Below are 113735 nucleotides of genomic sequence, written 5' to 3'. Positions count from 1 at the left end.
AGCAGAGCGCGGACGTCGACACGGTCTCCGGGGCGACGTACACCAGCGAGGGCTACAAGAAGTCGCTGCAGTCGGCGATCGACAAGGCGAAGGCGGGCGGAGGCGCGCAGCAGGGCTCCGGATCCTCGGAGTCGGCGGGATCGTCCTCGGGGGCCGCTCAGGCCCGTACCGTCACCGGTACGGTCGCGCAGACGCAGTACGGGCCCGTGCAGGTCCGGATCACCGTCGTCGACGGGAAGATCACCAAGGCCGAGGCGGTCCAGGCGCCCAAGGGCGGCACCAGCGACCAGAAGACCGCGCTGTCGGTGCCGAAGCTCAACGCGGCGGCGGTCACCAAGCAGAGCGCGGACGTCGACACGGTCTCCGGGGCGACGTACACCAGCGAGGGCTACAAGAAGTCCCTGCAGTCGGCGCTGGACCAGGCCGGTGGCTGACACCGTGACCGAGTCGGAGGCGGCTCCCGCCGCGGTTCGTCATGCGGAGGAGGTCATGGGGACCGTGTTCTCCTTCGACGTCCGCGGCGGGGACACGGAGGCGGTACGGGCGGCGCTCGACGCGGCGCTCGCTTCCCTGCACCGGGTGAACGAGGTGTTCAGCACCTACCGCGAGGGCAGCCAGGTCTCCCGGCTGGCGCGCGGGGAGCTGGCCGTCGAGGACTGCGATCCCGAGGTGACCGAGGTGCTGGCACTGGGCGCCGAGGCGGAACGGGTGAGCGACGGCTGGTTCAGCATGCGCTACGAGGGCCGGCTCGACCCGACCGGGATCGTCAAGGGATGGGCCACCGAGCGGGCGGCGCGGCTGATCTCGGGGGTGCCCGGGGTGAGCGGCGTCAGCCTCAACGGCGGCGGGGACGTGCAGTTGCTGGGCGTTCCCGGGCCGGAACGGCCCTGGCGGGTCGGGGTGTCCGATCCGCTGCGGCCGGGCGGGCTCGCGGCGGTGGTGTCGGCGGCGGGCGCGGACGAGCTGGCGGTGGCCACCTCGGGGACGGCGGAGCGGGGCGCCCATATCGTCGACCCGCGCACGGGTCGGTCCGCGGTGACCGATCTCGTCGCCGTGACGGTGGTGTCCCCCAAGCTGACCTGGGCGGACTGCTGGGCGACGGCGGCGTTCGCGATGGGGTCGCGGGGAGCGCTGGAGTGGCTGGAGGCGCTTCCGGACGTGGAGGCGCTGCTGATCACCGCCGGCGACGAGGTGCGCTGCACCGGGGGCTTGGCGGCGCGGCTCGGCTGAGCGCGGCCGGGGGTGGGTTTCACTTGCCCGCGCTAGCGGGGTGCCGCTGCGCCCACCCGTGCCGCCCCTAGCGGCACGCATGCCCGCAGTTCAGCGGCTGGATTTGGCAGCGCAGGTGACTGCAACTCCCTAGGGGCGCGGGGAACTGCGCGATCGGCCACATACAGCCCGCAGTCGGCGTAAAACCGCGACCCGCCCCCTCAGTGGCCGTTCTGAGCAAGTCGGAGCAAGTGGTCGGCCAGGGCCTGGCCCCCCGTCGCCTCCCGGCTGATCAGCAGCAGCGTGTCGTCGCCCGCGATCGTCCCGAGGATGTCGTGCAGCTCCGCCTGGTCGATCGCCGAGGCCAGGAACTGGGCCGCGCCCGGTGGGGTGCGCAGGACCACGAGGTTCGCCGAAGCCTCCGCGGAGATCAGCAACTCCTGGGAGAGGCGCCGCATGCGCTCCTCCTTCGCCGACTCCCCCAGCGGTGCCCGGGGGGTCCGGAAACCCCCCTCGCTCGGCACCGCGTAGATCAGGTCGCCGTCGGTGTTGCGGATCTTCACCGCGTTCAGCTCGTCCAGGTCCCGCGACAGCGTCGCCTGCGTGACGCTCAGCCCGTCGTCGGCGAGCAGCTTCGCCAACTGGCTCTGCGAGCGCACCGGTTGCCGGTTGAGGATGTCCACGATCCGGCGGTGGCGGGCGGTGCGGGTCTGCGGCACGGCGGGCCCGTTGGCTCCGGGCTGCTCGTGATCCTGCTCGTGATCCTGCTCGTGATCCTGGCCCTGGCTCATCGTCGTCTCATTCTCCGGATCCGGCCCCGTTCGCGGTGTCGAGGATGCCGGGCAGCGCCCCGAGGAACGCCTCCACCGCGTCGTCGCCGAGGTTCAGCGGCGGCATCAGCCGGACGACGTCGAGGGCGGGAGCGTTCACCAGGAATCCGGCCTCCTGGGCCGCCTGCTGCACCTGTGACGCGAGCGGCCCGGTGAGCACGATACCCAGGAGGAGGCCCGCTCCCCGGACGAAATCGATCAACGGGTGGCCGAGACCCTCGATTCCGTCCCGCAACTTCTCGCTCTGCCGCTTGACGTTCTCCAGCAGCCCCTCGTTCTCGATGGTGTCGAGTACGGCGAGTCCGGCGGCGCAGGCGACGGGGTTCCCGCCGAAGGTGGTGCCGTGGTGCCCGGGCTGGAGCAGTTCCGCGGCCCGTCCGAAGGCGACGGTCGCGCCGAGCGGCAGCCCGCCGCCGAGCCCCTTGGCGAGGGTGACGACGTCCGGCAGGACACCCTCGTGGGCCTGGTACTCGAACCACTGCCCGCACCGCCCGACGCCGGTCTGCACCTCGTCGAGGACCAGCAGCGAGCCGGTCGCGGCGGTGATCGCCCGGGCGGCCTTGAGGTAGCCCGCCGGGGGCACGACGACCCCGTTCTCGCCCTGGATCGGCTCGATGACGACGATCGCCGTCTCCTCGGTCACCGCGGCGGCCAGCGCCTGCGGGTCGCCGTAGGGGACGTGGGTGACGTCGCCGGGCAGCGGCAGGAACGGCTCCTGCTTGCCGGGCTGTCCGGTGAGCGCGAGGGCGCCCATGGTCCGGCCGTGGAAGCCGCCCCGGGTCGCGACCATGTGGGACCGCCCGGTGAGCCGGCCGATCTTGAACGCGCCCTCGTTGGCCTCGGCGCCGGAGTTGCAGAAGAACACCTTGCCGTCACGGCCGAAGTGGCGCAGGAGCCGCTCGGCGAGGGCGACGGGCGGTTCGGCGATGAAGAGGTTGGAGACATGGCCGAGGGACGCGATCTGCGCGCTCACGGCCGCCACGACCGCCGGGTGGGCGTGGCCGAGCGCGTTGACCGCGATACCGCCGACGAAGTCGAGGTACTCCTTGCCGTCGGCGTCCCACAGCCGGGTGCCCTCACCGCGCACGAGCGGGAGCCTCGGGGTGCCGTAGTTGTTCATGAGCGAGCCCTGCCACCGCTCGGTCAGTTCCTGGTTGCTCATGACGACTCCCCCTCTTGCCCGCTCTTGCGCTCATCGGCCACGACCATCGTGCCGATGCCCTCGTCGGTGAAGATCTCCAGCAGGATCGAGTGCTGGACCCGCCCGTCGATGACCCGGGCCGTGGTGACACCGCCGCGTACGGCGTGCAGACAGCCCTCCATCTTCGGGACCATGCCGGAGCTCAACTCCGGCAGCAGCTTCTCCAGTTGGGAAGCGGTGAGGCGGCTGATCACCTCGTCGGAGTCGGGCCAGTTCTCGTAGAGGCCCTCGACGTCCGTGAGGACCATGAGGGTTTCGGCGCCCAGTGCCGCAGCGAGTGCCGCAGCAGCCGTATCAGCATTGACGTTGTAGACATGTCCGTCGTCCTGGCTGCGGGCGATCGACGAGACGACCGGGATACGGCCGTCGGCGAGCAGGGCCTCGATCGCGCCCGTGTCGATCGCGGTGATCTCGCCCACCCGCCCGATGTCGACCAACTCGCCGTCGATCTCGGGCAGATGCTTGGTGGCGGTGATGGTGTGCGCGTCCTCGCCGGTCAACCCCACGGCCAGCGGCCCGTGCTGGTTGAGCAGTCCGACCAGCTCGCGCTGGACCTGCCCGGCGAGCACCATCCGTACGACGTCCATGGCGTCCTCGGTGGTGACGCGCAGGCCGGCCTTGAACTCGCTGACGATGCCCGCCTTGTCGAGCGCGGCGCTGATCTGCGGCCCGCCTCCGTGCACGACGACGACGTTGAGTCCGGCGTGCCGCAGGAAGACGACGTCCTGGGCGAAGGCGGCCTTGAGGTCCTCGTCCACCATGGCGTTGCCGCCGAACTTGATGACGACGGTCTTGCCGTTGTGCCGGGTCAGCCAGGGCAGCGCCTCGATGAGGATCTGGGCCTTGGGGAGCGCGGTGTGCTTCCGCGTCGGTGTGTTGCTCATGATGAGTACGCGCTGTTCTCGTGGACGTAGTCCGCGGTGAGGTCGTTGGTCCAGATCACCGCGGACTCGCTGCCGGCCGCGAGGTCCGCCGTGATGCGCACCTCGCGGTAGCGCATGTCGACCTTCTCGCGGTCCTCGCCGACGCCGCCGTTCTTGCAGACCCAGACGCCGTTGATGGCGACGTTCAACTGGTCCGGTTCGAAGGCGGCCTTGGTGGTGCCGATGGCGGACAGGACGCGGCCCCAGTTGGGGTCCTCGCCGTGGAGGGCGCACTTGAGGAGGTTGTTGCGGGCGATGGAGCGGCCCACCTCGACGGCGTCGTCCTCGGTCGCCGCGTTCACGACCTCGATCCTGATGTCCTTGCTGGCGCCCTCGGCGTCCCGGATCAGCTGCTGGCCCAGGTCGTCGCAGACGGCCCGGACGGCCTCGGCGAACTCGGCGTACTCCGGGGTGACCTGGGCGGCGCCCGAGGCGAGCAGCAGCACGGTGTCGTTGGTGGACATACAGCCGTCGGAGTCGACCCGGTCGAAGGTCGTACGGGTGGCGGCCCGAAGTGCCTTGTCCAGGAGGTCACTCGGAAGATCCGCGTCGGTGGTGAGGACGACCAGCATGGTGGCGAGGCCGGGGGCGAGCATGCCCGCGCCCTTGGCCATGCCGCCGACGGTCCAGCCGTCCTGGGTCGCAACAGACGTCTTGTGGACGGTGTCGGTGGTCTTGATGGCGATGGCGGCCTTCTCGCCGCCGTGCTCGGAGAGTTGGCCGACGGCGGCGTCGACTCCCGGCAGCAGCTTGTCCATCGGGAGCAGCACGCCGATGAGACCGGTGGAACAGACCGCGACCTCACCGGCTCCCAGGCCGAGGGACTCCGCGACCTTCTCCGCGGTCGCATGGGTGTCCTGGAAACCCTTGGGCCCCGTACAGGCGTTGGCACCACCGGAGTTGAGGACGACAGCGGTCAACTCACCGCCCTTGAGCACCTGCTCGGACCACAGCACCGGCGCGGCCTTCACCCGGTTGGACGTGAAGACGCCGGCGGCGGCGCGGCGCGGGCCGGTGTTGACCACGAGGGCCAGGTCCGGATTGCCGCTCTCCTTGATCCCGGCGGCGATGCCCGCCGCCGTGAACCCCTTGGCTGCCGTGACACTCACGGTGCGACTCCGATCGTGGAAAGTCCCAGCTCCTCGGGGAACCCGAGGGCGATGTTCATGCTCTGCACGGCACCACCCGCGGTGCCCTTGGTCAGGTTGTCGATGGCGCTGATCGCGATGATGCGGCCCGCCGCGGCGTCGTACGCGACCTGCACCTGAACGGCGTTCGAACCGTAGACGGACGCCGTGGCGGGCCACTGCCCCTCGGGGAGGAGGTGCACGAAGGGCTCGTCGGCGAGGGCCTTCTCGTAGGCGGCGCGGACCGACTCACCGGTGACGCCCGCACGGGCCTTCGCGCTGCACGTGGCGAGGATCCCGCGGGGCATCGGCGCGAGTGTCGGCGTGAAGGAGACGGAGACCGGCTCCCCCGCCGCCGCGCTCAGGTTCTGGATCATCTCGGGGGTGTGACGGTGGCCGCCGCCGACGCCGTACGGCGACATGGAGCCCATGACCTCGCTGCCGAGGAGATGGGCCTTGGGCGCCTTGCCCGCGCCCGAGGTGCCGGACGCGGCGACGATCACGGCCTCCGGCTCGGCGAGCCCGGCGGCGTAGGCCGGGAAGAGCGCCAGGGAGACGGCCGTGGGGTAACAACCGGGGACCGCGATGCGCCTGGACCCGTCCAGCGCGGTGCGGCCACCCGGCAGTTCGGGGAGGCCGTAGGGCCAGGTCCCGGCGTGCGGAGAGCCGTAGAACCGCTCCCAGTCGGCCGGGTCCCTGAGCCGGAAGTCGGCACCCATGTCGACGACGAGGACGTCCGGGCCGAGCTGCTCGGCGACGGCGGCGGACTGTCCGTGCGGGAGGGCGAGGAAGACGACGTCGTGTCCGGCGAGGGCCTCGGCGGTGGTCTCGGTGAGGACGCGGTCGGCCAGCGGCAGCAGATGCGGCTGGAGCGTGCCCAGCTTCTGGCCCGCGTTCGAGTTGCCGGTCAGGGCACCGATCTCGACCTCGGGGTGTGCGAGGAGCAGGCGCAGGGCCTCGCCGCCCGCGTATCCGCTCGCTCCGGCAACTGCCGCACGTACCGCCATGACTCCTCCTCTGGGACGGCATGACTATACGTTTCTCTGCACGTTTATGCAATCCATGCCAGGAGCGTCAGACTCCGGATCGATCCGTGCCCACAAGTTAGGCTCACCTAACCTACCGTGGGCGGGCAACACCCTGCACGGGTCAGTGGACGGCGGCCGGAGCCTCGCTCTGCCGGGTGACGGCCGGTGGTTCCGATGGGCTGCCCGCGCGCCGGCGGCGGATCGCCGTGAAGGCGCCGATGAGGATCAGGGCGAGGAGCGAGGCCCCGCCGACCGCCGAGCCGAGCCGCAGGCCGGGCGGGTGGAAGGTGCAGGTGACACTCGTGGCGGAGCCGTCGAGCGGTACGGCGATCAGGCCGTAGTACTCGCCGGCGGGGCGGGCCGGGGCATCGCCCGCGGCGCAGCGCCAGCCGGCTGTGCGGGGGGCCGCGAGGACGGCGGTGCCGGTGCTGCCCGCGGGGAGCTCGGCGCGGACGGTGCCGTCGGAGACGGTCACGTCGGTGGCCCCGGTGTCCTTGAGGCGTTCGACGGCCGTGCGCAGCTTCGCGGTGTCCAGACAGCCGACCGCGCCGTCCGGGACGGTGCCCGTGCGGTCGGGGGACAGCTCGATCCGCAGCCGGCCGGAGGCCGGGACGGTGCCGAGGGGCTGCATGGCGGCGATCCGCCGGACGGGGTAGTCGGCGCGGAACCGCCCGGTGGGGCCGCCCGCGCTGTCCCCGGCCTGCCGTGCGGTGCCCGAGAAGTGCGGCGCCCACAGATACGCCTCGCTGCCGGCCGGGCAGGTGGCGGTGATCGTCGGCGTCCTCCCGGCGGCCCGGGCCTTCGGACCGGGGACGCCGACGCGCAGGCCCGGCCGGCTGTCCTCGCTGCGGTGCGGCGCCTTCCCGGTGGTGGTGCGCACGGTGATGGGGGGCACGGTGTAGACGCGGGTGCCCAGTAGCAGTTCCTGGTTGCGGTACGGCGACGGGCCGAGGTCGGCGACGCCCGTGCGGGTCGTGGTGGGCCGTACCGTCACCAGGGGCGGCACGTCCCGCCGGGACACGGTCACGCCGGTGCCGTCCTGCGGGAACCAGTTCTGGTGCGGGTCGGGCGGGGAGTGCACCCGCGCGCCGATGGAGAAGACGGAGTCCGTGACGGCGTTGTCCATCGTCTGCAGGTTCCGGCCGCGCGAGGTCCAGCCGTCGCCGAGGGCCGTGAGCAGGCTGCTGAGCACGTCGGAGGTGTGGCTGCTGTAGTACTGGGTGCCCTGGCCGCCCACCACCAGCGGGTCGTTGCCGACGGTCTGCTCCCGGCCCGGGTCGGTGCGGTAGCGGGGCCAGCCGTCGGCGTCGCCGATCGCCTCGGCCTGCTGGTCCTGCCGGGTGCCCCAGGGGGCGTAGTCGTCCATGTGCCCGAACCGCAGCCGGGTGGCGACGGCCGAGTTGGCGGCGGCCTCGCCGAACTGCGTGCCGACGAGCAGCAGCACGGCGAGCACGGCCGGAGCCGTACGGCGTCCGCCGCTGGAGGCCCGGCCGAGCAGGACCAGTCCGCCCAGCCCGCCCACCACGGCGACCAGCAGGATCGGCCAGGCGAAGGAGCGCACGATGCCGCTTCCGCTCGCGACGGCGGCGATCAGCGCGAGCAGCGCGCCGGCCGCGCCCAGCGCGCGCGGGCCGGGTGGACCGTACGACAGGGCGTGCCAGGCGGCGATGACCAGCAGCCCGCAGACGACGAAGGCCTCCCGGTACGAACTGCCCTGCGGGGTGGTGAAGGCGTGCCAGGCCAGCTGGGCCGGCGCCCACTGCATCGACAGCGCCACCGCCAGGATCAGGACCGTCCACCCCGTGCGCACCCGCCGGGGCACCGCCCGGTGGAACGGCAGCGCGAGCGCGAGGAGCAGGGCCGTGGTGCCCACGTACAGGGCCGGTGTACTGAAGCTGTACGTGGTCGGCAGCAGCCGGGCCAGCACGTCCTCCGTGGCCACGGGGGCGAACCCCTGGAACCGGCCCGGGGAGGCGTGCTTGCTGCCGAAGTAGATGACGGTCACCAGAGGGGCGGCCAGTCCGACGCCGAGGCCGACGGTCACGCCCGCGCGTGCCGCCGCCCTGAGGGCCTGACGGCGCGGGAGTTCGGCGAGGAGCAGCCTGAGCAGCAGGACCAGGCCGGCGCCGATGGTGGCCATGTAGGCCGTGTAGAAGTTGGCGATCCAGGCGGTCGTCACGACCAGCACGCCCAGCAGCCGGTGCCGTCCGGCGAGCGTCCATTCGCCGACCAGGCAGAGCAGCGGCAGGGCTATGAGGCCGTCGAGCCACATGACGTTGTACGAGGCGTCGGCCACGCTCCAGCCGCACAGCGCGTAGGCGGCGCCCAGCAGGCCCGCGGCCCACCAGCGGCCGGGGCGCAGGGCGAGCAGCAGGACGGCCATGGCCGCGCCGGCGCAGGCCGTCTTCAGCAGGACGATGACGTAGACCGCCAGGTCGATCTCGTCGCGCGGGAACAGCGCCACCAGCGGGGCGAAGGGGCTGGTGACGTACGTGCCGAGGTCGGGCAGGAAGCTCGCGCCCAGCCCGGACTGCCAGTTGACGAGGAGTCCGCCGTCGGCCCTGCCGTGCAGCAGGTCCCACAGGTGGGCGTGGAAGGGGATGTACTGGTTCCCCAGGTCGTTGACGTTCCGGGTGCGGGGTCCGAAGGGGTGGCTGCGGGCGACGGCGTCGGCGGCGCAGAGGGTGGTGACGGTGAGGAGCGCCGCGAACAGGGCCGCGGCGCCCTTCGGTCTGGTCGGGTGCGGAATCCGGAGCAGGGCCAGCAACTGTCTTTCCCCCACGGCTCGTTGAGTCGTCGGCTTAGACGGGGGCTGCTTCCGGTCGGTTGTGCGGCGACGGTAAGTGACGGGAGGCCCTCCGCATGCGAGGGCCCCTCCGGTCTACCTCTGTCTGATCCGCAGGAAGGTGACCGAGTTCGCCGGGAAGGTGTACGTGAACCTGTCCGCGACGCCGGTGAAGGTGGACGTCACCGGTGCGACCGGGGTCTCGGTCTCGGAGTTGACCGCGTTCGGGTCGGCGGTCAGGGTCGTCACGCGGGCCCTGGACGCGACCCTGGCGCCGCCGAGGTCGATCGCCGTACGGGCGTCCGCCGACTGGGCGTTGACGACCTTGACGATCAGGTCGCCGGTCTTCGCGTCGCGCGTGACGACCTGGCGGAACGGCTCGGCCGGCTTGTCGTCGGTGAAGCTGCCCCACTCCTGGCCGTCGAGGTAGAGGGTGACCTGCCGGCCGCGCACCTTGATGTCGATGTCGTAGGCGCGGCCCGTCTCGATGGTCCCGGCCTTGGAGACCAGCGTCGACTTTCCGCCCTCCACGGCCTGTTCGACTGCGGTGGTGGTGTTGTTCCAGCCGCCCAGGTTCCACCAGTAGTAGTTGCCGGTGTCCTTGACGCCGAACGCGACGAGGAAGCCCTCCTTGCCGGACTTCTTGGTGGCTTTCACATGCAGGTCGTAGTCGTGCCAGTTCACGTCACCGGCCGAGACCATGGTGTTCTCGGCGGCCACGTCGGTCTGGGTGTACTGCCCGTCCTGGAGGGACCAGCTGCCGCCGCCCGTGTGCGTCCACTGCGAGGCGTCACCGGAGAAGTCGTCGCTCAGGAGCGTGCCGCCGTCCGCGCCCGTGACCTTCACGTCGTCGTACGCCGCCGTCGTCGCCCAGGTCGACAGGCCCACGGCGCCACTGATCGGACCCTGCACGGACGGGGTGCCGGTGGCCGTCGAGGGGACGACGCGGTCGCCGACGTTGGTCATGAACAGCTTCTGGACCTCGTAGTTGGCCGAGTTCCAGGAGGAGTGGTTGTTGAACCACACCAGGTCCGGACTCCACTGGACGTAGTCCTCGTTGGCGAACAGCGGTGCGTAGGAGGCCAGTTTGACGATGTCGGCGTTGCGCTCGAGACCCGTCATGAAGGCCGCCTCGGCGAGGCCGTTCTTGAAGGCGTTGCCCTGGGAGGCGTATTCGCCGAGGAAGACCTTGGGGCCGGAGCGGTCGTAGGAGTCGTAGCGGTCGTTGTTCTGCAGGAACCACTGCGGGCTGTTGTAGTAGTGCTCGTCGACCATGGCGACCTTGGCGTCCCTGTTGAGCTGCCAGGCCGTGTCGAAGGTCGAACCGGCGTCGTCCGGGCCGGAGTTGGAGATGACCGTGATGCCGGGGTACTTGGCCTCGATGGCGGCGCGGAACTCCTTGAAGCGGGCGAAGAACTCGTTCGGGAGGTTCTCCTCGTTGCCGACCTCTATGTGGGTGAGGTGGAACGGCTTGGGGTGGCCCATCTGCGCGCGCTTCTTGCCCCAGGTCGACGTGACCGGCCCGTTGGCGAACTCGATGAGGTCGAGGGTGTCCTGGATGTGCCGCTCGAGCAGCGCGTCGTCGACGACGGCCTGGTTCTGGCCGCAGCCGGTCACCAGCGCCGGGACGACGGGCAGCGGCATGGCGCCGACGTCCTCGGCGAAGCGGAAGTACTCGTAGTAGCCGAGGCCGTAACTCTGGTTGTAACCAGAAGTTGGAGTTGGTCGCGCGCTCCTCGACAGGGCCGACGGTGTCCTTCCACTGGTAGGAGCGGGCCCGCTGCCAGCCGGACGCCTCGCTGTAGTCCTGCATGGAGCCGGTGTTGACCAGGCAGCCGCCGGGGAAGCGGACGAAGCCGGGGTGCAGGGCGGCGACCTTCTCGGCGAGGTCCTTGCGCAGGCCGTTGGGCTCGTGCTTGTAGGTGTCGCGGGGGAAGAGGGACACCATGTCGAGGGCGGTCGCCGCCGAGGAGCCCACGGTCAGGCGGCCGTCGCTGCTGGTGCGGGTGGCGGTGAAGGTCGCCTCGTACCGCGCCCAGCCTCCGGTGCGTACGGCGACCCGGCGGGCGGTGGCGAGCGTGCCGTCGGCGTCCTGCAACGACACGGTCAGGGTGGTGCCGCTGCCGGCGCGTGCCCACACCGAGAAGTCGTACCTCTTGCCCTGCTCGACCCGGACTCCGGTGTTGTAGCCGGCGTTGGTGACGGCGGAACCGGCGCCCAGGGAGAGGTAGTTGCGGTTGCGGTCGTTGAGGCGGCCCGCGTCGTTCACGACGTTCGCCGAGCCGGTGACCGTCCAGGAGGTCAGCGGGGTGTAGGAGCGGTTGTCGACGGTGGAGTACTCGAAGGAGCGGTTCTGCACGAGTTCGGCGTACAGACCGCCGTCGGCGGCGCGGTTGATGTCCTCGAAGAAGACGCCGTACATCGTGTCGTCGATCTTTGCGCCCTTGGCGGTGGGGTCGACGGTGACGGTGTAGTCGGTGACGTCGGCGGCTCGGGCGGGGGCGGGCAGTACGGCCGAGGCCACCAGGAGGGCGGTGGCGCCGAGACCGAGTCTCCAGCGGGTGCGTGACATGTCTACTCCGCGGCTCTGAATACACAGGGACAGGCGTTCGAAATATCGGACAATGATCAGCACTTCGAACGGCAACCTAGACAGGGGGCCACAGGGCGTCAATGGGGCGGACGGCAGCGGAAGTTTCGGAAGTGGCCGGGTGGGCGGTCAGGCCGCCGACACCGCGTCGAAACGCAGGTTCCAGCGACCGCCCCGGCCGGTGACCGTGGAGACCGACAGCGGGCGCACGTCGATGTTCCAGTACGCCACCGGCGGCGCCTTGAGCGCGTACACCAGGGCGGCGCGGATCACGCTCGGCTCGGCGACCGCGACGATCTTGTCGCCGTCGCCGATCGGCCGGGTGTCGAGCCAGTCGCCCACCCTGGTGATGAAGTCCAGCAGGGACTCCCCGCCGTGCGGGGTCGCCAGCGGGTCGGCCAGCCAGGCGTCCACGGCCTGCGGCTCACGGGCCATCGCCTCGCCGAGGGTCAGGCCCCGCCAGCGGCCCATGTCGCAGTCCCGCAGCGCGAGCTGCACCAGCGGTGCGTAGCCGAGGGCGTCCCCGGTGGTGCGGCTGCGCGGGGTGGGCGAGCAGTAGCGCAGCTCGGCGGCGGCGAGGGGCAGCAGGTCCGGGACCACACGCTGCACCTCGGCCCAGCCCGCCTGGTCCAGCGGGCGGTCGTCCTCGAAGCGTTCCGCGAGCAGCGGTGAGCTGCGCGCGGCGGCGACGAAAGTGACCCGAAGAGGCATGCGGAGATGGTGTGCCGTACAACTGAGCAGGTCAAGGGATGCCGGTGGGCGGCCGCGGGAATTCTTACCGCCGAGTCAGGACGTGCCGGACAAGTCACCGAAAATACGGCCCGCCCGCAGCCGCCGTACGCCTTCCGCGATCTCCTCGGTCCCCGCGACCGCCGCGAAGCTCAGCCGGACGTGGGCGGCCGGCGGTTCGGCGCTGAAGTAGGGGCGGCCGGGGGTGAGGGCGACGCCGGCCCGCAGGGCGGCGGCGGTGAAGGCTGTCTCCTCCGTGCCGTCGGGCAGCCGCAGCCACAGGTGGTAGCCGCCGGACGGGATGTGCGGGAGAGCCAGTTCGGGCAGGTGCATGCGCAGTGCCGAGGTCATCGCGTCCCGGCGGGCCCGCAGTTCGGCCGCGACGGTCCGCAGATGGCGCGGCCAGGCGGGCGAGCCGACGAGTTCCAGGGCCGCCTCCTGGAGCGGGCGGGGCACGAAGAAGGTGTCGACGACCTGGATGGCGCGCAGCCGTTCCAGCGCGGGCCCGCGGGCGGCCAGGGCGCAGACCCGGAAGCTGGGCGAGGTCGCCTTGGTGAGCGACCCCACGTGGACGACCACGCCGTCGGGGTCGTCGGCGGCGAGCGGGCGGGGCAGCGGCCCCGCGTCCTCGTGCGCGAGCCGCCGTACGAAGTCGTCCTCGACGACGAAGGCGCCGGCCTCCCGGGCGATGCGCAGCACATCGCCGCGCCGGGCCGGGGCGAGCACGGCGCCGGTCGGGTTCTGGAAGAGCGGCTGGCAGACGAACACCCGGGCGCCGGTGGCCCGGAACGCGTCGGCGAGCAGCTGCGGCCGTACCCCGTCGGCGTCCACCGGGACCGGTACCGGGCGCAGTCCGGCGGCGCGGGCGATGGCGAGCATGCCGGGGTAGGTGGGCGACTCGACGAGTACCGGCGCGCCGGGCGGGGCGAGGGCGCGCAGGGCCGTGGTGAGCGCCGCCTGGCCGCCCGCGCTGACCAGGACCTCGGCGGCGGTCACGGCGCCGCCGACGGTGCGCGCGAACCATTCGCGCAGCTCCGGCAGGCCCTCGACGGGCGGCCGTCCCCAGGCGCCGGGGCGGCGACCGGCCCGGGCCAGGGCGGCGGACATGGCGCGCTCGGGCTGCAACGAGGGGTGCAGATAGCCGCCGTTGAACTCGATCACGCCGGGTGGCGGAGCGGCCAGCGAGACGGTGACACCGGAGGCGTCCACCGAGCGCGGGACGAGATCGGCGGCGCCGTCCGCGCTGAGCGCGACCTCCTGCCACGAGGTGTCCCCCGCTGCCGGCGCCGACGTGCGCGGCCGGGCACGGAAGGCACCGGCGCCCGGCCGGGTCACCACCAGCCCCTCGGCGGCCAGCTGGGCCAGCGCACGGGAGACGGTCACGGGACTCACCCGGTACCGCTCGACCAGGGCCCGGCTCGACGGGAGCTTTCCCTCGGGTGAGTAGCGGTCCAGCTCCCTGCGCAGCTTTTCCGCCAGTTCAGTCACACTGCTACGCTCTTGCATGAAGATACAGGGTAGCGCTACTGCCCCGCCCGCGATAGCGGTCAGCACCTCACCCGCAGCAGGGCCGGGCACTCTCCAGGCCGCCCTCGGGGTGGTCGCCTTCTCGCTCACCTTCCCCTCCACCGCCTGGGCCCTGGAGGGCTTCGGTCCCTGGGCGCTGGTCGCCGTTCGCGCCGTGCTGGCCGCGCTGGTCGCGGGTGCCTGTCTGCTCGCGCTCCGGGTGCCGCCGCCCGCCCGGCCGCAGTGGGCGGGGCTGGCCGTCGTGGCCGCCGGAGTGGTCGTCGGCTTTCCGCTTCTGACCACGCTGGCGCTGCGGACGTCCACCACCGCGCACGCCGCCGTCGTCGTCGGTCTGCTGCCGCTGACCACCGCGCTGCTGTCCGCGCTGCGCTTCGGCACCCGGCCGTCCCGCACGTTCTGGGCGGCTGCGCTGGCCGGAGCGGGCGCGGTCGTGGCGTTCACCGTGCAGCAGAGCGGCGGCGCCCTGACCACCGCCGACCTCTATCTGTTCGGGGCGCTGCTGGTGTGCGCGGCCGGCTACACCGAGGGCGGCCGCCTCGCCCGGGTCATGCCGGGCTGGCAGGTCATCGGCTGGGCGCTGGTGCTCTGTCTGCCGGTCGGCGTGCCCGCCGCCGCCCTCGCCCTGGCGCACGAGCCCGCCCGGCTGACCGCGCACAGCGTGGCGGGGCTGCTGTGGGTGGCCGTCGGCTCGCAGTTCCTCGGCCTGGTCGTCTGGTACCGGGGCATGGCGGCCATCGGGATTCCCAAGGCCAGCCAGTTGCAGTTGGCCCAGCCGCTGCTCACACTGGTGTGGTCGGTGCTGCTGCTGGGCGAGCACCTCACCCCCGCCGCTCCGCTGACGGCCGCGGCCGTACTGGTCTGCATCGCCGTGACCCAGCGCGCCCGCGGCTAGAAACGACATCACCCACACCGCCTGGTGAGGAGGCCCATCGATGCGTGCAACCACGGGCGACCAGTTTGTCCAGCACGGCAGGGTGGTCGGCCAGCCCGACAAGGTCGGCGAGATCGTCGAGGTCATGGGCAAGGGAGGCGACCCCCCGTTCCGCGTCCGCTTCGAGGACGGGCACGTGGGCGTGTGCTCCCCCGGCCCCGACACCGAGATCCGGCACCGTTCCGCCAAGGAAGGGCGGTAGGTCAGCTCGGGGGCTGGACCGGCTGCCCGTAGTGGTCGGCGACCACCTTCGCCATCGCGCCGATCCGGTCCAGCTCGACGTCCTGTCCGCCGAAGAACACGTGCCCGCGCACCTCCGGGTACGTCTTCGCGAGCGTGAGGTGCTTCGACAGCTCCTCCTTCTTCCCCCAGGCGGCGGGCTGCCCGGACGCGCCCGCCTTGTAGAGGCCCTCGCCGAGGTACAGCCGCGTCCCGGTGCCCTTGACCACCTCCGCCCACCAGGGCACGAGCTTGGCGTAGTCGGCGGCGGAGTTGCCGATCTCCCAGTACAGCTGTGGGACGACGTAGTCGAGCCAGCCCTCCTTCACCCATCTGCGGCTGTCGGCGTAGATCTCGTCGTACGACTGGAAGGCCTTGGTGTCCGAGCCGCGGGGGTCCGTGGAGGCGTTGCGCCACACCCCGAACGGGCTGATACCGAACCCGGTGCCGGGGCGTACGGCCTTGATCCGGGCGGCGATCTCCCGCACCAGCGTGTCGATGTTGTCGCGCCGCCAGTCGGCCCGGGTGGCGAAGCCGCCGCCGTACGCGTCGTACTCGGCGTCGTCGTCGAAGGTCTGCCCCGCGACCGGATAGGGGTAGAAGTAGTCGTCGAAGTGCACGGCGTCCACCGGGTACTTCTGCACGGCGTCGAGGATCGCGTCCTGCACGAAGGAACGGACCGCCGGCAGACCGGGGTTGTAGAAGAGCTTGCCGCCGTACGGCACCACCCAGTCCGGGTGCTTGCGCGCGGGGTGGGAGGCGACGAGCTTCGTGGGGTCGTCGGAGTTGGCGATCCGGTAGGGGTTGAACCAGGCGTGCAGCTGAAGGCCGCGGGCGTGGGCCTCGGCGACGGCGGTGCCCAGCGGGTCCCAGCCCGGTGACTTGCCCTGGGTGCCGGTGAGCACCTGCGACCAGGGCTCGTGCGGCGAGGGCCACAGCGCGTCGGCGGTGGGCCGTACCTGGAAGACCACCGTGTTGAGCCGGTCGCGGACCGCCAGGTCCAGCCAGGCGATCAGCTCGGCGCGCTGGGCGGCGGCGGTCATGCCCGACCGGGACGGGAAGTCGCGGTTGGCCACGGTCGCCAGCCACATGCCCCGCATCTCGGTGGTCGCCGCCCCGCGCCGCTCCGGTCTCCCCTGGCTCGCCGTCGCGCCCGTCGCCGTGAAAGCCGACATACCGGACAACGCAGCCAGCGCGAACGTCCGCCGGGTCACTCGCCCCATCGCACCCATCCCCACATCACCCATGGGATCCGCTCGGTCACGGATCGTCTCCGCGCACAGCATGCACCCACCCCGGCGATCGATCATCGATACTTGCTAGTAACGTGCACGATCGGAGCAGGTTCAAGTCAGCACGGTGGAAGGGATCGATGTGAGCGACATCGAACGCGTCGGAGTGGTGGGCTGCGGGCAGATGGGGGCGGGCATCGCCGAGGTCTGCGCGCGGGCCGGACTCGACGTCAGGGTCGCCGAGACCACCGGCGAGGCTCTGGAGATCGGCCGCACCCGGCTGCTCAACTCCCTGGCCAAGGCCGCCGAGCGCGGCAAGATCAGCGAGGCCGAGCGGGACGCGACCCTGGACCGGCTGAGCTTCACCACGGACCTCGGCGAGTTCGCCGACCGCGATCTGGTGATCGAGGCCGTCGTCGAGAACGAGCAGGTCAAGACCGAGATCTTCCAGGTCCTCGACCAGGTGGTGACCCGCCCGGACGCGATCCTGGCCTCCAACACCTCCTCCATCCCGCTGGTCCGGCTGGCGGTCGCCACCTCGCGCCCCGACCAGGTCGTCGGCATCCACTTCTTCAACCCGGCCCCGGTGCAGCAGCTCGTCGAGCTGATCCCCGCGCTGACCACCTCCGAGGGCACGCTGAGCCGGGCCCAGCTGTTCGCCGAGAAGGCCCTGGGCAAGCACGCCATCCGCGCCCAGGACCGCTCCGGCTTCGTGGTCAACGCGCTGCTGATCCCCTACCTGTTGTCCGCGATCCGGATGTTCGAGACGGGCATCGCCGGCCGCGAGGACATCGACAACGGCATGGAGCTGGGCTGCGCCCACCCGATGGGCCCGCTGAAGCTGTCCGACCTGATCGGGCTGGACACGGTCGCCTCGGTCGCGCAGTCGATGTACGACGAGTACAAGGAGCCGCTGTACGCCGCTCCCCCGCTGCTCCAGCGCATGGTGGACGCGGGCCGGCTGGGCCGCAAGACCGGCTCGGGCTTCTACACGTACTGATGACCGACCGTCACTTGTACGGGCCCGGCACTCCACGGAGTGCCGGGCCCGCGGCCTTCGCACACACCCGCGTGACGCTGTCCCACTAGTCCCCGGTGTGCCGGAGATGGTGCAGCAGCATCAACGCGGCCGCCATGTTGGCGGCCGGGACCTCCCCCCGGGCGACCAGGTCGGGGACGATCTTGAGGGGTACCCACTCCCGGCGGTCCGACTCGAAGTCGTCCACGGGGTGTCCCACGTACTCGCCGTCGTCCGCCCAGTAGATGTGATGGACGGCGTCGGTGAGGCCGTTGGACGGTTCCACGCTCATCAGGTGGTGCAGGGGCCCCGGCCGCCAGCCGGTCTCCTCCTCGAGTTCCCGGGCCGCGGCCTCGGCGATGTCCTCGCCGTCCTCGACGACACCTGCGGCGAGCTCCCAGCCCCAGCTGTCGGTGATGAAGCGGTGGCGCCACAGGAGCAGGACCTCGTTCGCCTCGTTGACCACCGTGGCCACGGCTACCGGCCGCAGACGTATCAGGAAGTGATCGAGGTGCCGGCCGTCCGGCAGCTCCACATCGGCCAGGTTGACGCTGAACCAGCGGTTTTCATACACAGTTTGTTCGTTCTGTTTCGTCCACTGCACGGTTCTGCCACCTTCCGTCGGGTGAGTGGCAATATCGCAGCAGCGGCTGTGTCTACAGCGGTACGCGCAGTGCTCCGTCGATGAGTTCGGCGGCCTCGGACGTGCCCGCGCAGCCGCTGCGGGCGAGGTGTTCGCGCACCGCCCGGAGTCTGTCACGCAGCCGCTGCGACTCCATCCCCCGGGCCTGTTCGGCCATCTGCACGGCGGTGACCACGGCCTGGTCGGCATGGCCCTGGCGCAGTTCGATCGTGCTGAGCATGGCGAGCCGGTGCACCCGGCCCCGGTCGTGCGCGGGGTTGTCGACGGCGGCGTGCGCATGCTCGGCCGCCGCGGCGATCTCACCGAGGCTGAGCAGCGCCTCCGCCACCTGGACGTTGACCAGACCGGGCTGGACATAGCCGGTCTCGTCGGGCTCGTGTCCGCGCCGGATACGTTCGGCGGCCGTCTCCGCCCGCCGGATGCACGACAGGGCGCTCGTGCCGTCGCCGAGGTGGGCGAACGCCTTGGCCTGCATCGCGTAGAGGTCGGAGGCCAGAGCGGGGGTGATGTGCCGGCCGGCCGTCCGCAGCGCGGCCTCCGAGAAGGCGACGGCCTGCCGGTACTCCCTCATGAACAGCGACTGGTTGACGAGCAGCGCGATCACATACGCACCAAGTCTCCGGTCCCCGCTGGCCTTTGCCAGCCGCAGCGCCTGGTGGAAGTAGCGCTGGGCCAGGCCGTGCGCGTCGGAGTCGTACGCGCAGATGCCCGCGACGGCCACCAACCCACCGGTGGCGCGGTGCAGTTGACGCCCCGTCTCGTCGGTGTAACTGCCGCGCAGGAGCGGGGCGGTCTCGGCGTTGAGGAAGCCGACGATCCGGCTGCGGGTCGCGACGCCGCCCGCCTTGCGGTACATCTGCTCGTAGTGGGCGCGAGCGGCGCGCAGCATCTCGATGTCAGCGCAGGTGACCCGGTGCCGGCCGCCTCGGGAGACGTCCACGTCCTCCGGCGGGTTCTCCCACTCCCACACCGGCATCACGGCGGGCGTACCGGTCACGGCGGGCGCGCCGAGGAGGTGCGGGCGCTGCTGCTCGTCGGAGCGCCACAGGGCGGTGGCGCGCTCGACGAAGCCGGAGAGGGAGGTGCCGTGGGGGTTGAACGGCTCGCCCGGCACACCGAGGCCGATGTCGTCCAGCGTGACCGACCGGTGCAACCGCCCCGCGAGCACCTCGCAGATCAGGTCGGGTACCTGGCCGCGCGGCCGTTGCCCCTTGAGCCACCGGGCGACCGCCGTGTGCTCGTACCGCAGCGCGAGTCCGCGGGCCCGGCCGGCCTGGTTCACATGGGCGGCGAGGCCCGCGTGCGAGACGCCCGCCTCGTCCAGGATCGCGTCGAGCAGAGTGTTGGGCTGCATTGGATGCCCCCCCGGTGCCTCGGTGCCGCCAGAGTAGTGGGTCCGTCTTCACACGGGGTGTGAAGACAGTGCCCGCATTCGCGCTGTACGCGCGCTGTCGCTGAGCGTTCCCGGCCGGTTGACTGGAATGCCTCGAAAGAGGTTCGCCGGGCCGCCGGCTCCCCCTCAAACAAACGGCGGCCCGGCGGTTGGCTCCGCCGGTGCGCCCCTGAGTGGGCTGCACCCGAGTGCTTCTAGGGGCGCGGGGAACTGCGCGACCAGCCACAGCTCACCCGCACCCGGCATACGACATCAGCCCCGCAGGACCGCCCCCGTACGCTCCCCGGCCAGCGCAACCGCCGCGTCGCGGGCAGTCGACGCCTCGTCAACGGTCAGCGTCCGGTCACTCGCACGGAAGCGCAACGCGTACGCCAGCGACTTCTTGCCGTCGCCCAGCTGCTCGTCGTTGACATACACGTCGAACAGCCGAATCGCCTCCAGCAAACCGCCCGCACCCTCACGCAGCGCGGCCTCGACCTCGGCGTGGGGGACGAACTTGTCGACGACGAGGGCGACATCCTGCGTGGCGACGGGGAACGTGGAGATGCTCGGCGCCTGCGGGGTGCCGTCGCCGACCGCCTCCAGGACGTCGAGGTTCAGCTCCATCGCGGAGGTACGCGCGGGCAGGCCGAGCGCCTTGACGACACGCGGGTGCAGCTCACCGGCGTGGCCGACGACCGTCTCGGAGCCGTCCAGGACGACCACGAACTCGGCGCAGCGCCCGGGGTGCCAGGGACCGTACTGCCCCTGCCGGACGACCAGTTCCGCACCGGCCTCACGGGCGACGGCCCGCGCCGCCTCCACCGCGTCGGCCCAGTCGGCCGGACGGCCCTTGCCCCACCAGCCGGCCTGCTCGCGGGCGCCCGCGAGGACGACGGCGGCATGGCGCGGCTGCTCGGGGAGCACGGCGTCGAGCGCGGCGATCTCCTCGTCGGTGGGACGCCGGTCGACCGGAAGGTGCCCGGCGACCCCGGCCGACCCCTCCTCGCGCGGGTGGAAGACCAGCCCGGTCTCGAACAGCGCGAGGTCATGGCCGCCCCGGCCGTCGTTGCGGCGCAGGGCGCCGAGCAGCCCCGGCAGCAGCGACGTACGGAGTGCGGGCTCCTCGTCGTTGAGCGGGTTGGTGAGCCTGACGACGCGGCGGGCCGGGTCGTCGGCGGCCAGGCCGAGCTGGTCGAAGACACCCTCGCCGATGAAGGGGTAGTTCGGTGCCTCGACGTAGCCGGCGCCGGCGAGGGCGCGGCCGACGCGGCGGTGCAGGCGCTGGCGGTGGGTGAGGCCGCGGCCCGAGGGGAGCTTGGGCAGCGTGGAGGGCAGGTTCTCGTAGCCCTCCAGGCGGATGACCTCCTCCGCGAGGTCGTTGGCCTCGACGAGGTCGGGCCGCCAGGACGGGACGGTGACGATCAGCTCGTCCTGCCCGTAGACGTCGCAGCCGATCTCCTGGAGGCGGCGGACGACGGTCTCCCGGCCGTACACCACGCCCGCGACCTTGTCCGGGTGGTCCGCCGGGGCGGTGACGGTGTGCGGGGCGGACGGCGCGAGAACCTCCGTGACGCCCGCGTCGGCCGTGCCGCCCGCGAGGAGCACCAGCAGATCGACCGTGCGCTGCGCGGCAGCCGCGGCGGCGGCCGGGTCGACGCCGCGCTCGAAGCGGCGGGAGGCCTCGGAGGACAGCTTGTGACGGCGGGCCGTGCGCGCGATCGACACCGCGTCGAAGTGGGCGGCCTCGATGACGACGTCGGTCGTGGAGTTGTCCACATCCGTGTGGTCCGCGATCTCCGTGTTCGCGCCGCCCATGACGCCCGCGAGACCGATGGGGCCGCGCTCGTCGGTGATGACGAGGTCCTCGGCGTGCAGCTCGCGCTCGACGCCGTCGAGGGTGACGAGCTTCTCGCCCTCCCCGGCCCGGCGCACGCCGACGGTGCCCTGGACCAGCGAGCGGTCGTAGGCGTGCAGCGGCTGGCCGAGTTCCATCATCACGTAGTTGGTGATGTCGACGGCGAGCGAGATCGGGCGCATGCCGACCTTCTGCAGCCGGCGCTTCAGCCAGATCGGGGAGCGTGCCTCGGGGCTCAGACCGGTGACGGTGCGGGCCGTGAAGCGGTCGCAGCCGAAGGGGTCGGAGACCTGGACCGGGTAGCCGAAGGCGTTCGGGCCGGGTACGTCGAGCAGGGCGGGGTCGCGCAGCGGCAGGCCGTAGCCGATGGCGGCCTCCCGGGCGACGCCGCGGATGGACAGACAGTCGCCGCGGTTGGCGGTGACGGCGATGTCGAGGACCTCGTCGATCAGTTCGAGGAGCTCGATCGCGTCCTTGCCGACCTCGGTCTCCGGCGGCAGCACGATGATGCCCTTGGTGCCGTCGTCGCCCATGCCCAGCTCGTCGCTGGAGCAGATCATGCCGTGGGAGGTCTTGCCGTACGTCTTGCGGGCGGCGATGGCGAAGCCGCCGGGCAGGACGGCACCCGGAAGGACCACGACCACCTTGTCGCCGACGGCGAAGTTGCGGGCGCCGCAGACGATCTCCTGCGGCTCACCGGTGCCGTTGGCGGTGGCCACGTCGACCGTGCAGAAGCGGATCGGCTTCTTGAAGCCCTCCAGCTCCTCGATGGTCAGCACCTGACCGACGACGAGGGGGCCCTTGAGGCCGTCGCCGAGCTGCTCGACGGTCTCGACCTCGAGGCCGGCGGAAACGAGCTTGGCCTGGACGTCACGGCCGGTCTCGGTCGCCGGCAGGTCGACGTACTCCCGCAGCCAGGAAAGCGGGACCCGCATCAGATCTCCATCCCGAACGGCCGGGTGAACCGGACGTCACCCTCGACCATGTCTCGCATGTCTTCGACGTTGTGGCGGAACATCAGCATCCGCTCGATGCCGAACCCGAAGGCGAACCCGCTGTACTTCTCCGGGTCGACGCCGCAGGCGGCCAGCACCTTGGGGTTGACCATGCCGCAGCCGCCGAGCTCGATCCAGCCCTCGCTGGAACAGGTGCGGCAGGGGCGGTCGGGGTTGCCGACGGACTCGCCGCGGCAGACGTAGCACACCATGTCCATCTCGGCGGACGGCTCGGTGAACGGGAAGAAGTTCGGCCGCAGCCGGGTCTTCATGCCCTCGCCGAACAGCGACTGGACCATGTGGTCCAGGGTGCCCTTGAGGTCGGCCATGGTCAGGCCCTCGTCCACGGCGAGCAGCTCGACCTGGTGGAAGACCGGGGTGTGCGTGGCGTCCAGCTCGTCGGTGCGGTAGACGCGGCCGGGGCAGATCACGTAGACCGGCAGCTCGCGCCCGAGGAGGGAGCGGATCTGCACGGGCGAGGTGTGGGTGCGCAGCACGACACCGGACTCGGTGCCGCCCTGGGGGCCCTGCACGAAGAAGGTGTCGGCCTCGCCGCGGGCCGGGTGGTCCGGGCCGATGTTGAGGGCGTCGAAGTTGAACCACTCCGCCTCGACCTGCGGGCCCTCGGCGACCTCGTAGCCCATGGCCACGAAGACGTCCTCGATGCGCTCGGACAGGGTGGTGAGCGGGTGGCGGGCGCCGGCCGGTACGCGGTCGTACGGCAGGGTGACGTCCACCGCCTCCTCGACCAGTACCCGGGCGTCCCGCTCGGCCTCCAGTTCCTCCTGGCGGCCGGCGAGGGCCTTGTTCACGGCGCCGCGGGCCTGGCCGACCAGCTTTCCGGCGGCGGCCTTGGCGTGCGGGGGCAGGGCGCCGATCTCCCGGTTGGCGAGCGCCAGCGGGGAGGTGCCCCCGGTGTGGGCGACCTTGGCCTCCTGGAGCGCGTCGAGGGAGTCCGCGGCGGCGAAGGCGGCGAGCGCCTCGTCCCGCATGCGCTCGATCTCTTCCGGTTTCAACGCCTCGACCTCGACAGGGTCGTACGACTTATTCGGTGCCGACATCTCTTCCCGTGCTTCCGATTGGCTGGCTGAAGGTCCCCGTGACCGGCTCGTGGGTCTGTCGTGCGTGGGACACAGAGTGCCAAAGGCCGAGTCTAACGGGGTGAGGGTGTACGAACGCGCCCGCGGGCGCCTAGGCCAGGTAGGCCGGGGCGCTCACGGGCAACGTAAATCGAAACTCGGCGCCGCCGCCGGGGGCGCGGCCGACCGTGATGACGCCGCCGTGGGCTTCGACGATGCCCTTGACGATGTACAGCCCGAGGCCCGTGCCGCCGCGCTTGCTGCCCCGCCAGAAGCGGGTGAAGACGCGGTTCATGGACTCCTCCGGGATGCCGGCGCCCTCGTCGCTCACGGTGACCGATGTGCCGGTCTCCTCCCCCTCCCGGGGGGACGCGGCGGGCGTGACGTCAATCGTGACGGTTCCCTCGCCGTGCCGCACCGCATTTTCGATCAGGTTGCTGAGGACCTGGTCCACCTTGTCGGGGTCGGCCCACAGGGCAGGCAGCGGCTGCGCTATCCGGAGCAGGAACCGGTCGGCGGGCTGGCCCGCGGCGACGTACGCCTGGATGTGCCGTCCGACGGCGGCCCCGATGTCGACGGGCTGCCGCCGCACCTCCAGGCGCCCGGAGTCGATCCGCGAGATGTCCAGCAGCTCGGCGATGAGCCGGGTCACCCGGTCGGCGTCGGCGTCGACGGTCTCCAGCATCAGCCGCTTCTGGTCGTCGGTGAAGCGGGACCATTTGGCGAGCAGGGTGGCGGTGAAGCCCTTGACGGAGGTGAGCGGGGAGCGCAGTTCGTGGGCGACGGTGGCGATCAGCTCGGCGTGGCTGCGCTCGGTGCGGCGGCGGGCCTCGGTGTCACGGAGGGAGACGACGACGCGGCGGACGGGCCCGGTGGGCTCGGTGCGGACGTACCGCACGGTGACCAGCACCTCCCGCCCACCCGGGAGCAGCAGGTTGCGTTCGGGCTGGCCGACGCGGATGGCGAGGCCGCCGTAGGGGTCGGTGAGCTGCCACCAGCGGCGGCCTTCGAGGTCCTCCAACGGCAGCGCCTTGTCGAGCCGCTGTCCGAGGGCGTCCCGCGCCTGTACGGCGGTGATCCGGGCCGCGGCGGCGTTGAAACAGATCACGTGCCCGTGCTCGTCGGCGACGACCAGCCCGTCGGGCAGGTCGTCGGGGTCGACGTGGAGTTCGGCGAGGTCACCGGGCGGTCGGGCCGCTCCTGGTGCGCTGCTCGTGCCGACACTCATCCTCGTACCCCACCTCCCATCCTCCCGGACGAGGCCCCCGAGTTCGTCACCCTACTAGCTCTCGGTGACGGAGCGGCACCCTCCGGAGGCGCGCTGTGCACGGGCCGATGCGTAGAGACATACGGCTGCGGCGGTCGCCAGGTTCAGGCTCTCCGCCTTCCCGTGGATCGGGACGCGTACGACGGCGTCCGCGAGCGTGCGGGTCTCCTCCGGGAGCCCCCACGCCTCGTTCCCGAACACCCACGCGGTGGGGCCGCCCATGGTGCCCTTGTCGAGCTCGTCGTCGAGATCGTCGTCCCCGGCGCCGTCGGCGGCGAGGATCCGTACACCGACGCCCTGGAGCCCGGCCACGGCCTGCTCGACGGGAACCCCGACGGCGACGGGCAGGTGGAACAGCGATCCGACGGAGGCGCGGACGGCCTTCGGGTTGTACAGATCCACGGAGGCATCGGTCAGTACGACGGCCTCCGCCCCGGCGGCGTCGGCGCACCGCAGGACGGTGCCCGCGTTGCCGGGGTCGCGTACGTGTGCCAGCACGGCCACCAGCTTCGGGCGGGCGGCGAGGATCTCCTCGAACGGCGTGTCGACGAACCGGCAGACCCCGACGAGTCCCTGCGGGGTGACGGTGGTCGAGATGTCCTCGATGACGGTGTCGGCGGCGAGGTGGATCCGCGCGCCGGCGTCCCTGGCGTCCCCGACGATGTCGGCGTACCGCTCCGCGGCCTCGACCGTGGCGAACAGCTCCACCAGCGTCTCGCCGCCGTGCAGCGCCGCCTCCCGTACGGCCTGCGGGCCCTCCGCGAGAAACAGCCGCTCCTTCCCCCGGAAGTTCCGCCGCCCAAGCCGCCGCGCGGCGGAGACCCGGGGGGAACGGGGGGAGATCAGCTCGGGGCTGACGGGGGGCATCTTCTGGTTCACCTGACTCTTTTCCGCCGCTGACTCTTTTTTCCGCCGCAGCGCGGGGTGCCGCTGCGCCCACCCGTGCCGGCAACACCCCAGGGGCGCGGGGAACTGCGCGATCAGCCCCCACCGGCCCGCACCTGAACGACGGCCGATGCCGCCGCAGCAAAGGACCCGCAGGTCGGAAAACCTACGGGTCCTCGGTCACAGCGGCCGGAGCCAGAGCAGCGTCACGCGGCCTTGGGGGCGTTGACGTCCGCCGGCAGCGCCTTCTGCGCGACCTCGACGAGCGCGGCGAACGCGGGGGCGTCGTTCACGGCGAGCTCGGCCAGGATCTTGCGGTCGACCTCGACGTTCGCGGCCTTCAGACCCTGGATGAAGCGGTTGTAGGTGATGCCGTTGGCGCGGGCAGCGGCGTTGATGCGCTGGATCCACAGCTGACGGAAGTCGCCCTTGCGCTTCTTGCGGTCGTTGTAGTTGTAGACCAGCGAGTGGGTGACCTGCTCCTTGGCCTTGCGGTACAGGCGCGAACGCTGACCGCGGTAGCCGGAGGCCGCCTCGAGGATCGCCCGGCGCTTCTTGTGGGCGTTGACTGCCCGCTTGACGCGTGCCACTTGTTAACTCCTTGTAGCGGGGCCGTGGTTGGACTCACACGACCCGGAATCGATTGGGTCCCGGTTCCGGCGTACGGCGCTCGATGGCGAGCGCCGGATACGTCACTTGCCGAGAAGCTTCTTGATCTTCGCGGCGTCGCCCGGGGCCATCTCGGCGTTGCCGGTGAGGCGACGCGTCACGCGGGACGACTTGTGCTCGAGCAGGTGGCGCTTGCCGGCGCGCTCACGGAGCACCTTGCCGGAGCCGGTGATCTTGAAGCGCTTGCTGGCACCGCTGTGCGACTTGTTCTTCGGCATAGCGCCGTTCTCTCCTCGTCGGTGGCGCTCCGGTGCCCGGTCGTGAAACCGGGCACGGCTGGAGCGTCGCTCTTGTATCGGTTATGTCCGCGGGGACTCTCGCCCCCGGTGGATCACGCCTCGGCGGAAGCCTCGGCCGGGGCCTCGGCGTCCACGTCGTCGTCCAACTCGGTGTGCACGGCGTCGGGGTCCGCGGCGTTCTGCGAGCGGCCGGGGTTGGCCTTCGCCTCGGCCTTGCGGGCCTCCTGCGCCTGACGGGCCTCGGCCATGGCCTCGGTCTTCTTCTTGTGCGGACCGAGAACCATGATCATGTTCCGGCCGTCCTGCTTCGGGTTCGACTCGATGAACCCGAGATCCTCGACGTCCGACGCGAGACGCTGCAGCAGTCGGTAGCCGAGCTCCGGCCGGGACTGCTCACGACCGCGGAACATGATCGTGATCTTGACCTTGTCACCCTGCTTGAGGAACCGGACGACGTGACCCTTCTTGGTGTCGTAGTCGTGCGGGTCGATCTTCGGCCGGAGCTTCATCTCCTTGATGACCGTGTGCGCCTGGTTCTTGCGCGCTTCACGGGCCTTCATGGCCGACTCGTACTTGAACTTCCCGTAGTCCATGAGCTTGCAGACCGGCGGGCGGGCGTTCGCCGCGACCTCGACCAGGTCCAGGTCGTACTCCTGCGCAAGCTCCAGTGCCTTGGCCAGGGGGACGATGCCCACCTGCTCGCCACTGGGACCGACAAGTCGCACCTCGGGAACGCGAATCCGGTCGTTGATGCGGGGCTCGGCGCTGATGGATCCTCCTCGGTAGCACCACGCGGCGGTCTGGCGGACGGCCGCGTAACGTCTGTGTTCGTTAGCCTGTTAACCACGCCGAAGCACAAAAAATGCCCCGAACGATCACACACGGGGGCTCCAAAACGCTACCGGAGCACCTTCGCGTGGAACGCGGGGCGCACTACCGGGCGACTCCATCGTCCGTACGGAACGATGGTGACCGCCTGACCGGGTGACCCGCCGCCCCTGGGGGAGCAGTCGGGTGGGAGTTCGGAGCCTCCACTTGTGGGCCGGGCCCGCCTGCTGGGAGGCACGCGTGTCCGACCGGTCGTTGTATGAGATTAGCAGCCCCCGCGAGGAACGGCGAATCGAGCCTTGCCGCAGAACCGGGCGGGCGCTGCCCCTATCGTGTTCCGCATGAGTGAGAGCCCCGATTTCAACGAGATGACCCGCGACATCGCCGAGGTCCCGGCCGTCGAGGTGATCGTGACGGTCGCCGTGAATCTGATGAGTGCCGCGGCCGTGAAGCTGGGGCTCACCGAGGAAGGCGCGAAGTACAAGGACCTGGACGAGGCCCGCAAGCTGATCACCGCGCTGGCCGGGCTGCTGGACGCGAGCACGACCGAGATCAGCTCCTTCCACGCGGCACCGCTGCGCGACGGCCTGAAGTCGCTTCAGCTGGCGTTCCGCGAGTCGTCGCTCGTCCCCGACGAACCGGGCCAGGGACCGGGCGAGAAGTACACCGGCCCGGTCTACGGCTAGCCGCTCACCCTCTGACGTACAGGGGCTCGCCCGGAGGCGTGGTCCCGGCCGGCAGCAGTGCCAGGTCGAGACCGAGCACCAGGCGGGCCCTCAGTGTCTCGTCCGCGGCCAGGCGTCCGGCCACCGCCCGGGCGGCGTCCGCGGGGGTGGCGGCCGGGTCGAGCACGAGGGCCAGGGTGCCGTCGGCCCGGCCGGGCCCGAGGTGGGCGCTGACCACGGCCGGCTCGGCGGCCACCGCCGTGCGCACGGCCTCCCGGACGGCCGGATCGGCGAGCGGATCCGTCGTCGTACGGCCCTCGGCGAGCGCGAGCAGCGCGGGTCCCGTCAGTTCGAAGGCCACCGGCCCGGCCAGGTCCAGTACGACCGTGTCCGCCCGCTCGTGCGCGGCGGCCTGGAGCGCCTGGTGCAGGGGTACGGCGACGGGACGTGCCGCCGGGTCCCAGCGGGCGAGGGAGTCGGTGGACGTGAAGGCGGGCAGGGCGGTGCGGGCACCCGCCTTCAGGGTGGGGACAGCCATGTCGCTGGTCTTCTCGCGGCGCAGCCCGTTCCCGTCCTCCGGGGCCTCCTCCAGTTCCCCGAGCACGGCGACCACGGGGACGAGCAGCCGGGCGCCCTTCAGGGCTTCGAGCACGGGCCCCACGGCGGTGCGGTCCTCGGCCCAGGCGGCGAGCGCCGCGCTCAGCCGGGGGTCGGCGGAGCCGTCGTCGTCGGAGAAGCCGGGGTCGGGAATGTTCTTGTTCGCCACGGTCCCGACCCTATCGGGGGAATGCTGCTGGGCTTGTGCGGGGCCGGAAACGCGGCGGACACCACTTTCACAGGATTCTCAGACATCGCTGACGCGCCTCTAACGTCCGTCTAACGGCCCGCACAGTCGCCGCGGCCACCATCACGGGCATGGAGTCTTCCAGAGCACGTCGAGGCCGCCGCGCGCGACCGTCCCGGCGCCGTCCGCTCCTCTACACCGCGCTCGCCACCGTGGCCGTTTTGGGCGTCACGGCGGGCGGCACCGTTTATGTGAAGGCGCAGGCTCAGGCGCAGTCCGGCGGCAGCGCCGTATCGTCGTCCTCTCCGAAGCCGAAGCCGAAGCCGACACCGTCGGTGTCCGCGTCGGAGTCGGAGTCGGCGGACGGGGAGGTCTCGGTGGAGTCGGTCGCGGCGTCCGAGGTGGACTACGACGCGGTGTTGGCGAAGGCAATGAAGTCGGTGACGGTGCCGGGCGACGCGGCGGTGTCCGTGGCCGTGCTCGACACGGACTCCGGGGACGGGGCGACGTACGGCGACGCCGCCTTCGACACGGCGAGCATCGTCAAGGTGGACATCCTGGCCACCCTGCTGCTCCAGGCGCAGGACGCCGGCCGTCATCTGACCGCGACCGAGAAGTCGTACGCCACCACGATGATCGAGAACAGCGACAACACCTCGGCGACGGCGCTGTGGGACGCCATCGGGCAGGCCGAGGGGCTGGACGCGGCGAACGAGCGGTTCGGGCTCACCGGCACCGAGGGCGGCGACGGCGCGCTGTGGGGGCTGACCCAGACCACCGCCGCCGACCAGCTCACCCTGCTCCAGCAGGTCTTCGGGGACGACTCGGAGCTGAGCGAGGCCTCGCGGTCGTACATCCAGGGGCTGATGGGGCAGATAGCCACCGGCCAGCACTGGGGTGTCTCGGTGGCGGCCGACGGCTCGTCGTGGGCGCTGAAGAACGGCTGGCTGGCGCGCAGTACGACGGGTCTGTGGGACATCAACAGCATCGGGCGGGTGACCGCCGGCGGCCACACCTACCTGGTGGCCGTGCTGTCCGACGGCAACGCGACGCAGGCCAAGGGGATCACGCTGGTGGAGGCGGCCGCGAAGGCGGCGGTGTCGGCGCTCGCCACGGCTGCCGGGTAGCTCGCCACGGCTGCCGAGCAGGGGAGGCGTCAGTACGTCTCGTCGTCGTAGTCGTGCGGTTCCCGGCGGCCACGCCACACGAACACCGCGGCCACCAGGAGCACCACCCCGGCGGCGCCCGCCAGCGGAGCGGCCAGGTTGGAGGTGGTGTCGTCGGAGGGGGCGGCGTCGGGGCCCGCGCCGAAGTACTTCTTGCCGTAGGACGCGGCCTCGAGGTCGTCGGGCTTCAGCTCCCCCGCGGCCTTGATGGCGGCGGCCGGGTCGATGAAGCCGAAGCCGCGGGAGTCGTCGCGACCGCCGGACGGGGCGTTGCGGGCGGTGTCCTCCAGGAGCGTCTTGATCTGCGCCGGGGACAGTCCGGGGTGGGCGGCCTTGACCAGCGCGACGGCCCCGGATACGAACGCGGAGGCGGCACTCGTCCCCCAGCCTTGGTAGTACTTGTGGTCCGGGTCGGCTATGACGACGTCCTCGCCGGGCGCGCTGACGGTGGCGTACCAGCGGCGGGTGGAGAACGAGGAGCGGGTGCCGTAGCGGTCGACGGCGGTGGCCGCGATGACGCCGGGGTAGGCCGCCGGGTAGGAGATGTGGTCGCCCTTCTCGCCGCCGTTGCCGGCCGAGGCGACGACGACCACCCCTTTCTTCAGGGCGTACTGCACGGCCTCGTCCTCGGCCGGCTCCGGGTGCGCGGAGACGGAGTCGTCGCCGAGGGAGAGGTTGATGACGTCGGCGCCGTGGTCGGCGGCCCAGCGGATGCCCTCGGCGAGGGCGTTGCCTCGGGTGTTGCGGGCCTTGGTGCGCTGCGGGTCGCCGTCCTCCAGGATCACCCGGACGGGGAGGATTTTGGTCTCGGGGGCGATGCCCATGACGCCGTCGTCGTCGCCGTAGCCGTGTCCGTGCCCGGCGATGATGCTGGCCATGGCCGTCCCGTGCCGGGCCCAGGCGCGCTGGCCCTCGACGGCCCCGAAGCCGACCATGTCCTTGCCCGTGAGGACGTTGCCGACGAGGTCGGGGTGGTCGGCCTCGACACCGGTGTCCAGGACGGCGACGGTCGTGCCCGCGCCCTTGGTGGTCTGCCAGACCTCCTCGGTGTGCAGGGCGTCCAGGGCCCATTGCTGGGCGCGGATGCCGTCCGCGTAGGCGGGGGCGCCGGGCAGGAGGGCCAGCGAGCCGGCCAGGAGGCAGCAGAGCAGGCCCGCCCTGCGGGCGGTGGTACGACGGCTCATGAGGCGTGCTCCGAGAACTTCCGCTGTGTCTGCTTCTGCGGCTGCTCCGAGGGGGGTGCGACGGCGGTCTTGCGCAGGCTGCGCTCGATGCGGTCGGCGAGACCCTGCGCCTCGTTGCCGAGGCCGGCCTGGGCGGGGGCCGTGGTGGCACCGGACGCGGTGGCCTCCGGGCCGGGCTGCGGGGAGTCGACGGTACGGCCGTCCGCCCAGCCGGAGACGGCGTAGACGACGACGGGCGCGTCGGTGAGGACGGAGATCGTCCACGAGGCCCGCTGCCTGTCGCCGAAGCCGGCGGCGACGGTGCCCTTCGCGGCGTACGCGCGAGGCATGAGGTCGGTCCGCCGGGCCAGGCCCTCCTTGTCGAACCGGGTCTCCAGGGAGCCCATGGCGGTCGCGTCGGCGGTGGTGAAGAGCAGGCCGACGGTGGTGACGTAGCTCTGGGTGGCGTCGGTGTAGGTGGCGCGCAGGAGCCGCGCGCAGCCGACCGGCGCGAGGACCTGGCGCAGCAGCGGGTCGAAGGCGTCGGCGCAGCCGCTGTCCGGGGCGACGGCGATCCGCGTCCAGGTGCGGTCGGCGCCGCCGGGGCCGGCGCCCTGGCCGTCCACGGTGGGCGGGAAGAGCTGGTCGACGGGAACGTTGTGCCACAGCCCGGCGGCGGTGGTGTACGTGTCCCGCTCACTGCTGGCGCCCGATTCCCCGACGAGCCAGCTTCCGGTGACGGCACCGCCGATGAGCCCCATTCCGAGGACGAGGGAGGCGGCGGCCAGGACGGTGCGCGCCCGTCGGCCGACGGCCCGGGGGGTGTCCCCGAACCCTTCGGGCCGGGCGAACGTCACGACGGGCCGCGTGGCCCCGGGGGCACCGTTCGGCGTCATGGGAGCGCTCCACGAAAGCGCCGGATCGGGCGACATCCCGCCGTCGGGGGCGGGAGCGGTCGGCTCGGCCGTGGGGCGTGCGGGCGGCTTCGGGGGTACCGGGGGCGGGACGGCGTAGTCGGGGTGCCGCACGGCGGAGGTGGGCGACCAGGCCGGCCGGGCGTCGGGATCGACCACCGGCGGCGCGGAGACGGCCTCCGCCTCATCGGCGGACCCCGGACTGGGCACCCAGCTACGCGACAGCGGACTCCAGGCACTGCCGGGAACAGGAGCAGCCGTCCGCGAGCCACTGCCGTCACCGGCCTCACCGGCACGAGGTCCGACCGGACCCGCGGGCCGAGAGCCGTTGCCGTCGGTGGACTCGGCAGCACGAGGTCCGACCGGACCCACGGGCCGAGAGCCGTTGCCGTCCGTGGACTCGGCAGCTCGAGGAACCGCCGAACCAACGGGCCGAGAGCCACCGTTCCGTGTGACGAAGAACCCGGCGGGCCTGGGCACCGTCGAACCCCCCGACGGGGGGCGGGAGCCGGCCGGATCGGCGGAACGCGGGCCGGCGGACTCCACGGAACCGGCGCCACCCGGGTCACCGGGGGCACGGGAAGACCCGGAACCGGAACCGGAAGGCGCCGCGCCGAAGAAGCCGACGGGGCGGGGAATGGACGATCCTGCGGGACGGGGGGCGCCGGAACCGGAAGGGTTCGCGTCGGCCGGCTTCGCGGCACGGTCGGCAGCAGGGGTCCCGGGACGGGACGGGCCGGAACCGGCAGAACGCCGGCCAGGATGCGCGGCACCATCGGCAGGCGCCGCACCCGGACCGGACGGACCGGAACCAGAAGAGCGCGCGTCGGCGGCAGTTGGGGTGCCCTGGCCGGCGGAGGCGGAAGGACGCGACTCGGCGGGGCGGGGAGCCGTCGGGCCCGCGGGACGCGTGCCGGCCGGGGCACCGCCGGGCGGCGGCGTCTGCCGAGGGGGCGCGGACGCGGGGTCCGTGGGGGTCCGCCGGAAGTCCTCGGGAGGGGTGGCCGGGCGGGACGGCGGGGGCGGGGCGTCCGGGAAACGCGCCGAGGCGGGCGGCGGCGGAGGCGAGGTCATGGGGGCCGTGTGAGGAGCGGACGGGGCGTACGGGCGGACCCAGGACGCGGGGTTCCTGGTGCGGCCCGGCCGGTTGCGGGGTGGGGTGTCCGGGGCCGGCGGTCCGGGCGCCGTCGACGCGCCCGCGGTGCCGTCCGCGTCGGACCGCTTTGGTGTGTCTTCCGCGGGTTTCTCCCCGTGCCGGCCGCTCCGCTCCTCGCGCGGTTCCTCCCGCTGTTCCCGCTCGTCGGCCGCCGCGGGCGGCTGGGCGGGGCGCGGGGGTACGCCGGGGCGGGGCGGGACGTCCGGGCGCGGCGGTACCGAGGCGCGGCGTGCTTCCGTACTCATGCACCCCCCGTTTCCTCTGGCCCGGGCCGTCGTTCTCGTACGCGGGCCGTCCTGCGCTTGCCCGGTGCCCCGGTGCGGACACGGTGGTCCGTCCAGGGCACGCATACCCGCACAGGCGGACCGGCATCCCGGCCCGGTTTTCCGGCCGGAGCCGTTCTCCGTGCGTGCGCGTCACTCTACGGCTTGTTCCTGGGCGAACGTGAACGAGTCCGCGAGCTGCGGGGTATCTGCCCGGAACGTCCCCCTACCCTGCGGTAATCCTGTCTGGCAGGCTTCGTTCATGACTGCGCGCGCCGCCGACCGGGCCCGTTACGACCGGGCCACCGAGCATCTCGACGCCCCTCTCGCGATCGTCGACCTGGAGGCTTTCGACGCCAACGCCGCCGATCTCGTCCGCCGGGCGGGCGGCAAGCCGATCCGCGTGGCCAGCAAGTCCGTCCGCTGCCGGACCCTGCTGGAACGCGTTCTGGCGAAGGACGGCTTCGCGGGCATCATGTCCTTCACGCTCGCCGAGTCCCTGTGGCTGGCCCGCTCGGGCTTCGACGACATCCTGCTCGCGTACCCCTCGGCCGACCGCACCGCGTTCGCGGAGCTGGCCGCCGACCCGAAGCTCGCCGCCGCCGTCACCGTCATGGTCGACGACGTCGCCCAGCTCGACCTGATCGACGCGGCGCGCGCCGGCGGGACCGAAGTCGTCCGGGTCTGCCTGGAGTTGGACACCGCGCTGAAGATGCTGGGCGGCCGGGTGCGGGTCGGGGCCCGGCGTTCCCCACTGCACTCCCCCGCCCAAGTGGCCGACGTGGCCCGGGCGGTGAGTCGGCGTCAGGGATTCAAGGTCGTCGGGATCATGGCGTACGAGGGGCACATCGCCGGTGTCGGCGACTCCCTCGCCGGCCGGCCCCTGCGCTCGCGCGCGATCCGCCTCATGCAGACCACCGCGCGCCGTGAACTGGCCGAGCGGCGCGCCGCGGTGGTGCGCGCGGTGCGGGCCGTCGTACCGGATCTGGAGTACGTGAACGGCGGCGGCACCGGCAGTGTGGAGTCCACCGTGGCCGAGGACGCCGTCACGGAGGTGGCGGCCGGGTCGGGCCTGTACGTGCCGCGGCTCTTCGACAACTACACGTCGTTCAGCGGGCGTCCGGCCGCGCTGTTCGCCCAGCCCGTCGTACGGCGCCCGGGCGTCGGCGTCGTGACCGTCCTCGGCGGCGGCTACCCGGCCTCCGGCGCGGCGGGGCAGGACCGCAGCCCGGTGCCGTATCTGCCGGAGGGGCTGCGCTACGACCCCCAGGAGGGCGCCGGCGAGGTGCAGACCCCGCTGCTCGGCTCGCCCGCCGACGATCTGCTGATCGGCGACAAGGTGTGGTTCCGGCACGCGAAGGCCGGTGAGCTGTGCGAGCGGTTCGAGGTGCTGCACCTCGTCGAGGGCGACCGGGTGACGGCGACCGTCCCGACCTACCGGGGCGAAGGCCACACGTTCCTGTGAGACCCGGCGGCGGGCCTACAGCGGGGTGACGTAGGCGCCCGAGATCCCGCCGTCCACCAGGAAGTCGCTGGCGTTGACGAACGAGGAGTCGTCGCTGGCCAGGAAGGCGACGGCGGCGGCGATCTCCTCGGCCTCGGCGAACCGGCCGACCGGGATGTGGACGAGCCGGCGGGCGGCCCGCTCGGGGTCCTTGGCGAACAGCTCCTGGAGCAGCGGGGTGTTGACCGGCCCGGGGCAGAGGGCGTTCACGCGGATGCCCTCCCGGGCGAACTGCACGCCCAGTTCGCGGGACATGGCCAGCACCCCGCCCTTGGACGCGGTGTACGAGATCTGCGAGGTGGCGGCGCCCATCCTGGCCACGAACGACGCCGTGTTGATGATGGAGCCCCTGCCCTGGCGCCGCATGTAGGGGATGGCGGCCTTGCAACACAGGTAGACGGAGGTCAGGTTGACCTCCTGGACGCGCTTCCAGGCCTCGAGGCCGGTCTCCAGGATGGAGTCGTCGTCCGGCGGGGAGATGCCCGCGTTGTTGAAGGCGACGTCGACGCTGCCGTAGGTGTCGTACGCCGTCCTGAACAGCGCTTCGACCTGCTCGGGGTCGGTGACGTCGACCTTCACGAAGATCCCGCCGACCTCCTCCGCGGCGGCCTTGCCGCGGACCTCGTCCACGTCGCCGCAGACGACGTGCGCGCCCTCGGAGGCGAGCCGGCGCGCGGTGGCGAGGCCGATGCCGCTGCCGGCTCCGGTGATGACGGCGGTGCGGCCGACCAGTCGGCGGCACACAATCTGTTCGGTCACTGTGCGGGGCCCTCCGTGCTGATGAAGACGTTCTTGGTTTCGGTGAAGGCGGTCAGGGCGTCCGGGCCCAGCTCACGGCCGACGCCGGACTGCTTGAAGCCGCCGAACGGGGTCCAGTAGCGGACGCTGGAGTGGGAGTTGACGGACAGGTTCCCGGCGCGCACGGCCCCCGAGACCCGCAGGGCGCGGCCGACGTCACGGGTCCAGATGGAGCCGGAGAGGCCGTAGGGGGTGTCGTTGGCGAGCCGGATCGCGTCCGCCTCGTCGGTGAAGGGAAGCAGGACGGCGACGGGTCCGAAGATCTCCTCGCGGGCGGCGTCGGAGTCGGGCGCGGCGCCGGTGAGGACGGTCGGCGGGAACCAGAAGCCGGGCCCGTCGGGTGCGGTGCCGCGCAGCCCCTGGGCGTCGTCCGGCACGAACGACCGTACGCGGTCCACCTGCTGACGGGAGATCAGCGGACCCATCTGCGTCGTCTCGTCGGCCGGGTCGCCGACCACGACGGCGGACAGCTCCCGGGCGAGGTGCTCGGCCACCTCGTCGTAGACGGACTCCTGGACGAGGATGCGGGTGCGGGCGCAGCAGTCCTGGCCGGAGTTGTCGAGGAACGAGAAGGGGTCGACGGCGGTCTTCAGATCGGCGTCGGCGAAGACGACGTTGGGGCTCTTGCCGCCGAGTTCGAGGGTGACCGGCTTGACCTGGCGGGCGCAGCGTTCCATGACCTCGCGGCCGGTGCGGGTGGAGCCGGTGAACACGATCTTCGCGACGCCTGGGTGGTCGACGAGAGCGCGTCCGGCGACGGCGCCGTAGCCCGGCAGGACCTGGAAGAGGTGCTCGGGCAGGCCCGCCTCCAGGGCGAGTTCGGCCAGTCGCAGGGCGGTGAGCGGGGTGGTCTCGGCGGGCTTGAGGAGGACCGCGTTGCCCGCCGCGAGCGCCGGGAAGGAGCCCCAGGCGGCGATCGGCATCGGGAAGTTCCAGGGGGCGATCACCCCGACCACGCCGAGCGGCTCGTGGAAGGTGACGTTCCAGCCGCCGGGTACCGGGATCTGGCTGCCGAGGAGCCGTTCGACGCCACCGGCCGCGTACAGCAGCAGGTCACGGGCGTTGCCGGCCTCCCAGCGGGCGTTGCCGAGGAGGTGGCCGGCCTCGCGGACCTCCAGCCGGGCCAGCTCCTCCAGGTGGGTGTCCACGACGTCGGCGAAGCGGCGCAGCAGCCGGGCCCGGTCGGCGGGGGCGGCGGCCGCCCAGCCGGTCTGGGCGGCGCTCGCGCGGCCGACCGCGCGGTCCACGTCGGCCGCGTCGGCGGCGGGGACGGTGGCGACGACCTCCTCGGTGGCGGGGTTGAGAACGATCAGCTCGTGCGGGTGCTGGTCGGACACGGAAGAACCTTTCACGGGCGTGGCATCTCAGGCAGGTGCATCACAGGCGCTCGAAGGAGCGGCGCAGTTCCCAGTCGGTGACCGCCGCGTCGAAGGCCTCCAGCTCGACGCGGGCCATGTTGCGGTAGTGCGCGACGACCTCCTCGCCGAAGGCGGCCAGTGCGATCGGGCTGTTCTCCCACAGCTCGGCGGCCTCGCGGAGCGTGGTGGGGACATGCGCGTAGTCGGCGGCGTAGGCGTTCCCGGGGCAGGCCTCGGGCAGCTCCAGCTTCTGCTCGATGCCGTACAGCCCGGCCGCGACCAGCCCGGCGACGGCGAGGTGCGGGTTGACGTCACCGCCGGGCAGCCGGTTCTCGAAGCGCAGCGAGCGGCCGTGTCCCACGACCCGCAGCGCGCAGGTGCGGTTGTCGTGCCCCCAGGCGACGGCCGTCGGGGCGAAGGAGCCCGGCTGGAACCGCTTGTAGGAGTTGATGTTGGGGGCGTAGAGCAGGGAGAAGTCGCGCAGCGCGGCGAGCTGTCCGGCGAGGAAGTACCGCATGACGTCGGACATCCCGTCGGGCCCGGCCATCGCGTTGTCGCCGGCGGCGTCCGCGAGCGAGAGGTGGATGTGGCAGGAGTTGCCCTCGCGCTCGTTGTACTTGGCCATGAAGGTGAGGGAGACGCCCTCCTGGGCGGCGATCTCCTTGGCGCCGGTCTTGTAGATCGCGTGCTGGTCGCAGGTGACGAGGGCGTCGTCGTAGCGGAAGGCGATCTCGTGCTGGCCGGGGTTGCACTCGCCCTTGGCGGACTCGACGGTGAGGCCGGCGCCGGCCATCTCGTTGCGGATCCGGCGCAGCAGCGGCTCGATCCGCCCGGTTCCGAGGACGGAGTAGTCGATGTTGTACTGGTTGGCCGGGGTCAGCCCCTTGTAGTTCGCGTCCCAGGCCTGCTCGTAGGTGTCCTTGAAGACGATGAACTCCAGCTCGGTCCCGACCTGCGCGGTGAAGCCGTGCCCGGCGAGGCGCTCCAGCTGGCGGCGGAGGATCTGGCGGGGCGCGGCGACCACCGGGGAGCCGTCGTTCCAGGCGAGGTCGGCGATGAGCATCGCCGTACCTGCGTTCCAGGGGACGCGGCGCAGGGTGGACAGGTCGGGGTGCATGGCGAAGTCGCCGTAGCCCCGGTCCCAGGAGGACATCGCGTACCCGTCGACGGTGTTCATCTCGGTGTCGACGGCGAGGAGGTAGTTGCATCCCTCGGTGCCGTGCTGGAGGACCTCGTCGAGGAAGAACCGGGCGGCGAACCGCTTGCCTTGCAGACGCCCTTGCATGTCGGGGAAGGCCAGGACGACAGTGTCGATCTCACCGCTCGCGACGAGGGCGTGCAGTTCCTCGACGGCGAGCGGGGGTGTGCGGTCTGCCACGGTGGGGCTCCTTCGGCTTCTTCGCGCTGCCGCTGCGCTTCTGCGGCCGGGCCGGGAGCCATAAGGTATTGCGGAGAACCATTGCTTGGGAAGGGGGCGCGGCCAGATGTCGGTGGACGCTGACGGCGGACCGGACGACCGGCTGACACCGGTGCTGCGGCCGGTGCGGGCCGGGAACGGCTTCGAGGAGGCGCTGGAGCAGATCCTGCAGGTCGTCCGGCTGGGTCTGGTCCCGGGGGGCGAACGGCTGCCTGCCGAGCGGGAGTTGGCGGAACGGCTCGGGATCAGCCGGGTGACGCTGCGCGAGGTGCTGAAGGTACTCCAGGACCAGGGGCTCGTGGAGTCCCGGCGGGGGCGCTACGGCGGAACGTTCGTCCTGCCGCGCACGGACGCCGGCGGCGAGGACGAACTGCGCCGCCGGGTCGCGGAGATCGACATCGAGGACGTACTGCGCTTCCGGGAGGTGCTGGAGGTGGGGGCGGCGGGCCTGTGTGCCGCGCACGGCCTCACGGACGCGCAGGCGGACCGGCTGCGCGAGGCCCTCGCCCGCACCCAGGACGCACCGCTGACCGACTACCGCCGCCTGGACACCCTGCTCCACCTAACGCTCGCCGAACTGTGCGGTTCGCCGTCCCTCACCGGGCAGTACGCGGCGGTCCGCGCGACGGTGAACGACCTGCTGGACTGCATCCCCCTCCTCGTGCGCAACCTGGAGCACTCGCAGCGGCAGCACACCGCGCTGGTGGAGGCGGTGCTGGACGGGGACGCGGACGGCGCGCGGGAGATGATGCGGGAGCACTGCGCGGGGACGGCGGCACTACTCAGGGGCTTCCTGACATGAAATGGTATGCGTACAGTCCTTTGAAGTGGCAGTCCCTGAGTTGGCGGGAGGGTGCATGACGGACGGCGGACGGCCGCTGATCGGCGTCAGTACGTATCTGGAGGCCGGCGCGCGCTGGGGTGTGTGGGAGCTGGAGGCCGCGCTGCTGCCGGCCGGGTACCCGCGCCTGGTGCAGCGGGCGGGCGGCCTGGCCGCGATGCTCCCGCCGGACGCTCCCGAGCACGCGGCGGCGACGGTCGCCCGGCTCGACGGCCTGGTCGTGGCCGGCGGTCCGGACGTCGAGCCGGTCCGCTACGGCGCCGAGCGCGACCCCCGCACGGGCCCGCCGGCCCGGGCACGGGACGCCTGGGAACTCGCCCTCGTCGAGGCCGCCCTCGCGGCCGGGCTCCCGCTGCTGGGCATCTGCCGGGGCATGCAGCTGCTGAACGTGGCCCTCGGCGGCACGCTGACCCAGCACATCGACGGACACGCGGCAGTGCCCGGCGTCTTCGGCCGGCACCCGGTCAAGCCGGTGCCCGGCACGCGCTACGCCGAGGCGGTGCCCGAGGAGGCGTCGGTACCGACCTTCCACCACCAGGCGGTGGACCGCCTCGGTAGGGGGCTCGTCGTGTCCGCCCACGCGGCGGACGGCACGGTCGAGGCGGTGGAGCTGCCGGACGACGCCGGATGGGTCCTCGGCGTCCAGTGGCACCCGGAGATGGCCGAGGATCTGCGGGTGATGCGGGCGTTGGTCACGGCAGCGTCCGCCGCGTCCGCCGCGTCTGTCGTGTCCGCCGCGCCTGCCGCTCCCGTCACTCCCGTCGTTCCCGTCGTTCCGATCGCTCCCTGAGCCAGGCGAGAGCCGCCTCGCCCTGAGCCTGCTGGAAGGCGCGCAGGGTGGGCAGGCCGGGCGGGGCCGGGCGCAGGGCGTGCTCGACGAAGTAGCCGGCCAGTGCGGCGAGCGCGGCGGTGACACCGTCGGGGTCCGCGTTCCGGCCCACGGGGTGCGCGGTGAACAGCTCCTCCGGGTCCGGTCCGCCCTGGGCCCGCACGCAGGGCAGCATGACCAGCAGGTCGAACCACGGGACGGCGCGCACGGCGTGCGGCCAGTCGACGAAGACGACGCGGTCGTCGTCGGTGAGCAGCATGTTGTCGGCGCGCAGATCGCCGTGGGCGAGGGTGTCCCCGGCGATGGCGTCCGCCCAGCCCGCGGCCAGGTCGGCGAGTTCGGGGAGACGGGCGCGGGTCCAGGGGTCGAGGAGGGCGCGCTCGCGGTGCCGCTCCGGTGCCCGCAGGCGCTCCCAGCCGGCGAAGCTGTCGGCGAGCGCTTCGGCCGCGGGCGGCGCCGGGACCCCGGCCGGGGCGGGGGTGAGGACGCGGGCCAGCTCGTCGACCGCGTCGAGCACCCGCCGCAACTCCGGTTCCCGCCAGGGGACATGGGGCTGACGGCCGGGTACCTCCTCGAAGACCAGGGCCACCCAGGTGCCGTCGTCGTAGGTACCGAGGAGGCGGGGCGCGGGGGTGCCGGGCGGGAGCGCGTCGGCGTTGCGGGCTTCTTGGCGGTGCAGGGCCGGGCTGTCCGGGTTGGTGTCGGCGCTGACCGCCTTGACGAAGGCGCGCTGTCCGGCGGCCGTGCGCAGACGGGCGGCCACGCCCGGGGAGAAACCGCCGGGCTGGGTGGCGGCGTGCGCGACGGGCCCGCCGAGGAGATCGGCGACGGCGGCACGGACGGGTGCGGGCAGGGCTTCCCAGGGGGTACGGGTGCCTTCGGCGGGCGGGGCGGAGGTGACCATGGGGTCGATGGTGCGGGCCAGTGGCGACACCGCGCCACGCTTTAATCCTCAAACGCTCTTCGACTTACCGAGTCTGGTGGTGGGTGGGCACAGGCCGGGGGTCCAGGGGGCGGAGCCCTCTGGGACGGTCACCCCCGGGTCAGGGACAGCAGGTCACGGGCCGGCCCCGTGGGGCGGTGCCCCGTCGGCCACACGGCACGGAGATCGCGGGCGAGCGAAACCCCCTCCACCGGCACCCGCACCAGCCGCCGCAGCGCCAGCTCGTCACCCACCGCCAGTTCGCTCAGCACCGCCGGCCCCGCTCCCCCCACCGCCGCCGCCTTCACCGCCGTGGTCGAGGACAGCTCGATCAGCGGCCGGGCGAGACCCCCCAGCGCGGTGTCCAGCACCTGCCTCGTCCCCGAGCCCTTCTCCCGGAGGATCAGCGGCGTCAAGGCCAACTCGGCGGCGGCCAACGGACGTCGGCGACGGGCCCAGGGATGCACGGGCGCGGCCACCACGATCAGCTGGTCGTGGGCGATCACCACGGAGTCAAGACCGGGCGGCACGGTCAACCCCTCCACGAAGCCCAGGTCCGCCTCCCCGGACAGCAACCGCTCCGCCACCACCGTGGAGTTCCCCGCGTGCAGCGACACCGCCGTGTCCGGCCGCTGGGCGCGCAGCGCGAGCAGCCAGCCGGGCAGCAGATACTCCGCGATGGTCATGCTCGCGGCCACCCGCAGCCGCGAGTCCCGCCGGTCCCGCAGCGCCTGCGCACCCGCGTCGAACGCCTCCGCCGCCTCCACGATCCGCCGCGCCCAGTCCGTCACCAGCGCCCCGGCGTCCGTGAGCCGGGAGCCGCGCGGCGAACGGTCCACCAGAGCCACGCCCAACTGACGTTCCATGGACCGCACCCGGCTGCTCGCGGCGGGCTGTGTGATGCCGAGCTCGCGCGCCGCCGCGCCCAGGCTGCCCAGCCGGGCCACGGCCAGCAGCAGCTCCAGCGCGCCGAGATCCGGGACGCGATGCGCGAGGGACCGCGCGACCCCGGTCTGTTCCTCCGCACCAGCGGTACCCCTGCTCATAAGGCCAGCTTATGCCCTCATACAGACATCCTCCCTGGTCGCGATCCCCCGCCCCCGCGACCGTGGAGGTCATGGACACCGTCCGCCATCTCGGCCCCAACTGGTACGCCACCGTCATGGGCACGGCGATGGTCGCCTCGGCCGGAGCCTCCCTTCCGCTCCCCCCGCCCCCAACGGTCCGCGCCGCCGTCTGGGCCCTCTCCCTCGCCCTCCTGGCAGCCCTCCTCGTCGCCCGTGCCCTGCACTGGCGCCACCACCGCGACCAGGCCCGCGCACACCTCCTCGACCCGGCCGTGGCCCCGTTCTACGGCTGCCTGGCGATGGCGCTGCTCGCGGTCGGCGGCGCCGCCCACACCGCCGGGCGGTACTGGATCGGCGTGCCGGCCGCGGTCGTCCTCGACGCCGTGCTGTTCGGTGCCGGTACGGTCGTGGCGCTGGCGGCGGCCGTCGTCGTGCCGTACCTCATGGCCGTACGGCACAAGGTCGGGGCGGGCCAGGCGACGCCCGTGTGGCTGCTGCCGCTGGTCGCGCCCATGGTGTCGGCCGCGCTCGGGCCGTCGCTCGTGCCGCATCTGCCGCCGGGGCAGCCGAGGGAGACCCTGCTCCTTGCGTGCTTCGCGCTGTTCGGGCTGAGCCTGCTCGGCACCGCGCTGATGCTGCCGCCGGTGTTCGGACGGTTGCTCAGCGGCGGGCCGCTGCCCCTCGCGCTCACCCCCTCCCTCTTCCTCGTCCTGGGGCCGCTGGGGCAGTCCACCACCGCCGTCGGGAGGTTCGCGGACGTCGCGCCCGGCGTGCTGACCGGCCCGGAGAGCCGCGCGCTCGCCGTGTTCGCCGTGCTGTACGGCGTGCCGGTGCTGGGTTTCGCACTGCTGTGGCTGTGCCTGGCCGTGGCCCAGACGGTGCGCGCCCGGCGCCTCGGGATGGGCTTCTCGATGACCTGGTGGGCCTTCACCTTTCCGGTCGGCACCTGTGTGACCGGTGCGGCGTCCCTGGCCCGGCACACCGGGCTGGTCGCCTACGGCGTGCTCGCGACCGGGCTGTACGTCGTCCTCGTCGGCGCCTGGGTCGTCGTAGCCGTGCACACCTTTCGCGGGCTGGTCAGCGGCGGGCTGCTCGCAGCGCCTCGGCCAGCGCCCGCGGAGCTTCGGCGAGCGAGGGTCCGTACCACGTCAGGTGCCGTCCGCTGACGAACGCGCAGGGCAGGCCGGGGAAGGCCTCCGGGCCGTCGTCGGGGGTGAAGAGGTAGGGCTCGTCCGGCAGTACGACGAGGTCGGGGGCGGCGGCCCGCAGGTCGTCGACCGGAATCCGCGGGTAGCGCTCGGGGTGTTTCGCGTACAGGTGGTCGACGCCGAGGCGGGCCAGGACGTCCCCGGCGAAGGTGTCCCGGCCCAGCACCATCCAGGGGCGGCGCCAGATCGGTACGACGGCGGTGGCGCGGGGCTCCAGCGGGCGCTGCTCCGCCCAGCGGGCCTCGGCCTCGTCCAGCCAGCGCGGGCGGGACCGCGCGCCGCACGCCGCCAGCACCCGGGCCAGCTCGCGAAAGGCCGCCGGAAGGTCGCGCACCTCCGTGACCAGCACCTCGACGCCGGCCGTCCGCAGTGCGGTCAGGTCCGGTTCGCGGTTCTCCTCCTCGTTGGCGATCACCAGATCGGGTGCGAGGCCGACGATCCGTTCGACGTCCGGGTTCTTGGTGCCGCCGATCCGGGTGACGTCGAGGTCGCCCGGGTGGCTGCACCAGTCGGTGGCACCGACGAGCGCACCGGGCGCCGACAGAGCCACGGCTTCCGTCAGCGACGGCACCAGGGAGACCACCCGCACTAGCGCTTCCCGTCCCCCCGGACCGCCTCGATGTGTTCCGCCACGGCGACGACGACCACCCGGGTGTCCGGCACGGTCGCGCGCCAGCGGTGGCGGACACCGCCGGTGAGGTACAGGGTGTCGCCGCGGCCGAGGCGGTAGGCGCGGCCCTCGGCCTCGATCTCCACGGCGCCGTCGGCCACGTACATCAGCTGGTCGTTGCGGTACTGGATCTCACGGCCCGCCTCGTGGTCGCCGGTGAACTCCGTGGCGTGCATCTGGTGGTGACCGCGCACCAGGGAACGGGAGCGCGGCCCGGGCGCGGAGGCGTCGGGGAGCTCGGCGCGTACGACGTCCACGCTGCACGCCGGGTCGGCGGCGGCGAGGAGTTCGACGGCGGTGGTGCGCAGGGCGTCCGCGAGCTTCTCCAGGGAGGTGGTGCTGGGGCGGGCGCGGTCGTTCTCGATCTGGCTCAGGAACGGGACCGACAGTCCGCTGCGCGCGGCCACGACGGCGAGGGTGAGGTCCAGGGACCGGCGTCGACGCCGGACGGCCGCGCCCACCCGCAGCGGCTGCTCCTTGTGGTCGTCTTTGTGGTCGCCCATCGCTCCGGCTCCCTCCTTCTCCTTCGCTCGTCGGTACCGGTGTCCGGATATCCGGACGCCTTCTCCTGAGGAGTTCTCTGCACCCTACGCATGTTCCGCAAACCGTTTCATGTGCCCGTCACATCGAGGACACATGGCGTGACCTACGACCTCACAGTTCACGCCAGCCGATCGGGCCGGCCGAGTGTCGGGGTGCGTGATCGCTCTCCGCCTTTTCGGTTCAATGCGCGAACGCGCGTGAGTGTTCCCGGTGGTCCCCGGCTTCGCAAGTGCCCGGGCTCGGGCTCGGGCATAGCTCTGCGTGGTTGGCCTGATCCTTGCCGTGGCGACGGACCGCGTGTGACGGCGTAACGCGTGTCACCTGAGTGAATACCCGCCGGTCACTTGGGCACCCGTGCGGCATGATGCGAGGCGTGACCGGACAACTGATGCTTCTCGACACCGCCTCGCTCTATTTCCGCGCCTATTTCGGGGTGCCGGATTCCGTGAAGGCCCCGGACGGGACGCCGGTGAACGCCGTGCGCGGGCTGCTGGACTTCATCGACCGCCTGGTGAAGGACCACCGGCCCGACGAGCTGGTCGCCTGTATGGACGCCGACTGGCGCCCGCAGTGGCGGGTCGATCTCATCCCCTCCTACAAGGCGCACCGGGTCGCCGAGGAGCGCGAGGCCGGTCCGGACGAGGAGGAGGTGCCGGACACGCTCTCCCCTCAGGTGCCGGTCATCGAGGCCGTGCTGGACGCGCTGGGCATCGCGCGCGTGGGCGTCGCCGGCTACGAGGCGGACGACGTCATCGGCACGTTCACCGCGCGGGCGAAGGGCCCGGTGGACATCGTCACCGGCGACCGCGACCTCTACCAGCTGGTGGACGACGCGCGTGGGGTGCGGGTGCTGTACCCGCTCAAGGGGGTCGGCACGCTGCAGCTGACCGACGAGACGTGGCTGCGCGAGAAGTACGGCGTGGACGGGCGCGGGTACGTCGACCTGGCGCTGCTGCGCGGCGACCCGAGCGACGGCCTGCCGGGGGTCGCGGGCATCGGGGAGAAGACGGCGGCCAAGCTGCTGGCCGAGTTCGGCGACCTGGCCGGGATCATGGCGGCGGTGGACGACCCGAGGGCGAAGCTCACCCCGTCGCAGCGCAAGCGGCTCGACGAGGCCCGGCCCTACGTCGCCGTCGCGCCGAAGGTCGTCCGGGTCGCCGATGACGTGCCGCTGCCGGATGTGAACACTTCTTTGCCCCACGCGCCGCACGACGGGGCGACACTGGAGGGACTGGCGGAGCGCTGGGGGCTCGGCGGATCGTTGCAGCGGCTGCTGAACACACTGAGTGCGTAAGCAATGTTCTCGCGTATGGGGAATGACATTCGCCGTGACTGAAAGCCATTCTCACCAAGAGAAGTGAATCAACTTCTCTTCAGGGGGCGCATCACCGGGGGAGGGATGCTAACTTAGGTTAACCTAACCATATCAGCATGGGAGGCCGTTATGGCAGAACGTCCGGCACGAAAGCCGCGGAAACCCCACTCCGCGCAGGTCGTCCGCACCGAACGGCTCACCCCGCACATGCAGCGCGTGGTGCTCGGCGGCGAGGGACTGGCCGAGTTCGCCGCGGGCGCGTGCACCGACCACTACGTCAAACTGCTCTTCGGCCCCGAGGGTGTGACCTACCCGGAGCCCTTCGACATGGAGCAGATCCGGGCGGATTTCCCGCGTGAGCAGTGGCCCGTGACCCGGACGTACACCGTGCGCTACTGGAACCCCGAACACCGCGAGCTGACCCTCGACTTCGTGATCCACGGCGACGAGGGCCTGGCCGGGCCGTGGGCCGTGCGCGTGCAGCCGGGCGAGACCGTCCGTTTCATGGGCCCCGGCGGCGCCTACGCCCCCGACCCGGAGGCCGACTGGCATCTGCTCGCCGGTGACGAGAGCGCCCTGCCCGCCATCGCGACCGCTCTGGAGTCGCTGCCCTCGGGGGCCGTGGCCCACGCCTTCATCGAGGTCTCCGGACCCGAGGAGGAGCAGAAGATCGACTCCGACGTGGAGGTCACCTGGCTGCACCGCGGCGACCGGCCCGTCGGCGAGCGGCTCGTCGAGGCGGTCCGCACACTGGCCTTCCCCGAGGGCCGCGTCCACGCGTTCGTGCACGGCGAGGCCGCGGCCGTGAAGGAACTGCGCCGGCTGCTGCGGGTCGACCTGCAGATCCCGCGCGACGACCTGTCCATCTCCGGCTACTGGCGGCTCGGCCACAACGAGGACGGCTGGCAGGCCTCGAAGCGGGAGTGGAACGCACGCGTGGAACAGGAACAGGAGCAGGAGGGCACGGCACCGGCCGCCTGACGCTCGGCTCGAAGCACGGCACGCCCCAGCACGGCCACCGGCGCCCGCCGGGCCCGCCACCACACCGAACCGCAGGTCCGCGGCGGGGTTCGCGCCCGCCCGGCCGAGTCGCGCAGTGGCACGGCCCCGCGCCCCTTCAGGGCGCGGCAGAGGCGCGGTCCTGTGGCGTGTGGCGCGGCAGCGGCCCGGCCTCGCGGCGCGGGCCGCCGGCAGAAGCCGTGGCGCTACACCGACCGCTGGTACGACCTGAACGTCCGGATCGACAGCCACACCGAGGCCGTGGCGAGCGCGAGCAGCCAGCCGCAGCGCAGCAGCACCGCACCCCAGTCGGGGTCGGCGGTCAGCGCCGAACGGCCCGCCGCCATCGCCCAGTTCAGCGGGTTGAAGTCGGCTATGTGCCGCATCCACGACGGCATCTGGGCCGGTGCCATGAAGGCGGAGGACAGAAACGTCAGCGGCAGCAGCAGGAACGTGTTGATGCCGATGATCGACTCCCGCTCCCGCACCAGCATGCCGAGGGCGTTGGACAGCGCCCCGAACACCGTGCCCAGCAGCACCGACGCGACGACGAGGACCGCGGCACCGGTGACCCCGCCCGGATAGTCCGCGCCGCCCAGCAGGCCGAGCAGCACGATGACCGTCGACTGCAGGGCGGTGACGATGCCGTTGTGCACCACGTTGCCGTTCATCAGCGCGGCCCGGCTGGCCGGGGTCGTCAGGAAGCGGTCCAGGGTGCCGCGCTGGATCTCCTCCAACGTGCCCATGCCCGCCCACATGTTGGCGCTCAGCGCGCTCATCACGACCACGCCCGGCACCAGGTAGCCGAGATACGACGTCGTGCCGAAGCCGCCCAGCTCGACGACGTTCTTGAACAGACCGCCGAAGAGGAACAGCCAGATGACCGGCTGGACCAGGGTGATGACCGCGAAGGCGGGCTGGCGGGCGAAGACCATCAGCTGGCGCTGTGTCATGTACCAGGTCTGGGTGACGGCGGTGCTCATCGCGCACCTCCCGCGAGGACGAGGGAGTCCGTGCCGGTGTCGGCCTCCGCGTACCTGCGGCCCGCGTACCGGAGATAGACATCGTCCAGGGACGGGCGGGCGACGGTCGCGGTGGCGACCCCGACGCCGGCCCGCTCCAGCGCGCCGAGCAGCGCGGGTACGGCGGCGGCTCCGTCGTCGGCGCGGACGCTGACCCGGCGCCCGTCGCACAGCACCTCGTGCACGCCCGGCAGTCCGCCGAGGGTGTCGCGCAGCAGGGTGCGCCCCGCTTCGCCGAGTGCCATGCGCAGTTCCACGTGCACGGCGTCGCCGCGGAGTTCGCCCTTGAGGGAGCCGGGGGTGCCGGTGACGACGGCCCGGCCGCGGTCGACGATGGCGACGCGCTCCGCCAGCCGGTCGGCCTCCTCCAGGTAGTGCGTGGTGAGCAGGATGGTCAGGCCCTCCTCGCCGGCCAGCCGGCCGATCTCGTCCCACATCGCGGCACGGGCCTCGGGGTCCAGGCCGGTGGTCGGTTCGTCGAGGAAGAGCACCTCGGGACGGTGCACCAGGCCGAGGGCGACGTCGAGCCGGCGCCGCATACCCCCGGAGTAGCCCTTGACCGGGCGGCGGGCGGCCTGCGTGAGGGTGAAGCGCTCCAGCAACTCGTCGACCCTGCGGTCCAGTTCGGCGCCCTTCATGCCGTACAGCCGGCCCTGGAGGCGGAGGTTCTCGCGGCCGGTGGCGACCGGGTCGACGCCGGAGTTCTGGGCGACCACGCCGATCGCGCGCCGCACCCGGTCCGGGTGGCGCAGCACGTCGTGCCCGGCGACGGTGGCCGTGCCGGAGTCCGGGCGGGCCAGCGTGGTGAGGATCTTGACGGTGGTGGACTTGCCGGCGCCGTTGGGGCCGAGCAGCCCGAAGACGGTGCCGGTCTCGACCGTGACGTCCATGCCGTTGAGGGCGGTGACGTCACCGGGGTAGGTCTTGACGAGTTGCCGCGCCTCGACGGCGGGCGCGCGCGTTGCGCTCATGACGGGACTCTCCTGGGATGCGTGACTGATGATCCGCTGATCCACGTGAAGAGCGCCGGGCTATCCTGGGTGTGCCGCACCTCGATCGCCCGGAACTGCCTCACGGCGGGTTCGGTTCGGGGTTCGTGACCCCGGCGTGGCTGCTGGAACAGCCCTGCCGGGGTCTTTCTCATGAGCTGGACTCGGCCGGCATCTCCCCCGTCTCGTGGAAGCGCTGCCACTGTTCGACGCCGGGCAGCGAGCCCTCCTTGAGTTCCTCTATGAAGCCGGCGACCCATTCCGCCTGCGCCTCGACCATGTGGAGCTGGTACTCGACCTCGACGAGGAACAGCCTCGGCAGCGTCTTGCAGAGCTTCTCGAGCGCGCCCCGGCCACTGGCCACCTGCACTTCGAGTGAGCTCAGCCGGGTCTGCAGCAGTCTCACCACGTCGTCGGGCGGCAGCGCGGCCATCAGCGAGAGCGCCGTCTCGAAGATCGGGTACTCCTTCGCCGGGATGGCGATCAGGTCGGACAGCCACTCGGCCATCTCCTCGCGCCCGGCCCCGGTGAGCCCGTAGACCGTGCGCTCGGGGCGGTTGCCCTGGCGCTCCACACCGGTCACCTCGACGAATCCGTACTTCTCGAGGTTCTGCACGACGGTGTAGAGCGAGCCGTAGTTGGTCTTCGTGCTGGTGTCCTTGCCCTGGCTGCGCAGGGTCTGGGCGATCTCGTACGGATGCATCGGTTTCTGCAGGAGCGTGGTCAGCACGGCGAGCGCCAACGGGTTGCTGAGCTTGCGACGCTTCCTCGTCGTCATGGTCACCGCCACCTCCCATCCGAATATCCGTAGCCGAACATATCGCGAGTCGAATCCGAGGTCAATACACGCGACATATCGCGATCGAGTGAATCCGATGCGGACGTGAGGACTTGGGCCCGCCCCGGACACGGCTGCGTGACGCGTACGAAACAGCGCATCCCTAATTTCTGTCGCCCGACAGGAATTATTTCGCGCCCAAGGCAGGTGCCGCCGTGACGACGACCTCTCCCCCCGATGTACGTCCCGACCCGCCGCACTCCCCCGCGTCCGACGACGGCTCCCTCGCCGAGTTCGGCTACCCCCAGGAGCTGCACCGCAGCCTGGGCCGGTACGCGTCGTTCGCCGCCGGGTTCTCCTTCATCTCGGTCCTGACGACCGTCTTCCAGTTCTTCGCCTTCGGGTACGCGTTCGGCGGCCCCGTCTTCTTCTGGGCCTGGCCGGTGGTGCTCATCGGGCAGCTGCTGGTGGCCGCCTGCTTCGCCGAGCTGGCCGCGCGCTATCCGATCTCGGGCGCGATCTACCAGTGGTCGTCACGCCTTTCGACCCCGGGCTTCGGCTGGTTCGCCGGCTGGATCATGGTGATCGGGCAGATCGTGGTCGTCGCGGCGGCGGCCCTCGCCCTCCAGATGGTGCTCCCCGCGATCTGGTCGGGCTTCCAGCTGATCGGCACCGACCCGGCGCCCACCTCACCGGACGGCGCGGCCAACGCGGCCCTGCTCGGCGTGGTGCTGCTGGTGCTGACCACGCTCGTGAACGTCCTCGACAACCGGGTGATGTCCGTGATCAACCGGGTCGGGGTGACCGCCGAGATCATCGGCGCGGTACTCATCGTGGTCCTGCTGCTCACCCACTCCGAGCGCACCCCGGGCATCACCTTCCACACCGAAGGGGCCGCGCAGAACGGCCTGTTCGGAGCGCTGCTCGTCGGCTCCTTCACCGCCGCGTACGTGATGATCGGCTTCGACAGCGCGGGCGAGATGAGCGAGGAGACCCGTGACCCCCGCCGTACGGCGCCCCGTACGATCCTCACCGCGCTCGGCGCGGCGGGTCTCCTCGGCGGCCTGATCGTCCTGGGCGGACTGCTCGCCGCGCCCAGCCTCACCGACGGACACCTCGGCGTCGACGGACTCTCCTACGTCCTCACCAGCAGCCTCGGCGACGGCGTCGGCAAGGCGCTCCTCGCGGACGTGGTGGTCGCCATCGCGGTGGCCACGCTCGCCATCCAGACGGCGGCCTGCCGGATGCTGTTCTCCATGGCCCGCGACGGACAGCTGCCCTTCTCTGCCCGCCTCGCGCGCGTGAACCCCCGCACCGGCATGCCGAGCGCCCCCGCCCTGGTCGTCGGCGTCCTCGCCGGTGCCCTCCTGTTGCTCAACTTCGCCTCGCCGGACGCCTTCCTGGCCATCGGCACCACCTGCATCGTGATGCTGTACCTGGCGTACGCGATGGTCACCGGACCGCTGCTGGTCCGCCGGCTGCGCGGCGGGTTCTCCTCGGCCGGCACCGACGAGACCGGCGCCCCGCTGTTCTCCCTGGGCCGTTGGGGCATCCCCGTCAACGCCCTCGCCCTGCTCTACGGCCTCCTGATGACCGTCAACCTGGCCTGGCCCCGGGCAGCGGTGTACGACCCGGCGGGCGGGCACTGGTACTTCCAGTGGTTCACCGTGCTGTTCCTGGCCGTGACGGTAGCGGCGGGCGTGGCCTTCCGGGCGTACCGCGGGCGGGCGGCGGCCGTACCGGAGACGGCGGCCGCGTAGCCGTCGCGGCTCAGTCGCCCTGTACGCGCGCGTGGAGGTGCATGTCGTGCCAGCCGTCCTGGTGGAGTGCGGCGCTGCGCTTGGTGCCCTCCAGGGTGAAGCCGGCCTTGGCGGCGACGCGGCAGGAGGCCTCGTTGGCGGTGGCGTGGATCAGCTCCAGGCGGTGGAAGCCGATCTCGTCGAAGGCCCAGCCGGTGAGCGCGGTCGTGGCCCGGGAGGCGACTCCCCGGCCACGGGCCGCCCCGGTCGTCCAGTACGCGACCTCCGCCGTGCCCTCGCTCAGCAGGACGCAGCGCAGCGCCATCCGCCCCAGCAGCAGGCCGGAGTCCTCGTCGACGACGGCCCACTGGGCGTTCCTCTCCGTGTCCCAGCACCGCTGCCACTCCGCTATCCAGCCGGCGACCTCCTCCTCGGAGTCGGCGGCCCTGATGTGCCACTGGTGCATCAGCGGGTCCTGGAAGGCGGCGTACACGGCGGGGACGTCCGCCGACCGCCACGGGCGCAGCAGGAGCCCGTCGCCGGTCGGGAGGACGGGTTGCGCGGTCCCGGAGAAGGTTCCGGCAGGCAGGACGTGGGCTGCGGTGTCGGGCATGCGCCTCATCCTGCCAACGGGCCCAGGACCGGCCAACGGGATTTCCGCCGCCGTAGTCTTGGGGGCGATGAGACGCCGTACCCCTCCCCCGCCCTCCCCCCTCCCGCAGCGCGACGGGATCGACCCGGTGCGGGTGCGGCTGCCGGGCGAGGGGGACTGGGCCACCGTGCGGGAGTATCTGGTGGAGCGGCTCAGCGGGGCCGGCGCCGGAGTCGTGGAGGGGATGCTCGCGGCCGGGCTCGTCGTCGGTGCCGACGGACGGGCCGTGGCGCCGGACGCGCGGTACGTGCCGGGGATGTTCGTGTGGTTCCACCGGGAGCTGCCCGCTGAGGTTCCGGTGCCGTTCCCGCTGGAGGTCGTGCACCGCGACGAGCACATCGTCGTCGTCGACAAGCCGCACTTCCTGGCCACCACCCCGCGCGGCAGCCATGTCACCGAGACCGCGCTGGCCCGGCTGCGCCGGGAGCTGGACCTCCCGGCGCTCGGCGCCGCGCACCGGCTGGACCGGCTGACGGCCGGGCTCGTGCTGTTCACCGTGCGCCCCGAGGAGCGCGGCGCCTACCAGGGGCTGTTCCGCGACCGCCGGGTGCGCAAGGTGTACGAGGCGGTCGCGCCCTACGATGCCACGCGCGCGTGGCCGGTGACCGCGCGCAGCCGGATCGTGAAGGAGCGCGGGATCCTGGCCGCGTTCGAGGTGCCGGGCGAGCCCAACGCCGTCAGCCGGATCGAGCCCGTCGAGCACCGGACGGACGGGCTCGCCCGGTACCGGCTGGTCCCGGAGACCGGGCAGACCCATCAACTGCGTGTGCACATGAACGCGTTGGGCGTGCCCATCCTCGGCGACCCGCTCTACCCCGAGGTGGCCGCCCCCGTTGCGCCCGACGACTTCCGGCGCCCGCTGCAACTGCTCGCGCGGGAGCTGGAGTTCACCGACCCGGTCACGGGGGCGGAGCACCGGCTGCGCAGCGACCGGGCGTTGGGCGCCTGGGAGTCGTACGGCGACTGGGCCCGGTAGTCCGGCTCAGTACCCCCGCCACCAGGCCAGGAAGCGGCGCCAGGCGTTGGGGCGGCGGGGTGGCTGAACGATGGCGACCGGCTCGGGAGCGGGCGCGGGGGCCGTCGGCTGCGGGTCGGGAAGTGAGGGGCGGGGGGCGCGTTGGGGTGGGACCGAGGCGTGGCTGGGCCGGAGGGTGACGTCCTGCTGGGGCTTCGGCTCGAAGTGCACCGGCAGGGCCACCAGGTGCCGGGAGGCGATGGACGTCGTCCAGCGCAGCTCGTCCTCGTCGCAGGCGAGCTGGACGTCCGACAGCCGGGTCAGCAGCGCGTCCACGCCGACGTCGGCGATGGCGCGGCCGATGTCCTGGCCGGGACATTCGTGCGGTCCGCCGCCGAAGGCGAGGTGGGAGCGGTTGCCCCGCATATGGGCGGCGAGGTCGGGCCGCACCCGGGGGTCGACGTTGCCGGGGGCGGGCGCGAAGAGCAGGCCGTCGCCCTTGCGGATGCGCTGGCCGCCCAGCTCGGTGTCCTGCGTGGCGAAGTAGCCGAGGATCGTGCTGAACGGCGGTTCGTCCCACAGGGACTGCTCGACCGCCTCCGGCACCGTCATCTCGCCGCCGTTGAGCCGGGCGAGGAAGCGCGGGTCGGTGAGGACCATGCGCAGCGCGTTGGACAGCAGGTTGACGGTGGCCTCGTAGGCGGCGAAGAGCACCAGGCGCAGATGCTCGCGGACCTCGTCGTCGGTGAGGCCGGCGGGGTGGGCGATGAGGTGGCTGGTGAAGTCGTCGGCGGGCTCGGCGCGGCGGCGCGTGGTGAGCCGGCTGAGGGCGCCGACGACGTACTCGTGGCTGGCGAGGGCGGTCTCGCTGCCCTTGAGCGCGTCGCGGGCGGCGGCCACCATCCGGTCGTTGTACTCGTCGGGCATGCCGAGGAGCTGGCACATCACCGCCATGGGCAGGTGCTCGGCGAACTGGCCGACCAGCTCCGCGCGGCCGGCCTCGCAGAAGCGGTTGACCAGCACCTGCGTGGCCCGGTAGATGTACCGGCGCACGCTGCGGTCGTCGATGGTCGTCATGGCCGAGGTGACCGCGCCCCGCAGCCGTTTGTGCTCGTCGCCTTCCGCGTGGGAGCAGATGGGCTGCCAGGCGATGTGCGGCATCAGCGGGTGGTCGGGCTTGATCATGCCCTCCCGCAGCGGGGTCCAGACCCGGCTGTCCCGGGTGAACTGCGAGGACGTGCGCACCATGTGCAGGTTCTCGGCGTGGCCGAGGACCACCCACATCGGCACGTCCTCGTGCAGCAGGACCGGTGCCACGGGGCCGTGCTGCTCGCGGAGCTGCTCGTACAGCTCGCTCAGGTCCTCCGCGCCGGGTCCGTAGAGTCTCGTCAGTCCGCCGGGGCCGCGGCCGTGCGCGGGGCAGCCGGGGGGCGGGTCGAGGGCGAGGTCGTGCGGTCCGGCCGTGGTGGGGTGTTCAGGCGTCACAGGTTTCGCTCCGAAACTGTGGTCGATCCGGTGGGGGTTCAGGAGATGCGGGGGTGCGGGGGGTGCGGTCGGGCGAGGGTGCCGTTCAGCGCCAGGGAGTGCAGGAACTGCATGAGGGTCATCAGGACGTCCCGGCTGGAGGCCCGGCGGCGCGCGTCGCACTCGACGATCGGTACGTCGGGGTGCAGGTCGAGGGCGGCGCGCAGGTCGTCGAGGGGGTAACGGGGCCCGTCGGGGAAGGTGTTGACGGCGACCACGAACGGCACGCCGCCCTCCTCCAGCCGGCCCATGACCTCGAAGCTGACCTCGAGCCGGCGGGTGTCGACCAGGACGACGGCGCCCAGCGCGCCCTCGAACAGGCCGTTCCACAGGAACCAGAAGCGTTCCTGGCCGGGCGTGCCGAAGAGGTAGAGCACCACCTTGTCCGTGATGCGGATACGGCCGAAGTCCATGGCCACGGTGGTGGCCGTCTTGGTGTCGGAGCCGTAGTCGTCGTCGACGCCGATGCCGGCCTGGGTCATGGTCTCCTCGGTGGTCAGCGGTTTGATCTCGCTGACGGCACCGACCATGGTGGTCTTGCCGACGCCGAAGCCACCCACGATGACGATCTTCGCCGCGGCCGTCGTGGTGTGCGGCAAGTGATCCTCGACCCGTGGGCCGGGGAGCAGCTCAGAGCCTTTGAAGTCCATGCATCACCGCTTCGAGGAGGGAACGGTCGGGGAGCTTCTGCCGGACGATCGGGGCGCGCGCCTGTACGAGTTCGGCCGCCAGCATCTCGGTGAGCAGCACCGACACCACGCTGAACGGCAGGCCGAGATAGGCCGACACCTCGGCCACGGACAGCGGAGCGGCGCACATGCGCAGCACCGAGATCTGTTCCGGGGTGGCCGAGGAGGGCGCTTCGGCACGCGCCACGACTAACGTCACCAGGTCGAGGGGGGCCCGTTCCCCGTCGGGGCCCGTGATGATGTAGAGCCGTTCGGGTTTCTTCGGCCCGTCCCCTTCCTGTGCGTCCTGTCCGTCCAGTCCGTCCTGGCCGCCCTCCTGCTCCTGCGGGGGCGGCGGCGGTGGGGGCGGCGGGTCGGGCAGGGGGTGGCGCCGTCGGCGTTGCGGAGGCGTCATACGGTCTGCCCGTTGCGGCGGGGCGGGCTGGTCAGATGGGCGCCGATCCGCACGACCAGGTCACGCATCGAGGCGCTCATCCGGCCGGGCTCGCAGCACACGTCGGAGAGGACGGCGAGGTAGGCGTTGGCACCGGCGGACATCATGTAGAAGTAGCCGCCCTCCATCTCGATCATGATGAGGTTCATCTCGCCCTGGACGCTGTCCATCTCGTCGGCGACGGCGCCGGCCAGGCTCTGCAGTCCGGCGCAGGCCGCGGCGACCCGGTCCGCGGCGTCGGGGTCACCGGCGTAGCGGGCGATGCGCAGCCCGTCGGCCGAGAGCACGACGATCATCTCGATGCCCGGCACGCCGTCGTAGAGCTCCTTGAGCACCCAGTCGAAGTTCTGGCGCTGCTGGATCACGTGAGGTCTCCTTCGTCGTCGGGCGCGGAGTCGGGCGCGGACTTGGCCTTGTCCTCGATCAGATGCAGGTACGCGGTGGGATTGCGGGTGAAGTCGGTCGGGTGGACACCCGGGGGCGCCTGCTTCTTGAGGCCCTCCCAGAAGGCCTCGAAGGCCACTCCGGGCTCCCGCTTCTTCTTCGCGGGCGCGGCCTCGGGCCGTGGCTGTGCGAACGGGTCGGGGTTGGGCCTGCCCTCGCGCTCGGCCTTCTCGGCCGCCGCCTGCGCGGCGTACGCCTCCTTGTAGCGCTGGGTGATCGTGATCGTCTGCTTGCTGCGGCGCTGCGGGAGGCCCTTCTCGGTCCACTCGGTGACGATGGGCACGTCGTCCTCGAGGGAGACGTTGGCCGGGATCTTCGGATTGGTGGGCCGGCGCTTCTTGGGCCGGCGCTTGGGGCCCTCGAGCGCGTTCAGGTCGATCTGGTTGGAGGTGGCGCCGATGCCGTGGGCGTAGCCGGGTGCGGGGTCGGTGGTCAGCATCTCGCTGGGGATGATGAGGACGGCGCGGACGCCGCCGTACGCCGAAGTGCGCAGCGACACCTGGAGGTTGAACGAGGTGCACAGCCGGCCGACGACCGCGAGGCCGAGGCGCGGGGCGCCGCCGAGGTCGTGCATGGTGACGCCGCGTTTGGCCTCGTCGAGCATCTTCTCGGTCTTGGCGCGGGTCTCCTCGCTGAGGCTGACGCCCGCGTCCTCGATCTCGACGGCGATGCCGGTCTGCACCTCGACCGCGTTGACGTGCACCTTGGTCTGCGGGGGCGAGAACCGGGTGGCGTTGTCGAGGAGTTCGGCGAGCGCGTGGATGAGCGGCTCGACGGAGATGCCGCGGATGTTGACCTTGGCGATGGAGTCCAGCTGGATGCGGTGGTACTCCAGGATCCGGGACATGCCGCCGCGCAGCACGCTGTACAGCGGGATGGGCGAGGGCCAGCTGCGGCCCGGGCGGCCGCCGCCGAGCACGCCGATGGTGTCGGCGAGACGGCCGATCAGCGAGGTGCCGTGGTCGACGCGGAGCAGGTCGTCGAAGACCTCGGGGTTGCGCCCGTGGTCCTCCTCCATCTCCCGCAGTTCGGCGGACTGTTGGTGGACGATCGCCTGGACCCGGCGGGCGACGCTGACGAAGGCGCGCTCGGCGGAGTCGCGCAGGGCGTGCTCGTAGTCGACGATGTCCAGGATCTTCATGACGACCTTGCGCTGCGCGTCGTCGAGTTCCCGGAAGGCCGGATCGTCTTCACCCATGTGGAGCATCACCTCCCTGGGGGAACTGCCGCCACGGAGCCACTCCACCGCCAGGGGCACGTAGTCCTCGGCGAGGCGGTGGTTCTCGTCCTGGTGGGCGGCCACGCGCCGTTCCAGGTACGCGACGCGCTGGTCCTTCGCCCTGCACAGCTCGTGCAGCCGGCGGGCGCGGCGCAGTGCTCCGGCCCCGGCCCCGGTCACCAGAACGGTGGCGACCGCCCCGCAGACGCCGACGGCGAGCCGGGCCGGCGCCGTCACCAGGGCGACGGCGGCTCCGGTCACCGCGGCCGTCAGTATCGCCGGCAGCAGCATCAGACGCAGGAAGGAAAGTTCTCGGCGACCGGGTGGGGACTGAACACTCACCATGTGGGCACCCTCTGTAGGGATGTGTCGGCATCTTCGGAACAATTGGGAACAGGCGCACGAATTCATCTCAACTCGGTGCGTCGCGGGCGAGCTTAGTCCGACCGGATCATCGCCGTGTCATATTCGGCAACCCCATGAAACCGACCGCATGCGTGGAGTAACCTCAACCCCATTTACACACAGGGGAATCACTCGAACACAAGGAGTAACTTCGTTCGGGTGTACGGAAGTCCTTCACCGGCACGGGTGAGTCGGCCGCTCCCGGGCGGCGTTCAGGCCGCCGCGGCCCCCACGATGCGCAGCGCCGCGTCCGCGGTGGCGCGGGCGAACTCGGCGACGGACCGCTCGGGATCCGAGCGGTGGACGAGGATGACGCCCTCGATGAGCCCGAAGACCAGATCGGTGCGCAGATCCAGCTCGCTCTTGACCAGCGCGCCGCCCGCCGCCGTCGCGGCGATCAACTGCCGGTAGGCGTCCTTGAGTTCGGCGCGCACGGCATGAAAGCCCGCGAACCGCTCGGTGCGCACCTCGGGCAGCAGGTAGAGCCCGCCGAGGTTGTGCGGCCCGCCGCAGAGCAGTTCCACGTCGGTGCGGCACAGCTCCGCCAGCCGCTCCTCGGACGCCCGCACGTCGTCGGCGAGCAGCTCACGGGCGCAGGCCAGCGACGGCGTCACGGTGGACTCCAGCAGGTCGGCGAGGAGTTCCTCCTTGCCGGAGACGTAGTGGTACATGGACGCCTGCCGCATCCCGGCCCGCTCGGCGACGGCCCGGGTGGTGGTGGCCGCGTAACCGCGGGTGGTGAACAACTCCGCGGCGGCGGCAAGCAGTTCGGCACGCGGCGCGAGGCCGCTGTCCGGCCGCTGCGCGGCCCGCGGCCTGCCGACCCGCCGCCCGCCACCACTGCTCTCCATGCGTTCGATCCTCGCACACGACCACCCTCGCCGATCTCCCGCCGGCCTCCCGCCGGCCCCCGGCCGGTCTCCGCGCAGCCCCCGAGCGCCGTCCGGACGGCATGCGGGCACCGTCCGGACGGCATGCGGGCGGCATCCGGCGATGCCGTGAGGCACCCCCAGGTGGGCTTCGTGAGGGCTCGGTAACCGGTCCGCAACGTGTGGGCAATGCCGGTGACCCGGGGCGCCCCTAATTTCTGTCGGGCGACAGAAATTAATCCTGAGCAGACGACACCTCGGCAGCCGGAGGTCCGCCATGGCGGCAACAGCGACCACGTACGGAGCACGCGCCCACGCCCGCGCACAGGAGGGCACACGTGCCGAGGCCATGCCGGTCGTCCCGGCCGCCGACTGGCCGGCCCCGCCCTGCGAGGCGGGCCACCTGGTGTGGGCCGAGACCGTGGCCGGCGGCAACTACACCCACCGGATCCTGGCCCGCGGCACCGAACTGCGCCTGACCGACCTGCACGGCGACGCCTGCGCCCACCTGCTGCTGTACGTCGACGGCCGCCCCTGGGAGCGGCTGAACGTCGCCGACACGGTCAAGGTCCAGTGGAACGCCTACCTCGGCGAGGGCGTCCTGCTCCTGTCCGACCAGGGCCGCGTCCTCGCCTCCCTGGTCGCCGACACCTCCGGCCGGCACGACGCGCTGTGCGGCACCTCCACCCTCGTACGGAACACCGAGCGCTATGGCGACGGAACCCCTCAGTCCGACTCCCCCGCGGGTCGTGAGCTGTTCAAGCTGGCCGCCGCCAAGAACGGCCTCGCACCCCGCGACCTGCCGCCCTCCCTGTCGTTCTTCCAGGGCGTGGAGGTCCGCGAGGACGGCACCCTCGACTTCACCGGTTCGGCGGGCCCCGGCGGCAGCGTCACCCTGCGCGCCGAGCAGGACGTGACCGTGCTGATCGCCAACGTGCCGCACCCGGCCGACCCGCGCCCCGACTACGTCAGCACCCCGCTGGAGGTCCTCGCCTGGCGCGCGGCACCGACCGCGCCGGGCGACCCGCTGTGGGACGCCACCCCCGAGGGCCGCCGCGCCTTCCTCAACACCGCCGAATTCCTCACCGCGAGGGGGCTCTCATGAGCACCAGGACCGTCGTCCCGGCCCGCGCCGCCTGGTCGTCCGTGATCAGGACCGGCGAGTCGCTCACCATCACCGACCTGCACGGCAACCAGGCCGTCGACTTCCTCGTGTACGACGCCCACGACACGTCCGTGCGCTACAGCGCCCCCGACACGATCCACGCCCAGGGCGGCATCTTCCTCACCACCGGCAGCGCGCTGATGTCCAACGAGCACACCCCGCTGATGACGGTGACCGCCGACGCCGTGGGCCGCCACGACACCGTCGGCGGCGCCTGCTCCAAGGAGTCCAACACCCTGCGCTACGGCCACCACACCTTCGCTCAGCACGCGTGCGTGGACAACTTCCTGGCCGAGGGCGCGAAGCACGGCCTGGGCAAGCGGGACATGGTCTCCAACATCAACTGGTACATGAACGTGCCGGTCGAGAAGGACGGCACCCTCGGCATCGTCGACGGCCTCTCCGCCCCCGGCCTCTCCCTCACGCTCCGCGCCGAGCGGGACGTCCTCGTCCTGGTCTCCAACTGCCCCCAGATCAACAACCCGTGCAACGGCTTCGAGCCGACGGCGGTGGAGATGACGATCACCGGGGCACCGGCATGACCTTCGACAAGGTACTGGTCGCCAACCGGGGCGAGATAGCGGTCCGCATCATCCGCACCGCCCGCGAACTGGGCCTGCGCACCGTCGCCGTGTACTCCGACCCCGACCGTTCGGCCCCCCACGTCCGGCTCGCCGACGAGGCGGTACGGCTCGGCCCGGCGCCCGCGAAGGAGTCCTACCTCGACACCGACCTGGTCCTGAGGGCCGCCAAGGACACCGGCGCGGGCGCGATCCACCCCGGCTACGGCTTCCTCTCGGAGGACGCGGCCTTCGCGCGCCGCTGCGGCGACGCGGGCATCGTGTTCGTCGGCCCGACGCCCGAGCAGCTGGAGCTGTTCGGCGCCAAGCACACGGCCCGCGCGGCGGCGGAGGCGGCAGGTGTCCCGCTGGCCCCCGGCACCGGACTCCTGGCGGACCTGCCCGAGGCACTGGAGAAGGCCGGGCTCATCGGCTACCCGGTGATGCTCAAGGCGACCGGCGGAGGCGGCGGTATCGGTATGTCGGCCTGCCGGTCCGAGGAAGAACTCACCGACGCCTGGGAGCGCGTCCAGCGGGTCGCCGCCGCCTCCTTCTCCTCCGCCGGCGTCTTCCTGGAACGGCTCGTCGAGCACGCCCGCCATGTCGAGGTGCAGGTCTTCGGCGACGGCGCGGGCCGGGTCGTCACCTTCGGCGACCGCGACTGCTCCCTCCAGCGCCGCAACCAGAAGGTCGTGGAGGAGGCCCCGGCCCCCGGACTGCCCTCCCGCATCCGAGAACAACTCGCCCTGAGCGCCCGTGACCTGTGCGCCTCGGTGGGCTACCGCTCCGCCGGCACCGTCGAGTTCGTGTACGACGCCGCACGCGAAGAGGCCTACTTCCTCGAGGTCAACACCCGCCTCCAGGTGGAGCATCCGGTCACCGAGGAGATCTACGGCGTCGACCTCGTCGCCTGGATGCTGCGCCTGGCGCGCGGCGAGCGGGACGTCGTACACGACCCGGGACCGCCGCGCGGCCACGCCGTCGAGGCCCGTCTGTACGCCGAGGACCCGAGCCGCGAACACCGGCCCAGCGGGGGCCTGTTGACCCGGGTCGAGTTCCCCCCCGGGGTGCGCGTCGACGGCTGGGTGGAGACGGGCACCGAGGTGACCACGTCGTACGACCCGATGCTCGCGAAGGTGATCGCGTACGGCTCCGACCGCGCCCACGCGCTGCGGCGGCTCGACGAGGCCCTGGCCCGCACCCGGGTCGACGGCATCGAGACCAACCTGGGCCTGGTCCGGGCCGCGCTCGCGGACCCCCGTTTCACCACGTCCGCCCACTCCACGGCGACCCTCGCCACGGTCGTCGACCCGACCCCGCGCGTCGAGGTCGTCTCCGGCGGCACCCTCACCACCGTGCAGGACTGGCCGGGGCGTACCGGCCACTGGCAGGTCGGGGTCCCGCCGTCCGGCCCGATGGACGACCGCTCCTTCCGGCTCGGCAACCGGGCACTGGGCAACCCCGAGGCCGCCCCCGGTCTCGAATGCACCCTCCAGGGCCCGTCGTTGAGGTTCACCCACCCCACGACCGTGTGCGTGACCGGCGCCCCGGCCCCCGTCACGCTCGACGGCGCACCGGTGGCACAGTGGGAGCCGGTGACCGTGCCGGCCGGTGCCCTGCTGGAGATCGGCGCACCGAGCGAACACGGCCTGCGCACCTACGTGTTGTTCGCCGGCGGCCTCGACGTCCCCTCCTTCCTCGGCAGCGCGAGCACCTTCACGCTGGGCCGGTTCGGCGGCCACGGCGGACGGGCGCTGCGGACGGGAGACGTCCTGCACGGCGGAACGGTCACCGAGGGCACCCCGGCCACGGACCGCCCGTCCTTCACCTCCGTCTGGCACATCGGCGCCGTCGAAGGCCCGCACGCCGCACCGGAGTTCTTCACCGAGGACGACATCCGCGACTTCTACGCCGCGGACTGGAAGGTCCACTTCAACTCGGCCCGCACCGGTGTACGCCTGGTCGGCCCCAAGCCGCGCTGGGCGCGCACCGACGGCGGCGAGGCGGGCCTGCACCCGTCCAACATCCACGACACCCCGTACTCCGTCGGCGCCGTCGACTACACCGGCGACATGCCGGTGCTGCTGGGCCCGGACGGCCCCTCGCTCGGCGGGTTCGTGTGCCCGGCGACCGTCCTCAGCTCCGAGCGCTGGAAGCTGGGCCAGCTGCGCCCCGGCGACACGGTCCGCTTCCAACCGGTGGACGTGACCGGCGCACCGCGCCCCGACATCGTCGACGGCGGTGTCCTCGCCCGCGACGGGGACATCACCCACCGCCGCAGCGGCGACGACAACCTGCTCGTCGAGTTCGGGCCGATGCACCTTGACCTGGCCCTGCGCATGCGGGTCCACGCCCTGATGGAAGCGGTGGCGCAGGCCGGCCTGGAGGGGGTGACGGACCTGACCCCGGGCATCCGCTCCCTCCAGATCCGGACCGACCCGGACCGCCTCCCCCAGCACGAACTCCTCGCCGTCGTACGGAGGATGGCGGCCTCCCTCCCGCCCACCGACGAACTGACGGTCCCCTCCCGCACGGTGCACCTCCCGCTCTCCTGGGACGACCCGGCGACCCGCGAGGCCATCGCCCGCTACATGGCGGGCGTCCGCGACGACGCGCCCTGGTGCCCCTGGAACATCGAGTTCATCCGCCGGGTCAACGGCCTTCGGTCGCCGGCGGACGTCTACGACACGGTCTTCGCGGCGGAGTACCTGGTCCTCGGCCTCGGCGACGTCTATCTGGGCGCCCCCGTGGCCACCCCCCTCGACCCGCGCCACCGCCTGGTGACCACCAAGTACAACCCGGCCCGCACCTGGACCGCCGAGAACTCGGTCGGCATCGGCGGCGCGTATCTGTGCGTCTACGGCATGGAGGGCCCCGGCGGCTACCAGTTCGTGGGCCGGACCACCCAGGTCTGGTCGCCGTGGCAGCAGCGCGGCGCGTTCGAGACGGGCTCGCCCTGGCTGCTGCGCTTCTTCGACCGGATCCGCTGGTACCCGGTCGACGCGGACGAACTCCTCGACCTGCGCGCCGACATCACCTCCGGCCGCTTCGTACCCCGCATCGAGGAAGGCACCTTCTCCCTGTCGGACCACCAGGCCTTCCTGGCCGAACACGCCGACTCCATAGAAGAGTTCAGGCAGCGCCAGCAGACGGCGTTCGCGGCGGAGCGGGACGCGTGGGAGGCGGCGGGCGAGTTCACCCGCGCGGAGGCCGCCGCCGCGCCGCCCGCTCCCGCGGCCGAGGTGACCGTCCCGGCGGGCGGCAGGCTGGTCGAGGCCGAGTTCGCCGCGTCCGTATGGCAGTTGAACGTGTCGCCGGGCGACGAGGTGACGGCGGGTCAGCCGCTGCTCGCTCTGGAGGCGATGAAGATGGAGTCCAGGGTGCACGCACCGATGGCGGGCGTGGTGGCGCAGGTCCTGGCCCGCCCGGGCGACCAGGTGGAGGCGGGAACGGCCCTGGTCGTCCTGGCCCCACCCGCGAACTGAAGAGGAACGAGGAACAGGAAATGTCCACGACTCTCTCCCGTGTCCGTGCCGCCTACGCCCGCATCGAAGCGGTCGACCGCCCGGAGATCTGGATCGACCTCCGCCCGAGGGACGAGGTGGAGGCGGAGGCCCGTTCGCTGGACGAACGCGTGGCCAGGGGCGAGCACCTGCCGCTCGCCGGCCGCCTGTTCGCCGCCAAGGGCAACATCGACGTGGCGGGCCTGCCCACGACCGCGGGCTGCCCGGCGTACGCCTACGAGCCTCGTGAAGACGCCCCGGTGGTCGCCGGACTGCGAGCGGCGGGCGCCCTGCCGCTGGGCACGACGAACCTGGACCAGTTCGCGACGGGCCTGGTGGGCACCCGCTCCCCGCACGGCGCGGTCCGGGGCGCCCACGACCCGGCGCGGATCAGCGGCGGCTCCAGCTCCGGCTCGGCCGTCGCGGTGGCCCTGGGCATCGTCGACTTCGCGCTCGGCACGGACACCGCGGGATCGGGCCGGATCCCGGCCGCCTTCAACGGCATCGTCGGCCTGAAGCCCACTCGGGGCCTGGTCCCGACGGAGGGCGTCGTCCCCGCCTGCGCGTCGCTCGACTGCGTGACGGTCTTCGCCCGCACCCTCCCGGAGGCGGAGCGGGCCCTGGCCCATATGACCACCGGCACGATCCCGTCCGTCCCCGGCAGGGCACCCGGCCCCTGGCGCATCGCGGTCCCACCGCTCGCCCAGCTCGGCGAACTGGACGAGGGCTGGCCGGAGGCCTACGAGGCGGCCGTACGGCAGCTCGTGGCGGCCGGGGCCGAGATCCGCGCCCTCGACCTGACCCCGTTCACCGAGGCCGCGGCGATGCTGTACGAGGGCGCGTTCGTGGCCGAGCGCTACACGGCGGTAGGCGGCTTTGTCGACAAGTTGCTCGCGGAGGGGGGCGAGGGCCTGGACCCGACGGTCGCCGGCATCATCACCCGCGCCCGTGACATCCCGGCCCACCGGCTCTTCGCGGACCAGGACCGCCTGGCCGCCCTGCGCGCCCGGGCCCTGGCGGAACTCGCCGACGCGGACGCCCTGCTCCTGCCGACCGCCCCCGGCCACCCCACCCTCGCCGAGGTCGCCGCCGACCCGCTCGGCGCCAACGCCCGCCTGGGCCGCTTCACCAACTCCACGAACCTCTTCGACCTGGCGGCGGTGGCCGCTCCGGCCGGCGAGGTGAACGGCCTCCCGTTCGGCGTGATGCTCATCGGCCCGGCCTACACGGACGAACGCCTGACCCGCATCGCCGAGTTGCTCCGCCCACAGACCCGACTGGCAGTGGTGGGCGCCCACTTGTCGGACCAGCCACTGAACCCCCAACTACTGTCCTTGGGCGCGGTATTGGACCGTACGACGACCACGGCCGCCGTCTACCGCCTGCACGCGCTGCGCACGACGCCGCCGAAGCCGGGCCTGGAGCACGTGGGCGAGGGAGGCACGGAAATCGAGGCGGAGATCTGGCGCCTACCGGCCGAGGGCCTGGGCCGCCTGCTGTCGTCCCTCCCCCGCCCGATGACCCTGGGCAGAGTCGAACTGGCGGACGGGTCCAGCGTCCCGGGCTTCCTCTGCGAGCCGAACGCACTGACGAACGCCGAGGACATCACCCGGTATGGGGGCTGGCGCTCATATCTCAGCAAGCGCTGAGGTCAGTTACCCAAGGGGCGCGGGGCTGTATCCATATGCGGCTCCGCCGCGTGGACGCGACCAGCCCCGCACAGCCCCGCAGCCGCCCCTCCACAGGTCACCCCACCGACGAATAGGCGACAACCCCCCGCAGCACCTGATCAACAGCCTTCCGCGCGGCCTTCGCCACGGTCGACCCCTCAGCATGCGCCGCAGCCGAAATCTGGCCCAGCACGTCGATCACCTGCTTGCACCACCGCACGAAGTCCCCCGCCGGCATCTCCGCCTCCCGCAGCACCTCGTCGAGCCCCTTCCCGGAGGCCCACATGTACACGGCCCAGGCGAAGCCGAGATCGGGCTCGCGCTGCCCGACGCCCTCCGTCTGGCTGATCCGGAAGTCCTCCTCGAGGGCATCGAGCCGCCCCCAGATCCGGACCGTCTCCCCGAGCGCGGCCTTCGCCTTGCCGGACGGCAGCTTCGGCGCCATCGCGTCGTCCCCGACCCGCGCCTCGTACACCAGCGCGGAGACACAGGCGGCGAGTTCGGCGGGACCGAGCCCCTCCCACACGCCCTCCCGCAGGCATTCACTCGCCAGCAGATCCAACTCGCCGTACAGCCGCGCCAGTCGCTTCCCGTGCTCGGTGACCTCGTCGCCCCGCAGATAGTCCAGCTCGGTCAGCAGCGCGACGATCCGGTCGAAGGTACGGGCGATGGTGTTCGTCCGCCCCTCGATCCGCCGCTCCAGCTGCGAGGTGTCCCGCATCAGCCGGTGGTAGCGCTCGGCCCAACGGGCGTGGTCCTCACGCTCGTCGCACCCATGGCAGGGATGCGCGCGGATAGCCGTCCGCAGCCGGGCGATCTCGCGGTCGTCCGCGGCCTGGGACCGCTTCTTGCGGGCCCGCTCCGGCGGAATGTGCCCGGCCTTGGTGCGCAGCGCGGACGCGAGATCCCGACGGGACTGCGGGGAGCGCGGGTTGAACGACTTCGGGATCCGCATCCGCTCCAGCGCCTCGACCGGCACCGGGAAGTCGATCGACGCCAGCCGCTTCACCTGGCGTTCGGCCGTCAGCACCAGCGGGCGCGGCCCGTCGTGCTGCTCGAAGCCGCGGTGCCCGTTGGCCCGCCCGGCGGGCAGCCCGGGGTCGAGGACCAGCGCCAGACCCGCGTACTTCCCCGTCGGCACATGGATGACGTCACCGGGCTTCAGCTTCTCCAGGGCCACCGCCGACTCGGCACGCCGCTCGGCGGCGCCCTGCCGGGCCAGGTCGGTCTCGCGGTCCTTGAGTTCGCGGCGCAGTCGCGCGTAGTCCTCGAAGTCGCCGAGGTGGCAGGTCATGGAGGCCTTGTAGCCTTCCAGGCCCTCCTCGTTGCGCTGCACCTGCCGGGAGATCCCGACGACCGACCGGTCCGCCTGGAACTGCGCGAACGAGGTCTCCAGCAGTTCCCGGGACCGATGCCGCCCGAACTGCTCCACGAGATTGACCGCCATGTTGTACGACGGCTTGAAGCTGGACCGCAGCGGATAGGTGCGCGTGCCGGCCAGCCCCGCGAGGTGGTCGGGGTTCATGGCGCGCTGCCACAGCACCACCGCATGGCCCTCGACGTCGATGCCGCGCCGGCCCGCACGCCCCGTGAGCTGGGTGTACTCACCGGGGGTGATGTCGGCGTGCTGCTCGCCGTTCCACTTGACGAGCTTCTCCAGGACCACTGACCGCGCGGGCATGTTGATGCCGAGCGCGAGGGTCTCCGTCGCGAAGACGGCCTTGACCAGCCCCCGCACGAACAGTTCCTCGACGACCTCCTTGAAGGTCGGCAGCATGCCGGCGTGGTGGGCGGCGATACCGCGCTCGAGGCCCTCCAGCCACTCGTAGTAGCCGAGGACATGCAGATCCTCGTGCGGGATGGCGGCGGTGCGCTCCTCGACGAGCGCACGGACCCTCGCCCGCGCCTCGTCGTCGTTGAGCCGGAGGCCGGCGTACAGGCACTGCTGGACGGCGGCCTCGCACGCGGCGCGGCTGAAGATGAAGGTGATGGCGGGCAACAGGCCCTCGGCGTCGAGCCGCTCGATGACTTCCGGCCGCCCCGGGGTCCACACCCTGGACCGCTGCCGTCGCTCCCGCTCCCGGTCGGCCTCGCGCATCGCGCGGCCCCGTCTGCGGTCCTGGTACGACGGCCGGCTGGCCTCCATCCTGGCCAGGCGCGTCAAGTCGGGGTTGACCGCCCTGCGGTGGCCCTCGCCCTCCTCGAACAGGTCGTACATCCGCCGTCCGGCGAGGACGTGCTGGAAGAGCGGCACGGGCCGGTGCTCGGAGACGATCACCTCGGTGTCACCGCGGACCGTGTCCAACCAGTCGCCGAACTCCTCGGCGTTGGACACGGTCGCGGAGAGGGAGACCAGGGTGACCGACTCGGGAAGGTGGATGATCACCTCTTCCCACACCGCGCCCCGGAAGCGGTCGGAGAGGTAGTGCACCTCGTCCATCACCACGTATCCGAGGCCGAGGAGGGTCTGCGAACCGGCGTACAGCATGTTCCGCAGCACCTCGGTGGTCATCACGACCACCGGGGCGTCGGAGTTGACGCTGTTGTCGCCGGTGAGCAGGCCGACCTTGTCGTTGCCGTAGCGCCGGCACAGGTCGGAGTACTTCTGGTTCGACAGCGCCTTGATGGGTGTCGTGTAGAAGCACTTCTTGCCCTGCTGGAGGGCGAGGTGGACGGCGAACTCGCCCACGATCGTCTTGCCCGAGCCGGTGGGGGCGGCCACCAGGACGCCCTTGCCCGTCTCGAGTGCCTGACAGGCCTCGATCTGGAAGGGGTCGAGGCCGAAGTCGTACATCTCGCGGAAGGACGCGAGCGCGGTGGCCTGCTCCACGGCACGCCTGCGCGCCGCCGCGTACCGCTCGGCCGGTGAGAGATCCTCTGTCATCGTGCTTTCGAGCGTACCGGGCGCCACTGACAACAGGACGATCATTATCCGGATAAGAGCCGGTGAAACCTCGGTTCACGCAGTTCAGGGGTGCACGGGGGCAGCGCTCGGGCGATACGTGAGCGGCCGGCCGCGCTGGGTGAGCGCGGCCGGCCGCCGATGGTTCGGTTTCTCGGACCGTCAGGTCACGTCGTCGTAGCCGTTGACCCGTTCCGTGGTCGACTGCTCCGGCAGCGAGCGGCTCGCGCTCACCGTCTCGATCTCGCCGATGTCCTCGGGGGTGAGGTCCAGCTCGGAGGCCTCGTCGTCGGCGGGGCCGAGGGCGTCGCGGCGGCGCCTGCGGCGGTCGTTCAGCAAGGAGAAGGCACACGCGCCGAAGTACAGGATCCAGATCGGTCCCGCGAGCGCCAGCATCGAGATGGGGTCCGTACTCGGCGTGGCCACGGCCGCGAAGACCGTGATGCCGATGATCATGGCGCGCCACCAGCCGAGCATGCGCTTGCCCGTGATCATCCCGGTGAGGTTGAGGAAGATCAGCAGCAGCGGCAGCTCGAAGGAGAGGCCGAAGACGATGACCATGCGCGTGACGAGCTGTAGCAGGTCGTCCAGCGGCAACAGGTTGGTGACACTGCCCGGGGTGAAGTCGATCAACACCTTCGCGGTGGTGGGCAGCACCCGGTAGGCGAAGTAGCCACCGCCGAGGAAGAGCGGGACGCCCATGCCGACGAACGCGTACGCGTACTTGCGCTCGTGCTTGTGCAGGCCCGGCGCGACGAAGGCCCACAGCTGGTAGAGCCAGACCGGCGAGGCGAACACGATGCCCGCCATCAGGGAGACCTGAAGGGCGAGGGTGAAGGGGGCGAGCAGACCGTTGATCGTGATGCTCGCGCACTTGTTGACGCTGTCGCCGTCCTTGAGCGCGGTCGTGATCTGCTCGAATGTCTTCCCGCAACCGACCGAGTCGAGGATCGGCTTGGTGAGGAAGTTGATGATGTCGTTGTAGAAGAAGGCGGCGACGACCGTCACGAGGACGATGGCCAGCATGGCCTTCGCGAGCCGGTTGCGGAGCTCACGGAGATGATCCGCGAGGGGCATCCGCCCCTCGGGGTCCTTCTCCTCTTTGCGGGCAGACTTCAGCAACCCACGTTCCCATCTCGTGCGGCGGGCCGGAGGTCACCGGCCCTGCGTCAGCGCTTGGTCGTGTCCGTCGGCTCGGTGACCGGACGGGAACTGGTCACGTCACCGGGGGCGGCCTGGATGGTGCGCTGCGCCGGGGGCTGCTCGTCGTTGTTGGGCGGGCCGGCCGGGGTGGCCGTGCCGCTGCCCTCTTCCTTCATCGCCTTGGCCTCGCTCTTGAGGATGCGAGCGGACTTGCCGAGCGAGCGCGCCATGTCGGGAAGCTTCTTGGCGCCGAACAACAGGATGACGACGACGAGGATGAGAATGATCTCGGGGGCGCCGAGCCTTCCGAACATAAGTCTTTACCTTCTCACCGAGGCGGCTGGGTGGGGGTGCTGTCCGATCGTTCAGACAGCTGTCCGAACGATGGTGCTGGCAGCGATCGTAACGCTCAGGGGTGAACGCTAGGCAATCCCCGTGCGTACTCCCGGTCCGCGGTCCAGGCCTCGTTCTCCGGGCCGCGATCTGCACACTACCCGCCCCCGGTCCCACGGCGGGAGGGCGAAGTGGCCCAAAACGCATTCGCCGCCGGACTCACAGAACCGCCACAGCCCCACGCCAGCCTCACCACAGCGCTGCTCACAGCGTGTCCACAGCCCGGGCCGCGCTCGCCGACGCCCGTTCGAGTTCCTCGGCGGCCCGGCTGATACGGCGGGCGGACTCCGTGACCTGCCGGCCCAGCCGCTGCGCCTCCAGGAAGACCCGGACGGCGAACACCGCGAGGACGGTGAGACCCACGAAACCCACTGCTACGGCGAACATCGGCCAGAACATGCGCCGAGCCTAGACCGTCCTACGGCGTGTGCAGGCGCAGGGTCCGCACCCCGCCGCCGGTGAGCAGCTCCACGATCCGCTCGCCGGCCGGCTTGCGGACGGCCGCGCCGCAGTCGGGACAGGTGAAGGAGTAGAAGGTGGTGCGGTCCGTGGCGCCGATGGCCAGCCGCAGCGCCCCGGCGGCGAGCTCGAACCGGCCCCGGCAGTCGGGGCAGCCGGCCCGGAACGTCACCGGGGCCACACTCCTCATGCCCGCGAACGCCGAAGCCACCGAGATACCCCCCGCACCGGGGGACGTCACCGACTCACTCACAGCTGCTCCCGCCCCTCGAACTGCCTGTCGCTCCGCCCGCCGGTCGGCGGGTACGGCCCCGCGGTCGCACCCGTCGCCTCGCCCGCCTCCGCCGCACCGTCCGCGTACGAACCGTGCGCGGCCGAGCCGTCCGCATCGCGGGCGCCGACGGACGCGCCGCCCGCGCCGTCGATGCCCTCTGCCTCGATCCCGTCGTACGCCGCGAGCGCCTCGCGGGCCGCGCGGCGGGCGCTGTCGGCGAGGTCCGGCGGTGAGACGATCCGGCCGTCGCGGCCGAGCCGCAGGGCCAGCCGCCGCAGCGATGCCGGGTCGGGGGTGCGCAGAGTGATACGCAGGCCGCCCTCCGGGAGTTCATCGGCGCTGTCGTGCGGGTAGTACTCGGCGACCCAGCGGCCACCCGGGCCGACCTCGACCACGACCTCGGGATCCTCGGCGGCCGGCTGCACCAGCGCCTCCGACAGGTCCCGCAGCTCGACCTCGGGGGGCGCGGACGGCTCGTCGAGGACCTTGATCTCGGCGACCCGGTCCAGCCGGAAGGTGCGCCGGGCCTCGGAGCGGCGGCACCAGGCCTCCACGTACGTGTGCCCGACGCTGACCAGGCGGATGGGGTCGATCTCGCGCTCGCTCAGCTCGTCGCGGGCCGGCGAGTAGTAGCGGATCCACAGCCGGCGGCGCTCGGAGATCGCCCGGTCGACGTCGGCGAAGACCCCGCCCTCCGACTCGAAGGTCACGGACAGCCGTGCGCTGGCCCCGGCCGTCTCACCGGCCGCGGTCTCCACCTTGGCGGTCGCGCGCAGCAGGGCCTGCCGGTCCCCCTCGCGCAGCCCGGGCAGGGTCGCCACCGCCCGCGCGGCCACCAGCAGCGCGGTCGCCTCGTCGGCAGCCAGCCGCAGGGGCTCCGCCGCCTCCGCGCCGAGCGCCGCCGGATTGTGCCACCAGATGCGCTCGCCGTCGGTGTCGATGTCGAGGAGGTCGCCGCCGCGGAAACTGGTGCCGCACATGGGCAGCACATCGAGGTCCGAGACCAGTTCGTCCTCGGTGATGCCGAAGGCGCGCGCCACGTCCTCGATCCGCGCGCCGGGGCGCTCCCTGAGATACGTCACCAGGGAGAGCATCCGCCGCGTCTGGTCGATGGCGTTGGCCGGCCTGGCCGGTTTGCCTGCCACTGTCTTGCTCGCTCCCCCTCAGCCCTTGGCCACGGCCCGCAGCCGGTCCAACACGTCCGAACGCAGCTCGGCCGGCTCCAGGACCACCACATCGGGCCCGAACTCCACCAGCCACGCGTCCAGCCCGTGCCCGTACGGAACTTCCAACTCGTCCCAGCCGTCTCCGAGTTCCCGCACGGCGGTGGCCTTCGCCCGCAAGGGGTACCCGGCACCCTTCCGCAGCCGGATCAGCGCACTGCGGTCGGCGGTCTCCCCCGCCCAGCTCGCGACGGTCCCCCGGACGGTGACGACATCGGGAACGGGCACGGTGAAGCCCGTACCGCGCGCACGCACCCTGCCGGTGATCCGCGACAGCCGGAACACCCGCTCGGCACCCCGGTCCCGGTCGAAGCCCGCCAGGTACCAGTGGCCGCGCCAGCACTCCAGCGCCCACGGCTCCACATGCCGGGGCTCGGGACGCGCGGCGGTGGCCTTGCGGTAGTCGAAGACGACGGGTCGGCGGTCGCGGCAGGCCAGCATCAGCGGCTCGAACGCCGCCTCGTGCACGGGGATCCGCGGCTCCAGAGCGCCGTGCGTCTCGTACGGGTCGACGTCCTCGGGGAGTCCGGCCGCGCGCAGCTTCTGCAGCGCGCCGCTGGCCGCGCCCGCGAGCCGGGCCTGCTGCCACACCTTCGCGGCCAGGCCCAGGGCGGCGGCCTCCTCGGCGTCCAGGGTGATGGGCGGCAGCCGGTTGCTGTCCCGGCGGGCGAGATAGCCGACCTCGCCGTCCAGGCTCTCCACGGTCTCGATGACCAGGCCGAGCTCGCGCAGATCGTCCTTGTCCCGCTCGAACATCCGGTTGAAGGAGTCGTCGGACCCCGCCGCGCCCTCTCCCGGCCTGACGGCCTCGACGTATGCCTCGATGGAATCCCGCAGCTCACGCTTGCTGAGCGGCCTGCGCGTACCGAGCAGACACAGCGCGAGGTTCATCAGCCGCTCGGCCTTGGCAATGGCCATCGACGCCCTTCACCTTCCCCATGGTGCTTACGAACGATGACCGTACCGCCCCGCGGTGGCCTGGCAAAAGCCGAGGGCCCATGCCCGCACGGGCATGGGCCCCGGATGATCGAGAGATGATCGACTCCGGTCGGTTCCCGCTGGGACCGCTCAGACCGCGATCAGGTCCACGACGAAGATCAGCGTCTCGCCGGGCTTGATCGCGGGAGTCGGGCTCTGGTCGCCGTAAGCGAGGTGGGCCGGAATGGTCAGCTGGCGACGCCCGCCGACCTTCATGCCCTGCACACCCTGGTCCCAGCCCTTGATGACCCGGCCGCCGCCCAGCGGGAAGCGGAACGGAGCGCCGCGGTTCCAGCTGGCGTCGAACTCCTCACCGGTGCTGAAGGAGACACCCACATAGTGGACGGTGACGGTCTGACCGGCCTGCGCGACCTCGCCGTCGCCCTCCCAGATTTCCTTGATCTCCAGGTCCGCCGGGGGCTCGCCTTCGGGGAAGTCGATCTCGGGCTTCTCGCTGCTCACGTCTCTGGCTCCTGCTTGTCGGGAAACAACACACACAGTCTCGCATCCCGGACGCACCGGGGCCGCCTCACCACTTCGCGAGGATGTCCACCGAGAACACCATCGTGGAGTCCTTCTCGATACCGCTGCCGCTCGGGGGGTTGTCGCCGTAGCCCAGCGACGGCGGGATCACGATGACGACCCTGCTGCCCACCTTCTTGCCCGTCAAACCCTGCGCCCAGCCCTTGACGACCTGCGACAGCCCGAACGACGTCAGCGCCTTGCGGCTGTACGTCGAGTCGAACTCCTTGCCGGTGTCCCAGATGACGCCCTTGTACTGCACGAGCACGTTGTTCTCCGCCGCGACCGCCTCGCCGTCGCCCTCGATGACGTAGTTCGCCACCAGCTTGGTCGGCGGGTCCACCTTGGGGATCTTGATGTCGGGCGCCTTGCCGTCGGTGTTGGTGCCGACCGTGGGCAGCTTGGCGCCGTCCTGCGGGACGTCCTTGCCCTCGGCCGAGCTGCTCGCGGTGAACGTCTTCTCCAGGTCCACCACGAACACCAGCGTGTCGGTGCCCTTGATACCGGCCTGCGCCTGGCCCTCTGCGCCGTAACCCCAGGTCGGCGGCACCGAGAACTCCACCCGGCTGCCGGTCTTCTTGCCCGCCAGCGCATACCGCCAGCCGTCGATGATGCTGCCCTGGGCCAGCTGGATGACCAACGGCGTCTTACGGTCGTAGGAGTTGTCGAAGACCTTCGCGGTGTCCCAGATCTGCCCCAGGTAGTTCGCCTGGACGTAGTCGTTCTCCGCGACGACCTTCCCGCCGCCCGCGATCAGCGTCTTCACCGCCAGCTGGTCCGAGGGATCACCGCTGCCCTTCGCGACCGTCGGCTTCTCACCGAACTTGGTGCCCGCCGTGACCGCCGGCAGCGGACCGTCCACGATCTTCGGCGCCGGCGCGGCAGAGGTCTCCGAGGCCGAGGGCGACGGGCTGTCGCTCGACTTGCTCGAGTCGGACTTGTCGTCGTCACTGCACGCGGAGAGCGTGACCAGTCCCGCGGGTACGGCGGCAAGGATGAGTGAGCGTCGGCGCACGATAAAGCCTCGTAATCGGTTGATCTTGTGAAGGGCGTGCGCGCAACTCTACGGCGTGAGAAGGGCGCCGTACGGAAAACGTACGGCGCCCGTGTGGCGTTCCGGAGGTCTTTCCGGACGCATACCTACATTCCGGCGATCAGCTTCTCCACCCGGTCGTCCACCGAACGGAACGGGTCCTTGCACAACACCGTGCGCTGTGCCTGGTCGTTGAGCTTCAGGTGCACCCAGTCCACCGTGAAGTCCCGGCGCTGCTCCTGCGCCCGGCGGATGAAATCGCCGCGCAACCGCGCCCTGGTGGTCTGCGGCGGCACCGACTTGCCCTCGAAGATCTTCAAGTCGTTGCAGATCCGCGCGGCTTGGCCCTTGCGCTCCAGCAGGTAGTAGAGACCACGACGACGGTGGATGTCGTGGTAGGCGAGGTCTATCTGCGCCACGCGCGGATGCGACATCGTCATGTTGTGCTTGGCCCGGTACCGCTCGATGAGCTGGTACTTCATCACCCAGTCGATCTCGGTGCCGATCCGGTCCAGATCCTCGGCCTCGATCGCGTCCAGCGTGCGGCCCCACAGCTCCAGGACCTGGTCGACCGTGCCCGTGCGGATACCGCGACGCTCGACGAAGTCCACGGCCTTCTCGTAGTACTCGCGCTGCACCTCCAGCGCCGACGCCTCCCTGCCGCTGGCCAGGCGCACCTTGCGCCGGCCCGTGAGGTCATGGCTGACCTCGCGGATCGCCCGGATCGGGTTCTCCAGGGTCAGGTCCCGCATCACCGTGCCCGCCTCGATCATGCGCAGCACCAGGTCGGTCGCCCCGACCTTCAGCAGCATGGTCGTCTCGGACATGTTCGAGTCGCCCACGATCACATGCAGCCGACGGTAACGCTCCGCGTCCGCGTGCGGCTCGTCGCGAGTGTTGATGATGGGCCGGGAGCGCGTCGTCGCCGAGGAGACGCCCTCCCAGATGTGCTCGGCCCGCTGGCTGACGCAGTAGACCGCCCCGCGGGGCGTCTGCAGCACCTTGCCCGCGCCGCACAGCAGCTGCCGGGTCACCAGGAACGGAATCAGGATGTCCGCGAGCCGGGAGAACTCCCCGTGCCGGGCCACCAGGTAGTTCTCGTGGCAACCGTAAGAGTTGCCCGCCGAGTCGGTGTTGTTCTTGAAGAGGTAGACGTCGCCCGCGATTCCTTCCTCGTGCAGGCGTCGTTCCGCGTCCACCAGGAGTCCTTCGAGAATGCGCTCGCCGGCCTTGTCGTGGGTGACCAGCTCGGTCACATTGTCACATTCCGGTGTTGCGTATTCCGGATGCGATCCCACGTCCAGATAGAGGCGGGCGCCGTTCCGCAGAAAGACATTGCTGCTTCGGCCCCATGACACGACACGGCGGAAGAGGTACCGCGCCACCTCGTCAGGCGACAGGCGGCGCTGTCCCCTGAACGTGCACGTGACGCCGTACTCGTTCTCCAGCCCGAAAATGCGGCGGTCCATGACTGAACATTACGCCCGATCACCGGAACTGAAACGGGGTTCGGCCGCACGGTTTGGATCATTTTCCGATGAAGCCGCAACCACCGCACTTCCCGCAGGAGCCGCCAGTACCCGCCCCGTGACCAGCAAAACCAGCAATGACACGGCACCCGCCGCACCCGGCACCGCGAACCCCCACACCGCCCCGCCCGCCTCGACGACCGGACCCGCCAGGCCCGTTCCCACCGACGCGCCGACCGTGAACATGGTCACCAGCCACGAGAACGCCTCCGTCACCGTCCCGCGCGGCGCGTGCCGGTCCACGATGACGAACGCACAGGCCAGCACCGGCGCCAGGAACACCCCGGCCAGCACCGCCAGCGCCACCATCGCCACCGCGCCCGGCATCAGAGCCAGCGGCAGATAACACGCCGCCAGAAGCCCCACCAGCACCCGCAGTCGCCGCTCCGGCACCCCCGCCCACTCCCGCGCTCCATAGGCCAGCCCACCGAGCAGGGCGCCAAGGCCCAGAGCCGCCATCAGCCAGCCGTACACCACGTCACCACCGTGGTCGTCCGCATACGGCACCGCGGCCACCGTGATGGAACCCATCGCCACGCCCACACACAGCAACGCGCCCAGCAGCACCAGCAGCGCGGGCGACCGCAGCGCCCCCAGCCAGTGCGCCTCCCGCGGAGCCGAACGCCACGCGCGCGAGGGCCGCGACACGACCACCGAGAGCGCCCCCAGCACCCCCACCGCGTTCAGCACCAGCAGCGCCGCCCGCTCCGACCCCAGCGCCACACACAGGGTCACCAGCAGCGGCCCGACCGTGAACATCACCTCCTGGGCGACCGCGTCCATGGCATACGCCGTGTGAACCTGGTCCTCCCGCTTCAGCACCGACGGCCACAGCGCCCGCAGCCCGCCCTCCAGCGGAGGCGTGAACGACCCCGCGACCACCACGGCGACGTACGCCAACGGGAGCGGATCGGTGCCCGTGAAGGCGAAGAGTGCCATCGCCAGAGCCGAGACGACCGCCGCCGGCAACTGCACCCGCGGCTGCCCGTACAGGTCCACCAGCCGCCCCAGCACCGGCTGGCCCACGGCACTCGCCACGCCGTACACCGACACCAGCGCGCCCGCCAGGCTGTATGTGCCGCCCTCCGCCCGCACGAACAGCATGATCGCGATGGCGGACGTGGCGTTGGGCAGCCGGCCGACGAGCGTGCCGGTCAGCAGCCGGGCGGCGTGCCTCGCCCGGAGGATCTCCAGGTATCTCCTGGCCATCGGTCGCCCTTCCGGCTGAAGTTTTACGTATAACGTCCTTCGTCATACGTACCATGTGCGCTGTTCACGAGTCCAGACGAAGGAGCAGACGGACGGTGGCACAAGGCAGCACCCGCCCCACAAGCCGTGACGTCGCCCAAGCCGCCGGCGTCTCCCAGGCCGCCGTCTCCCTGGTCCTCGGCGACAAATGGCGCGGCCGGGTCTCCGAGACCACCGCCCAACGAGTACGCCAAGCCGCCCGCGACCTCGGCTACCGGCCCAACCTCGCCGCCCGCAACCTCCGCCTCGGCCGCACCCGCACCGTACTCCTGGTGGTACCCGCCCTCACCACCGAATTCTTCGCCGGCGTCTACACCGGCGCCGCCCGCGTCGCCGCCGACCACGGCTTCGGAGTCGTCCTCTACCCCTCCCCCGAAGGCGTCGGCCCGGCCCGCGACCCCTTCGCCTCCGCCCAGGCCGCCCTCGACGGCGTCCTCGCCTCCTCCATGGCCGCCGACGCCCTCACCGCCATCCGCGGCGACCAGCTCCCCCTCGTCATGCTCGACAGCGACCCCGCCGGCAGCCTCGGCGCCGCCACCGTCAACCTCGACATCGCCGACGGCGTCCGCCAGGTCACCGACCACCTCCTCGCCCTCGGCCACCGCCACTTCCTGCACCTCGCCGCGGACATCCCCTCCTGGACCTTCGAGGTACGCGCGCGTGAACTCGCCACACGGCTCGCAGCGACACCCGGAACATCCCTGCGCACCGCACACGCCCCCATCACCATCGAAGGCGCCCTCAGGGCCGCGGAGGCCGCCCTGAGCGCCCCGGACCCCCACCGCCCCACCGCCGTCGTCTGCGACGACGACAAACTCGCCGCCGGCACCTACAAAGCCCTCCGCCGCCTCGGCCTGCGCATCCCCGACGACATCTCCGTCACCGGCCTCGACGACCTCACCCTCGCCACCGCCCTCGACCCCGAGCTGACGACCGTACGCCTCGACGCCGAGCTCTTCGGCGAACGCGGCATGCAAGCCCTCCTGGCCGTCCTGGAAGGCCGTACACCGGACGCGGGAGACATCCCCGTCCAACTCGTCGTACGAGGCTCCACAGCCCCACCAGGCGCCTCCTGAAACGCCCTGTGCCCCGGCCGAGAGATCGGCCGGGGCACACAAGGAGAAAACCGGGCGGGACTACTCTTCTTCCTCGGCGCTCTCCGCCTCCGTCGACGCACCGTCCGTCTCCAGCAGCCGGCCCAGCTGACGGCCCACGATCCGCTTGAACTTCCGCTGCTGCGGACGCGTACGGTCCAGCACGGCGACCTCCAGCCGCTCCGCCGGAATCTCCCGCTGCGTACCGTTCGTGTCCCGCGACAGAGCCTGCACCGCCAGCTTCAGCGCCTCCGCGAGGCTCATGCCGTCCTCGTGACGCTGATCCAGGTAACTGCCGATCTGCTCGGCATTGCCACCCACCGCGACCGAACCGTGCTCGTCCACGATCGAACCGTCATGCGGCAGCCGGTAGATCTGGTCACCGTCCGGAGTCTCACCGACCTCCGCCACGACCAGCTCCACCTCGTACGGCTTCTCACCGGCCGAGGAGAAGATCGTGCCCAGTGTCTGCGCGTACACGTTCGCCAGACCGCGGGCGGTCACGTCATCACGGTCATAGGTGTAACCCCGCAGGTCGGCATACCGCACGCCACCGATCCGCAGATTCTCGTACTCGTTGTACTTGCCGGCGGCGGCGAAGCCGATCCGGTCGTAGATCTCGCTGAACTTGTGCAGCGCACGGGACGGGTTCTCGCCGACGAACACAATGCCGTCGGCATACTGCAGCACGACCAGGCTGCGGCCACGGGCGATGCCCTTGCGCGCGTACTCCGCGCGGTCCGCCATCGCCTGCTGAGGTGAGACATAAAACGGCGTCGACACCGGCTAACCGTCCCTTTCTTTCGAATCTGTCGAAGTCACTGGATCACTCGGGACAAGAAACGGGCCGCTGCTACAGCAGGGCGGCGCGCGGGCCGTCCGGCTGCTCCAGGCGGCGCTCCAGGATCGAGCGGGCGATCTCGGAGGACTCCTCGTCGGTGAGCCTGCGGAAACCGTCCTCGGTGATCACGGTGACGATCGGGTAGATCCGGCGGGCGACATCGGGACCACCCGTCGCCGAGTCGTCGTCGGCCGCGTCGTACAGGGCCTGCACCACCAGCGTCGTGGCCTCGTCCTCGGACAGGTCGCCACGGAACAGCTTCTTCATCGCCCCGCGCGCGAACACCGAGCCCGAACCGGTGGCCGCGAAGTTGTGCTCCTCGGAACGGCCGCCCGTGACGTCGTAGGAGAAGATCCGGCCCCGGTCGCGGTCCACGTCGAACCCGGCGAACAGCGGCACGACGGCCAGCCCCTGCATCGCCATGCCCAGATTGGAACGGATCATGGTCGACAGCCGGTTCGCCTTGCCCTCCAGCGAGAGCTGCGCCCCCTCGACCTTCTCGAAGTGCTCCAGCTCCAGCTGGAACAGCTTCACCATCTCGACGGCGAGACCGGCGGTACCGGCGATACCGACGGCCGAGTACTCGTCCGCCGGGAACACCTTCTCGATGTCCCGCTGCGCGATGACGTTACCCATGGTCGCCCGCCGGTCACCGGCGAGCACCACGCCGCCGGGGAAGGTCACGGCCACGATCGTCGTCCCGTGCGGCGCCTCGATCACACCCTGCATCGGAGGCAGCTGCCGGTTGCCGGGCAGCATCTCCGGCTGGTGATCGGACAGAAAGTCCATGAACGACGAGGACCCAGGCGTCAGGAAGGCAGCTGGTAGACGCCCGGTGCTACGAGTGTTGGCTTCCACGCGTTTCCTTCCACGTATGCAGCAGCCCGCCTTATGGCATCGGGCCGATCTTTGAACTGCCCCAGTGCGGCGTTGCAGCTGAAGCACAGTACGCCACGGACCCTACCCGTCTTGTGGCAGTGATCCACATGTGCGGCGGGGGCCGACAGACATATGCAGCAGACGCCTCCCTGAGAGGCGATCAACCCGTCGCGCTCAGCTTCGGTGAGACCGTACTGGCGCTTTAGATGATCTTGACGTCCCTGGGTGGCGCGGCACGACTTACAACGTGTTGACAGGCCGTCGGGGGCGGTGGCGTTCCGATGCCATTCACTGTGCGGCTTCACCTCGCCGCACGTACGGCAGAGTTTGCGCCCTGCGGGGACGTCCGCCTTCTCACGTACCGACTTCCCCATCGCCTCCCGGCGGCGCCGGTAGTGCGCGGCGCTGTACTCCGCCACGCACTCCCGGCATCGCACCTGAAGGCCATCGGCCCGATTCCTGTCCCGCGCGAACGCGTCGGAAGGCAGGCTCCGCTTGCAGCCTGTGCACTTCTTCGGCCCGTCCACCACTCGACCCCCCGAATCCTTCACTTCGAAGGCGAAGTGACCAACCTGCCTTTACTCCCCACCCTTTTGCACAAATGAGCGCACGAAATCCTCGGCGTTCTCCTCGAGTACATCGTCAATTTCGTCAAGAACCGAGTCGACGTCGTCGCTCAGCTTCTCCTGGCGTTCCTTGAGGTCTTCCGAGGCCTGCGCCTCCGGCGCCTGCTCCTCGGTCTCCTCCGTGGAGCGCGTCGCCTTCTGCTGGCCGCCGCCGGTGTCCTTGGTCGCCATTACCCTCACCCCGCTCATTTCGCCCGACATGTTCGACAGGACGGCATTCCTGCCGATCGGTGGTGATCAGACCCTACAAGGCGGGTCTGACATCGGCCCGGTAGTTGTTCCAACGTACGGGGGCCATCTCCATGATTCCCGGACGGCGGGGTTTCCACCCCGGCCGCCGGACACGGTCCGGTACCGGCAGAAGTCCTGCTCAGCCGCCTGACAGGACCCTGACCAGGTCTTCTGCCGTGCGGCAGCGGTCCAGGAGCTCCTTGACGTGATTTCGCGTTCCGCGAAGTGGTTCGAGGGTTGGGACGCGCTGGAGCGAATCCCGACCGGGGAGATCGAAGATGACCGAGTCCCAGGAGGCGGCGGCGACGTCGTCGGCGTACTGCTCGAGGCAGCGGCCGCGGAAGTACGCGCGTGTGTCCTCCGGCGGCTTGGTCCGCGCCCGCTCGACCTCGGACTCGTCCAGGAGCCGCTTCATGCGGCCACGGGCCGCGAGGCGGTTGTAGAGGCCCTTCTCGGCCCGTACGTCGGCGTACTGGAGGTCGACGAGGTGCAGGCGTGCCGCGTCCCAGTCGAGGCTGTCACGGCGGCGGTAGCCCTCCATGAGCTCACGCTTGGCGACCCAGTCGAGTTCGCCGGCGAGGCTCATGTGGTCGTTCTCCAGGCGCGTGAGGGTGTCCTCCCAGCGGCCGAGGACGTCCTTGGTCTGGTCGTCGGCGTCGGCACCGTAGCGCTCCTCCACGTATTTGCGGGAGAGCTCGTAGTACTCCATCTGGAGTTGGACGGCGGTGAGTGTCCGGCCGCTGCGGAGCGTGACCAGGCGCTTGAGGGTGGGGTCGTGGGAGACCTGGTGCAGGGTGCGGACGGGCTGGTCCACGGCCAGGTCCACCGCGATGAAGCCGTCCTCGATCATCGACAGAACCAGGGCCGTCGTGCCGAGCTTGAGGTAGGTCGAGATCTCGGAGAGGTTCGCGTCGCCGATGATCACGTGGAGGCGGCGGTATTTCTCGGCGTCGGCGTGGGGCTCGTCGCGGGTGTTGATGATCGGGCGCTTCAGGGTCGTCTCGAGGCCTACTTCGACTTCGAAGTAGTCGGCGCGCTGGCTGAGCTGGAAGCCGTGTTCGTGGCCGTCCTGGCCGATGCCGACGCGGCCGGCGCCGGCGAAGACCTGGCGGGAGACGAAGAAGGGCGTGAGGTGGCGCACGATGTCCGAGAAGGCGGTCTCGCGCTTCATGAGGTAGTTCTCGTGCGTGCCGTAGGAGGCGCCCTTGTTGTCGGTGTTGTTCTTGTAGAGGTGGATGGGCTGGGCACCGGGGAGCTGGGCCGCGCGTTCGGCGGCTTCGGCCATGATCCGTTCGCCGGCCTTGTCCCAGAGGACGGCGTCGCGGGGGTTGGTGACCTCGGGGGCGCTGTATTCGGGGTGTGCGTGGTCGACGTAGAGGCGGGCGCCGTTGGTGAGGATCACGTTGGCGAGGCCGATGTCCTCGTCGGTGAGCTGGCTGGCGTCGGCGGCCTCGCGGGCGAGGTCGAAGCCTCGCGCGTCCCGGAGCGGGTTCTCCTCCTCGAAGTCCCAGCGGGCCCGGCGGGCCCGGTGCATCGCCGCCGCGTAGGCGTTGACGATCTGGGACGAGGTGAGCATGGCATTGGCGTTGGGGTGGCCGGGGACGGAGATCCCGTACTCCGTCTCGATGCCCATTACTCGCCGTACGGTCATGCGGCCCTCCTTGCCCGGCGGCGCCCTCGGTCGTGGGTGCCACTCCAGTACCGCGGGTGCTCCGGTGCGTGTGCGGTGCCCGTCCCCGCACTGCGCCCGGCGGTACGAAAGAGCCTAGAACGCCGCTGCGCCGGCGGGGAGATCATTTGCGTCATTGCCTTGCACGCCTCTTGTTGCGGCCATGGCCTGAAAAAGCAATCGGCTGCGGGTACCCGTGGTGGGCACCCGCAGCCGCCCTGTTTTTACAGGTACTGTCCGGTGTTGGCCACCGTGTCGATGGAGCGTCCGGTGTCCGCGCCCTGCTTTCCGGTGATGAGGGTACGGATGTAAACGATCCGTTCGCCCTTCTTTCCGGAGATCCGGGCCCAGTCGTCGGGGTTGGTGGTGTTGGGAAGGTCCTCGTTCTCCTTGAACTCGTCCACGCATGCCTGGAGGAGGTGGGAGACGCGCAGGCCCTTCTGGTTCTTTTCGAGGAAGTCCTTGATCGCCATTTTCTTGGCGCGGCCCACGATGTTTTCGATCATGGCGCCGGAGTTGAAGTCCTTGAAGAAGAGGACTTCCTTGTCGCCGTTGGCGTAGGTGACTTCCAGGAAGCGGTTTTCCTCGGATTCTGCGTACATGTGTTCCACTGCCGACTGGATCATGCTCTGGGCGGTGGAGACCCTGTCGCCGCCGTGCTCGCCGAGGTCGTCGGGGTGCAGCGGGAGGCGTTCGGTGAGGTACTTGCCGAAGATGTCCTTGGCGGCTTCCGCGTCCGGACGCTCGATCTTGATCTTCACGTCGAGGCGGCCTGGGCGCAGGATGGCGGGGTCGATCATGTCCTCACGGTTGGAGGCGCCGATGACGACCACGTTCTGCAGGCCTTCGACGCCGTCGATCTCGGCGAGGAGCTGCGGGACGATGGTGTTCTCCACGTCCGAGCTGACGCCGGAGCCGCGGGTGCGGAAGAGGGATTCCATCTCGTCGAAGAAGACGATGACGGGGGTGCCCTCGCTGGCCTTCTCGCGGGCTCGCTGGAAGACGAGCCGGATCTGGCGCTCGGTTTCGCCGACGTACTTGTTCAGGAGCTCGGGGCCCTTGATGTTGAGGAAGAAGCTCTTGCCGGCGGCTGCTCCGGTCACCTCGGCGACCTTTTTGGCCAGCGAGTTGGCGACTGCCTTGGCGATGAGCGTCTTGCCGCATCCGGGGGGTCCGTAGAGCAGGACGCCCTTGGGGGGGCGCAGTTCGTGCTCCTTGAACAGGTCCGGGTAGAGGTACGGGAGCTCCACGGCGTCCCGGATGGCCTCGATCTGTCCGCCGAGGCCGCCGATCTGCTCGTAGCCGATGTCGGGGACCTCTTCGAGGACGAGTTCTTCGACCTCGCTCTTGGGGACGATCTCGTAGACGTAGCCGGAGCGGGGTTCGAGCAGGAGGGCGTCGCCGGGGCGGATATTGACGTCCAGCAGTGGCTCGGCGAGCCTGACCACCCGTTCCTCGTCGGTGTGCCCGGTGACCAGGGCGCGCTCGCCGTCCTCGAGGATCTCCTTGAGGGTGACGATGTCCCCGACCCGCTCGTACTTCATGGCTTCGACCACGTTGAGCGCTTCGTTGAGCATCACTTCTTGGCCGCGCCGCAGGTCGTCGAGTTCGACGCTGGGGCTGACGTTCACGCGGAGTTTGCGGCCTCCGGTGAAGATGTCGGCGGTGCCGTCCTCGTTCGCCGTGAGGAAGACGCCGAAGCCGGCCGGGGGCTGTGCGAGCCGGTCGACTTCCTCCTTGAGGGCCACGATCTGATCGCGGGCCTCACGGAGTGTGTTGGCGAGTCGCTCGTTCTGGGCGGACACGCCGGCCAGGTTGGTCTGCAGCTCGACGATCCGCTCTTCGAGAATCCTCGTGTGTCGCGGAGAGTCGGCGAGCTTACGTCGCAGGACGGCGATCTCCTGCTCAAGGTAGGCAATCTGCCCGGACGGGTCGTCGGACCCTCGTCCCGGGCGGATGCCGCGGTTCATGTCGTCGTCGTGGGCTGCCACGGTCCTCACCTCCTCCAAGGGGAGCTGGACGCTTCCAGACCCTACCTGGGCGGGTGTCGATTGAAACCCCTAGATCACAAAGACTGTCGGGGTGTGTCCGATCTTCACCCTTGCGCTCTCCCTCACGCCAGGGGAATACCCACCGAACATGGTTGGGAAGCGGGCGGGGGTAGGGTCGAACTGTTCAACACCCGTCAGAGCCTGCATCGTTCCCGTGCGGGTCGACGATAAACGGCAGGGAGATGAGCGTGCAGCAGGAGGCCGGTGTCGGCGGTGAGGCGCTGGAGGTCTGGATCGACCAGGATCTCTGTACCGGCGACGGCATCTGCGCGCAGTACGCGCCGGAGGTGTTCGAGCTGGACATCGACGGTCTGGCGTATGTGAAGGGCCCGGCGGATGTGCTGTTGCAGGACCGTGGGGCGACCGCTCCTGTGCCGTTGCCGCTGTTGACGGACATCGTGGACTCGGCTCGGGAGTGTCCGGGCGAATGTATTCATGTACGTCGAGTTTCGGACATGGTCGAGGTTTACGGGCCGGACTCGGAGTGATCGGTCGGGCGCGGACGGTGAGAGTTGTCTGATTTCTCACAGCCGATGATGGCCTGATTCAGACGCTGTGGGCGCCGACCGGTGTCGAGCGGATGAACGTGTTGTCCTTCCACTGCCACTTGGCGCTGTCCTTCACGTCGGGGCAGCAACTGGGTACGTCGGGCGACGAGTAGCCGAGCAGCGTGGCGAGGACGGCGCCGTCGGTGACGGCGAGGGTCATGACGCTGGAGCGGGCCTTGGTGTCGACAAGGGTGGCGACCACGCGCGCGTGGGTGCTGTCGGCGCCCTGGGTGAGGACGTAGAGGGCGTCGGGCGGGGTGCCCATGGGGGCGTCGCAGTGCACGGCGGCGACGGTCTCGGGCCTGCCGTCGCCGTCGAGGTCTCCGCTGGCCTTCCTCATGACGAGGGCCTTCACGGGGCCGCAGTCGAGGGGGAAGTCGACGCCGGTGGTGGCGGGCGCGGTGGTGACGGTGGGCGAGGGCCGGGTGCCGGAGGCCTGGGCGGCTCTGGCCGGTCCGGGCTGGAGGACCGAGGTGAGGGCGACGACGCCGGCCACGGCGGTGGCGGTCGCGACCCAGTGGATCGGCCGGGTGTGGGTGTGGGCCAGTTCCGGGACGGCGGACTGCTGCACTAGGAGCGTCTCCTGGGGGCTGTGCCGGTGGGGGTGGGGGGTTGGGTGGCCAGCATCGTGCCACACGTCACAGTGCGGTGGAACGGCGGGGTGCGGGATCCCGGACGTCGGGGGTGGTGCGGCGCAACGCGAGGGCGCCGTGGCGGAGTTCCGGTGGTGGTGCGGGAACTCGGCCACGGCGCCCTGTCGTTGTGCGTGGTGAGGGGCCGGGTCAGCGGCCGTTTGCGGCTCCGTCGGCGTTGGGGCCGGCGTAGTCCTCGCCGTAGGCGCCCTTGGCGGGGCGGCGGCGGCGCATGGGCGGCTCGACGCCGTCGGCGAGGCGGCGGGCGGTGAGCAGGAAGCCGGTGTGGCCGATCATGCGATGGTCGGGGCGTACGGCGAGGCCCTCGATGTGCCAGTTGCGGATCATCGTCTCCCAGGCGGTCGGCTCGTTGAAGGAGCCGATCTCGCGGATGGACTCGACGGTCCGGGCGAGCTGGGTGGTGGTGGCGACGTAGCAGCACAGGATGCCGCCGGGGACGAGTGCCTTGGAGACGGCCTCCAGGCATTCCCAGGGGGCGAGCATGTCGAGGATGACGCGGTCGACGTCGGTGTCCGAGAGGTTGTCCTGGAGGTCGCCGACGGTGAGCTGCCAGGCGGGGTGGGGGCCGCCGAAGTAGCGCTCGACGTTCTGCTGGGCGATCTCGGCGAAGTCCTCGCGGCGCTCGTAGCTGTGCAGCATGCCCTGGTCGCCGATGGCACGCAGCAGGAAGCTGCTGAGCGAGCCGGAGCCGACGCCGGCCTCGACGACACGGGCGCCGGGGAAGATGTCGGCGAAGGCGAGGATCTGCCCGGCGTCCTTGGGGTAGACGACGGCTGCCCCGCGGGGCATGGACAGGACATAGTCGGGGAGCAGGGGGCGCAGCGCGAGGTAGGCGACGTTCCCGGTGGTGCGGACCACGCTGCCCTCGGGTGCGCCGATCAGTTCGTCGTGCGGGAAGGAACCCTTGTGGGTGTGGAAGTTCTTCCCGGCTTCGAGCGTGAACGTGTAGTGGCGGCCCTTGGGGTCGGTCAGCTGAACCTGGTCCCCGACCTTGAAGGGCCCGCGCCTGCGGGCGGCACCGGTCGGTTCGGACATGTGAACAGCCTACCGGCGTTTGTGGGGGCCGCCGACCACGGGTGCGGGGTCTAGGACGGTCGGGCCATGGCCTTGACGAAGGCGCGCTCGACGTCGGCCGCGGACAGGACGCCGAAGATCTCGCCGGTCTCCTCTACGACGAGGTACTCGGTGGCGGGGGTGGCGCGCAGGACGTCGAGGAGGTCCTCGCCGGCGAGTTCGGCGGAGACGCGCATGCCGTCGGTGAGGTCCTGGGCGAGGCCGCTGACGGCTACCCAGGGGCGGCGGTGTTCGGGTACGCCGACGATGGCGGCCTCGCGGACGAGGGAGAGGGGTTCGCCGTGGGCGTCGACGACGACGAGGGCTCGGGCGCCGGCGGCGTTGGCGCGGCGCAGGGCCTCGGAGAGGGGGGTGTGGGTCTCCACGGGGACGGCGCGGCGGGTGAGGGTTCGGGCCCGGAGGTCGGGGAGGTGCTCGCGCAGGCGGGCCATACGCAGGCTGTTGCCGGCGCCGGTCCAGATGATCGCGGCGAGGATGGCCGCGAGCAGGGCGTCGGTGACGGTGTCCATGCCGACGCTGTCCTCGGCGCTGGAACCGAGCGCGCCGGACTGGGTGAGCAGCGGGAGGCCGATGAGGACGGAGACGGCGAGGGCGCGGCCGACCCAGGCGGCGGCGATGGTGCCGCTCATCGGCCTGCCGGTGATCTTCCAGACGACGGCGCGGAGCATCCGGCCGCCGTCGAGGGGCAGGCCGGGGAGGAGGTTGAAGATCGCCACGATGAGGTTGGAGATCATCAGGCCGGCGAGCAGGACGCCGGGGACCGTGCCGGGCTCCACGGGCTGCATGGCGACGTAGAAGACGCCGGCGAGGACGAGGGAGAGGAGGGGGCCGACGAAGGCCAGCCAGAACTCGCGGCCGGGGGTCTCGGCCTCCTTCTCGATCTCGGAGACGCCGCCGAAGAACTGGAGCTGGATGCGGCGGACCGGGAGTTTGAAGCGGAGGGCGGCGACGGTGTGGGCGAGTTCGTGGATGAGCACGGAGGCGTAGAAGGCCACGGCGAAGAACAGGGAGACCAGGTAGCGGGCGGCGCCGAGTTCGGGCAGCACGCGGTCGAGTTGTCCGCCGAACACCCAGGTGATCAGCGCGGCGACGAGGAACCAGCTGGGCGCCACGTACACGGGCACGCCGAACGGCCGTCCCATGAGCAGCCCGCCGCGCGGCTGCTCCGGCGGTCGCCGCGGCGGGGGGCCCTTGGTGAGGGCGGGGGTGGGAGCGGTGGTCTCGCCTGCGGTGGGCTCGGCGGAGCCGGTGTGGGCGTGGGCCCGGGAGGCGTGGTCGTCGGCGGGGGCCGGGGTGGCGGGCGGCGTGGGGGGCCCGGCCGACGTGGGCGTGGTCGATGTGTCCGCCTCGGCGTCCGCCACGGGGCCGGATGGCTCCGGGTGCTCGGCCGGTGTGCCTGACGTCGGCTCGTGGGACGGTTCCGGCGTCGGCGCGGGTGTCTCGGACGGGGTGTCTGCCGACGGCCTGTCGGGGTGTTCCGGTGTGGGGGCGGGGGGCGCGGACGGGGTGTCTGCGGACGGCTCGCCGGGGTGTTCCGGCGCGGGGGTGTGGGGCTCGGACGGGGTGTCGCGCTCCGGTGTGGGAGAGGTGTCGGCGGCGGGGGCCGTGTCCTGCTCGGGGTTGTGGGGGGCCGTCGGGTCGTGAGGGTGCTCGGCCGATGTCTCGCTGTCCGGCCGCGGCCGCCCGCTCCCGCCGCTTTCCACCACGGTGTCCCCTCGATCGAAGCGTCTCCCGCCTCTGACGGGCGGAAGGGTCTGTGACCGATGGTATGCGGCCGTCGTGACGCGTTCCGCCCCGGCACCCCCCGTGTTTCCCAGGCTGTCGCCGGGTGTGCCGCTCGGGAGTGGGTGACTGTCAGTGGCGGGCCGTATGGTCTGAGGCATGGAGAGCAGCAGCGAGGGCGTCGGCGGGGCGGTCGACGCGGGTGGGGCCGTGGCGGACGCGGCCGATGCGGTGGTGGTCGGAGCCGAGGTGGTCGTGGAGACCGGCGTTGTCGATACCGGCATGGTCGGGACCGAGGTCGTCGTGGAGCGTGCTGCCACAGCGCCTTCCTCGCTGTCTCCGTCCCGGGCCAGTGATTTCATGCAGTGCCCGTTGCTGTACCGGTTCCGGGTGATCGACCGGCTGCCGGAGAAGCCGAGTGCCGCGGCGACCAAGGGCACGCTGGTGCACGCGGTCCTCGAGCGGTTGTTCGACGCGCCGGCGGCGGAGCGGACCGCGCCGCGGGCGAAGTCGCTGATCCCGGGTCAGTGGGACCGGTTGCGGGAGTCGCGGCCGGAGGTCGTGGAGCTGTTCGCCGACGATCCGGAGGGTGCTCGGCTGGCGGGCTGGCTGACGGAGGCCGAGCAGCTGGTGGAGCGCTGGTTCACGCTGGAGGACCCGACGCGGCTGGAGCCGGCCGAGCGGGAGCTGTTCGTGGAGACGGAGCTGGATTCGGGGCTGCGGCTGCGCGGGATCATCGACCGGGTCGACGTGGCGCCGACCGGCGAGGTGCGGATCGTCGACTACAAGACGGGCAAGGCGCCCCGGGCGGAGTACGCCGACGGCGCCCTGTTCCAGATGAAGTTCTACGCGCTGGTGGTGTGGCGCCTGAAGAACGTGCTGCCGCGCCGGCTCCAGCTGGTCTACCTCGGCAGTGGTGACGTGCTGACGTACGACCCGGACCTCGCCGATCTGGAGCGGGTGGAGCGCCGGCTGCTGGCGCTGTGGGAGGCGATCCGGGCGGCGACGGAGACGGGTGACTGGCGGCCGCGGCCGACGAAGCTGTGCGGCTGGTGCGATCACCAGGCGCACTGTCCGGAGTTCGGCGGTACTCCCCCGCCGTATCCGTTGCCGGTGAGGGCGGCGGACCCGTCTTCGGCCGGGGGTCCGGCCCTCGGCGCAGCCGCAGTCGAGCGCAGCGTCCCCCGGGAGACGCAGTAGCTGCCGGTGAGGGCGGCGGAGTCGGAGGGTGGGGCGCAGGGCAGAATGGGGCCGGACTAGCTAAGGAGACTTACGTGGCCATCCGTGTCCTACTGGTCGACGACCAGCCCCTGCTGCGCACCGGCTTCCGGATGATCCTGGAGGCCGAGCAGGACATCGCGGTCGTCGGTGAGGCCGGGGACGGTCTTCAGGCCCTCGACCAGGTGCGGGCGCTGCAGCCCGATGTGGTGCTCATGGACATCCGGATGCCTCGGATGGACGGGGTGGAGGCGACCCGGCAGATCACCGGTCCGGGTCGGGACGGTCCGGCGAAGGTGCTGGTGCTGACGACCTTCGATCTCGACGAGTACGTGGTGGAGGCGCTGCGGGCCGGTGCGAGCGGGTTCCTGCTGAAGGACGCGCCCGCCAATGAGCTGGTGCAGGCGATCCGGGTGGTGGCGGCGGGTGAGGCGATGCTGGCGCCGAGCATCACGCGGCGGCTGCTGGACAAGTACGCGACGCATCTGCCGTCGGGCGACGAGCCGCTGCCGGACACGCTGCACACGCTGACGGACCGTGAGGTGGAGGTACTGAAGCTGGTGGCGCGGGGTCTGTCGAACGCGGAGATCGCTGCCGACCTGTTCGTCAGCGAGACCACGGTGAAGACGCATGTGGGGCATGTGCTGACGAAGCTGGGGCTGCGGGACCGGGTGCAGGCGGCGGTGTACGCGTACGAGAGCGGTCTGGTGCGCCCCGGCGCGCAGTAGGCGGCGAAGGGGCGCCCCCAGGCTGGGGCGCCCCTTCCGCTTCCGCACACGGGTCTCAGTCCTTGCTGAGTTCCCAGAAGCGGAACACCGTGGAGGCGTCCAGGCAGTTCTCCACGCCGTAGACGTGCTCGCCGACGACGGCGTACTGCTTGGCCTGCCAGATGGGGAGGACGGGCAGTTCCTGGGCGACGATCTCCTGGATCCGGGCGTAGTCCTTGTCGGTGGCGGAGCGGTCGCTCTGGGCGGCGGTGCGCGGGATGAGCGTGCCGGTGATGGCGGTGTTGGTGTAGTTGTTGCCGAGGACGTTTCCGTCGCCGAAGAAGGGCGCGGTGAAGTTGTCGGCGTCGGGGTAGTCGGGCACCCAGCCCTTGACGTAGACGCCGTACTTGCCGGCGGCGATGTCCTTCTCGTACTGGCCGTAGGCGACGGACTTGACGTCGGCGGTGAACAGGCCGCTGGCGTTCAACTGGGCGGCGATGGCCTTGAGTTCCTGGTCGGTGGCGGGGCCGTAGCGGGTCGGGGTGGACCAGAGGGTGAGCTTGACCCTGCCGGTGATGCCCTCGGCCTGGAGCGCGGCGGCGGCCTCGGTGCGGGAGGGGCTGGAGCCGTACTGGTCGAAGAAGGCGGTGCTGTGGCCCGCTATGCCGGCCGGGACGATCGAGTACAGCGGGTCGGCGGTGCCCTGGTAGACGTCCCTGACGAGCGCCTCGCGGTCGACCAGGTAGGCGATGGCCTTGCGGACGCCGAGCCTTCCGGCGACGGGGTCGGCGGTGTTGAAGACGAGGTGCTGGACCTCGGCGCTGCTGCCCTCGACGACCTCGGGGCCGGAGTCGTTCGTGCTCTCGTCGATGTCGGCGATGTCGGTGGCGGTGAGGCCGCGGTAGGCGAGGTCGATGTCGCCGGAGACGAGGGCCTTCTTCAGGGCCTTCTGGTCGCCGCCGAAGAACCTGAGGATGACGCCGGTGTTCTGGGGGGTGTCGGCGCTGCCCCGGTAGTTCTCGTTGACGGTGAAGACGGCCTCGTCGTCGCCGAAGGAGTCGAGCCGGTAGGGGCCGGAACCGACGGCTCCGCCGTCCTCGCGCAGGTCGTCGGGGGCGTACTCCCGGTGGTCGACGATGGAGCCGGCACCGGAGGCGATCTTGCTGGGGAAGGTGGCGTCGGAGACCTTCAGCCGGAAGACGACGGTTTCGGCGTCCGGGGTCTCGACCTTGTCGAGCATGGGGAACATGATCGCCGGGCCGGAGTCGTCGTTGATCTTCAGCATGCGGTCGAAGGAGAACTTGACGTCCTCGGAGGTGAGCGCGTCGCCGTTGCTGAACTTCAGGCCGTCCTTGAGGGTGCACCGGTAGACCTTGGCCCGGGTGTCGGTGAAGGAGCACTCCTTCGCCGCGTCGGGCTCGGGTTCGGTGCCGCCCTTGGGGAAGCTGAGCAGCGACTGGAAGACGTTGTTGAACAACATCCAGGATCCGGGATCGTAGCCGGAGGCCGGGTCCGTGGCGAGGACGTCGTCCGACATCCCGAGCACCATGGAGGAGCCGTCGCCGCCCGGTCCCCCGGTCTGGGAGCCGCAGCCGGTCAACAGGCCGGAGGCCAGTCCCGCCATGATGGGCAGAACTGGCCACTGGTTACGCATGTTCACAAAAAACCTTGTCTTCGGGGCTCGTTCCACCGGGACCGTCGTCCCGGGCCCCGGCCAAAAAAACGTATCACCGGACTGCGAGAGCTCGCGCAGCCGCTGCGGTCGGTCAGTTGCTCGAGCCGCGGCCGAGCTCCCACAGCTGAAGCGACGCCGAGGAGTTGAGGACGTATGCCGTGCCCGTGACGTCGTTGTTGGCGGCGACATACTGCTTGCCCTGCCACAGCGGGATGATCGGCGCGTCGTCGGCGACGATGTCCTGAATCTCCGTCAGGACCGAGTCGGCGCTGACGCGGTCGGCCAGCCGGCGGGACTGCGGGATCAGGTTGGTGATGATGTCGGCGTTGTTGTACGGGGAGTTGAGGAAGTTGTCCTTGTCGAGGAACGGCGCGATGAAGCTGTCCGGGTCGGGGAAGTCGGGGAACCAGCCCATGCCGTACACGGCGTAGTCGCCCTTGCGCTCGGCCGGGACGAACGTGTCCCAGGCGGCGCCCTTGATGGTGACGTCGAACAGTCCGCTGGCGTCGAGCTGCTTCTTCAGGACCTCGAACTCCTGCTTGGTGGCCGAACCGTAGTGGTCGGTCGTGTAGTTCAGGGTCAGCTTCACCGGGGTGGTGATGTTCGCCGCCTCCAGCAGGGCCTTGGCCTTGGTGGCGCTCGGCTCGCTGTAGCGGTTGACGAACGCGTTGGAGTGGCCCGTGATGGTGGCCGGCACCAGCGAGTAGAGGGGCTCGGCCTGGGAGCCGTAGACCTCGGCGACCAGCTGGTCGCGGTCGATGACCTGGGCCATCGCCTGGCGCACGGCCTTGGTCTTCACCTCGGGGGCGTCGGTGTTGAAGGCCAGGTAGCGGATCTCGAGGCCGGGCAGCTCGACCAGGTTGATGTCCGTGCCGGCGTCGTTGGAGAGCTTGTCTATCTGCTCCGGCGACATGGTGCGGGTCATCAGGTCGATGTCGCCCTTCTTGAGGGCGGTGCCCATGGCGTCGGCGTCCTCGAAGGACACCATGTCGACCTCGCCGTTGTTCACCTCCAGCGTCCCCTTGTAGTTGGGGTTCTTGGTGAACACGGCCTTGGTGACGGTGTCGCCGTCGGTCTCGGCCTTGATGGTGTACGGGCCGGAGCCGTCGATCGAGAAGCCGTCGCGCAGCTTGCCCTTGTCGTAGTCGTCGGGGTTGACGATGCCGGCGACCGGGGTCGACAACTTGGAGGGAAACGTGGCGTCGGCGGTCTTGAGGTGGAAAATGACTTCGTTGTCACCCTGCGTTTCGACGGTGTCGATGGTCGACAGCAGGGCGAAGACGCCGGAGTCGGCCTTGATGGCGCGGGCGCGGTCGATGGAGAACTTGACGTCCTCGGCGGTGACGGCGTCCCCGTTGGAGAACTTCAGACCGTCGCGCAGCTTGCAGGCGTAGCGCTCGTTGCCGCTGTCGGTGAAACCGCAGGACTTGGCCGCCTCGGGGACGGGCTCGCCGTCGCCCTTGGGCACGATCATCAGGGTCTGCACCGTCTGGCGCAGGACGTTCCAGGTGCCGACGTCGTAGGCGTAGGCCGGGTCGAACGGGGCCGGGACGTCCTTGGTGGCGGTGAACCGGTCGGTGGTACCGACGACGATGGCGTCGCCACTGCCGCTGCCGCTGTCGGCCCCACCGCAGGCGGCGAGTACGGGCGCGAGCAGACCGACCACGGCCGGCAGCACCAAAGTCTTGCGGTTCATGCTCGAGTTTCTCCACAGCTGTCGAGTCCGTGTACCCGGCATGCAAGGTTGTCGCGGCGGGTCCACGGGTTAGGGGTGATGTTCTCTCCACGAGATTAGTCCGGACCGGCACCGGGGTTCGCGACAACCGGAGTTGAAACCCCATCACGCAGCGGAACCGGCCGCGAACGCACGGAAAAATCGCCGCCGGAAGGATTCGTGCAGCCGCCCACCAATCGGGACACAAAGACATGACGGACGGCCCGGATCCGGGCATCCGGGCACATCAGAGGCCCCCTGTCGACCCCCTGTGGCATGGGGAACCTCACACGCCCACGAGGGGTCGCCGAGTGCGGAATTCCATCCTCCGCGAAGATCGGAATTCCGATTTGCGCATACCTATCGAATTCCTGGTTATCGACGGTACACGCTGGGTGAACGCATCCCGCATTTCCGTCGTCGGCCAGTCACGAACGATCAGGCGGGCGATCATCGGAGCGCTGTCAGAGTGGCATGAGACCGCGCAGAAATGCCAGGTCGACGTGTTCCAGCGAGGACACCACGGTACGCCGCGCGGCCTCCTGGATGGGAGCCAGGGAGGGCACCGCCACGACATGACAGCCCGCCGCCTCGGCCGCCGCGACCCCGGTCGCGGTGTCCTCGACGACGGCGCATCTGGCCGGATCCACACCGAGCCCGGCGGCGGCGAAGAGGTAGGGGTCGGGGAAGGGCTTGGTGCGCGGCACCTCGTCCCCGGCCACCGTGAGGCGGAAGTACTCGGGGCCGAGCGCGGTGAGGACCCGGTCGATGATGCGCCGGTGGGAGGCGGAGACGAGGGCCGTGGGGACCTCCTGCTCGGCCAGTTCGGCGAGCAGCCGGGCCGTTCCCGGCATCAGCGGCAGAGCGCGCGTGATGCGGTCCTCGAAGCCCTCGTTGAGCAGGACGGAGAGTTCGGCGAAGGTGATGTTCGCCCCGGTCGCCTCGATCAGGAACCCGGCACTGCGGCTCATCGGGCCGCCGACCACGACATGGCGCCAGGAGTCGTCGAGGGTGTGGCCGAGACCGGCGAAGATCTCCACCTCGACGTCCCACCAGAAGCCCTCGGTGTCCACCAGGGTGCCGTCCATGTCGAGGAGCACCGCCTGGAGGGCGGAGCCCTCGGCCGTGCGGGTGAATGGCGCGGGAACCGTGCTGGTCATCCACGTACCTCCTTTGAGGGACGAGCAGGCCGGTTCCCACGGGGGAACCGGCCTGCAGTGGACCGACCAGTGTACGGCTTATCGGATCAGTGTGCTCAGTGGCACGACAGCAGTGGCACGACCGTCACCGCGCGCGGGTCACCGTGCGTTGAAGTACTTCGCCTCGGGGTGGTGGATGACGATGGCGTCCGTGGACTGCTCGGGGTGGAGCTGGAACTCCTCGGACAGCTGGACGCCGATCCGCTCGGGCTGCAGCAGTTCGGCGATCTTGGCACGGTCCTCGAGGTTGGGACAGGCGCCGTAACCGAGGGAGAAGCGGGCGCCCCGGTACTTCAGGGCGAACATGTCCTCGACGTCCGCGGGGTCCTCGCCGGCGAAGCCGAGTTCGGAGCGCACGCGTGCGTGCCAGTACTCGGCGAGCGCCTCCGCCAACTGCACGGACAGACCGTGCAGTTCGAGGTAGTCACGGTAGGAGTCGGAGGCGAACAGCTTCGCGGTCTCCTCGCCGATGCGGGAGCCGACGGTGACGACCTGAAGGCCGACGACGTCGGTCTCGCCCGACTCCTGCGGGCGGAAGAAGTCCGCCAGGCACAGCCGACGGCCGCGGCGCTGGCGCGGGAAGGTGAAGCGGGTGCGCTCGTTGCCGTGCTCGTCCAGGAGGATCAGGTCGTCGTCCTTGGACACACAGGGGAAGTAGCCGTAGACCACGGCGGCTTCGAGCAGGTTCTCGGTCTGGAGTTTGTCCAGCAGGCCGCGCAGACGCGGGCGGCCCTCGGTCTCGACGAGTTCCTCGTACGTCGGCCCGTCGCCGGTGCGGGCCTGCTTCAGGCCCCACTGGCCCTTGAACAGGGCGCCCTCGTCCAGCCAGGTCGCGTACTCCTTGAGCTGGATGCCCTTGATGACGCGGGTGCCCCAGAACGGCGGCTCGGGGACGGGGTTGTCGATGGCGACGTCGGAGCGGACGTTGCCCTCCGCCGGGCGCTCCTCGACCTCCGCGGTCGCGGCGGCCGCCCGGACCCGACGCTGCTTCAGCTCGGGCAGTTTGGCGCCGGGCACGCCCCGCTTGACGCCGATGAGGGCGTCCATCAGGCGCAGCCCCTCGAAGGCGTCGCGGGCGTAGCGGACCTCGCCCTCGTAGACCTCGTGCAGGTCCTGCTCGACGTACGCGCGCGTGAGGGCGGCGCCGCCGAGGATGACCGGGTAGTCGGCGGCGAGGCCGCGCTGGTTGAGCTCCTGCAGGTTCTCCTTCATGATCACCGTGGACTTGACCAGGAGCCCGGACATGCCGATGACGTCGGCGCGGTGCTCCTCGGCGGCGTCGAGGATCGCGGAGACCGGCTGCTTGATGCCGAGGTTGACGACGTTGTAGCCGTTGTTGGACAGGATGATGTCGACGAGGTTCTTGCCGATGTCGTGGACGTCGCCGCGCACGGTCGCGAGGACGATGGTGCCCTTGCCCTCGGTGTCGGACTTCTCCATGTGCGGTTCGAGGTGGGCGACGGCCGTCTTCATGACCTCGGCGGACTGCAGGACGAACGGCAGCTGCATCTGGCCGGAACCGAACAGTTCACCGACGACCTTCATGCCGTCCAGGAGGGTCTCGTTGACGATGTCGAGCGCCGGGCGGTCCTGGAGGGCCTCGTCCAGGTCCCTTTCGAGGCCGTTCTTCTCGCCGTCGATGATGCGGCGCTTGAGGCGCTCGTCCAGGGGCAGCGCGGCGAGTTCCTCGGCCCTGCCGGCCTTGAGGGACTTCGTCGTGGCGCCCTCGAAGAGGGCCATCAGCTTCTGGAGGGGGTCGTAGCCCTCGGAGCGCCGGTCGTGGATGAGGTCGAGGGCGGTCTTCACCTCCTCCTCGCTGAAGCGGGCGATCGGCAGGATCTTCGAGGCGTGGACGATGGCGGAGTCCAGGCCCGCCTTGACGCACTCGTCGAGGAAGACTGAGTTCAGCAGGATCCGGGCGGCCGGGTTGAGGCCGAAGGAGATGTTGGACAGGCCGAGGGTGGTCTGCACGTCGGGGTGGCGGCGCTTGAGCTCGCGGATGGCCTCGATGGTGGCGACGCCGTCGCCCCGGGACTCCTCCTGACCGGTGCAGATGGTGAAGGTCAGGGTGTCGATGAGGATGTCCTCCTCGCGGATGCCCCAGTTCCCGGTGAGGTCGTCGATGAGCCGTTCGGCGATCTCGACCTTCTTCTCGGGGGTGCGGGCCTGTCCCTCCTCGTCGATGGTGAGGGCGATCAGCGCGGCGCCGTGCTCCTGGGCCAGCCGGGTGACCTTGGCGAAGCGGGACTCGGGGCCGTCGCCGTCCTCGTAGTTCACGGAGTTGATCACCGCACGGCCGCCGAGCTTCTCCAGGCCGGCCCGGATGACCTCGACCTCGGTGGAGTCCAGGACGATCGGCAGGGTGGAGGCGGTGGCGAAGCGGCCGGCCAGTTCCTCCATGTCGGCGACGCCGTCGCGGCCGACGTAGTCCACGCACAGGTCCAGCAGGTGCGCACCCTCGCGGATCTGGTCGCGGGCCATCTCCACGCAGTCGTCCCAGCGGGCCTCCAGCATGGCCTCGCGGAACTTCTTGGAGCCGTTGGCGTTGGTTCGCTCGCCGATCGCCAGGTAGGAGGTGTCCTGGCGGAAGGGGACGGTCTGGTAGAGGGAGGCGGCGCCCGGTTCGGGCTCGGGGCTGCGCTCGACGGGCTCGGCCCCGCGCAGGCGCTCCACGAGCTGCCGCAGATGCTCGGGGGTGGTGCCGCAGCAGCCGCCGATGAGGTTCAGCCCGTAGTCGCGTACGAAGGTCTCCTGGGCGTCGGCCAGGCCCTCCGGGTCGAGCGGGAAGTGGGCGCCGTCCTTGGTGAGGATCGGCAGTCCGGCGTTCGGCATGCACAGCAGAGGGGTGCGCGAGTGCCGGGCGAGATAGCGCAGGTGCTCGCTCATCTCGGCGGGGCCGGTCGAACAGTTCAGGCCGATCATGTCGACGCCCAGGGGCTCCAGCGCGGTCAGCGCGGCGCCGATCTCCGAACCCAGCAGCATGGTGCCGGTCGTCTCGAAGGCCAGGGACACCAGCAGGGGCACCTCGGTGCCGGTCGCCTCCATGGCGCGCCGTGCGCCCAGGATCGACGACTTCGTCTGCAGGAGATCCTGGGTGGTCTCCACGATCAGGGCGTCGGCGCCGCCGGCGAGCAGGCCCTCGGCATTGGCCTGGAAGCCGTCGCGCAGCGTGCCGTAGCCGATGTGGCCGAGAGTGGGCAGCTTGGTGCCAGGGCCGATGGAGCCGAGCACCCACCGCTGCCGTCCGTCGCGGGCTCCGAAAGTGTCGGCGGTCTCGCGGGCGATGCGGGCGCCGGCCTCCGACAGCTCGAAGACGCGGTCGGCGATGTCGTACTCGCCCATGGCGGAGTGGTTTGCGCCGAACGTGTTGGTCTCGACGCAGTCCACGCCCGCGTCGAAGTACTCCTCGTGGACCGAACGGACGATGTCCGGGCGGGTGACGTTGAGGATCTCGTTGCAGCCCTCGAGGTTCTCGAAGTCCTCGAGGGTGGGCTCCTGGGCCTGGAGCATGGTGCCCATGGCCCCGTCGGCGACCACCACACGGGTGGCCAGGGCCTGGCGGAGCTCGGACACACGGGTCCGGCTGTCGGCGGAAGGGGTCGGCGGCACAGAGGCCATGAAAGGGCTCCCTCGGATGCGACGGCTGTCGGCTTTGCGTCTGCCTCAGGATGCGTGCCGAACGGCTTCCCGAGGAGTACGCACGCCGTCAGGGTAGCCGGGACGGGGGCTTTATGGTCAGGGCGTCCACGGGACGGACGAGGTTTCGGCCCGCAGGCGGCGGCCACGGGCACACTGCCACGGCGTCACTCCCGGGCGACGGGAGACGTAACAGGTGTCGACCGACCATTGGCGGGAGGTCGGCATGGACCGGTAGTGTTCGACATTGCCGAACGACGGTGGCGCACACCGCTCGTTGACGGTCGAAGGGGACGGAGGCGGGACGGCGATGGCACGGAACATCCAGTCGGTCGAACGGGCGGCCGCGATGCTGCGGCTGCTCTCGGGCGGCGAGCGGCGGCTGGGCCTGTCGGACATCGCCTCGTCGCTGGGCCTGGCCAAGGGCACCGCGCACGGGATCCTGCGCACCCTCCAGCACGAGGGCTTCGTCGAGCAGGACGAACCCTCGGGTCGCTACCAGCTGGGTGCGGAGCTGCTGCGCCTGGGCACCACCTACCTGGACGTGCACGAGCTGCGCGCGCGTGCCCTGGTGTGGACGGACGACCTGGCGCGCTCCAGCGGTGAGAGCGTCCATCTGGGCGTGCTGCACCAGCAGGGCGTGCTGATCGTGCACCACGTCTTCCGGCCCGACGACAGCCGGCAGGTGCTGGAGATCGGGGCCATGCAGCCGCTGCACTCCACGGCTCTGGGCAAGGTGCTGTCGGCCTACGACCCGGTCGCGCACAGCGAGGCACTGGAGGCGGACCGCAAGCCCTTCACGGACCGCACGGTGTTCGAGGCGGCCGACTTCGAGCACATCCTCGACGTCACACGCGCGCGTGGGTACGCGGCCGACGTCGAGGAGACCTGGGAGGGTGTCGCCTCGATCGCCGCGCCCATCCACGACCGGCGGCGCATGCCGGTGGGGGCGGTCGGCATCACCGGCGCGGTGGAGCGGCTGGCGCGGGACGGCGAGCTGCGCCCCGACCTGATCGCGGCGGTGCGGGACTGCGCCCGCGCGGTGTCGCGGGACCTGGGCGCCGGGCGGTTCTGAGCAACCCGAGCCGACCGGGGCGCCGTACGGCGTCCCGGTCTCCGGCATGCCCGCAGGAACGCGTCCACCAGGACATTCTCCGCAGCGATCCGTAACGATCGCGTTTTCGACAACCGAACTCTTGACGCACACGTAACCCCGGAGCAAGACTCCCGTCCATCGGTCGGCATTGTCGAACACCTACCGGCAATACGCGCTAGAGTGTGACAAGGCCAGGATCGATATCGCTCTCACCCCCGAGGGCGCGCCAGACCCCCGGAGGGACCCGGGGAGAACGGCTTCCCTGGACGAAGGACAAAGGAGTCGCGGGTGTCCAGCTCCGACATCTTCATCGGCGAGACCATAGGTACCGCCATACTCATCCTGCTCGGCGGCGGTGTCTGTGCCGCCGTCACGCTGAAGGCCTCCAAGGCCCGCAACGCCGGGTGGCTCGCCATCACCTTCGGGTGGGGCTTCGCCGTGCTCACGGCCGTCTACACCTCGGCGCCACTGTCCGGGGCCCACCTCAACCCGGCCGTGACGCTCGCCCTCGCGATCAAGGACGACGACTGGAGCAACGTCCCGGTCTACTGGGGCGGCCAGCTGCTCGGCGCCATGATCGGCGCGACCCTGGTCTGGGTCGCCTACTACGGCCAGTTCCAGGCGCACCTCACCGACCGGGAGATCGTCGGCGGTCCCGGTGCGCAGGCCACCGCCGCCAAGGCGGTCGAGGCGCAGGAGAAGGGCGCGGGCCCGGTTCTCGGCATCTTCTCCACCGGCCCGGAGGTCCGGGTCGCCTGGCAGAACCTCGCCACGGAGATCATCGGCACCGTCGTCCTCGTCCTCGCCATCCTCACCCAGGGCCTCAACGACAAGGGCAACGGCCTCGGAAACCTGGGCGCCCTGATCACCGCGCTCGTGGTCGTCTCCATCGGTCTGTCCCTCGGCGGGCCGACCGGTTACGCGATCAACCCGGCCCGTGACCTCGGTCCGCGCATCGTGCACGCCCTCCTGCCCCTGCCCAACAAGGGTGGCTCCGACTGGAGCTACGCCTGGATCCCGGTGGTCGGTCCGCTGATCGGCGGCGCCATCGCTGCGGGCATCTACAACGTCGCTTTTGCTTGAGTGCAACCGGCCGCACCGCGGAACGCACCAGCCTCACGCAGAGCCACCAGCGCCGTAACAGCCAGCGCCCACCCACGGAACTCCAGGAGCACACAGTGACCGACGCCCACACGGCCGGCCCCTTCATCGCAGCCATCGACCAGGGCACCACCTCCTCCCGCTGCATCGTCTTCGACCGCGACGGCCGGATCGTCTCCGTCGACCAGAAGGAACACGAGCAGATCTTCCCCAAGCCGGGCTGGGTCGAGCACGACGCCAACGAGATCTGGACCAACGTCGAGGAGGTCGTCGCCGGAGCCATCGAGAAGGCCGGGATCACCCGCGACGACATCAAGGCCATCGGCATCACCAACCAGCGCGAGACCACGCTCCTCTGGGACAGGAACACCGGTCAGCCCGTCCACAACGCCATCGTCTGGCAGGACACCCGCACCGACGCCCTCTGCCGTGAACTCGGCCGCAACGTCGGCCAGGACCGCTTCCGCCGAGAGACCGGACTGCCGCTGGCCTCCTACTTCGCCGGCCCCAAGGCCCGCTGGCTGCTCGACAACGTCGAGGGCCTGCGCGAGCGCGCCGAGGCGGGCGACATCCTCTTCGGCACCATGGACAGCTGGGTCATCTGGAACCTGACGGGCGGTGTCGACGGCGGCAAGCACTACACCGACGTCACCAACGCCTCCCGCACCATGCTGATGAACCTGCACACCCTGGAGTGGGACGAGAAGATCGCCGAGTCCATCGGCGTCCCGCTGTCGATGCTGCCCGAGATCCGCTCCTCCGCCGAGATCTACGGCGAGGTCACCGGCGGCCGTCTCGGCGAGCTGCTCGGCGGCATCCCGGTCGCCTCCGCGCTCGGCGACCAGCAGGCGGCCCTGTTCGGCCAGACCTGTTTCGCCGAGGGCGAGGCCAAGTCCACCTACGGCACCGGCACGTTCATGCTGATGAACACCGGTGAGAAGATCATCAACTCCTACTCGGGCCTGCTGACCACCGTCGGCTACCGGATCGGCGACGACAAGCCGGTCTACGCCCTGGAGGGCTCGATCGCCGTCACCGGTTCGCTGGTGCAGTGGATGCGCGATCAGATGGGCCTGATCTCCACCGCCGCCGAGATCGAGACCCTCGCGCTCTCGGTCGAGGACAACGGCGGCGCCTACTTCGTGCCGGCCTTCTCCGGTCTGTTCGCCCCGTACTGGCGCTCCGACGCCCGCGGTGTGATCGCCGGCCTCACCCGGTACGTCACCAAGGCGCACCTCGCGCGCGCCGTGCTGGAGGCCACCGCCTGGCAGACCCGTGAGATCACGGACGCCATGACCAAGGACTCGGGCGTCGAGCTCTCGGCCCTCAAGGTCGACGGCGGCATGACCTCCAACAACCTGCTGATGCAGACGCTCTCGGACTTCCTGGACGCCCCCGTGGTGCGTCCGATGGTCGCCGAGACCACCTGCCTCGGCGCCGCCTACGCCGCCGGTCTCGCCGTCGGCTTCTGGACCAGCACCGACGACCTGCGCGCCAACTGGCGGCGGGCCGCCGAGTGGACCCCCCGCATGGACGCGGACGCCCGCGACCGTGAGTACAAGAGCTGGCTCAAGGCCGTCGAGCGGACCATGGGCTGGCTCGAGGACGAGAGCTGACGAGCGCCCCCCGAAGCTCACAGCTCTGATGAGGAGTAAGAACCCGACATGACCAGTCAGTCCACCCTGCAGTCCGTGCCTGCCCTCGGTACGCACCCGGCCTCCGGCTCGCTCCCGAGCCGCGCCGAGACCCGGGAGCAGCTTTCCAAGGCGTCGTACGACCTTCTCGTGATCGGCGGCGGCATCCTGGGCATCTCCACCGCCTGGCACGCCGCGCAGTCCGGCCTCAGGGTGGCCCTGGTCGACGCCGGCGACTTCGCCGGCGCCACCTCCTCCGCCTCCTCCAAGCTCCTCCACGGCGGTCTGCGCTATCTGCAGACCGGCGCGGTGAAGCTGGTCGCGGAGAACCACTTCGAGCGTCGTGCGGTCTCCCGCCAGGTGGCCCCCCACCTGGCGAACCCGCTCACCTTCTACCTCCCCGTGTACAAGGGCGGGCCGCACGGCGCGGCGAAGCTCGGGGCGGGCGTGTTCGCCTACTCCGCGCTGTCGGCCTTCGGCGACGGCGTCGGGCATCTGCTGTCGCCTGCGAAGGCCGCGCAGGACGTGCCCGAACTGCGCACCCAGAACCTCAAGGCCGTGGCCGTGTACGGCGACGACCAGATGAACGACGCGCGGATGGCGCTGATGACGGTCCGCGCCGCCGTCGAGTCGGGCGCGGTCGTCCTCAACCACGCCGAGGTCACCGGTCTGCGCTTCACCCGCGGCCGGGTCACCGGCGCGGACCTGAGGGACCGTGTCTCCGGCGAGGAGTTCGGCGTCGACGCCCGTCTCGTCCTGAACGCGACCGGCCCGTGGGTCGACCACCTGCGGAAGCTGGAGGACCCGAACGCGGCGCCGTCGATACGGCTGTCGAAGGGCGCGCACCTGGTCCTGAAGCGGACCTCGCCGTGGAAGGCCGCCCTGGCCACCCCCATCGACAAGTACCGGATCACCTTCGCCCTGCCCTGGGAGGACATGCTGCTCCTCGGCACCACCGACGAGGAGTTCGAGGGCGACCCGGCGGACGTCGCCGTCACCGAGAAGGACACGGCGCAGATCCTCGACGAGGCCGCGTTCTCCGTCCGTGACCAGCAGCTCTCCCGTGACCTCATCACTTACGCGTTCGCGGGGCTGCGCGTGCTGCCGGGCGGTCCCGGTGACACGGCGAAGGCCAAGCGCGAGACCGTGGTGACGGAGGGCCGGGGCGGCATGCTGTCCGTCGCCGGCGGCAAGTGGACCACCTTCCGCCACATCGGCCGTACGGTCATGCAGAAGCTGGAGGCGCTGCCGGGCCACCCGCTGGGCGACGACTTCGAGCCGGTCTCCTCGCTGCCGAAGAAGCTGCCGCTGCCCGGTGTCGCCAACCCGCGCGCGGTCGCGCACCGGCTGCTGGTCGACAACCCGGCGCCCGGTCCGCGGATGGCCGCCGACACCGCCAAGCACCTGGCCACCCACTACGGCTCGCTGGCCTTCGACATCGCCCGGCTGGCCAACGACAACCCCGAGTTGCGCGAGCGCGTGCACCCCGACGCCCCGGAGATCTGGGCGCAGGTCGTCTACGCCCGCGACAACGAGTGGGCCGAGACGGCGGACGACGTGCTGCGCCGCCGTACGACACTGACGATCCGCGGGCTGGCCACGGACGACGTCCGCGCGAAGGTCCAGGACCTGCTCGACAAGAAGTAGTCGCGCCTTGCGCAGGGGGCGGCTCCCGTCGGGGGAGCCGCCCCCTACGCGCGCGTTTGCTTCGATACGCCCCCACGAAGACCCCCGCGCGCTCCCCCATACGTATGTCGAACAGCAGGTTTGTCACTGTTTCGGCCGATAGAACGGGTGACCTGGGCACAGCGACACGGCGGAGCGTTCCTATGCAAGGCGGACGGCACAGCCCCCGGGTGCGGCGGCGTCTGGGATACGCCGTGTGCGCGGCGGCGCTCGTGGTCCTGGCCGGCGTACTGCGGTTCTCGTGGGACAACACCGCCACCGCGGGCGTGCTGGTCTCGGCGATCGGCGCGTTCGTGTCGGTCGTGGCGCTGGTGGCCGACGTACTGCGCGGGGACGCCGGCTCCGTCCCGCACTCGCCCGACCGGGAACGCCGGCGGGCCGCCGACGGGCTGGCCGAGGCCGTACGGGAGGAGTGGGCGGCCGAGGCCCGGTTGCGGCGGCTGCGGGACCCGGTACCGCTCGATGTGCGCTGGAAGGCCGCCGACGAACGGCTCGCCGACCACCCGCAGAACGTCCGGCGGCCCCTGCTGCCCGCGCCCCGCGACTGCCGGATCGAGGATGTCGCCGGATGGTTCGCCGCGAGGTCCGGACGGCGTCTGGTGGTGCTCGGCGGCCCGGGTTCGGGCAAGAGCGTGCTGGCGGTGCGGTTCGTGCTCGACCGGCTGGCCGCACGGCAGCCGGGCGGGCCGGTGCCGGTGATCTTCCCGCTGGCGGGCTGGGATCCGCGCGGCTGCGGGCTGCGCGACTGGCTGGCGCAGCGGCTGGCCGCCGACTACCACCCGCTGGCCGGGCCGGCCGACGACCGGCACACGCTGGCCCGCGCGCTGCTCGACGCCGGGCTGGTCGAGCCGGTCCTGGACGGCTTCGACGAACTGGCCCGGCACTCCTACGGGGAGGCCGTACGGGTCATCAACGCAGAACTCGACGACGATCTGCCGCTGCTGCTGACCAGCCGCACCGACGCGTGGGCGAGCGCCGTGGCGGAGGGCGACGTCCTCACCGCCGCCGAGGTGGTCCGGCTCCTCCCGCTCGACCTTCCGCAGGCGGCGGCCCATCTGGAGCGCACGGCACGGCCCCTGCACCCGGCCGACGGCGAGCCCGGCACGGTCTGGACACCGGTGCTGCGGGAACTCGTGGACCGCCCCGGGCATCCGCTGACGGGGGCGCTCGCCACCCCGCTGATGGTGGCGCTGGCCCGCGCGGTCTACAGCGACACCTCGCGGGACCCGTCGGAGCTGCTGGATCCCGTGCGCTTCCCGACGGTCGACGCCGTCGAGGAACACCTGCTGGGCGCGTTCGTGCCCGCCGCGTTCACGGATGCCGGGCCACGGGCGACGGCGGACGCGGTGCGCCGGCTGACCCTGCTGGCGGGCGAGTTGCACCGGCGCGGCACCCGCCGGCTGGCGTGGTGGGAACTGGAGGCGCTGCTGCCGCGCGCCCTGCGGATGTACGCGCCGGGGCTGGTGTCGCTGACGGTGCTGTCCGCGCTGCTGCTGCCCGTCGCCCTGGCGCGTGCCGTGCGGGACCTGTCGGGCGTGGAGGACGCCCTCTCCCTGGTCGCCACGCTGGTGGGGCAGACGCTGGGGTTCGCCTTCGGGGTGATGTACCTGCTGCCGGCGGGCGGCGGGCGGCCGGACCGGCGTCTGGGGGCCCGGCAGACGGTGGTGACGGTGACGGTGAGCACCGTGCTGTGGGCGGGCTTCGCCGCCGCCGACGACCTGCGCTTCGGCTTCCGGTTCGGCGGGGTGACCGACGGCTGGCTGCCCGATCTGCTCGGCGGCTGTCTCTTCTCCCTGCTCTTCACCCTGTTCTTCGGCATCGCGGGGCTGCCCCGGCGGCCGGCGCCGCTCGGACTGCCCTGGAGCGGTGCGGCGGGTCGGGTGGCGGCCCGGGTCTGCGGCACGGCACTGCTGCTGGCCGGGACCGGGGCGGCGGGCAGCGCGCTGCTGGGCCGGTCCGGCGACCCCTGGACCCTGCTGATGGGCATCACCGGTGCGGGGGCGGGGGTGGCCCTGCTGGTGAGCGGCGGCCGGCGGGCCGAGGAGGCCGGCGGGGCGCCGCCGCGCGCCGGACGGGTCGCGGGGCGCTTCGCGACGGGCGCGGTCCGGGGCACCGCCGCCGCCCTGCTGATCGGGGTCACCTCGTGCACGGCGGCGGGGTTCGCCGCGTCCGGCGTGACCGTCCTCAAGTCCGGTGCCACGACCGATCTGTCGGGCCGGGAGCTCGACGGCTGGCGCTTCGCCCAACGGCACGGGGTCAGAACGGCGGTCACCGGGCTGCCGGTGCGGGGCGTGCTGCTGTTCCCCGGCCGACGGGCGCGGCCGGTCGCCTACCCCGAGGGGGCGAGACCGCCCGACTGCTCGATGCCGCTGCTGCACGACCGCCGCTGTGTCGGATTCGTGTCCCGGCGCACGGTGTTCGAGTCCCGGGACGGCGCGGTGGCCGTACGCCTGGGCACGTCCGGGGGCCGGACGACACTGGCCTACGCGGCGAACCTGCGGTCCGTGCTGCCGGAGGCGGCCCGCGCCTGGCTGACCGAGGCGCCCGTGTCGGGAATCGTGGGGCGCTGTCTGCCGCCGTTCCTGGCCGCCGGGGTGCTGATCGGCGTGGTCGGAGGGTGCGTGTCCGGGGTGTACCGGGCGCTGAGTGTGCCGTCGGACATCATGCGGGCCACCGGTCCCCAGTCCTCGCTGCGCACCGACCGGACGGCGTCCTTCACCCGGGGCGCCGTCGTGGCGCTGCTCGTGGCGTTGGTGTGCGTGCCGGTGGTGGCACTGCCCGGCGACCTGGGCGGGCTGTCGCACATCGGCACCCAGTTGTGGCTGCCGCTGGGCGCGGCGGCGATCTCGCTGAGCGCGTGGGGGCGCTTCACCGTCGCCCGGGTCTGGCTCGCGGCGACCGGGCGGCTGCCGTGGCGTCTGATGGCCTTCCTGGACGACGCCCATCGGCGCGGTGTGCTGCGGCAGTCGGGGGCCTACTACGAGTTCCGTCATGTGCGGCTGCAGACGTATCTCGCGGGCGAGGCGGCGGGCGGGGACGCGGCCCATGCCCCGTTGTCAGTGCCGGGTGCTTCCATGGACGCATGACCACCGATCAGGCGGACCCGGCTGAGCCGGCCGCCCTGCGCGAGGCGTTCGCCGTGGACGACGACGGCGGTGCGTCGGCGCTGGGCTGGGAGGCGGTGCGCGCGTTCGAGGCCAAGCACGGGGTGGTGCTGCCGGAGCCGTACCGGACGTTCGTGGCGGAGGTGTCGGGCGGGCCGTCGCAGGGGCCGCCGGAGTACGGGCTGGTGGGGCTGGTCGAGAGTGCGGCCGAACAGCACCTGGGCAGGCCGTTCCCGCTCACGGAGGGGTGGGTGTGGGAGGAGGACGACGGGCCCTACGAGGACCCGGACGCGGTCATCGGCCAGGTGGTCCACGACGGCTCGCTGGTGCTGGGCACGGAGGGCTGCGGCATGGACTGGCACCTGGTCGTCACCGGCCCGCACCGGGGCCGGATATGGCTGGTCACAGGGGAGGGCGCGCTCCCCTTCGGCGCGGGTTTCGCCGGATGGGTGAAGCACTGGGCGGACGGCAACAACTGGTTCGAGTCATCCGCGTCGGTCGGGTCGTTCGGGTCGTTCGGGTCGGAGTGACAGCGGCCTACGACTCCACGAGCGCCCGTACGGCCTCCACGTCCGTCAACTCCGCGCGCCGCACGATCAGTTCGCGGCCCAGGAGCAGTGCCCGCCGGGAGGCCGGCGCCGGGTCGGGCAGGGTCGTGAGGTCGGTGAGGTGGGCGAAGCCGATGACGCGGCGGACGAGTTCGGTGCCGGCGTAGCCGAGGGACTCCGTCCAGACGCGGCGCAGGAAGCGGTCGAGGTAGGTGTCGTCGAAGAAGGTGTCGACGCGGGTGGGCCAGAGCCGGCGGAACTCCGACTCGAACGCCTCCCAGGACAGACGGAGCTGGTCGGCGTGGTCGGAGAGGGTGCCGAGGGCCCGTGCCCGCTCCTCCGAGGCCAGCGCGTTGGCCCAGTACAGGCCGAGGTCGTAGCCCACGGGGCCGACGAAGGAGAACTCGGGGTCGAAGACCCGCACCACCGGGGCGCCGTCGCGGGTGCCGACCATGATGCTGCCGGTGTGCAGGTCGCCGTGGAGGAGGGCCTGGGCCGCGGTCATGAAGGTGTGGCGGAGGTCGGCGACCTCGGTGCGCAGCCGGGTGTCGGCGCGGAACCCGGCGGCCAGGTCGTCCAGTTCGGGAAGCCAGTGGTTGTGCTCGTGCTCGATGTAGGGCTCGGAGAGGACGACGTCCTCGGTGATCTCGCAGAGTTCCGGGTTGACGGAGACGGCGAGGAGGGCCTTGCGATCGGCCGAGGTCATGCCGAAGTCGCTGGTGGCGAAGGAGAGCTGGGCGACGAACTCGCCGATGCGGGCGGAGGTGTGCGGGCCGTAGGCGGCGCCCTCGTTCAGGGCGGTGCGCAGGACCTCCAGGTCGGAGAGGTCCTCCATGACGAGGGCGTGGTGCTCGGGGTCGTAGCCGTGGATCGCGGGGATCTTGTCCGGGGCGACCTTGGCGACCTGCTCGTAGGCGCGGGCCTCGGCGTCGGCGCGGTCGGGGCTGAGCGGCCAGGAGGGTCCGGCGACGCGGACCCAGGGCAGGGCCTGCTTGAGGGCGAGGCCGCGGGTGCCATCCGCGTTCGAGGCGAGGAAGACGCGGTTGATGTTGCCGTCGGACACCTCGCGGACGGTGATGTCGTCAACGTTCTCCCAGTGGCCCCGCTCGCGCAGGTAGGCCGGGATGTCGTCGGTCTCCAGGATGCGGTAGCCCATGGTCGGTGAACTCCCTTATGCGGTGCGGCGCTTGGACAGGGTGAAGCTGAAGACCAGGGCGAGGATGAGAACCGCGCCCTCGACGACGTCCTGGGTGTAGTACGGCAGGCCCTTGATGGTCAGGCCGGTGGTGATGATGCCGATGAGGACCGCGCCGAGGGCGGTGCCCCAGACGTTGGGGCGCCCCCGGCCGAGGACGGAGGTGCCGACGAGGGCGACCGCGACCGCCTCCAGGAGCTGGGAGGTGCCGGCCGAGACGTCGCCCTGGCCGATGCGGGAGGCCAGGATCAGGCCGCCGACGGAGGCGAGGACGCCGGAGATGACGTAGGCGAGCGCGCGGTAGGCGCCGACACGGATGCCGGCAAGGCGGGAGGCCTCGGGGTTGGCGCCGATGGCGTACAGGATCCGGCCCCAGCGGGTGCGGGCGAGGAAGACCCAGGCGGCGACGGTGAGCGCGCCGAAGATCAGCACGGAGATCGGGATACCGAGGACCGTGCCGCGGTCGATCTTCAGGAAGCCGGCGGTGAACCTGCCGGGCGCGGTCGATCCGTCGGACATGGTCATGCCCGGGGTGATCGACTGGCCGTCGACCAGGATGAGCTTGCTGCCCTGGATCACGAACATGGTGCCGAGCGTGGCCAGCATGTCGGGGATCTTCAGGACGACGATGAGGAGTGCGTTGAGGAGTCCGGCCAGGGCGCCCGCCGCCAGCACCGCGAGGATCGCGACCGTGCCGACCTGGTTGAAGACGACCATCGTCTGGGCGGCGACGGAGACACCGAGGCCGGCGACCGCGCCGACGGACATGTCCATTCCGCCGACGGCCATGGTGAGGGTGACGCCGAGGCCGAGGATGGCGGCGACCGAGACGTACCGCAGGGTGTCGAGCAGGGTCGCCGACTCGCGGAAGGAGCCCTCGCTCAGCGCGAAGTACAGGAAGAGCGCGACCGTGACGAGGATGAAGCCGTACTTGATGACGGCGTTCTGGGCGCGGACGGCGATGGAGGCCGTGGGCGGGACCGCCGCCTTCGCCACGGCCTCGGTGCTCTGGGTGGTGGTCATGGGGGTGCTGCTTCCTTCGGCGAGGGTCGGCGGGGGCGTCAGACGGACGCCGAGATGGTCTGGATGACGCGGTCGCGTTCCGCGTCCTCGCCGTACGCGTCGAGGTGGATCTCGCCGGCCGCGAGGACGACGACCCGGTCGGCGATCTCGAGGACCTCGTCGACGTCGGCGGACAGGACGAGGACGGCCGCGCCCTCGGCGGAGAGCGCGCGGGCCCGGCGGCCGATGTCCCGACGGGCGCCGATGTCCACGCCTCGGAACGGCTCGTCCAGGATGAGGACCCGCGGGGTCTCGGCGAGCCAGCGGCCGACGACGACCTTCTGCTGGTTGCCGCCGGACAGCTCCTCGACGGTGCTGTGCTCGTCGCGGGCGACGACCCCGAGGGCAGCGATGGTGTCGCGGCCGAGAGCGTCCTCGCGGGAGCTGTTCACCACTCCCGCCCTGGACAGGGACTTCAGGAAGGGCAGCGAGACGTTCCGCGCGACCGACCAGCCGGGGACGAGGGCGTCGGCGTGCCGGTCCTCGGGGACGAGGTGGACGCCGGCCCGGATCGCGTCGGCGGGGCGGCGGGGGGCGTAGGGCTTGCCGTCGAGTTCGACGGTGCCCTCGGTGAAGGGTTCGGCGCCGAAGAGGCCGCGGGCCAGTTCGGTCTTGCCGGCGCCCAGCAGTCCGACGACGCCGGTGACCTCGCCGGTGCGCAGGTCGAGATCGAGCGGCGCCCTGCCGTCGAAGAGGCGGACCCCGCGCAGGGACAGGGCGGTCTCGCCCCGCTCGCCCTCCCGGACCGGGCGGGCGGTGGTCGCCTCCTGGGCCTGGGCGAGCATCGCGCGCAGGGCGGCGTCCCAGTCGAAGGGCCTGGCCTGGTCCTCGGTGAGCAGTCCGTCCCGCAGGACGACCAGCCGGTCGGCGAGGGCGTCGATCTCGCCGAGGCGGTGCGAGACGTACAGCACGGCGATGCCGTCCGCGCGCATCCGCTCGACGAGCGCGAAGAGCCGCTGCGCCTCGGCGGCGGAGAGCGCGGAGGTCGGCTCGTCGAGGACGAGCAGCCGGGGGCGGGTCGCCAGGGCGCGGGCCAGGATCAGCAACTGCCGGTCGGAGATGCCGAGTTCGGTGACGTCCCGCTTGAGGACGGCATCGCTCCAGTCGAGGCCGAGGGCGGCCTGGATCTCGCGGGCGCGGGCCAGGGTGCGGCGGCCCCGCAGGAAGGGGTTGCCGCGCTGCTGGGCGAGTTCCTCGAACACCAGGTTCTCGGCGACCGTGAGGCCGGGCACGATGCCCTCGCCGATCCGCTGATGGACCGTCTGGATGCCCAGCTGGCGGGCAGCGAGGGGGGAGTTGAGGGTCACCGGGGAGCCGTCGACCCGTACCTCTCCCCCGTGGTCGGTGTGGACGCCCGAGAGGATCTTGATCAGCGTGGACTTGCCGGCGCCGTTCGCGCCGAGCAGCGCGACCACGCTGCCCGGGGCGATGTCGAGCGTGACGGCGGAGAGGACCGTCTTCCCGCCGAACGCCATGCTGACGTCGGTGAGACCCACTGCCGGCACCGTCTCAGTGGGCGACATTCGAGATCCAGTCGGCGGTCGAGACCTGCGAGAGGTTCAGCGCGGGCAGCGCCTCCCGCAGCTGGTCCATGTTGGCGATCTTCTTCTCGCGCAGGAAGTCCTGGGTGATGGCCACGGCCGGGAACTGCACGGAGGTCTTGTTCAGCTGTCCGGCCAGCTCCAGCGCGGTGGTGCGGACGACGGCGGCGCCGACCGCGGAGGGATCGGTGCCGGCCGTGGCGACCCAGGGGCTGTCGGCGGCGGTCATCTGCTGGATGTCGGCGTTGGAGACGTCCGCGCCGAAGACCTTCACCTTGTCCTGGAGCTTCTTGTTCTGCACGGCGAGGACGGTGCCCTTGGCGAGCTCGTCGTAGGGCGCGAAGACGCCGGCCACGTCGGAGTGCTGGGTGAGGGCGGCGGAGACCAGGGGAACGTTGTCGGTGGCCGTGGAGTCGGTGACCTTGCCGACCTTGAACTGCTGCTTCCAGCCCTCGGACGTCACCGTGGACTTCCAGACGGTGTCGCGCTTGTCGAGGGCGGCGTAGCCGGCGACGTTGACGTAGCCGACCTTGGCGTCCTTGCCGACCTCCTTGGCCATCACGTCGAGGACGGCCTTGGCCATGCTCGCGTCGTCCTGCTCGGTGGAGACGACGCCCTTGGTGGCGGTGTCGACGTCGTAGACGACGACCTTGATGCCCTTCTTCACGGCCTTGTCGATCTCGGGCTGGATGGTCGCCGGGAAGCCGTGGTCGATGATGATCGCCTTGGCGCCGGAGTTGATCGCCGAGGACAGGTCGGTGGCCTGCTTGGCGTTGTCGGCCTGGGCGTCGTACACGGTCAGGTCGATGCCGAGGGCCTTGGCCTGCGCCTTCGCGCCGTTGCCCCACTGCTCGAAGTAGTCGCCCGCGCCGCTCTGCCGGACCAGGGCCACCTTGACCGTGCCCTCGCCGAAGGGCGCGGGCTTCTTTCCGGTGGCGGCGGAGGCGGAGGCGGCCGTGTCACCCGTGTCCTTCGAGGCGTCGGAGGACTGCGAGCAGCCGGAGAGGGCGAGGGCCGAGACGGAGGCCAGCGAGAGCACGGCAAGGGGCAGTCGGACACGGGACATGACGGGGCTCCAGGTACGAGGTGGTGCAAGAGGGGAGTTTCAGCTGAAGGGGCCCGGAGCAAGGGACGGGAACAAGCCGTCACGCGAACGACACAGACACCCCGGAAAGCGGGGCGCGTCAGGGCTCCGGGAGGGGTCAGCGACAGCTGGTCGTGGTCGACCGGAGCAGGTCCACGTACAGCCGCCGCACGAGCAGCAGCGTCTTCATACGCAGATCATGAGAACGTTTTCAGCCAGCAGTCAAAGGAATGGACACCAAATCTCGGCATACGAGACAACAACCACGTCACAGTCGGTGTACACGCCATCGGGAGTTACTCTTCGGCCAACCCCGCCTCTCCTCCCAGATTCCTGGAGTTGCTCCCATGACGCTGCTGACGACCTGGTCCGAGTCCGGCCCGGAGACCCTGGTCCGCCGCACCTCGGACCCTGTCGAGATCGCCGAGGCCCTCGAGCCGCTGGGCGTGCGCTACGAGCAGTGGCCGATCCGCGAGGACGTGCCGTCCGACGCCGACAGCGAGACCGTGTTCGCCGCGTACGGCACGGAGATCGAGAAGCTGAACGAGGAGGAGGGCTTCACCACGGTCGACGTCCTCGGTCTGCACCCGAGCGACGACCCCGAGTACCCGGTGAAGGCGAAGGCCGCCCGCGCGAAGTTCCTCCAGGAGCACACCCACGACGACGATGACGAGGTCCGTTTCTTCGTCTCCGGCTCCGGCATCTTCTATCTGCACGTGAACGGCGAGGTGCACGCGGTCTTCTGCGAGAAGGGCGACCTGCTGGGCGTGCCGCGCGGCACCACCCACTGGTTCGACATGGGCACGAAGCCGTCGTTCACCGCGATCCGCTTCTTCCACGAGGAGGACGGCTGGATCGGCAACTTCACCGGCTCGACCATCGCCGGCCGCTTCCCGGACTACGACACGATCGCCGCCGGGTACGAGGCGGACAGGGCCGCTGCCTAATGCTGAAGTCAAGCCACGAGACGAAGAGTTGGCCGGGCTTCGAAGGGCCGACGGTCACGCAGGATGGCGTAGAGGACGTTGACCTTGCGCCGGGCGAGTGCGATCAGGGCCTGG

The 113735-nt window shown here is 71.2% G+C and carries 96 protein-coding genes and 1 pseudogene (1 of these 97 running past the window's edge); 30 read left to right on the top strand and 67 right to left on the bottom strand.

Annotation, left to right across the window (positions count from 1 at the left end; all coding sequences use genetic code 11):
* Together ACFPIH_RS41365 and ACFPIH_RS41360 are read left to right on the top strand one after the other, a co-directional pair.
* Positions 1-434: the final stretch of an FMN-binding protein gene (locus tag ACFPIH_RS41365; RefSeq protein ID WP_381177617.1), read on the top strand. 667 nt of this gene lie to the left of the window's left edge; 434 of the gene's 1101 nt are visible here — the last part of the coding sequence; its start codon lies off the left edge, out of view; it ends in the stop codon at positions 432-434.
* Positions 427-1230 (top strand): FAD:protein FMN transferase, encoded by an 804-nt coding sequence (locus tag ACFPIH_RS41360; RefSeq protein ID WP_385878664.1) that lies wholly within the window; start codon positions 427-429, stop codon positions 1228-1230. The genes ACFPIH_RS41365 and ACFPIH_RS41360 overlap by 8 nt, the downstream gene beginning before the upstream one ends.
* A gap of 200 nt (positions 1231-1430) precedes the next feature.
* On the opposite strand, the gene ACFPIH_RS41355 is transcribed toward ACFPIH_RS41360, so the two are convergent.
* The 9 genes and pseudogenes from ACFPIH_RS41355 to ACFPIH_RS41315 form a co-directional block, all read right to left on the bottom strand.
* Positions 1431-2000 carry an arginine repressor gene (locus ACFPIH_RS41355; RefSeq protein ID WP_381177621.1) on the bottom strand — a complete coding sequence of 190 codons (570 nt, stop codon included), beginning with the start codon at positions 1998-2000 and terminating at the stop codon, positions 1431-1433.
* Between the two features lie 7 nt (positions 2001-2007).
* Complete coding sequence (locus ACFPIH_RS41350) at positions 2008-3201, bottom strand: acetylornithine transaminase (RefSeq protein WP_381177624.1); 1194 nt, start codon at positions 3199-3201, stop codon at positions 2008-2010.
* Positions 3198-4124, bottom strand: coding sequence for an acetylglutamate kinase (gene argB / locus ACFPIH_RS41345; RefSeq protein WP_381177627.1), 927 nt, complete (start codon positions 4122-4124; stop codon positions 3198-3200). Before argB ends, ACFPIH_RS41350 begins: the two co-directional genes overlap by 4 nt.
* Complete coding sequence (argJ, locus tag ACFPIH_RS41340; RefSeq protein ID WP_381177630.1) at positions 4121-5272, bottom strand: bifunctional glutamate N-acetyltransferase/amino-acid acetyltransferase ArgJ; 1152 nt, start codon at positions 5270-5272, stop codon at positions 4121-4123. The genes argB and argJ overlap by 4 nt, the downstream gene beginning before the upstream one ends.
* Complete coding sequence (gene argC / locus ACFPIH_RS41335) at positions 5269-6297, bottom strand: N-acetyl-gamma-glutamyl-phosphate reductase (RefSeq protein WP_381177633.1); 1029 nt, start codon at positions 6295-6297, stop codon at positions 5269-5271. Before argC ends, argJ begins: the two co-directional genes overlap by 4 nt.
* Before the next feature lie 142 nt (positions 6298-6439).
* Entirely contained in the window at positions 6440-9100 is a 2661-nt protein-coding gene (locus ACFPIH_RS41330) for a YfhO family protein (protein ID WP_381177636.1), read from the bottom strand.
* Positions 9101-9199: 99 nt separating this feature from the next.
* A pseudogene (locus ACFPIH_RS41325) lies at positions 9200-11675 on the bottom strand (alpha-L-arabinofuranosidase C-terminal domain-containing protein).
* Positions 11676-11822: 147 nt separating this feature from the next.
* Complete coding sequence (locus ACFPIH_RS41320; protein ID WP_381177639.1) at positions 11823-12404, bottom strand: histidine phosphatase family protein; 582 nt, start codon at positions 12402-12404, stop codon at positions 11823-11825.
* A gap of 75 nt (positions 12405-12479) precedes the next feature.
* Positions 12480-13928 carry an aminotransferase-like domain-containing protein gene (locus ACFPIH_RS41315; protein WP_381177642.1) on the bottom strand — a complete coding sequence of 483 codons (1449 nt, stop codon included), beginning with the start codon at positions 13926-13928 and terminating at the stop codon, positions 12480-12482.
* Between ACFPIH_RS41315 and ACFPIH_RS41310 the strand changes: the two genes are divergently transcribed.
* Both ACFPIH_RS41310 and ACFPIH_RS41305 read left to right on the top strand, forming a co-directional pair.
* Entirely contained in the window at positions 13927-14841 is a 915-nt protein-coding gene (locus ACFPIH_RS41310) for a DMT family transporter (RefSeq protein ID WP_381177645.1), read from the top strand. The genes ACFPIH_RS41315 and ACFPIH_RS41310 overlap by 2 nt on opposite strands.
* A gap of 40 nt (positions 14842-14881) precedes the next feature.
* Complete coding sequence (locus ACFPIH_RS41305; protein WP_381177647.1) at positions 14882-15082, top strand: DUF1918 domain-containing protein; 201 nt, start codon at positions 14882-14884, stop codon at positions 15080-15082.
* 1 nt (position 15083) lies between these two features.
* On the opposite strand, the gene ACFPIH_RS41300 is transcribed toward ACFPIH_RS41305, so the two are convergent.
* The gene (locus ACFPIH_RS41300) at positions 15084-16322 is read right to left on the bottom strand and encodes a glycoside hydrolase family 10-like protein (protein WP_381177650.1); all 1239 of its coding nucleotides are present in this window, start codon (positions 16320-16322) and stop codon (positions 15084-15086) included.
* 151 nt (positions 16323-16473) lie between these two features.
* Between ACFPIH_RS41300 and ACFPIH_RS41295 the strand changes: the two genes are divergently transcribed.
* Entirely contained in the window at positions 16474-17331 is an 858-nt protein-coding gene (locus ACFPIH_RS41295) for a 3-hydroxybutyryl-CoA dehydrogenase (protein WP_381177653.1), read from the top strand.
* Positions 17332-17416: 85 nt separating this feature from the next.
* Here the strand turns inward: ACFPIH_RS41295 and ACFPIH_RS41290 are convergent, their stop codons facing one another.
* From ACFPIH_RS41290 to infC, 9 genes are all read right to left on the bottom strand, one after another.
* Positions 17417-17953 carry an NUDIX domain-containing protein gene (locus tag ACFPIH_RS41290; RefSeq protein WP_381177656.1) on the bottom strand — a complete coding sequence of 179 codons (537 nt, stop codon included), beginning with the start codon at positions 17951-17953 and terminating at the stop codon, positions 17417-17419.
* A 52-nt stretch (positions 17954-18005) separates the two neighbouring features.
* A complete protein-coding gene (locus ACFPIH_RS41285; protein ID WP_381177659.1) occupies positions 18006-19346 on the bottom strand; it encodes a transcriptional regulator in 1341 nt (446 codons plus the stop codon).
* Positions 19347-19637: 291 nt separating this feature from the next.
* The gene (gene pheT, locus ACFPIH_RS41280) at positions 19638-22157 is read right to left on the bottom strand and encodes a phenylalanine--tRNA ligase subunit beta (RefSeq protein ID WP_381177662.1); all 2520 of its coding nucleotides are present in this window, start codon (positions 22155-22157) and stop codon (positions 19638-19640) included.
* The gene (gene pheS, locus ACFPIH_RS41275; RefSeq protein WP_189710933.1) at positions 22157-23278 is read right to left on the bottom strand and encodes a phenylalanine--tRNA ligase subunit alpha; all 1122 of its coding nucleotides are present in this window, start codon (positions 23276-23278) and stop codon (positions 22157-22159) included. Before pheS ends, pheT begins: the two co-directional genes overlap by 1 nt.
* Positions 23279-23408: 130 nt before the next feature.
* A complete protein-coding gene (locus ACFPIH_RS41270; protein ID WP_381177666.1) occupies positions 23409-24524 on the bottom strand; it encodes a sensor histidine kinase in 1116 nt (371 codons plus the stop codon).
* 54 nt (positions 24525-24578) lie between these two features.
* On the bottom strand, positions 24579-25430 hold the full coding sequence (locus ACFPIH_RS41265) for a TrmH family RNA methyltransferase (RefSeq protein WP_381177669.1): 852 nt from the start codon (positions 25428-25430) through the stop codon (positions 24579-24581).
* A gap of 224 nt (positions 25431-25654) precedes the next feature.
* The gene (gene rplT / locus ACFPIH_RS41260; protein ID WP_381177672.1) at positions 25655-26038 is read right to left on the bottom strand and encodes a 50S ribosomal protein L20; all 384 of its coding nucleotides are present in this window, start codon (positions 26036-26038) and stop codon (positions 25655-25657) included.
* Positions 26039-26140: 102 nt separating this feature from the next.
* The gene (gene rpmI, locus ACFPIH_RS41255; RefSeq protein WP_003977225.1) at positions 26141-26335 is read right to left on the bottom strand and encodes a 50S ribosomal protein L35; all 195 of its coding nucleotides are present in this window, start codon (positions 26333-26335) and stop codon (positions 26141-26143) included.
* A gap of 113 nt (positions 26336-26448) precedes the next feature.
* On the bottom strand, positions 26449-27126 hold the full coding sequence (gene infC, locus ACFPIH_RS41250; protein WP_381177896.1) for a translation initiation factor IF-3: 678 nt from the start codon (positions 27124-27126) through the stop codon (positions 26449-26451).
* 399 nt (positions 27127-27525) lie between these two features.
* Here infC and ACFPIH_RS41245 point away from each other — a divergent pair, with 399 nt between their 5' ends.
* A complete protein-coding gene (locus ACFPIH_RS41245) occupies positions 27526-27870 on the top strand; it encodes a DUF1844 domain-containing protein (RefSeq protein ID WP_381177675.1) in 345 nt (114 codons plus the stop codon).
* A 4-nt stretch (positions 27871-27874) separates the two neighbouring features.
* Here ACFPIH_RS41245 and ACFPIH_RS41240 read toward each other — a convergent pair whose 3' ends face one another.
* On the bottom strand, positions 27875-28615 hold the full coding sequence (locus ACFPIH_RS41240) for an SseB family protein (RefSeq protein WP_381177678.1): 741 nt from the start codon (positions 28613-28615) through the stop codon (positions 27875-27877).
* 149 nt (positions 28616-28764) lie between these two features.
* Between ACFPIH_RS41240 and ACFPIH_RS41235 the strand changes: the two genes are divergently transcribed.
* Positions 28765-29760: a serine hydrolase gene (locus tag ACFPIH_RS41235; RefSeq protein ID WP_381177681.1), complete on the top strand. Its 996-nt coding sequence runs from the start codon at positions 28765-28767 to the stop codon at positions 29758-29760.
* A 29-nt stretch (positions 29761-29789) separates the two neighbouring features.
* Here the strand turns inward: ACFPIH_RS41235 and mycP are convergent, their stop codons facing one another.
* Both mycP and ACFPIH_RS41225 read right to left on the bottom strand, forming a co-directional pair.
* Positions 29790-30983 carry a type VII secretion-associated serine protease mycosin gene (gene mycP, locus ACFPIH_RS41230; protein ID WP_381177684.1) on the bottom strand — a complete coding sequence of 398 codons (1194 nt, stop codon included), beginning with the start codon at positions 30981-30983 and terminating at the stop codon, positions 29790-29792.
* Complete coding sequence (locus ACFPIH_RS41225) at positions 30980-32086, bottom strand: hypothetical protein (protein WP_381177686.1); 1107 nt, start codon at positions 32084-32086, stop codon at positions 30980-30982. The genes mycP and ACFPIH_RS41225 overlap by 4 nt, the downstream gene beginning before the upstream one ends.
* Positions 32087-33557: 1471 nt before the next feature.
* On the opposite strand from ACFPIH_RS41225, the gene ACFPIH_RS41220 reads away from it, so the two are divergent.
* A complete protein-coding gene (locus ACFPIH_RS41220) occupies positions 33558-34760 on the top strand; it encodes an amino acid deaminase/aldolase (RefSeq protein WP_381177689.1) in 1203 nt (400 codons plus the stop codon).
* A gap of 15 nt (positions 34761-34775) precedes the next feature.
* Here ACFPIH_RS41220 and ACFPIH_RS41215 read toward each other — a convergent pair whose 3' ends face one another.
* Genes ACFPIH_RS41215 through ACFPIH_RS41205 form a run of 3 tightly spaced genes read right to left on the bottom strand, consistent with a single transcriptional unit; the run spans position 34776 to position 38333 of the window.
* A complete protein-coding gene (locus ACFPIH_RS41215) occupies positions 34776-35558 on the bottom strand; it encodes a 3-oxoacyl-ACP reductase (RefSeq protein WP_381177692.1) in 783 nt (260 codons plus the stop codon).
* On the bottom strand, positions 35555-36934 hold the full coding sequence (locus ACFPIH_RS41210; protein ID WP_381177695.1) for an aldehyde dehydrogenase family protein: 1380 nt from the start codon (positions 36932-36934) through the stop codon (positions 35555-35557). Before ACFPIH_RS41210 ends, ACFPIH_RS41215 begins: the two co-directional genes overlap by 4 nt.
* 40 nt (positions 36935-36974) lie before the next feature.
* Positions 36975-38333, bottom strand: coding sequence for a glutamine synthetase family protein (locus ACFPIH_RS41205; protein ID WP_381177698.1), 1359 nt, complete (start codon positions 38331-38333; stop codon positions 36975-36977).
* Positions 38334-38439: 106 nt separating this feature from the next.
* On the opposite strand from ACFPIH_RS41205, the gene ACFPIH_RS41200 reads away from it, so the two are divergent.
* The gene (locus ACFPIH_RS41200; protein ID WP_381177701.1) at positions 38440-39174 is read left to right on the top strand and encodes a FadR/GntR family transcriptional regulator; all 735 of its coding nucleotides are present in this window, start codon (positions 38440-38442) and stop codon (positions 39172-39174) included.
* Positions 39175-39229: 55 nt separating this feature from the next.
* A complete protein-coding gene (locus ACFPIH_RS41195; RefSeq protein ID WP_381177704.1) occupies positions 39230-40003 on the top strand; it encodes a gamma-glutamyl-gamma-aminobutyrate hydrolase family protein in 774 nt (257 codons plus the stop codon).
* Here ACFPIH_RS41195 and ACFPIH_RS41190 read toward each other — a convergent pair.
* Both ACFPIH_RS41190 and ACFPIH_RS41185 read right to left on the bottom strand, forming a co-directional pair.
* Positions 39966-40946 carry an aminoglycoside phosphotransferase family protein gene (locus ACFPIH_RS41190; RefSeq protein ID WP_381177899.1) on the bottom strand — a complete coding sequence of 327 codons (981 nt, stop codon included), beginning with the start codon at positions 40944-40946 and terminating at the stop codon, positions 39966-39968. The genes ACFPIH_RS41195 and ACFPIH_RS41190 overlap by 38 nt on opposite strands.
* A gap of 128 nt (positions 40947-41074) precedes the next feature.
* Positions 41075-42010: a LysR family transcriptional regulator gene (locus ACFPIH_RS41185; RefSeq protein WP_381177707.1), complete on the bottom strand. Its 936-nt coding sequence runs from the start codon at positions 42008-42010 to the stop codon at positions 41075-41077.
* A gap of 71 nt (positions 42011-42081) precedes the next feature.
* On the opposite strand from ACFPIH_RS41185, the gene ACFPIH_RS41180 reads away from it, so the two are divergent.
* Entirely contained in the window at positions 42082-43197 is a 1116-nt protein-coding gene (locus ACFPIH_RS41180) for a TDT family transporter (protein ID WP_381177709.1), read from the top strand.
* Here the strand turns inward: ACFPIH_RS41180 and ACFPIH_RS41175 are convergent.
* Both ACFPIH_RS41175 and ACFPIH_RS41170 read right to left on the bottom strand, forming a co-directional pair.
* Positions 43109-43828, bottom strand: a complete 720-nt coding sequence (locus ACFPIH_RS41175) for a helical backbone metal receptor (protein WP_381177712.1) — start codon at positions 43826-43828, stop codon at positions 43109-43111. The two genes, ACFPIH_RS41180 and ACFPIH_RS41175, sit on opposite strands and share 89 nt — an antisense overlap.
* Entirely contained in the window at positions 43828-44412 is a 585-nt protein-coding gene (locus ACFPIH_RS41170) for a helix-turn-helix domain-containing protein (RefSeq protein ID WP_381177715.1), read from the bottom strand. The genes ACFPIH_RS41175 and ACFPIH_RS41170 overlap by 1 nt, the downstream gene beginning before the upstream one ends.
* A 404-nt stretch (positions 44413-44816) precedes the next feature.
* Here ACFPIH_RS41170 and ACFPIH_RS41165 point away from each other — a divergent pair, with 404 nt between their 5' ends.
* Both ACFPIH_RS41165 and ACFPIH_RS41160 read left to right on the top strand, forming a co-directional pair.
* Positions 44817-45746 carry a 5'-3' exonuclease gene (locus ACFPIH_RS41165; RefSeq protein ID WP_381177902.1) on the top strand — a complete coding sequence of 310 codons (930 nt, stop codon included), beginning with the start codon at positions 44817-44819 and terminating at the stop codon, positions 45744-45746.
* A 150-nt stretch (positions 45747-45896) separates the two neighbouring features.
* Entirely contained in the window at positions 45897-46748 is an 852-nt protein-coding gene (locus ACFPIH_RS41160) for a siderophore-interacting protein (RefSeq protein WP_381177718.1), read from the top strand.
* Between the two features lie 224 nt (positions 46749-46972).
* Here ACFPIH_RS41160 and ACFPIH_RS41155 read toward each other — a convergent pair whose 3' ends face one another.
* The 3 genes from ACFPIH_RS41155 to ACFPIH_RS41145 form a co-directional block, all read right to left on the bottom strand.
* Positions 46973-47749, bottom strand: a complete 777-nt coding sequence (locus tag ACFPIH_RS41155; RefSeq protein WP_381177721.1) for an ABC transporter permease — start codon at positions 47747-47749, stop codon at positions 46973-46975.
* Positions 47746-48759: an ATP-binding cassette domain-containing protein gene (locus ACFPIH_RS41150; RefSeq protein ID WP_381177724.1), complete on the bottom strand. Its 1014-nt coding sequence runs from the start codon at positions 48757-48759 to the stop codon at positions 47746-47748. The genes ACFPIH_RS41155 and ACFPIH_RS41150 overlap by 4 nt, the downstream gene beginning before the upstream one ends.
* A 169-nt stretch (positions 48760-48928) precedes the next feature.
* Complete coding sequence (locus ACFPIH_RS41145) at positions 48929-49555, bottom strand: PadR family transcriptional regulator (RefSeq protein WP_381177727.1); 627 nt, start codon at positions 49553-49555, stop codon at positions 48929-48931.
* Between the two features lie 215 nt (positions 49556-49770).
* Between ACFPIH_RS41145 and ACFPIH_RS41140 the strand changes: the two genes are divergently transcribed.
* Positions 49771-51315 (top strand): amino acid permease, encoded by a 1545-nt coding sequence (locus tag ACFPIH_RS41140; protein ID WP_381177730.1) that lies wholly within the window; start codon positions 49771-49773, stop codon positions 51313-51315.
* A gap of 10 nt (positions 51316-51325) precedes the next feature.
* Here ACFPIH_RS41140 and ACFPIH_RS41135 read toward each other — a convergent pair whose 3' ends face one another.
* Complete coding sequence (locus ACFPIH_RS41135) at positions 51326-51907, bottom strand: GNAT family N-acetyltransferase (RefSeq protein ID WP_381177733.1); 582 nt, start codon at positions 51905-51907, stop codon at positions 51326-51328.
* A 67-nt stretch (positions 51908-51974) separates the two neighbouring features.
* On the opposite strand from ACFPIH_RS41135, the gene ACFPIH_RS41130 reads away from it, so the two are divergent.
* The gene (locus ACFPIH_RS41130) at positions 51975-52922 is read left to right on the top strand and encodes an RluA family pseudouridine synthase (RefSeq protein ID WP_381177735.1); all 948 of its coding nucleotides are present in this window, start codon (positions 51975-51977) and stop codon (positions 52920-52922) included.
* 6 nt (positions 52923-52928) lie between these two features.
* Here the strand turns inward: ACFPIH_RS41130 and ACFPIH_RS41125 are convergent, their stop codons facing one another.
* The 6 genes from ACFPIH_RS41125 to ACFPIH_RS41100 all read right to left on the bottom strand — a co-directional run bounded on the left by ACFPIH_RS41125 (position 52929) and on the right by ACFPIH_RS41100 (position 58466).
* The gene (locus ACFPIH_RS41125) at positions 52929-54386 is read right to left on the bottom strand and encodes a cytochrome P450 (RefSeq protein ID WP_381177739.1); all 1458 of its coding nucleotides are present in this window, start codon (positions 54384-54386) and stop codon (positions 52929-52931) included.
* A gap of 38 nt (positions 54387-54424) precedes the next feature.
* The gene (locus tag ACFPIH_RS41120) at positions 54425-55075 is read right to left on the bottom strand and encodes a GTP-binding protein (protein ID WP_381177742.1); all 651 of its coding nucleotides are present in this window, start codon (positions 55073-55075) and stop codon (positions 54425-54427) included.
* A complete protein-coding gene (locus ACFPIH_RS41115; RefSeq protein WP_381177745.1) occupies positions 55056-55508 on the bottom strand; it encodes a DUF742 domain-containing protein in 453 nt (150 codons plus the stop codon). The genes ACFPIH_RS41120 and ACFPIH_RS41115 overlap by 20 nt, the downstream gene beginning before the upstream one ends.
* Positions 55505-55912: a roadblock/LC7 domain-containing protein gene (locus ACFPIH_RS41110; RefSeq protein WP_381177747.1), complete on the bottom strand. Its 408-nt coding sequence runs from the start codon at positions 55910-55912 to the stop codon at positions 55505-55507. Before ACFPIH_RS41110 ends, ACFPIH_RS41115 begins: the two co-directional genes overlap by 4 nt.
* Positions 55909-57501 carry an ATP-binding protein gene (locus ACFPIH_RS41105; RefSeq protein ID WP_381177750.1) on the bottom strand — a complete coding sequence of 531 codons (1593 nt, stop codon included), beginning with the start codon at positions 57499-57501 and terminating at the stop codon, positions 55909-55911. Before ACFPIH_RS41105 ends, ACFPIH_RS41110 begins: the two co-directional genes overlap by 4 nt.
* 326 nt (positions 57502-57827) lie before the next feature.
* Entirely contained in the window at positions 57828-58466 is a 639-nt protein-coding gene (locus tag ACFPIH_RS41100; RefSeq protein ID WP_381177753.1) for a TetR/AcrR family transcriptional regulator, read from the bottom strand.
* A 295-nt stretch (positions 58467-58761) separates the two neighbouring features.
* Here ACFPIH_RS41100 and ACFPIH_RS41095 point away from each other — a divergent pair, with 295 nt between their 5' ends.
* From ACFPIH_RS41095 to atzF, 4 genes are read left to right on the top strand one after another with little or no spacing between them, the layout of a single operon-like run.
* Positions 58762-59589: an urea amidolyase associated protein UAAP1 gene (locus tag ACFPIH_RS41095; protein WP_381177755.1), complete on the top strand. Its 828-nt coding sequence runs from the start codon at positions 58762-58764 to the stop codon at positions 59587-59589.
* Complete coding sequence (locus ACFPIH_RS41090) at positions 59586-60191, top strand: urea amidolyase associated protein UAAP2 (protein WP_381177758.1); 606 nt, start codon at positions 59586-59588, stop codon at positions 60189-60191. The genes ACFPIH_RS41095 and ACFPIH_RS41090 overlap by 4 nt, the downstream gene beginning before the upstream one ends.
* Positions 60188-63694: a 5-oxoprolinase/urea amidolyase family protein gene (locus ACFPIH_RS41085; protein ID WP_381177761.1), complete on the top strand. Its 3507-nt coding sequence runs from the start codon at positions 60188-60190 to the stop codon at positions 63692-63694. The genes ACFPIH_RS41090 and ACFPIH_RS41085 overlap by 4 nt, the downstream gene beginning before the upstream one ends.
* Positions 63695-63714: 20 nt before the next feature.
* Positions 63715-65361, top strand: a complete 1647-nt coding sequence (gene atzF / locus ACFPIH_RS41080; protein ID WP_381177764.1) for an allophanate hydrolase — start codon at positions 63715-63717, stop codon at positions 65359-65361.
* A 97-nt stretch (positions 65362-65458) separates the two neighbouring features.
* On the opposite strand, the gene ACFPIH_RS41075 is transcribed toward atzF, so the two are convergent.
* The 11 genes from ACFPIH_RS41075 to ACFPIH_RS41025 form a co-directional block, all read right to left on the bottom strand.
* A complete protein-coding gene (locus tag ACFPIH_RS41075) occupies positions 65459-68311 on the bottom strand; it encodes a DEAD/DEAH box helicase (protein ID WP_381177766.1) in 2853 nt (950 codons plus the stop codon).
* 135 nt (positions 68312-68446) lie between these two features.
* A complete protein-coding gene (tatC, locus tag ACFPIH_RS41070; RefSeq protein ID WP_381177769.1) occupies positions 68447-69406 on the bottom strand; it encodes a twin-arginine translocase subunit TatC in 960 nt (319 codons plus the stop codon).
* A 47-nt stretch (positions 69407-69453) separates the two neighbouring features.
* Positions 69454-69741, bottom strand: coding sequence for a Sec-independent protein translocase subunit TatA (tatA, locus tag ACFPIH_RS41065; RefSeq protein WP_381177772.1), 288 nt, complete (start codon positions 69739-69741; stop codon positions 69454-69456).
* A 283-nt stretch (positions 69742-70024) separates the two neighbouring features.
* On the bottom strand, positions 70025-70219 hold the full coding sequence (locus tag ACFPIH_RS41060) for a hypothetical protein (protein WP_381177775.1): 195 nt from the start codon (positions 70217-70219) through the stop codon (positions 70025-70027).
* Positions 70220-70238: 19 nt separating this feature from the next.
* Positions 70239-70532 carry a hypothetical protein gene (locus ACFPIH_RS41055; protein ID WP_381177777.1) on the bottom strand — a complete coding sequence of 98 codons (294 nt, stop codon included), beginning with the start codon at positions 70530-70532 and terminating at the stop codon, positions 70239-70241.
* The gene (locus ACFPIH_RS41050; RefSeq protein ID WP_381177780.1) at positions 70529-71698 is read right to left on the bottom strand and encodes a helix-turn-helix transcriptional regulator; all 1170 of its coding nucleotides are present in this window, start codon (positions 71696-71698) and stop codon (positions 70529-70531) included. The genes ACFPIH_RS41055 and ACFPIH_RS41050 overlap by 4 nt, the downstream gene beginning before the upstream one ends.
* A gap of 18 nt (positions 71699-71716) precedes the next feature.
* The gene (locus tag ACFPIH_RS41045; RefSeq protein ID WP_381177782.1) at positions 71717-72694 is read right to left on the bottom strand and encodes a helix-turn-helix transcriptional regulator; all 978 of its coding nucleotides are present in this window, start codon (positions 72692-72694) and stop codon (positions 71717-71719) included.
* A gap of 150 nt (positions 72695-72844) precedes the next feature.
* A complete protein-coding gene (locus ACFPIH_RS41040; RefSeq protein WP_381177784.1) occupies positions 72845-73216 on the bottom strand; it encodes an FKBP-type peptidyl-prolyl cis-trans isomerase in 372 nt (123 codons plus the stop codon).
* Positions 73217-73283: 67 nt separating this feature from the next.
* On the bottom strand, positions 73284-74291 hold the full coding sequence (locus ACFPIH_RS41035) for an FKBP-type peptidyl-prolyl cis-trans isomerase (RefSeq protein ID WP_381177787.1): 1008 nt from the start codon (positions 74289-74291) through the stop codon (positions 73284-73286).
* A 125-nt stretch (positions 74292-74416) separates the two neighbouring features.
* On the bottom strand, positions 74417-75778 hold the full coding sequence (gene pafA / locus ACFPIH_RS41030; RefSeq protein WP_381177790.1) for a Pup--protein ligase: 1362 nt from the start codon (positions 75776-75778) through the stop codon (positions 74417-74419).
* A 9-nt stretch (positions 75779-75787) separates the two neighbouring features.
* Positions 75788-77047, bottom strand: a complete 1260-nt coding sequence (locus ACFPIH_RS41025) for an MFS transporter (RefSeq protein ID WP_381177793.1) — start codon at positions 77045-77047, stop codon at positions 75788-75790.
* Between the two features lie 95 nt (positions 77048-77142).
* Between ACFPIH_RS41025 and ACFPIH_RS41020 the strand changes: the two genes are divergently transcribed.
* On the top strand, positions 77143-78162 hold the full coding sequence (locus ACFPIH_RS41020) for a LacI family DNA-binding transcriptional regulator (RefSeq protein ID WP_381177796.1): 1020 nt from the start codon (positions 77143-77145) through the stop codon (positions 78160-78162).
* A 60-nt stretch (positions 78163-78222) separates the two neighbouring features.
* Here ACFPIH_RS41020 and prcA read toward each other — a convergent pair whose 3' ends face one another.
* From prcA to arc, 6 genes are all read right to left on the bottom strand, one after another.
* Entirely contained in the window at positions 78223-78963 is a 741-nt protein-coding gene (prcA, locus tag ACFPIH_RS41015) for a proteasome subunit alpha (RefSeq protein ID WP_381177799.1), read from the bottom strand.
* 70 nt (positions 78964-79033) lie between these two features.
* Positions 79034-79879 carry a proteasome subunit beta gene (gene prcB / locus ACFPIH_RS41010; RefSeq protein WP_381177802.1) on the bottom strand — a complete coding sequence of 282 codons (846 nt, stop codon included), beginning with the start codon at positions 79877-79879 and terminating at the stop codon, positions 79034-79036.
* Positions 79831-80430, bottom strand: coding sequence for an endonuclease VII domain-containing protein (locus tag ACFPIH_RS41005; protein ID WP_381177805.1), 600 nt, complete (start codon positions 80428-80430; stop codon positions 79831-79833). Before ACFPIH_RS41005 ends, prcB begins: the two co-directional genes overlap by 49 nt.
* 48 nt (positions 80431-80478) lie before the next feature.
* Positions 80479-80697 (bottom strand): ubiquitin-like protein Pup, encoded by a 219-nt coding sequence (locus tag ACFPIH_RS41000; RefSeq protein WP_366885842.1) that lies wholly within the window; start codon positions 80695-80697, stop codon positions 80479-80481.
* A gap of 199 nt (positions 80698-80896) precedes the next feature.
* Positions 80897-82408 carry a depupylase/deamidase Dop gene (gene dop / locus ACFPIH_RS40995; RefSeq protein WP_381177810.1) on the bottom strand — a complete coding sequence of 504 codons (1512 nt, stop codon included), beginning with the start codon at positions 82406-82408 and terminating at the stop codon, positions 80897-80899.
* Between the two features lie 242 nt (positions 82409-82650).
* A complete protein-coding gene (gene arc, locus ACFPIH_RS40990; protein ID WP_381177813.1) occupies positions 82651-84417 on the bottom strand; it encodes a proteasome ATPase in 1767 nt (588 codons plus the stop codon).
* 242 nt (positions 84418-84659) lie between these two features.
* On the opposite strand from arc, the gene ACFPIH_RS40985 reads away from it, so the two are divergent.
* On the top strand, positions 84660-84965 hold the full coding sequence (locus tag ACFPIH_RS40985; protein WP_381177816.1) for a ferredoxin: 306 nt from the start codon (positions 84660-84662) through the stop codon (positions 84963-84965).
* Between the two features lie 58 nt (positions 84966-85023).
* Here ACFPIH_RS40985 and ACFPIH_RS40980 read toward each other — a convergent pair whose 3' ends face one another.
* The 3 genes from ACFPIH_RS40980 to ACFPIH_RS40970 all read right to left on the bottom strand — a co-directional run bounded on the left by ACFPIH_RS40980 (position 85024) and on the right by ACFPIH_RS40970 (position 88458).
* Entirely contained in the window at positions 85024-85596 is a 573-nt protein-coding gene (locus ACFPIH_RS40980; RefSeq protein ID WP_381177819.1) for a hypothetical protein, read from the bottom strand.
* Between the two features lie 211 nt (positions 85597-85807).
* Complete coding sequence (locus ACFPIH_RS40975) at positions 85808-86713, bottom strand: tRNA (adenine-N1)-methyltransferase (RefSeq protein ID WP_381177821.1); 906 nt, start codon at positions 86711-86713, stop codon at positions 85808-85810.
* A gap of 50 nt (positions 86714-86763) precedes the next feature.
* Complete coding sequence (locus tag ACFPIH_RS40970; protein ID WP_381177824.1) at positions 86764-88458, bottom strand: site-2 protease family protein; 1695 nt, start codon at positions 88456-88458, stop codon at positions 86764-86766.
* 175 nt (positions 88459-88633) lie between these two features.
* Between ACFPIH_RS40970 and ACFPIH_RS40965 the strand changes: the two genes are divergently transcribed.
* Together ACFPIH_RS40965 and ACFPIH_RS40960 are read left to right on the top strand one after the other, a co-directional pair.
* On the top strand, positions 88634-89674 hold the full coding sequence (locus tag ACFPIH_RS40965; protein ID WP_381177827.1) for a RecB family exonuclease: 1041 nt from the start codon (positions 88634-88636) through the stop codon (positions 89672-89674).
* A gap of 74 nt (positions 89675-89748) precedes the next feature.
* Entirely contained in the window at positions 89749-90420 is a 672-nt protein-coding gene (locus tag ACFPIH_RS40960) for a response regulator (RefSeq protein WP_381177830.1), read from the top strand.
* Between the two features lie 55 nt (positions 90421-90475).
* On the opposite strand, the gene ACFPIH_RS40955 is transcribed toward ACFPIH_RS40960, so the two are convergent.
* From ACFPIH_RS40955 to metH, 4 genes are all read right to left on the bottom strand, one after another.
* Positions 90476-92059 carry an ABC transporter substrate-binding protein gene (locus ACFPIH_RS40955; RefSeq protein ID WP_381177833.1) on the bottom strand — a complete coding sequence of 528 codons (1584 nt, stop codon included), beginning with the start codon at positions 92057-92059 and terminating at the stop codon, positions 90476-90478.
* 106 nt (positions 92060-92165) lie between these two features.
* Complete coding sequence (locus tag ACFPIH_RS40950) at positions 92166-93770, bottom strand: ABC transporter substrate-binding protein (protein WP_381177836.1); 1605 nt, start codon at positions 93768-93770, stop codon at positions 92166-92168.
* 482 nt (positions 93771-94252) lie between these two features.
* Positions 94253-94948: an HAD family hydrolase gene (locus ACFPIH_RS40945; RefSeq protein WP_381177839.1), complete on the bottom strand. Its 696-nt coding sequence runs from the start codon at positions 94946-94948 to the stop codon at positions 94253-94255.
* A gap of 138 nt (positions 94949-95086) precedes the next feature.
* On the bottom strand, positions 95087-98605 hold the full coding sequence (gene metH, locus ACFPIH_RS40940; protein ID WP_381177841.1) for a methionine synthase: 3519 nt from the start codon (positions 98603-98605) through the stop codon (positions 95087-95089).
* Positions 98606-98933: 328 nt separating this feature from the next.
* On the opposite strand from metH, the gene ACFPIH_RS40935 reads away from it, so the two are divergent.
* The 6 genes from ACFPIH_RS40935 to ACFPIH_RS40910 all read left to right on the top strand — a co-directional run bounded on the left by ACFPIH_RS40935 (position 98934) and on the right by ACFPIH_RS40910 (position 107774).
* Positions 98934-99698 carry an IclR family transcriptional regulator gene (locus ACFPIH_RS40935; protein WP_381177844.1) on the top strand — a complete coding sequence of 255 codons (765 nt, stop codon included), beginning with the start codon at positions 98934-98936 and terminating at the stop codon, positions 99696-99698.
* 309 nt (positions 99699-100007) lie between these two features.
* The gene (locus ACFPIH_RS40930) at positions 100008-100802 is read left to right on the top strand and encodes an MIP/aquaporin family protein (protein WP_381177847.1); all 795 of its coding nucleotides are present in this window, start codon (positions 100008-100010) and stop codon (positions 100800-100802) included.
* 95 nt (positions 100803-100897) lie between these two features.
* Positions 100898-102436, top strand: a complete 1539-nt coding sequence (glpK, locus tag ACFPIH_RS40925; protein WP_381177850.1) for a glycerol kinase GlpK — start codon at positions 100898-100900, stop codon at positions 102434-102436.
* Between the two features lie 48 nt (positions 102437-102484).
* A complete protein-coding gene (locus tag ACFPIH_RS40920; RefSeq protein ID WP_381177853.1) occupies positions 102485-104101 on the top strand; it encodes a glycerol-3-phosphate dehydrogenase/oxidase in 1617 nt (538 codons plus the stop codon).
* A 182-nt stretch (positions 104102-104283) separates the two neighbouring features.
* On the top strand, positions 104284-107226 hold the full coding sequence (locus ACFPIH_RS40915) for an NACHT domain-containing protein (RefSeq protein WP_381177855.1): 2943 nt from the start codon (positions 104284-104286) through the stop codon (positions 107224-107226).
* A complete protein-coding gene (locus ACFPIH_RS40910; RefSeq protein ID WP_381177858.1) occupies positions 107223-107774 on the top strand; it encodes an SMI1/KNR4 family protein in 552 nt (183 codons plus the stop codon). The genes ACFPIH_RS40915 and ACFPIH_RS40910 overlap by 4 nt, the downstream gene beginning before the upstream one ends.
* Positions 107775-107781: 7 nt before the next feature.
* On the opposite strand, the gene mtnK is transcribed toward ACFPIH_RS40910, so the two are convergent.
* From mtnK to ACFPIH_RS40890, 4 genes are read right to left on the bottom strand one after another with little or no spacing between them, the layout of a single operon-like run.
* Entirely contained in the window at positions 107782-108948 is a 1167-nt protein-coding gene (mtnK, locus tag ACFPIH_RS40905; RefSeq protein ID WP_381177866.1) for an S-methyl-5-thioribose kinase, read from the bottom strand.
* Positions 108949-108963: 15 nt separating this feature from the next.
* Positions 108964-110010: an ABC transporter permease gene (locus ACFPIH_RS40900; protein ID WP_381177869.1), complete on the bottom strand. Its 1047-nt coding sequence runs from the start codon at positions 110008-110010 to the stop codon at positions 108964-108966.
* A gap of 38 nt (positions 110011-110048) precedes the next feature.
* Entirely contained in the window at positions 110049-111572 is a 1524-nt protein-coding gene (locus ACFPIH_RS40895; RefSeq protein WP_381177872.1) for a sugar ABC transporter ATP-binding protein, read from the bottom strand.
* Complete coding sequence (locus ACFPIH_RS40890; RefSeq protein ID WP_381177875.1) at positions 111559-112656, bottom strand: substrate-binding domain-containing protein; 1098 nt, start codon at positions 112654-112656, stop codon at positions 111559-111561. Before ACFPIH_RS40890 ends, ACFPIH_RS40895 begins: the two co-directional genes overlap by 14 nt.
* Positions 112657-113021: 365 nt before the next feature.
* Here ACFPIH_RS40890 and ACFPIH_RS40885 point away from each other — a divergent pair, with 365 nt between their 5' ends.
* A complete protein-coding gene (locus ACFPIH_RS40885) occupies positions 113022-113621 on the top strand; it encodes a 1,2-dihydroxy-3-keto-5-methylthiopentene dioxygenase (RefSeq protein ID WP_381177878.1) in 600 nt (199 codons plus the stop codon).
* Positions 113622-113735: the final 114 nt, after the last annotated feature.

The sequence above is a fragment of the Streptomyces vulcanius genome, from assembly GCF_042653945.1.
GTDB lineage: Bacteria > Actinomycetota > Actinomycetes > Streptomycetales > Streptomycetaceae > Streptomyces > Streptomyces mangrovi.
This window is presented reverse-complemented; position numbering and strand designations above follow the sequence as displayed.

Excerpts from the sequence above, each read along its gene's own strand:
- ACFPIH_RS41105 (WP_381177750.1), bottom strand. The coding sequence starts at position 57,501 with ATGCTGCTGCCGGCGATACTGACGGCCGCGGTGACCGGAGCCGCCGTC.
- ACFPIH_RS40965 (WP_381177827.1), top strand. The coding sequence starts at position 88,634 with ATGGAGAGCAGCAGCGAGGGCGTCGGCGGGGCGGTCGACGCGGGTGGG.
- ACFPIH_RS41095 (WP_381177755.1), top strand. The coding sequence starts at position 58,762 with ATGGCGGCAACAGCGACCACGTACGGAGCACGCGCCCACGCCCGCGCA.
- ACFPIH_RS40915 (WP_381177855.1), top strand. The coding sequence starts at position 104,284 with ATGCAAGGCGGACGGCACAGCCCCCGGGTGCGGCGGCGTCTGGGATAC.
- ACFPIH_RS40885 (WP_381177878.1), top strand. The coding sequence starts at position 113,022 with ATGACGCTGCTGACGACCTGGTCCGAGTCCGGCCCGGAGACCCTGGTC.
- ACFPIH_RS40920 (WP_381177853.1), top strand. The coding sequence starts at position 102,485 with ATGACCAGTCAGTCCACCCTGCAGTCCGTGCCTGCCCTCGGTACGCAC.
- ACFPIH_RS40895 (WP_381177872.1), bottom strand. The coding sequence starts at position 111,572 with ATGTCGCCCACTGAGACGGTGCCGGCAGTGGGTCTCACCGACGTCAGC.
- ACFPIH_RS41155 (WP_381177721.1), bottom strand. The coding sequence starts at position 47,749 with ATGAGCACCGCCGTCACCCAGACCTGGTACATGACACAGCGCCAGCTG.
- ACFPIH_RS41100 (WP_381177753.1), bottom strand. The coding sequence starts at position 58,466 with ATGGAGAGCAGTGGTGGCGGGCGGCGGGTCGGCAGGCCGCGGGCCGCG.
- atzF (WP_381177764.1), top strand. The coding sequence starts at position 63,715 with ATGTCCACGACTCTCTCCCGTGTCCGTGCCGCCTACGCCCGCATCGAA.
- pheS (WP_189710933.1), bottom strand. The coding sequence starts at position 23,278 with ATGTCGGCACCGAATAAGTCGTACGACCCTGTCGAGGTCGAGGCGTTG.
- ACFPIH_RS41315 (WP_381177642.1), bottom strand. The coding sequence starts at position 13,928 with ATGCAAGAGCGTAGCAGTGTGACTGAACTGGCGGAAAAGCTGCGCAGG.
- ACFPIH_RS41115 (WP_381177745.1), bottom strand. The coding sequence starts at position 55,508 with ATGACGCCTCCGCAACGCCGACGGCGCCACCCCCTGCCCGACCCGCCG.
- ACFPIH_RS41025 (WP_381177793.1), bottom strand. The coding sequence starts at position 77,047 with ATGGCCAGGAGATACCTGGAGATCCTCCGGGCGAGGCACGCCGCCCGG.
- mtnK (WP_381177866.1), bottom strand. The coding sequence starts at position 108,948 with ATGGGCTACCGCATCCTGGAGACCGACGACATCCCGGCCTACCTGCGC.
- ACFPIH_RS41185 (WP_381177707.1), bottom strand. The coding sequence starts at position 42,010 with ATGAGCAGGGGTACCGCTGGTGCGGAGGAACAGACCGGGGTCGCGCGG.
- pafA (WP_381177790.1), bottom strand. The coding sequence starts at position 75,778 with ATGGACCGCCGCATTTTCGGGCTGGAGAACGAGTACGGCGTCACGTGC.
- ACFPIH_RS41265 (WP_381177669.1), bottom strand. The coding sequence starts at position 25,430 with ATGCCCCCCGTCAGCCCCGAGCTGATCTCCCCCCGTTCCCCCCGGGTC.
- ACFPIH_RS41145 (WP_381177727.1), bottom strand. The coding sequence starts at position 49,555 with ATGACGACGAGGAAGCGTCGCAAGCTCAGCAACCCGTTGGCGCTCGCC.
- ACFPIH_RS41045 (WP_381177782.1), bottom strand. The coding sequence starts at position 72,694 with ATGGCCATTGCCAAGGCCGAGCGGCTGATGAACCTCGCGCTGTGTCTG.
- tatA (WP_381177772.1), bottom strand. The coding sequence starts at position 69,741 with ATGTTCGGAAGGCTCGGCGCCCCCGAGATCATTCTCATCCTCGTCGTC.
- ACFPIH_RS41235 (WP_381177681.1), top strand. The coding sequence starts at position 28,765 with ATGGAGTCTTCCAGAGCACGTCGAGGCCGCCGCGCGCGACCGTCCCGG.
- ACFPIH_RS41285 (WP_381177659.1), bottom strand. The coding sequence starts at position 19,346 with ATGCAGCCCAACACTCTGCTCGACGCGATCCTGGACGAGGCGGGCGTC.
- ACFPIH_RS41165 (WP_381177902.1), top strand. The coding sequence starts at position 44,817 with ATGCGAGGCGTGACCGGACAACTGATGCTTCTCGACACCGCCTCGCTC.
- ACFPIH_RS41150 (WP_381177724.1), bottom strand. The coding sequence starts at position 48,759 with ATGAGCGCAACGCGCGCGCCCGCCGTCGAGGCGCGGCAACTCGTCAAG.
- ACFPIH_RS40950 (WP_381177836.1), bottom strand. The coding sequence starts at position 93,770 with ATGAACCGCAAGACTTTGGTGCTGCCGGCCGTGGTCGGTCTGCTCGCG.
- ACFPIH_RS40945 (WP_381177839.1), bottom strand. The coding sequence starts at position 94,948 with ATGACCAGCACGGTTCCCGCGCCATTCACCCGCACGGCCGAGGGCTCC.
- metH (WP_381177841.1), bottom strand. The coding sequence starts at position 98,605 with ATGGCCTCTGTGCCGCCGACCCCTTCCGCCGACAGCCGGACCCGTGTG.
- ACFPIH_RS41200 (WP_381177701.1), top strand. The coding sequence starts at position 38,440 with ATGTCGGTGGACGCTGACGGCGGACCGGACGACCGGCTGACACCGGTG.
- ACFPIH_RS41350 (WP_381177624.1), bottom strand. The coding sequence starts at position 3,201 with ATGAGCAACCAGGAACTGACCGAGCGGTGGCAGGGCTCGCTCATGAAC.
- rpmI (WP_003977225.1), bottom strand. The coding sequence starts at position 26,335 with ATGCCGAAGAACAAGTCGCACAGCGGTGCCAGCAAGCGCTTCAAGATC.
- ACFPIH_RS41320 (WP_381177639.1), bottom strand. The coding sequence starts at position 12,404 with ATGCCTCTTCGGGTCACTTTCGTCGCCGCCGCGCGCAGCTCACCGCTG.
- ACFPIH_RS41135 (WP_381177733.1), bottom strand. The coding sequence starts at position 51,907 with ATGCCCGACACCGCAGCCCACGTCCTGCCTGCCGGAACCTTCTCCGGG.
- ACFPIH_RS40900 (WP_381177869.1), bottom strand. The coding sequence starts at position 110,010 with ATGACCACCACCCAGAGCACCGAGGCCGTGGCGAAGGCGGCGGTCCCG.
- ACFPIH_RS40975 (WP_381177821.1), bottom strand. The coding sequence starts at position 86,713 with ATGTCCGAACCGACCGGTGCCGCCCGCAGGCGCGGGCCCTTCAAGGTC.
- ACFPIH_RS41160 (WP_381177718.1), top strand. The coding sequence starts at position 45,897 with ATGGCAGAACGTCCGGCACGAAAGCCGCGGAAACCCCACTCCGCGCAG.
- ACFPIH_RS41310 (WP_381177645.1), top strand. The coding sequence starts at position 13,927 with ATGAAGATACAGGGTAGCGCTACTGCCCCGCCCGCGATAGCGGTCAGC.
- ACFPIH_RS41090 (WP_381177758.1), top strand. The coding sequence starts at position 59,586 with ATGAGCACCAGGACCGTCGTCCCGGCCCGCGCCGCCTGGTCGTCCGTG.
- ACFPIH_RS41180 (WP_381177709.1), top strand. The coding sequence starts at position 42,082 with ATGGACACCGTCCGCCATCTCGGCCCCAACTGGTACGCCACCGTCATG.
- ACFPIH_RS40890 (WP_381177875.1), bottom strand. The coding sequence starts at position 112,656 with ATGTCCCGTGTCCGACTGCCCCTTGCCGTGCTCTCGCTGGCCTCCGTC.
- ACFPIH_RS41245 (WP_381177675.1), top strand. The coding sequence starts at position 27,526 with ATGAGTGAGAGCCCCGATTTCAACGAGATGACCCGCGACATCGCCGAG.
- pheT (WP_381177662.1), bottom strand. The coding sequence starts at position 22,157 with ATGCGGGTCCCGCTTTCCTGGCTGCGGGAGTACGTCGACCTGCCGGCG.
- ACFPIH_RS41270 (WP_381177666.1), bottom strand. The coding sequence starts at position 24,524 with ATGAGTGTCGGCACGAGCAGCGCACCAGGAGCGGCCCGACCGCCCGGT.
- ACFPIH_RS41170 (WP_381177715.1), bottom strand. The coding sequence starts at position 44,412 with ATGGGCGACCACAAAGACGACCACAAGGAGCAGCCGCTGCGGGTGGGC.
- ACFPIH_RS41130 (WP_381177735.1), top strand. The coding sequence starts at position 51,975 with ATGAGACGCCGTACCCCTCCCCCGCCCTCCCCCCTCCCGCAGCGCGAC.
- ACFPIH_RS41075 (WP_381177766.1), bottom strand. The coding sequence starts at position 68,311 with ATGATCGTCCTGTTGTCAGTGGCGCCCGGTACGCTCGAAAGCACGATG.
- mycP (WP_381177684.1), bottom strand. The coding sequence starts at position 30,983 with ATGAGCCGTCGTACCACCGCCCGCAGGGCGGGCCTGCTCTGCTGCCTC.
- argB (WP_381177627.1), bottom strand. The coding sequence starts at position 4,124 with ATGAGCAACACACCGACGCGGAAGCACACCGCGCTCCCCAAGGCCCAG.
- ACFPIH_RS41195 (WP_381177704.1), top strand. The coding sequence starts at position 39,230 with ATGACGGACGGCGGACGGCCGCTGATCGGCGTCAGTACGTATCTGGAG.
- argC (WP_381177633.1), bottom strand. The coding sequence starts at position 6,297 with ATGGCGGTACGTGCGGCAGTTGCCGGAGCGAGCGGATACGCGGGCGGC.
- ACFPIH_RS41000 (WP_366885842.1), bottom strand. The coding sequence starts at position 80,697 with ATGGCGACCAAGGACACCGGCGGCGGCCAGCAGAAGGCGACGCGCTCC.
- ACFPIH_RS41355 (WP_381177621.1), bottom strand. The coding sequence starts at position 2,000 with ATGAGCCAGGGCCAGGATCACGAGCAGGATCACGAGCAGGATCACGAG.
- ACFPIH_RS41060 (WP_381177775.1), bottom strand. The coding sequence starts at position 70,219 with ATGTTCTGGCCGATGTTCGCCGTAGCAGTGGGTTTCGTGGGTCTCACC.
- ACFPIH_RS41190 (WP_381177899.1), bottom strand. The coding sequence starts at position 40,946 with ATGGTCACCTCCGCCCCGCCCGCCGAAGGCACCCGTACCCCCTGGGAA.
- ACFPIH_RS41300 (WP_381177650.1), bottom strand. The coding sequence starts at position 16,322 with ATGGGGCGAGTGACCCGGCGGACGTTCGCGCTGGCTGCGTTGTCCGGT.
- dop (WP_381177810.1), bottom strand. The coding sequence starts at position 82,408 with ATGACCGTACGGCGAGTAATGGGCATCGAGACGGAGTACGGGATCTCC.
- ACFPIH_RS41085 (WP_381177761.1), top strand. The coding sequence starts at position 60,188 with ATGACCTTCGACAAGGTACTGGTCGCCAACCGGGGCGAGATAGCGGTC.
- ACFPIH_RS41305 (WP_381177647.1), top strand. The coding sequence starts at position 14,882 with ATGCGTGCAACCACGGGCGACCAGTTTGTCCAGCACGGCAGGGTGGTC.
- ACFPIH_RS41120 (WP_381177742.1), bottom strand. The coding sequence starts at position 55,075 with ATGGACTTCAAAGGCTCTGAGCTGCTCCCCGGCCCACGGGTCGAGGAT.
- ACFPIH_RS40985 (WP_381177816.1), top strand. The coding sequence starts at position 84,660 with ATGAGCGTGCAGCAGGAGGCCGGTGTCGGCGGTGAGGCGCTGGAGGTC.
- ACFPIH_RS41220 (WP_381177689.1), top strand. The coding sequence starts at position 33,558 with ATGACTGCGCGCGCCGCCGACCGGGCCCGTTACGACCGGGCCACCGAG.
- ACFPIH_RS40935 (WP_381177844.1), top strand. The coding sequence starts at position 98,934 with ATGGCACGGAACATCCAGTCGGTCGAACGGGCGGCCGCGATGCTGCGG.
- ACFPIH_RS40910 (WP_381177858.1), top strand. The coding sequence starts at position 107,223 with ATGACCACCGATCAGGCGGACCCGGCTGAGCCGGCCGCCCTGCGCGAG.